The 97,757-nt window shown below is 61.2% G+C and carries 93 protein-coding genes and 2 tRNA genes (1 of these 95 only partly in view); 43 read left to right on the top strand and 52 right to left on the bottom strand.

Annotated features, from left to right (window positions below):
* The 4 genes from ACT3UQ_RS06110 to ACT3UQ_RS06095 form a co-directional block, all read left to right on the top strand.
* A partial coding sequence (locus tag ACT3UQ_RS06110; RefSeq protein ID WP_444636684.1) for a flavoprotein occupies positions 1-408 on the top strand: 408 nt, incomplete at its 5' end.
* Positions 405-1,265, top strand: coding sequence for a hypothetical protein (locus ACT3UQ_RS06105; RefSeq protein ID WP_141393514.1), 861 nt, complete (start codon positions 405-407; stop codon positions 1,263-1,265). The genes ACT3UQ_RS06110 and ACT3UQ_RS06105, both read left to right, overlap by 4 nt.
* 9 nt (positions 1,266-1,274) lie before the next feature.
* Complete coding sequence (locus ACT3UQ_RS06100; RefSeq protein ID WP_096285381.1) at positions 1,275-2,504, top strand: M16 family metallopeptidase; 1,230 nt, start codon at positions 1,275-1,277, stop codon at positions 2,502-2,504.
* An 11-nt stretch (positions 2,505-2,515) separates the two neighbouring features.
* Complete coding sequence (locus ACT3UQ_RS06095; protein ID WP_096285383.1) at positions 2,516-3,442, top strand: hypothetical protein; 927 nt, start codon at positions 2,516-2,518, stop codon at positions 3,440-3,442.
* A gap of 16 nt (positions 3,443-3,458) precedes the next feature.
* Here ACT3UQ_RS06095 and ACT3UQ_RS06090 read toward each other — a convergent pair whose 3' ends face one another.
* Together ACT3UQ_RS06090 and ACT3UQ_RS06085 are read right to left on the bottom strand one after the other, a co-directional pair.
* On the bottom strand, positions 3,459-4,133 hold the full coding sequence (locus ACT3UQ_RS06090; RefSeq protein WP_096285386.1) for a response regulator: 675 nt from the start codon (positions 4,131-4,133) through the stop codon (positions 3,459-3,461).
* 95 nt (positions 4,134-4,228) lie between these two features.
* Positions 4,229-5,464 carry a sensor histidine kinase gene (locus tag ACT3UQ_RS06085; RefSeq protein WP_255248401.1) on the bottom strand — a complete coding sequence of 412 codons (1,236 nt, stop codon included), beginning with the start codon at positions 5,462-5,464 and terminating at the stop codon, positions 4,229-4,231.
* Positions 5,465-5,654: 190 nt separating this feature from the next.
* Here ACT3UQ_RS06085 and ACT3UQ_RS06080 point away from each other — a divergent pair.
* Positions 5,655-5,728 (top strand) — tRNA-Arg (locus ACT3UQ_RS06080).
* Between the two features lie 70 nt (positions 5,729-5,798).
* Here the strand turns inward: ACT3UQ_RS06080 and ACT3UQ_RS06075 are convergent.
* The 6 genes from ACT3UQ_RS06075 to ACT3UQ_RS06050 all read right to left on the bottom strand — a co-directional run bounded on the left by ACT3UQ_RS06075 (position 5,799) and on the right by ACT3UQ_RS06050 (position 14,052).
* On the bottom strand, positions 5,799-6,818 hold the full coding sequence (locus ACT3UQ_RS06075) for a LacI family DNA-binding transcriptional regulator (RefSeq protein ID WP_105553399.1): 1,020 nt from the start codon (positions 6,816-6,818) through the stop codon (positions 5,799-5,801).
* Between the two features lie 82 nt (positions 6,819-6,900).
* On the bottom strand, positions 6,901-8,319 hold the full coding sequence (locus ACT3UQ_RS06070; RefSeq protein ID WP_105650174.1) for a GH1 family beta-glucosidase: 1,419 nt from the start codon (positions 8,317-8,319) through the stop codon (positions 6,901-6,903).
* Positions 8,319-9,134 carry a carbohydrate ABC transporter permease gene (locus ACT3UQ_RS06065; protein WP_444615813.1) on the bottom strand — a complete coding sequence of 272 codons (816 nt, stop codon included), beginning with the start codon at positions 9,132-9,134 and terminating at the stop codon, positions 8,319-8,321. The genes ACT3UQ_RS06070 and ACT3UQ_RS06065 overlap by 1 nt, the downstream gene beginning before the upstream one ends.
* Positions 9,135-9,195: 61 nt before the next feature.
* Entirely contained in the window at positions 9,196-10,356 is a 1,161-nt protein-coding gene (locus tag ACT3UQ_RS06060; RefSeq protein WP_444636682.1) for a carbohydrate ABC transporter permease, read from the bottom strand.
* 59 nt (positions 10,357-10,415) lie between these two features.
* Positions 10,416-11,747 (bottom strand): ABC transporter substrate-binding protein, encoded by a 1,332-nt coding sequence (locus ACT3UQ_RS06055; protein ID WP_444636681.1) that lies wholly within the window; start codon positions 11,745-11,747, stop codon positions 10,416-10,418.
* Between the two features lie 376 nt (positions 11,748-12,123).
* A complete protein-coding gene (locus ACT3UQ_RS06050; protein ID WP_105553404.1) occupies positions 12,124-14,052 on the bottom strand; it encodes an ExeM/NucH family extracellular endonuclease in 1,929 nt (642 codons plus the stop codon).
* 237 nt (positions 14,053-14,289) lie between these two features.
* Here ACT3UQ_RS06050 and ACT3UQ_RS06045 point away from each other — a divergent pair, with 237 nt between their 5' ends.
* Genes ACT3UQ_RS06045 through ACT3UQ_RS06035 form a run of 3 tightly spaced genes read left to right on the top strand, consistent with a single transcriptional unit; the run spans position 14,290 to position 18,158 of the window.
* Positions 14,290-15,216, top strand: a complete 927-nt coding sequence (locus tag ACT3UQ_RS06045; RefSeq protein WP_105553405.1) for an ABC transporter ATP-binding protein — start codon at positions 14,290-14,292, stop codon at positions 15,214-15,216.
* A gap of 3 nt (positions 15,217-15,219) precedes the next feature.
* Complete coding sequence (locus tag ACT3UQ_RS06040) at positions 15,220-17,550, top strand: YhgE/Pip domain-containing protein (RefSeq protein ID WP_105553406.1); 2,331 nt, start codon at positions 15,220-15,222, stop codon at positions 17,548-17,550.
* Complete coding sequence (locus tag ACT3UQ_RS06035; protein ID WP_105553407.1) at positions 17,547-18,158, top strand: TetR/AcrR family transcriptional regulator; 612 nt, start codon at positions 17,547-17,549, stop codon at positions 18,156-18,158. The genes ACT3UQ_RS06040 and ACT3UQ_RS06035 overlap by 4 nt, the downstream gene beginning before the upstream one ends.
* Positions 18,159-18,177: 19 nt before the next feature.
* On the opposite strand, the gene ACT3UQ_RS06030 is transcribed toward ACT3UQ_RS06035, so the two are convergent.
* From ACT3UQ_RS06030 to ACT3UQ_RS06015, 4 genes are all read right to left on the bottom strand, one after another.
* Entirely contained in the window at positions 18,178-19,836 is a 1,659-nt protein-coding gene (locus tag ACT3UQ_RS06030) for an ABC transporter ATP-binding protein/permease (RefSeq protein ID WP_105553408.1), read from the bottom strand.
* A gap of 8 nt (positions 19,837-19,844) precedes the next feature.
* The gene (locus ACT3UQ_RS06025; RefSeq protein WP_258133561.1) at positions 19,845-20,999 is read right to left on the bottom strand and encodes a DUF1611 domain-containing protein; all 1,155 of its coding nucleotides are present in this window, start codon (positions 20,997-20,999) and stop codon (positions 19,845-19,847) included.
* A 213-nt stretch (positions 21,000-21,212) separates the two neighbouring features.
* Positions 21,213-21,740 carry a SixA phosphatase family protein gene (locus tag ACT3UQ_RS06020; RefSeq protein ID WP_105553409.1) on the bottom strand — a complete coding sequence of 176 codons (528 nt, stop codon included), beginning with the start codon at positions 21,738-21,740 and terminating at the stop codon, positions 21,213-21,215.
* 87 nt (positions 21,741-21,827) lie between these two features.
* Entirely contained in the window at positions 21,828-22,619 is a 792-nt protein-coding gene (locus tag ACT3UQ_RS06015; RefSeq protein WP_105553410.1) for a winged helix-turn-helix domain-containing protein, read from the bottom strand.
* A gap of 613 nt (positions 22,620-23,232) precedes the next feature.
* On the opposite strand from ACT3UQ_RS06015, the gene ACT3UQ_RS06010 reads away from it, so the two are divergent.
* Together ACT3UQ_RS06010 and ACT3UQ_RS06005 are read left to right on the top strand one after the other, a co-directional pair.
* Positions 23,233-23,973 (top strand): response regulator transcription factor, encoded by a 741-nt coding sequence (locus tag ACT3UQ_RS06010; RefSeq protein ID WP_096285408.1) that lies wholly within the window; start codon positions 23,233-23,235, stop codon positions 23,971-23,973.
* Positions 23,970-25,451, top strand: coding sequence for a sensor histidine kinase (locus ACT3UQ_RS06005; protein WP_105553411.1), 1,482 nt, complete (start codon positions 23,970-23,972; stop codon positions 25,449-25,451). The genes ACT3UQ_RS06010 and ACT3UQ_RS06005 overlap by 4 nt, the downstream gene beginning before the upstream one ends.
* 11 nt (positions 25,452-25,462) lie before the next feature.
* On the opposite strand, the gene upp is transcribed toward ACT3UQ_RS06005, so the two are convergent.
* A complete protein-coding gene (upp, locus tag ACT3UQ_RS06000) occupies positions 25,463-26,110 on the bottom strand; it encodes a uracil phosphoribosyltransferase (RefSeq protein WP_096285410.1) in 648 nt (215 codons plus the stop codon).
* A gap of 200 nt (positions 26,111-26,310) precedes the next feature.
* Between upp and tadA the strand changes: the two genes are divergently transcribed.
* Both tadA and ACT3UQ_RS05990 read left to right on the top strand, forming a co-directional pair.
* Positions 26,311-26,787: a tRNA adenosine(34) deaminase TadA gene (tadA, locus tag ACT3UQ_RS05995; protein ID WP_105553412.1), complete on the top strand. Its 477-nt coding sequence runs from the start codon at positions 26,311-26,313 to the stop codon at positions 26,785-26,787.
* Between the two features lie 94 nt (positions 26,788-26,881).
* Positions 26,882-26,972 (top strand) — tRNA-Ser (locus ACT3UQ_RS05990).
* Positions 26,973-27,166: 194 nt separating this feature from the next.
* Here the strand turns inward: ACT3UQ_RS05990 and ACT3UQ_RS05985 are convergent.
* On the bottom strand, positions 27,167-27,712 hold the full coding sequence (locus ACT3UQ_RS05985; protein WP_219843924.1) for a DinB family protein: 546 nt from the start codon (positions 27,710-27,712) through the stop codon (positions 27,167-27,169).
* A gap of 104 nt (positions 27,713-27,816) precedes the next feature.
* On the opposite strand from ACT3UQ_RS05985, the gene ACT3UQ_RS05980 reads away from it, so the two are divergent.
* Entirely contained in the window at positions 27,817-28,773 is a 957-nt protein-coding gene (locus ACT3UQ_RS05980) for a helix-turn-helix transcriptional regulator (RefSeq protein WP_105569680.1), read from the top strand.
* A gap of 235 nt (positions 28,774-29,008) precedes the next feature.
* Here the strand turns inward: ACT3UQ_RS05980 and ACT3UQ_RS05975 are convergent, their stop codons facing one another.
* The 8 genes from ACT3UQ_RS05975 to modA all read right to left on the bottom strand — a co-directional run bounded on the left by ACT3UQ_RS05975 (position 29,009) and on the right by modA (position 34,654).
* Entirely contained in the window at positions 29,009-29,551 is a 543-nt protein-coding gene (locus ACT3UQ_RS05975; protein WP_096285421.1) for a YaeQ family protein, read from the bottom strand.
* Between the two features lie 27 nt (positions 29,552-29,578).
* Complete coding sequence (locus ACT3UQ_RS05970) at positions 29,579-29,917, bottom strand: YciI family protein (RefSeq protein ID WP_105569681.1); 339 nt, start codon at positions 29,915-29,917, stop codon at positions 29,579-29,581.
* A gap of 130 nt (positions 29,918-30,047) precedes the next feature.
* Positions 30,048-30,314, bottom strand: coding sequence for a DUF6457 domain-containing protein (locus ACT3UQ_RS05965; RefSeq protein WP_105553415.1), 267 nt, complete (start codon positions 30,312-30,314; stop codon positions 30,048-30,050).
* Positions 30,315-30,333: 19 nt separating this feature from the next.
* The gene (gene mobA, locus ACT3UQ_RS05960; RefSeq protein ID WP_181151596.1) at positions 30,334-30,939 is read right to left on the bottom strand and encodes a molybdenum cofactor guanylyltransferase; all 606 of its coding nucleotides are present in this window, start codon (positions 30,937-30,939) and stop codon (positions 30,334-30,336) included.
* Positions 30,939-32,177, bottom strand: a complete 1,239-nt coding sequence (locus tag ACT3UQ_RS05955) for a molybdopterin molybdotransferase MoeA (protein WP_105569683.1) — start codon at positions 32,175-32,177, stop codon at positions 30,939-30,941. The genes mobA and ACT3UQ_RS05955 overlap by 1 nt, the downstream gene beginning before the upstream one ends.
* Positions 32,178-32,271: 94 nt before the next feature.
* Positions 32,272-33,033 carry a sulfate/molybdate ABC transporter ATP-binding protein gene (locus ACT3UQ_RS05950; protein WP_105569684.1) on the bottom strand — a complete coding sequence of 254 codons (762 nt, stop codon included), beginning with the start codon at positions 33,031-33,033 and terminating at the stop codon, positions 32,272-32,274.
* A complete protein-coding gene (locus ACT3UQ_RS05945) occupies positions 33,030-33,842 on the bottom strand; it encodes an ABC transporter permease (RefSeq protein WP_105569685.1) in 813 nt (270 codons plus the stop codon). Before ACT3UQ_RS05945 ends, ACT3UQ_RS05950 begins: the two co-directional genes overlap by 4 nt.
* Complete coding sequence (modA, locus tag ACT3UQ_RS05940) at positions 33,839-34,654, bottom strand: molybdate ABC transporter substrate-binding protein (RefSeq protein WP_105569686.1); 816 nt, start codon at positions 34,652-34,654, stop codon at positions 33,839-33,841. Before modA ends, ACT3UQ_RS05945 begins: the two co-directional genes overlap by 4 nt.
* Positions 34,655-35,082: 428 nt before the next feature.
* Between modA and ACT3UQ_RS05935 the strand changes: the two genes are divergently transcribed.
* Positions 35,083-35,256, top strand: a complete 174-nt coding sequence (locus ACT3UQ_RS05935) for a hypothetical protein (RefSeq protein WP_181148428.1) — start codon at positions 35,083-35,085, stop codon at positions 35,254-35,256.
* Between the two features lie 92 nt (positions 35,257-35,348).
* Here the strand turns inward: ACT3UQ_RS05935 and ACT3UQ_RS05930 are convergent, their stop codons facing one another.
* The gene (locus tag ACT3UQ_RS05930) at positions 35,349-35,771 is read right to left on the bottom strand and encodes a molybdenum cofactor biosynthesis protein MoaE (protein WP_105553421.1); all 423 of its coding nucleotides are present in this window, start codon (positions 35,769-35,771) and stop codon (positions 35,349-35,351) included.
* Positions 35,768-36,982, bottom strand: coding sequence for a ThiF family adenylyltransferase (locus ACT3UQ_RS05925; RefSeq protein ID WP_105569687.1), 1,215 nt, complete (start codon positions 36,980-36,982; stop codon positions 35,768-35,770). Before ACT3UQ_RS05925 ends, ACT3UQ_RS05930 begins: the two co-directional genes overlap by 4 nt.
* Before the next feature lie 60 nt (positions 36,983-37,042).
* Between ACT3UQ_RS05925 and ACT3UQ_RS05920 the strand changes: the two genes are divergently transcribed.
* From ACT3UQ_RS05920 to ACT3UQ_RS05900, 5 genes are read left to right on the top strand one after another with little or no spacing between them, the layout of a single operon-like run.
* Positions 37,043-37,312, top strand: a complete 270-nt coding sequence (locus tag ACT3UQ_RS05920; RefSeq protein WP_105569688.1) for a MoaD/ThiS family protein — start codon at positions 37,043-37,045, stop codon at positions 37,310-37,312.
* Between the two features lie 9 nt (positions 37,313-37,321).
* Positions 37,322-38,584 (top strand): molybdopterin molybdotransferase MoeA, encoded by a 1,263-nt coding sequence (locus ACT3UQ_RS05915; protein ID WP_444636674.1) that lies wholly within the window; start codon positions 37,322-37,324, stop codon positions 38,582-38,584.
* A complete protein-coding gene (moaC, locus tag ACT3UQ_RS05910) occupies positions 38,577-39,065 on the top strand; it encodes a cyclic pyranopterin monophosphate synthase MoaC (protein ID WP_105553424.1) in 489 nt (162 codons plus the stop codon). The genes ACT3UQ_RS05915 and moaC overlap by 8 nt, the downstream gene beginning before the upstream one ends.
* Positions 39,055-39,555 carry a molybdopterin-binding protein gene (locus tag ACT3UQ_RS05905; protein ID WP_105553425.1) on the top strand — a complete coding sequence of 167 codons (501 nt, stop codon included), beginning with the start codon at positions 39,055-39,057 and terminating at the stop codon, positions 39,553-39,555. The genes moaC and ACT3UQ_RS05905 overlap by 11 nt, the downstream gene beginning before the upstream one ends.
* Before the next feature lie 30 nt (positions 39,556-39,585).
* Positions 39,586-39,795, top strand: coding sequence for a DUF1653 domain-containing protein (locus tag ACT3UQ_RS05900; protein WP_105553426.1), 210 nt, complete (start codon positions 39,586-39,588; stop codon positions 39,793-39,795).
* A gap of 287 nt (positions 39,796-40,082) precedes the next feature.
* Here the strand turns inward: ACT3UQ_RS05900 and ACT3UQ_RS05895 are convergent, their stop codons facing one another.
* Genes ACT3UQ_RS05895 through ACT3UQ_RS05880 form a run of 4 tightly spaced genes read right to left on the bottom strand, consistent with a single transcriptional unit; the run spans position 40,083 to position 45,103 of the window.
* Positions 40,083-41,477 carry a GntP family permease gene (locus ACT3UQ_RS05895; protein ID WP_444636671.1) on the bottom strand — a complete coding sequence of 465 codons (1,395 nt, stop codon included), beginning with the start codon at positions 41,475-41,477 and terminating at the stop codon, positions 40,083-40,085.
* 27 nt (positions 41,478-41,504) lie between these two features.
* Positions 41,505-42,137, bottom strand: coding sequence for a bifunctional 4-hydroxy-2-oxoglutarate aldolase/2-dehydro-3-deoxy-phosphogluconate aldolase (locus ACT3UQ_RS05890; protein WP_444636670.1), 633 nt, complete (start codon positions 42,135-42,137; stop codon positions 41,505-41,507).
* The gene (locus ACT3UQ_RS05885) at positions 42,134-43,771 is read right to left on the bottom strand and encodes an N-acyl-D-amino-acid deacylase family protein (RefSeq protein ID WP_444636668.1); all 1,638 of its coding nucleotides are present in this window, start codon (positions 43,769-43,771) and stop codon (positions 42,134-42,136) included. The genes ACT3UQ_RS05890 and ACT3UQ_RS05885 overlap by 4 nt, the downstream gene beginning before the upstream one ends.
* 9 nt (positions 43,772-43,780) lie before the next feature.
* Entirely contained in the window at positions 43,781-45,103 is a 1,323-nt protein-coding gene (locus ACT3UQ_RS05880) for an alanine racemase (RefSeq protein ID WP_105553430.1), read from the bottom strand.
* 159 nt (positions 45,104-45,262) lie between these two features.
* On the opposite strand from ACT3UQ_RS05880, the gene ACT3UQ_RS05875 reads away from it, so the two are divergent.
* From ACT3UQ_RS05875 to ACT3UQ_RS05865, 3 genes are read left to right on the top strand one after another with little or no spacing between them, the layout of a single operon-like run.
* Positions 45,263-46,276 (top strand): sugar kinase, encoded by a 1,014-nt coding sequence (locus tag ACT3UQ_RS05875; RefSeq protein ID WP_444636666.1) that lies wholly within the window; start codon positions 45,263-45,265, stop codon positions 46,274-46,276.
* On the top strand, positions 46,273-47,034 hold the full coding sequence (locus tag ACT3UQ_RS05870) for an IclR family transcriptional regulator (protein WP_105569694.1): 762 nt from the start codon (positions 46,273-46,275) through the stop codon (positions 47,032-47,034). Before ACT3UQ_RS05875 ends, ACT3UQ_RS05870 begins: the two co-directional genes overlap by 4 nt.
* Positions 47,031-47,432 (top strand): RidA family protein, encoded by a 402-nt coding sequence (locus tag ACT3UQ_RS05865; protein WP_105553433.1) that lies wholly within the window; start codon positions 47,031-47,033, stop codon positions 47,430-47,432. The genes ACT3UQ_RS05870 and ACT3UQ_RS05865 overlap by 4 nt, the downstream gene beginning before the upstream one ends.
* 263 nt (positions 47,433-47,695) lie before the next feature.
* Here the strand turns inward: ACT3UQ_RS05865 and ACT3UQ_RS05860 are convergent, their stop codons facing one another.
* Both ACT3UQ_RS05860 and ACT3UQ_RS05855 read right to left on the bottom strand, forming a co-directional pair.
* Entirely contained in the window at positions 47,696-47,989 is a 294-nt protein-coding gene (locus ACT3UQ_RS05860) for a DUF6966 domain-containing protein (RefSeq protein WP_105650160.1), read from the bottom strand.
* Positions 47,990-48,314: 325 nt separating this feature from the next.
* Positions 48,315-48,965 carry an alpha/beta hydrolase gene (locus tag ACT3UQ_RS05855; RefSeq protein ID WP_105553435.1) on the bottom strand — a complete coding sequence of 217 codons (651 nt, stop codon included), beginning with the start codon at positions 48,963-48,965 and terminating at the stop codon, positions 48,315-48,317.
* Positions 48,966-49,180: 215 nt separating this feature from the next.
* On the opposite strand from ACT3UQ_RS05855, the gene ACT3UQ_RS05850 reads away from it, so the two are divergent.
* The gene (locus ACT3UQ_RS05850; RefSeq protein ID WP_105553436.1) at positions 49,181-49,573 is read left to right on the top strand and encodes a VOC family protein; all 393 of its coding nucleotides are present in this window, start codon (positions 49,181-49,183) and stop codon (positions 49,571-49,573) included.
* 4 nt (positions 49,574-49,577) lie between these two features.
* Here ACT3UQ_RS05850 and ACT3UQ_RS05845 read toward each other — a convergent pair whose 3' ends face one another.
* The 5 genes from ACT3UQ_RS05845 to ACT3UQ_RS05825 form a co-directional block, all read right to left on the bottom strand.
* Entirely contained in the window at positions 49,578-50,360 is a 783-nt protein-coding gene (locus tag ACT3UQ_RS05845) for an IclR family transcriptional regulator domain-containing protein (RefSeq protein WP_181150521.1), read from the bottom strand.
* 98 nt (positions 50,361-50,458) lie between these two features.
* On the bottom strand, positions 50,459-51,115 hold the full coding sequence (locus ACT3UQ_RS05840; protein ID WP_105650159.1) for a 3-oxoacid CoA-transferase subunit B: 657 nt from the start codon (positions 51,113-51,115) through the stop codon (positions 50,459-50,461).
* Positions 51,115-51,786, bottom strand: coding sequence for a 3-oxoacid CoA-transferase subunit A (locus ACT3UQ_RS05835; protein ID WP_105553438.1), 672 nt, complete (start codon positions 51,784-51,786; stop codon positions 51,115-51,117). Before ACT3UQ_RS05835 ends, ACT3UQ_RS05840 begins: the two co-directional genes overlap by 1 nt.
* Before the next feature lie 41 nt (positions 51,787-51,827).
* Positions 51,828-53,039: a thiolase family protein gene (locus ACT3UQ_RS05830; RefSeq protein ID WP_105553439.1), complete on the bottom strand. Its 1,212-nt coding sequence runs from the start codon at positions 53,037-53,039 to the stop codon at positions 51,828-51,830.
* A gap of 175 nt (positions 53,040-53,214) precedes the next feature.
* Positions 53,215-53,919 (bottom strand): DUF6318 family protein, encoded by a 705-nt coding sequence (locus ACT3UQ_RS05825; RefSeq protein WP_105553440.1) that lies wholly within the window; start codon positions 53,917-53,919, stop codon positions 53,215-53,217.
* Between the two features lie 176 nt (positions 53,920-54,095).
* Here ACT3UQ_RS05825 and ACT3UQ_RS05820 point away from each other — a divergent pair, with 176 nt between their 5' ends.
* From ACT3UQ_RS05820 to pcaC, 7 genes are all read left to right on the top strand, one after another.
* Positions 54,096-54,842 (top strand): IclR family transcriptional regulator, encoded by a 747-nt coding sequence (locus ACT3UQ_RS05820; RefSeq protein ID WP_105553441.1) that lies wholly within the window; start codon positions 54,096-54,098, stop codon positions 54,840-54,842.
* A 311-nt stretch (positions 54,843-55,153) separates the two neighbouring features.
* Positions 55,154-56,350, top strand: coding sequence for a 4-hydroxybenzoate 3-monooxygenase (locus ACT3UQ_RS05815; RefSeq protein WP_105553442.1), 1,197 nt, complete (start codon positions 55,154-55,156; stop codon positions 56,348-56,350).
* A 58-nt stretch (positions 56,351-56,408) separates the two neighbouring features.
* Complete coding sequence (gene pcaH / locus ACT3UQ_RS05810; protein ID WP_105553443.1) at positions 56,409-57,242, top strand: protocatechuate 3,4-dioxygenase subunit beta; 834 nt, start codon at positions 56,409-56,411, stop codon at positions 57,240-57,242.
* Positions 57,243-57,821: a protocatechuate 3,4-dioxygenase subunit alpha gene (gene pcaG / locus ACT3UQ_RS05805; protein WP_105553444.1), complete on the top strand. Its 579-nt coding sequence runs from the start codon at positions 57,243-57,245 to the stop codon at positions 57,819-57,821. It abuts the gene before it with no gap.
* Positions 57,822-57,964: 143 nt separating this feature from the next.
* Positions 57,965-59,371, top strand: a complete 1,407-nt coding sequence (locus ACT3UQ_RS05800; RefSeq protein ID WP_105553445.1) for a lyase family protein — start codon at positions 57,965-57,967, stop codon at positions 59,369-59,371.
* Positions 59,353-60,150: an alpha/beta fold hydrolase gene (locus tag ACT3UQ_RS05795; protein WP_181150523.1), complete on the top strand. Its 798-nt coding sequence runs from the start codon at positions 59,353-59,355 to the stop codon at positions 60,148-60,150. Before ACT3UQ_RS05800 ends, ACT3UQ_RS05795 begins: the two co-directional genes overlap by 19 nt.
* Positions 60,151-60,167: 17 nt before the next feature.
* Complete coding sequence (pcaC, locus tag ACT3UQ_RS05790) at positions 60,168-60,566, top strand: 4-carboxymuconolactone decarboxylase (protein WP_105553446.1); 399 nt, start codon at positions 60,168-60,170, stop codon at positions 60,564-60,566.
* Between the two features lie 48 nt (positions 60,567-60,614).
* On the opposite strand, the gene ACT3UQ_RS05785 is transcribed toward pcaC, so the two are convergent.
* From ACT3UQ_RS05785 to ACT3UQ_RS05760, 6 genes are all read right to left on the bottom strand, one after another.
* Entirely contained in the window at positions 60,615-61,823 is a 1,209-nt protein-coding gene (locus tag ACT3UQ_RS05785) for a Wadjet anti-phage system protein JetD domain-containing protein (protein ID WP_444636660.1), read from the bottom strand.
* Positions 61,813-65,298: an ATP-binding protein gene (locus ACT3UQ_RS05780; RefSeq protein ID WP_105553448.1), complete on the bottom strand. Its 3,486-nt coding sequence runs from the start codon at positions 65,296-65,298 to the stop codon at positions 61,813-61,815. Before ACT3UQ_RS05780 ends, ACT3UQ_RS05785 begins: the two co-directional genes overlap by 11 nt.
* Positions 65,298-65,921, bottom strand: coding sequence for a DUF4194 domain-containing protein (locus tag ACT3UQ_RS05775; protein WP_105553449.1), 624 nt, complete (start codon positions 65,919-65,921; stop codon positions 65,298-65,300). Before ACT3UQ_RS05775 ends, ACT3UQ_RS05780 begins: the two co-directional genes overlap by 1 nt.
* 2 nt (positions 65,922-65,923) lie before the next feature.
* Complete coding sequence (locus tag ACT3UQ_RS05770) at positions 65,924-67,366, bottom strand: DUF3375 domain-containing protein (RefSeq protein WP_105553450.1); 1,443 nt, start codon at positions 67,364-67,366, stop codon at positions 65,924-65,926.
* 111 nt (positions 67,367-67,477) lie between these two features.
* Positions 67,478-67,918 (bottom strand): acyl-CoA thioesterase, encoded by a 441-nt coding sequence (locus ACT3UQ_RS05765; protein ID WP_258133563.1) that lies wholly within the window; start codon positions 67,916-67,918, stop codon positions 67,478-67,480.
* A 50-nt stretch (positions 67,919-67,968) separates the two neighbouring features.
* Entirely contained in the window at positions 67,969-69,093 is a 1,125-nt protein-coding gene (locus ACT3UQ_RS05760) for a hypothetical protein (protein ID WP_444636658.1), read from the bottom strand.
* Positions 69,094-69,273: 180 nt separating this feature from the next.
* Here ACT3UQ_RS05760 and ACT3UQ_RS05755 point away from each other — a divergent pair, with 180 nt between their 5' ends.
* Both ACT3UQ_RS05755 and ACT3UQ_RS05750 read left to right on the top strand, forming a co-directional pair.
* Positions 69,274-71,121: a calcineurin-like phosphoesterase C-terminal domain-containing protein gene (locus tag ACT3UQ_RS05755; RefSeq protein ID WP_444636656.1), complete on the top strand. Its 1,848-nt coding sequence runs from the start codon at positions 69,274-69,276 to the stop codon at positions 71,119-71,121.
* Between the two features lie 144 nt (positions 71,122-71,265).
* Positions 71,266-72,240 carry a D-2-hydroxyacid dehydrogenase family protein gene (locus ACT3UQ_RS05750; protein WP_105553454.1) on the top strand — a complete coding sequence of 325 codons (975 nt, stop codon included), beginning with the start codon at positions 71,266-71,268 and terminating at the stop codon, positions 72,238-72,240.
* Here the strand turns inward: ACT3UQ_RS05750 and ACT3UQ_RS05745 are convergent.
* Complete coding sequence (locus ACT3UQ_RS05745; RefSeq protein WP_444636654.1) at positions 72,206-72,922, bottom strand: phosphatase PAP2 family protein; 717 nt, start codon at positions 72,920-72,922, stop codon at positions 72,206-72,208. The two genes, ACT3UQ_RS05750 and ACT3UQ_RS05745, sit on opposite strands and share 35 nt — an antisense overlap.
* A 64-nt stretch (positions 72,923-72,986) precedes the next feature.
* On the opposite strand from ACT3UQ_RS05745, the gene ACT3UQ_RS05740 reads away from it, so the two are divergent.
* A complete protein-coding gene (locus ACT3UQ_RS05740) occupies positions 72,987-73,445 on the top strand; it encodes a 23S rRNA (pseudouridine(1915)-N(3))-methyltransferase RlmH (RefSeq protein WP_105553456.1) in 459 nt (152 codons plus the stop codon).
* 147 nt (positions 73,446-73,592) lie between these two features.
* Here ACT3UQ_RS05740 and ACT3UQ_RS05735 read toward each other — a convergent pair whose 3' ends face one another.
* From ACT3UQ_RS05735 to ACT3UQ_RS05720, 4 genes are all read right to left on the bottom strand, one after another.
* On the bottom strand, positions 73,593-74,888 hold the full coding sequence (locus ACT3UQ_RS05735; RefSeq protein ID WP_444636652.1) for a sodium/glutamate symporter: 1,296 nt from the start codon (positions 74,886-74,888) through the stop codon (positions 73,593-73,595).
* Positions 74,889-74,895: 7 nt separating this feature from the next.
* Positions 74,896-75,834 carry a formimidoylglutamase gene (gene hutG / locus ACT3UQ_RS05730; RefSeq protein ID WP_444636651.1) on the bottom strand — a complete coding sequence of 313 codons (939 nt, stop codon included), beginning with the start codon at positions 75,832-75,834 and terminating at the stop codon, positions 74,896-74,898.
* Positions 75,835-76,663: 829 nt separating this feature from the next.
* Entirely contained in the window at positions 76,664-77,170 is a 507-nt protein-coding gene (locus ACT3UQ_RS05725) for a hypothetical protein (RefSeq protein WP_105569719.1), read from the bottom strand.
* Positions 77,171-77,349: 179 nt separating this feature from the next.
* A complete protein-coding gene (locus ACT3UQ_RS05720) occupies positions 77,350-77,640 on the bottom strand; it encodes a hypothetical protein (RefSeq protein ID WP_105553460.1) in 291 nt (96 codons plus the stop codon).
* Between the two features lie 488 nt (positions 77,641-78,128).
* On the opposite strand from ACT3UQ_RS05720, the gene ACT3UQ_RS05715 reads away from it, so the two are divergent.
* From ACT3UQ_RS05715 to ACT3UQ_RS05700, 4 genes are all read left to right on the top strand, one after another.
* Positions 78,129-82,793, top strand: coding sequence for an ATP-dependent helicase (locus tag ACT3UQ_RS05715; protein WP_444636649.1), 4,665 nt, complete (start codon positions 78,129-78,131; stop codon positions 82,791-82,793).
* 21 nt (positions 82,794-82,814) lie between these two features.
* A complete protein-coding gene (locus ACT3UQ_RS05710) occupies positions 82,815-83,630 on the top strand; it encodes a DNA-formamidopyrimidine glycosylase family protein (protein WP_444636648.1) in 816 nt (271 codons plus the stop codon).
* Positions 83,631-83,641: 11 nt separating this feature from the next.
* The gene (locus ACT3UQ_RS05705; RefSeq protein ID WP_444636685.1) at positions 83,642-84,649 is read left to right on the top strand and encodes a pseudouridine synthase; all 1,008 of its coding nucleotides are present in this window, start codon (positions 83,642-83,644) and stop codon (positions 84,647-84,649) included.
* A 105-nt stretch (positions 84,650-84,754) separates the two neighbouring features.
* On the top strand, positions 84,755-85,654 hold the full coding sequence (locus tag ACT3UQ_RS05700; protein WP_105553463.1) for a hypothetical protein: 900 nt from the start codon (positions 84,755-84,757) through the stop codon (positions 85,652-85,654).
* Here ACT3UQ_RS05700 and ACT3UQ_RS05695 read toward each other — a convergent pair.
* Positions 85,651-86,427, bottom strand: a complete 777-nt coding sequence (locus tag ACT3UQ_RS05695) for an SDR family NAD(P)-dependent oxidoreductase (RefSeq protein ID WP_444636646.1) — start codon at positions 86,425-86,427, stop codon at positions 85,651-85,653. The genes ACT3UQ_RS05700 and ACT3UQ_RS05695 overlap by 4 nt on opposite strands.
* Before the next feature lie 133 nt (positions 86,428-86,560).
* Positions 86,561-88,009, bottom strand: a complete 1,449-nt coding sequence (locus ACT3UQ_RS05690; protein WP_105553465.1) for an MDR family MFS transporter — start codon at positions 88,007-88,009, stop codon at positions 86,561-86,563.
* A gap of 185 nt (positions 88,010-88,194) precedes the next feature.
* Here ACT3UQ_RS05690 and ACT3UQ_RS05685 point away from each other — a divergent pair, with 185 nt between their 5' ends.
* Positions 88,195-88,734 carry an NUDIX hydrolase family protein gene (locus ACT3UQ_RS05685; RefSeq protein ID WP_096285505.1) on the top strand — a complete coding sequence of 180 codons (540 nt, stop codon included), beginning with the start codon at positions 88,195-88,197 and terminating at the stop codon, positions 88,732-88,734.
* A gap of 8 nt (positions 88,735-88,742) precedes the next feature.
* On the opposite strand, the gene ACT3UQ_RS05680 is transcribed toward ACT3UQ_RS05685, so the two are convergent.
* On the bottom strand, positions 88,743-89,831 hold the full coding sequence (locus tag ACT3UQ_RS05680; protein WP_258133564.1) for an FUSC family protein: 1,089 nt from the start codon (positions 89,829-89,831) through the stop codon (positions 88,743-88,745).
* A gap of 134 nt (positions 89,832-89,965) precedes the next feature.
* On the opposite strand from ACT3UQ_RS05680, the gene tgt reads away from it, so the two are divergent.
* Positions 89,966-91,258: a tRNA guanosine(34) transglycosylase Tgt gene (gene tgt, locus ACT3UQ_RS05675; RefSeq protein ID WP_181148434.1), complete on the top strand. Its 1,293-nt coding sequence runs from the start codon at positions 89,966-89,968 to the stop codon at positions 91,256-91,258.
* Between the two features lie 87 nt (positions 91,259-91,345).
* Here the strand turns inward: tgt and ACT3UQ_RS05670 are convergent, their stop codons facing one another.
* From ACT3UQ_RS05670 to ACT3UQ_RS05660, 3 genes are all read right to left on the bottom strand, one after another.
* Entirely contained in the window at positions 91,346-92,953 is a 1,608-nt protein-coding gene (locus ACT3UQ_RS05670; protein ID WP_444636645.1) for a DUF6297 family protein, read from the bottom strand.
* Positions 92,943-93,629 carry an ABC transporter ATP-binding protein gene (locus ACT3UQ_RS05665; protein ID WP_444636644.1) on the bottom strand — a complete coding sequence of 229 codons (687 nt, stop codon included), beginning with the start codon at positions 93,627-93,629 and terminating at the stop codon, positions 92,943-92,945. The genes ACT3UQ_RS05670 and ACT3UQ_RS05665 overlap by 11 nt, the downstream gene beginning before the upstream one ends.
* A 64-nt stretch (positions 93,630-93,693) precedes the next feature.
* Positions 93,694-94,404, bottom strand: coding sequence for a queuosine precursor transporter (locus tag ACT3UQ_RS05660; RefSeq protein ID WP_105553469.1), 711 nt, complete (start codon positions 94,402-94,404; stop codon positions 93,694-93,696).
* 340 nt (positions 94,405-94,744) lie between these two features.
* Here ACT3UQ_RS05660 and ACT3UQ_RS05655 point away from each other — a divergent pair, with 340 nt between their 5' ends.
* The 4 genes from ACT3UQ_RS05655 to ACT3UQ_RS05640 all read left to right on the top strand — a co-directional run.
* Positions 94,745-95,491 carry a TetR/AcrR family transcriptional regulator gene (locus ACT3UQ_RS05655; RefSeq protein WP_444636642.1) on the top strand — a complete coding sequence of 249 codons (747 nt, stop codon included), beginning with the start codon at positions 94,745-94,747 and terminating at the stop codon, positions 95,489-95,491.
* A gap of 183 nt (positions 95,492-95,674) precedes the next feature.
* Positions 95,675-96,289, top strand: coding sequence for a hypothetical protein (locus tag ACT3UQ_RS05650; protein ID WP_105569724.1), 615 nt, complete (start codon positions 95,675-95,677; stop codon positions 96,287-96,289).
* A gap of 36 nt (positions 96,290-96,325) precedes the next feature.
* On the top strand, positions 96,326-97,150 hold the full coding sequence (locus ACT3UQ_RS05645; RefSeq protein WP_105553472.1) for a hydroxymethylpyrimidine/phosphomethylpyrimidine kinase: 825 nt from the start codon (positions 96,326-96,328) through the stop codon (positions 97,148-97,150).
* A gap of 337 nt (positions 97,151-97,487) precedes the next feature.
* Positions 97,488-97,757 carry the 5' portion of an FBP domain-containing protein gene (locus ACT3UQ_RS05640; protein WP_444636641.1) on the top strand. The gene runs 219 nt beyond the window's last position, so 270 of the gene's 489 nt are visible here — the first part of the coding sequence; its start codon is at positions 97,488-97,490; its stop codon lies off the right edge, out of view.

Here is a 97,757-nt window from a genome sequence, read left to right as displayed (position 1 = left end):
CGGATCCAATCCGACCATTGGGACGATGAAATTATCGCGGCCCATATCGATTTGGCCGAGTGGGCGGATCTGATCCTGATCTACCCGGCCACGTTGGACTACACTTCGCGGCTTGCCCACGGCATCAGCGATTCCCCCTCACTGCTTGCGGCGCTGAGCACCCATGCAAGGGTGTGCATAGCGCCGTCGCTTCCTCCACGTGCAATGGAAAACCAACTGGTCAGGGATATTCTGGAGAAGTTGCGCAAACCGAAGAACTTCCTCGTGATCAATCCTGTCCCCGGCCCGAGCGAATCCAGCGCTATTTCCGACGCCTGGGTTCCACCCGCCTTTCCAGCAGTATTGCGCCGCCTCGAGTCGGAACGTCGTTTACTCGTTGATCTTGTTACGGGGGTTGAGCGGCAATGACTACAACCGAAGTGCAACCGCGCAGCACGCCAAGGCGCCGGCTCACGACGGGCCTGCTCGTCACGGAGCTGCATTTGGGGCAGGGCAAAGCCGTGTGGACTCGACGATTGGGTGCCCAGGCACCACTCGATTTCTCCCAGACGCAAAACCCTTCTGCGGAGAATCAGCGGCAACACATTGTGTGGGGAGAGGGAACCGCCACATTTCGCAGCTACGCTACCGCTGCCGGCACAACCGTTGCTGAACAACTCCAGCAACGCTCCCCCAAGGACATGCACCGCATAGGTCTGCTGTGGGGTGAGGCGCTCAATAATCTGCACGCTACCCCCATAACCGGTCAAACAACGCTTCGCGAACCGCGCACGTTGCAACGGGCCGAAGGCTGGCTGAGTGGAAAATGGTTGCCTGCGTTGCACACGTTGGGCCCCATGGCCCTAGGCCAACTGAAGCGGTGGTCGCAGCGAATGCTGGGCACTCAGGATTCGGCGTTGGCGCATGGCTCCCCCGGCATGGCTCATTGGGTGCTCACCGCAAATGGCCGTAGTGGATCGCTGTTGACCGGAGAGGACACTGGACTTGCGGCTCCCGCCTATGACTTCGGATGGGTTCTTGGTGAAATTGCCGAGCTCTATGCCTTCTACCCCGCATTGCGCACAAACCTCGACCCGCTGCGCTTGGGACTGCTGGATACCTATCCCGAGGCCATTGGCGAATCCGGCTTTAGTTTGGCCTGCGCCTACCGGCTGACCCAGCATGCTTACGACTGGCACCACTACGGACATGCCTCGTTGCGCGAAGCCCAACTGCTCTTGGACTTGGCCGTCAACCATCTGTCTACCCAGTACGCGAAACTTTAGGAGAAGGCCTTGCTCACCCGTATCGATGCCAGCACACGGCACATACAATTCCGCTCGCTGAAATCGGGGGCACGCATAGCGGCCGTTCATGCTCCCCAAACGCGCAATGCCTCGGTAGTACTGGGCGTCGCCGCTGGAATGCGTCATGAGCGGGAAGGCGAAGAGGGAATGATGCACCTGCTGGAACACCTAATTTATCAGGACAGTTCCACGATCACCGGAGCGGACCGTGAACTGCAGGTGCTCCACGCCGGCGGGGTCCTCGGCGGTCATACGCATATGGACTACACCGAATTCTATGAAACTGCTCCGGTAAACCAGATTGACGACATGGCTCGGCGGATCGCGGACCAGGTCTTTTACCCAAGGCTCAGAGAAGAACAGATCACCACACAGGTCACTGCCGTGGCCACTGAGCGCGCTAGCCGCCTCGCCTCGGCGCCCGGCGGCGTTCTGCCTTGGCCGCATCTTTCGGCGCACTGCTGGCAAGATCATGCAAATTCCCATGACGGTTCGGGAGACGCCGACCTCCTCGGGCGCGCGACCGGAGGGCGGTTGCGCGAGCTGCACGCACGCCATTACCGCACCTCCAACGCGGTAATGGTCGCTTTCGGGCCCAAAGAACCGGCGGACATGTTGCAGAGTCTGCAAGATGCCCTGCCCACTGAAACCCCCGAGGCCCCGGCGGTGCCGCCCGCGCAGGAGTCCATTTTCCGCACGGCCAGCCGGCGCACCGTAACCGTTCCAGGACTGCAGCGCCCCCGCCTGCTCGTAGCCACCCGCAGTGCGCCGGCACCACGAGTGCATTCCGAAATTTTGGGAGACCTGCTGGCCGCAGCAATGCTGTCCCTGCCTTCAGGATTGGATGCCAGCGCGGGCATGTTTGGCCCAGGCGACCGTGTCCACAACGATCTCTTTGTGTTGGTTGATGACACAAACTCGGGAATCGAACCTGTCGAACGCCTCGCTGCCCTGAGGTTTTGCGATGATGACCTATTGCTGCGTGCCGGCCAGCGAGCACTATTTACCGCCGAAAAACTTGTGCATGACGACCAACGGTTCGCCCGCGCCGTGGCCCGCGATATCTTGCTGCGAGATGCCCCCGGTTTCGCGGCCAGTTTAGTGCAAAAACTACGCGACGGCTTAGGCGATGTGCCCGGCCTGCGCGCTGCGCTCCAAACCTCGGCTAAACGTCTCGCTGCACAGCAGCACCACCATTTGACCCTTGAACCCGCATAGGAGTCCCAGCCGTGAACAGCGCATTCCCTCCCGTCCGATCCATACCAGATGACCGAACGCACTTCACCCTAGTCAGTTTGGCTTGGCGCACCGATCAGCGGCGTTCCTCCGAAGCGGAGCAAACCCTGCGCGCGGTAGCCGACAGAGTCTGCGCCTCGAATTCCGGAACAATTTGGCACGACTGGGCGGTCAGCGCTGGAGCAGTCAATGTGACGGCAGCACTTCCCTTGCGCGGTGCGGAGCGGTGGCTCCAAACCTTCGCCGAGCATGCCCAGCAAATCGACCCGGATTTGGCCGGCGCTCCCGCCCTGGCGCTGGTCGGGCCGCAAGCGCAGCTAGAAAACTTAGCAGCACCCGGTGCAGAACTTTTCGGGCACCTCGAAAGCAAAGACAACCCGGGGCTTTCGGACCGCCTGGAGCGAACGACTACCCAAGGTTATGAACAAATCACGGTTACAGGTGCCGATCCCTCCGCGGCTCTCGGTTCGGCGGCCACTTTTTTGGCCCTTGCCACCTTGTCCGGAGGTCCAGTCGCGCTTTTGCCCAAGGCCACGAAACAGGCCGGGCACGCTGCATTGATAAAAATAATGCGCGTCCTGAAGGACCGCCAGCCTGCGATCATGTGGCAGGTCATTGCTCAGGAGAACCACTCGCTGGGCTCCTTGGAATCAACGCTGGACGCGGTCGCAGATCTTGGCCTGCGGGTGACCCGGGATGAGGAGCTGCTAATCAAGCAGTTCGCGATCGCCAATCTGAATCGTGCCTGGTGCTCACCAGTGGAGTTGGTTCGGGCGCTGGCCCAGTACGAGGTCATGGGTTGGGGTGGCGACTTGATTCTGAATCCCGAGTCGCAGGTGAATGAAGTCGCAAACGCCGACCTCGAATTGGCATTGGAAGGCTTGTTGCGCTCCCCGCGTGCGGTGCTCGGCAAATCCTAAGCTACCGGAGTTGCGCCTAGCGTGCGCGTGACCCCGGCTTCATGTCCAGAAGCCCATGTTCCACGGCCTTGACTAGAATCTGCACGCGGTCCCGCACACCAAATTTCTCCATAACCTTCACGAAGCGAGCTTTGATAGTTGACTCGGTGACAAAAAGTTCCGTGGCCATCTCCTTGTTGCTCATGCCCCGCCCGAGAAGCTTGATGACTTCCAGTTCCTTGTCGGTCAGGGCATCGATCAGTTCTGCATCGGCTTCGACTTCGGCTGGGATTGAGTTCGCCAGCCCGCTGACCACATGTCGAGCCACTTGCGGCGACAGAATGGACTCACCGGCTGCCACTTTATTAATCGCATCGGTGATTTCCTGGGGCTTAGCATCCTTGACGATGTAGCCCGAGGCACCAGCACGCAGCAGGTCCACCACATATCGGTCGGTGGCGAAAGTGCTCAAACCGAGAATCGCGATCTCAGGGTTGCTCTGGTGGATCTGGGCTGTTGCCGCAACGCCGTCCATGACCGGCATTTGCATATCCATCAAGATGACCTCGGGCTGCAACGAGGCCGCCTGGACTACGGCGGATTTCCCATTGGATGCTTCGCCGACGATTTCAATGGTGGGGTCTGAGGAGAGATAATCTCGCAAAATTTCCCGGGTCAAGGCCTCGTCATCCACAAGCAGCACTGTTGTCACTGATAACTCCTCGCTTGGCGGTAGTCCACGCACTTGGTTCTCATGCGCGTACGGTGATAGCGCATCTGGTCACTATTTTTGCATGGTTGCCGTCGTTATCCGGTAGCGGGCAAGCCTTCAAGCGGGATAGTTACGCCGATCGACCAGCGGCCGGTGGAATCGCTGGTCTCCACGGTGCCGCCAAATACCTCGCAGCGTGCGCGCATCGCTTCCAAACCTGTCTGCGACGACATGATGGGAGTGCCCTGTCCAATATCATTTGTCGAGCTGAGCAATACGCGGTCTGGCCGGATACGGAGCTGGAGTTCCACTGCTCCGTCAGGATTCGCGTGCTTGAGGATATTGGTTCCCAGTTCCCGGATGGTTCGCCGAAGGGCTTGGCGCAAACTCGCCGGAATACGCGCTACTTCGCCTTCTAGCGCGAAGGCCACGTCGAATCCGGCCCGTTTGAGCGCTTGCATGACCTTGTCCAAATCATGTACCAGCCCTACCGCGGTAGTGGTCTCCCCGGAAAGTTCATCGGACTCCAAGATCTGTTGGCCTTCTTCTGCTTCCAGCCCCGAGGGACTCTGAAATTCATTTTCGTTGGCTTCCGTTTTCAGCAAGACGACAAGGCTGCGAAGATCCTGCAGGGTTTGCTGCGCGGCATTGCCAATTCCAGCGAGGATTTCCGCAGTCTTCTTCGGGTCGTTGACGAACTCGGCCCGACGGGCTTGCATAGCCATGATCGTGACATCGTGGGCAACAATGTCGTGCAGCTCATGAGCGAGCTGCGTTCGTTCCTCGGAGCGAATTCTCGCCTGCTCGACTTCCAGATCCCTGATTCGTTTGGCGCTCGTTTCATTCTTCCGGCGATAGACATTCAGGCTCAACCCGGCCACGGCCGACATGACGCCGAAACCGCACAGCAACATGACCGCCAGGAGCTCCACCTCCGGCAAGAGTAGATACAGCAGGAACAACATGCCCATGGCTGCGGAGGGAAAAGCGAGTGCCGCCCGCCACGGCAGCAAATAGCAGGAGAGCACAATGACAAATACCGAGGGAAAAACCATGCTGGCCAATAAGACCCCGGGCATACCGACCGCCGCGATAAGCAGCAACCCCACAAACCATGCGGCAATGCTTGGCAGGACCCCAAGCGACAAAGCCGCCAGGGGCAGGTACGGAAAAGCCAGGTACAACACGCCAAGTTCTGCGAGGTAGCCGGCTGTCCCCAGCCACACATCACCCGCGTACATGAACAGCGCAAGCGCCAGCGGGACAAAACGACCGAGGCGCCCGCCAGGTAACGGTTTAATTTCACCAGTCCATGCAGTCCAAGTATTCACACCAGCTATTGTGTCATTTCAGCACTCAAGCACGCTCCACTGGTTGCATACCCAAGGCAGTTTTGACGGACCCAGGCGACATTCACCACGGCCGATGTGAAACGCCACACTTTGGCCTCTCCGGCTTTTGCCCTTCGGATAATCTGGTGTAAAGTCATTGGAGTCGTCAAGGCGAAAAACAACTAAATATGCGCCCATAGCTCAGCTGGATAGAGCGCCTGTCTACGGAACAGGAGGCCGGGGGTTCGAATCCCTCTGGGCGCACAAATTGAAATTCCCACTCTCCGGAGTGGGAATTTTTTGGTTAACTGTTTGCTTAACTCCAAGCACTTATTTAGCCGCCGTGGGACCCGCGCAAAATCAGCTTTGTTGGCATGATGATTCGTTCGGGCACCATTTCACCATTAATGCGCTGCACCACAACCTCCGCCATTTTGGCTCCTTGCTCTTCCGCATTCTGCGCCACGGTAGTCAACGCAGGCGAGGCATTGCGCGCAAATGAATCATCATCGATGGTGGTGATGGCGATGTCTCTGGGCACGGAAAGCCCCGCCTCAGCGATCACCTTCATCGCGCCAAAGGCCATTTGCGCGCTGGCGGCAAACAACGAGTCGATTTTTATGCCGCTGGCCAGCAAATCGCGCATGGCGGTTTCTCCGCTGCCCGGGGTGAAATCGCCCACCGCAACCGCGGCAACGCCAAGACCGGCGGCGTGCACCGCCTGTTCGAAACCCAATTGGCGGTCGAGGGCCGCACCCATGTTCTGCGGTCCCGAGATCGCCGCCGGGTATTTGCGACCCGCTTTGAGCATGGCTTCAGTTGCTTCCCGTGCCGCGGCCGCGTTATCTACGTCAACGACGAACACGTCGCCGTCTTCGTTGCTCATGGGGCGGCCGCCGAAGACCAACGGCAACGCTCCGGCCAGTTCGCTGTATGAGCTGTCATCCGCGTGGTGCGAAAGGATCAACGCCCCATCAACGTTTCCGCCGCGTAGGTAGCGGCTGGTTTTCGCGGGGTCAGACTCGGTGGCGATCAACAGGGACAGCGTGAATTCGGTGGTGCTCAGGTACATCGCAGCCCCCTGAATCACCGCAGCGAAGTATGGGTCTGCGAAGAACTTCGCGGTGCTTTCGGGGATGACTAACGCGATGGAATTGGTACGACCCTGTGCGAGGGAACGGGCCGCTCGATTCGGGACGTAGTTCAGTTCCGCGATGGCCTTTTCCACTGCCCGCGCCGCATCGGCCTTGACCTTGTCCGACCCGTTGACCACGCGAGACACCGTGGCTCTGGAGACTCCTGCACGTTCGGCAACCTGTTCCAGCGTCGGCTGTTGTTTGCGTGGTTCGGGCATCGTTACTTCTTTGCGGTAGCTGGGCGGGTCCTTGTGACTAGCGTGTGGTGCGTGGCGCTTGGCTAAGCGCCACGCACCAGTGCTATGCCATTGTACGGTTGGCGGCAATTAGTCCCGCGTAGGCCCTGCCGCTGTCCTTAATAATGCGTTCCTGGGTTTCATAGTCGACGTAAATGATGCCGAATCGCTTCTGATAGCCCCAGGCCCATTCGAAATTATCGAGCAAGGACCAGAGGAAGTAGCCCCGCACGTCCACTCCGTCTTGGATGGCACCGGCAACAGCATCCAGGTGGCTAAAAACGTATTCACGACGTTCGACATCGGCCACGGTTCCGTCCGCTGACAGTTCGTCGGCATAGGAGGCTCCGTTCTCGGTGATGTACAAGGCCGGAAGATCCTTGTATTCGGTCTGCAACCGGTTCAGCAGTATCCGCAGGCCCTGCGGATTAACTTCCCAACCCATCGCAGTACGCGGCAGGTCTCGGCTCGGGAAGCTGACATATTCGCTTCCTACAAAAGGCGAGGACTTCGGCGCATCAGTTGGTACAACCGCCTCCGGCTCGCCTTCGCCAAGCGGATGCCCCGACACGTTGTCATCGTGATAATGGTTCACCCCGAGAAAGTCGATGGGCTGATGAATGATCTCGAGGTCCCCTGGCATAATGACCTCGGCCAGCCCCAAGCCATCCACGTCTACGAGCAGGTCCTCGGGATAGGAACCGCGCAGCAAGGGATCCAAGAACATCCGGTTCCACAGCGCATCGATACGACGGGCCGCTTCCAGATCCACCGGGTCCGTTGGATCGTTTGGCACCGCGTTGGTCAGATTCAGCGTGATGCCAAGCTCTTGGGCGCCGAGTTCACGCAAACGCTTTGCCGCCAGGCCATGTCCGAGGTGCTGGTGGTGCACGGCCGACAAAGCCGCCGCGGGATCTTGGCGTCCCGGTGCGTGTTCCCCGGCTGCGTAACCGATGAGCGAAGAACACAACGGTTCGTTAAAGGTCGTCCAGTGCTTGACTCGGTCACCGAGCTTTGCGTAAACCAGCTCGGCATACTCAGCGAATTTATAGGCCGTGTCACGGTTGGCCCAGCCGCCCTGCTCTTCGAGGGCCTGCGGCAGATCCCAGTGGTACAGCGTCAGCCAGGGCAGAATTCCCTGCTCCAACAGCTCGTCGACTAGCCTCGAATAAAAATCCAGGCCCTCGGGGTTGACGCTACGCCCGCCGGGAACCACCCGCGCCCAGCTGGTGGAGAAGCGGTAGGAATCCAGACCGAGCTCACGCATTAACCCGACATCCTCTCGGTACCGGTGGTAGTGGTCCACCGCAGTCTCCAGGTTGTCGCCGCCGGCGATCACCCCCTGCTTGCGAGCGAACGCATCCCAGACGGAGTCTTCTTTACCGTAGGCGTGGCTGGCGCCTTCGATTTGCGCCGCCGCGGTGGCCGAGCCCCAGAGGAATTCTCTGGGCCAAGCGAAATTCTCTGATAAGTGGGTTGTCATTAGCCCTTTACAGCTCCTGCCATAATTCCGGATACAAGTTGTTTACCCGCCACTATGAAAAGCAGCAGCAGCGGGATGGTTGCCATCAGCGCACCGGACATCACGATCGTGTAGTCCACATAGCGTGCGGATTGCAGCTGGCTCAATGCCACCTGCAAGGTGGGGTTTTGGGGTGCGACCAGCATTGGCCACAGATAGTCGGTCCATGCGGTCATAAAGGTAAAGAGCGCCAAGATGGCCATCGCCGGACGCGCCGCGGGAACTCCCACATGCCAGAAGGTACCGATCATGCTGGCGCCGTCGATTCGGGCGGCCTCGATCAATTCATCTGGCACGACGTCCACCAGATACTGGCGCATGAAGAACACTCCGAACGCGGTGACCAGGGTGGGCACCATGACCGCGCCGAGCGATCCGGTCCAGCCAAATTCCTTCATCACCATGAACAACGGGATGATCCCCAGCTGGGTCGGCACCGCCAGGGTAGCGATCACGAAGACCAGCAGCCCCTGGCGTCCGCGGAAGCGCAATTTTGCGAACGCATAACCGGCCAGTGTCGAGAAGGTCACCACCGAGATCGTGATGACCGAGGAGACGAGGATACTGTTTCCCAGTGCGCCCCAGAAATCGATGGTGTTGAAAACTTCGGCGGCATTCGTCCAGAACGAGCCTCCGGGAAGTAGCGGTGGGTACGTTGAGGCGAATACCGCCCCGGTATTCGAACCAATCACCATCGAATACCACAGCGGGTAGGTGCTCCCGAGGAAGAACGCGATCAGCAACCCGTAAGTGAGAAAGCCTGGGCGGCGATCCATGGAGAAGTTTTTGCGTTTGGCTGCAGGTTTCCCGGCTTCCACAGTTCGGTCCAAGGCGGTGCTAGTCATGGGAATCCCCCTCCTTCGGGCTCAATGCTGCGTCTGTTAAACTTTCGCCCTTCGAGGCGACTTTGGCTTTTGCCAGCTGCACGGCGTTTCGGTGCGCCAGCCGTTGCGCTCGGCGCCGCTTGCGGCTTCCCCCTTCGCTAGCTGAGGCAATGGAACCGGAAAGAACGAAGTTGATCAGGCCGATCACGATAATGATCAAGAACAGCATCCAGGCGACCGCAGATGCGCGACCGAAGTCGCCGCGGTTAAAGGCCAGATCCCAGAGGTAGAGCACCGTGGTTTGGTATTCGCGCTCGGGACCGCCGGGCACCGAGCTGCTGGCGTTGAATAGTTTCGGTTCGGTGAAGATCTGCAGGCCACCGATGGTCGCGGTGATGATCACGAAGATCATCGTGGGGCGAATGCTCGGCAGCGTGATGGAGAAGAACCGGCGCATCGACCCCGCTCCGTCCAGCGCGGCGGACTCGTGCAGTTCGCGCGGCACCGCTTGCATGGCTGCCAGCAGGATCAGCGCGTTATAACCGGTCCAGCGCCAGTTCACCATGGTGGCGATAGCCAAGTGCGAGGGAAGTACCTCGCTCTTCCACGCCACCGGATCGATGTTGATCACTTGGAGCAGGTTGTTGATGAGTCCATATTTCTCGTCGAAGGCCGAGGAGAAGATCAGCGTCACGGCCACCGGAGTCACCACATAGGGAATCAGCACACTCATTCGCCAGAACGTCTTGGCACGAATATTCTGGTCCAGCATGGCTGCGATGAAGGTGGCCACGAGCAGTTGGGGAATCGCCGAGAGCAGGAAGATGCTGAACGTGTTGAACAGCGAATTCCAGAACAGTGGTGAGCTAAGTTCTGCGGCGTAGTTCTCCAGCCCTACCCAGTCACCGGCTCCCCCGAGTAGGTCCCAGTCATTGATTGACACCACGAAGGTGTAGACCAGCGGAAAGAGCCCCACCAGGGCGAAGAGAATGAAAAAAGGTGAAACGTATAGATACGGGGAGTATTTGAAGTCCAGCCGTCCCCAACGCTGACGCCGGCGCGTTTTCTTCCCGGCTGCCGGATCAGCCCTGCGGTGCCTTTTGCCTGGGGGCTGCTCCCCCGTCGGCGCCGCGGCACCTGGGGTGCCCGAAGCGTTGTTGGTCAAGATGCTCATTTATCGGATTCTCTTTCCGCATAGGCCGGCCGCATTGCCGGCCGGCCTACAGGTGGTGATTACTTGATGTCCAAGTTCGTCAGCGTCGACATGGCCTCATCCCACGCGGCTTGGCCGTCCTTGCCGCCATCCAACGCGATAGTTGCCGGGCCAAAGACCTGCTCCTGGATGACCGAATCATCTGCCCCCTTGAACTGTGCCTTCACGCCCTCGGCCCGGTTTGCCAGGAGCTGGCCGATGGGAGCATCGTTGAAGAACTTAGTCAGCTCGTTGCTTCCGGTGACCTGTTCGGAACCCTGAGCCTCGAGGTTGCTGGGGAATGTCCCGGCAGTTTCAAAGGCGGCTGCCTGCGACTGCGCATCGGTCAGCCAGGTGGCGAGTTTGGCCGCTTCGGCTGGATTCTTCGAGGTGGCGGGAATGGTCAAGAAGGTTCCGCCCCAGTTTGCCGGACCGCCAGGGAAGACATCTGCAAAGTCCCAACCAGAAGATGCATCTCCACCAGCACCTTCAACCTGTCCCTTGACTACTCCTAACATCCAGCCTGGGCAGGGCATAGTGGCGAAAGAGCCGTCCAGGAAAGCCTGGCCTTTACCCCAGTCCCACTGGGTCTGCCCCGACGAGAGCCCTGCTTCGGTGGCCCCTGCCAGCTGCTTCCAGCGTTCGCTCAATTCTGCGTTGCCCTGGATATTCAGCGAACCATCTGACTTGTAATAGCCCTCATCGAGTTGGTTGACCATGGCATTCCAGACGAACCCGGACTGGTCGAACCAGGCTTTGCCGGTTTTTTCCTCATATTTTTTGCCGGCTGCGAAGTAGGCCTCCCAGCTGGCATCATCACCACCGATGAGTTCCGCGAATTCGGTGCGCTCTGCCGGCATATCTGCCTGTTCTAGCAGCTTGGTGTTGTAGCAGAGTCCTTCTGGACCGATATCCGTGCCGTAGCCGATGATCCGCCCTTCGGCGTCGGTGGCCTGTTCGACCTTCCAATCGACCCACTGTGACTTGAGATCTTCTATGCCGTAGTCGCGCAGGTCGGTGAAGGAATCGGAAACGGCCATTACCTGCCCGAGCCAGCCTTCTTCAACGGCTTGGAGGTCGGGCAGGCCCGCACCCGAGGCTTGTTTAGTCTTCCAATCAACCAGGGCGTTTCCACCGGTATCGATATTCGTCGCCTCGATGCTGACGCCAGGATTTTCCTTTTCGTATTTCTCGTACAGGGCTTCCAGGCCCATGGTGCCGAAAGTGGTCACGGTCAGGGTGACCGGATTATCCACCGAGGCAGGCTCGGCATCGGCCGCGTTATCTGCTCCGCCGCATCCGGTGGCCAGCAGGGCAATGGTGCCGAGCAGGGCTGCCGACTGCGCGAGCTTCGATTTGCGCGAGGTTTTCATGGGGTCTCCAGGTGTGAGTGCGGGTTTCGAGAGACTCGTGCACATTCAAAATGAGAGCGCTCTCAAAATAAAACAAGTGTCCAACTCTTGCGAGTTTCCATCCGTGCCATGAAGTATAAAAGCGCTTGAATCGAACCCGTGTGAGCGCTCTCACAAATCACCTTCCATTATTCTGCCCGATTGCGAGGCGATGTCAAGAACGAATTTGCATTCCACCGCCAGAGCCCGTCACCCCTGACGTTCCATGGTGCCATCGGCCCTAGCAAAGCCCACAGGTCAAATTAGGATTTGCAGAACATGGCGGCACGCTGTCGCGAAAATAAATCAGTGCAAAGAGAATCCGGCGAGCCAAGTGGGCCCGCCGGATTTTCAAGGCCTACTTCTTGTTCAGCTGCAGCCCCACGAGCACCGGATCATGATCCGAGGAGCGGAACTGGTCAGGCGAGAACAGCTGGGCGACGTTGTTGTTGTAGCGGCTGTACTCAAAGGCGACCGATTCGGTGGCATTGATGTTCCAAATCGTTTCTCCGGTGACCTTGTCGGCAATTTCGGCCGAACCCAGAACATGGTCAAGCGAACCGGTGCGACCGCCGAAGAGGTAGCTTTGAGTGCTCGCTTCGGCACCCAGATTAACGTAGCCGGCATCGGTCATCACCTTGATGGGATCCTCGGCCGAGTAGGAGTTGAAGTCGCCGGCCAGCAGCACCTTGTCGGTGTTGCGCGAATCCTTCAGCCCTTCGGCGAAACGCACTACCGCGTGAGCCTGCTCCACGCGCGCTGCGTTCCATGCTCCGGCGCCGTCGCCCTGGTCGGCATTGGCCGAACCGTCTTTTGGATCGGACCCCTTGGACTTGAAGTGGTTGGCGACCACGAGGAAGCGAGTCTTCGAATTGCCGCCCACGCGCTGGAATGCCTGGGCCAGTGGATCACGCGCGTTGTCGAAGGCCGCATCGTCCAAGACCACCGACTCGTCGATCAGCTTGACCGCGTCGCGCTGATAGATCATTGCGGTTCGAATGACATCTTCATCGGCTGGCAGTTCTTCGGGGCTTGGCGCGAAGCTCCAACGCTCCTGCCCTGAAGCCTCATTCAAGGCAGCTACCAGGATCTTCAGCGCCGCGTCGCGGTCCTGAGCGAAGCGGGCGGAGTTCTCGATTTCCTCCAGCACGACCACGTCGGCATCAAATTTGTTCAGCGCCGTGACGATCTTGGACTGCTGGCGCTCGAGGCTTTCGGCGCTGGCCGCACCGCGAGCATCGCAGCCGCTTCGTACCGAAATCGGGTTTCCTTCGCGATCGGTATAGTAATTGCACCCATCAAGCTGATCGCCGGTGGTGGTGAAGTAGTTCAGCACGTTGAAGCTGCCCACGCTCACGTTGCCGCCGACGGCTGCCGGGGCATCCTGCGTGACCTGCTCAAAGCTCACCGGGATATCCGGGTCCTCGGCACCGACAATTTGCCCCTGCGGCTGCAGGCGCCACAAATCATAGCGGTAATCCATGATTACCGGGCCGGTGAAGCTCACCTGCTTGCCCACGGTGACATGCTGATCCGCGGAGATATACGGCAGCTCGACGAGCTTGTTCGCCTTCGCCCCCAGGAAATTCAATGTGGCCCCGTCATCCAAGACCAGCTCACGGGCCTGGTTCTCGGCCTCCAGCGCCTGGGCTTCGTCGCTTCCAGGAGCGAAGACGTCGGTGGCCTGGCGCAAGGTGCGCTCGCCCTCGATAATTGAGCTGGTTCCCTCGGCAAGGGTTACTTCACCGTACTGGTTCAGCCGGTAGTTGTCGGCCACGGTCCATTGTCCCTGCGGATCCATCAGCATCCCCTCGAAACGCTCGCGCTCGGCATCGGCTGCCGGGATGTCGATGGCCAAAGGCTTGATGGCTTCGGCTGGTTCGACCAGCACCTCGACCGCTTGGTCCGAGGCACTGATTTGGGTCATGCCGTAGTATTCGCTGACCTCGCCGGAGACCTGAACGTGATCACCTACGGCTACCTTGCCCACGCCGCCGGGAGAATATACGAAGATTGCAGAGCTTCCGGCCGGGGAAATTTCGCTTCCCGAGCCTGCAGTTTGCACATAGAAACCGCGAATGCCGCCTTCGGGGTAGGCGCCGGTTACTACTCCTCGGACGCTGACCTGCTGGCCAGCCATGCCGGTAGCATCTTCGGTGCCCTGGATTTCTTCGATGGACGTCAGCTCGACTTCGGGCTCGACGGCGGAGGCTGGAGCCATCGTTCCGGTCACCAGCGCGGCACCCAAACAGGTAGCCGCGAACGCTGTTGTAGCGCGCTTCTTCATGGATAGTCCTAATTCGTTGTAAGTACCGCAGCGCGGTAGCGCGCGGTCGACCCGCAAACGATTCAATCAGCCAGTTATGAACTCTTGGTGAATCTATAAACAGCGACCGGTTGTTGGTCCATGAACTATCCAAGTCCATGAGCCACGTCACGTCCAGAGGTGAGCAAAGAAACTAGCACACTAATTGAACTGACCGGTCAGTTCAATTAGTGTGGAAGTGTGTTAATTGCTAATTCAATGAGCTTCCAAGGGCGCCACAGCCAACTTGTCGATGCCACCTCGCTGACAGCCAACCGCGGTTCGCTGCTGCTCGTCGTCGCAGACTCGCAGAGCGCGCGCACCGCCACCGCGTTGATGCTTTCCGGCCGCATGAAGCCCAGCGCAGGTGAGTTGAGTTGGGATGGCGCTTCACGACTCAAGGAAATACGCTCACACAGCGCGCTACTCGACGCACCCCAGATCAATGAACCAGAGGCCCATCTGAAGGTTCGCGATGTTGTCAGCGAAGACCTCTCCTTGGTGCCTGCACCCCTTTGGCGCCGCGCCCGGAGCAAGAAATGGTTGGCTCGGCATGGTTTCGAAGACATCGCCAGCAGCTGGATCGACGCGGTCGATGCGCTGACTCGCATCAACTTGCTCACGCGCTTGGCATTAGAGAACCATGACGTTGATGCTCTGGTCTTCGACTCCCCCGACCGCCATGGCATCGAAGAAACCAGCTGGTTGGAAACCCTCGAGCGGTTTACCCGAACTCGCCGGAACCTCGCGGTTATTGCCGTGGTCTCACGCATTCCAGATTGCTGGGATGGGCCGGTGGCCTTCATCGGGCAAACCCAAGACATGCCAGAAAACGCTTCGTTTACCGACGAAGTTCCACAGCTGGATTCAGCACTACCGGTGCACGATTCCGCTACCGGGTCTGAGGCTGAAGACGCGGAAACTAGCCGGGCGCCGCTCGCGCAGCACCCTGAACCCAGCACCGAGATGGCGGAACTGCCGGCGGCAGACCCGGCGGAAAATACTTCGGACGAATCCTCTTCCGACGAAGCTCCGGCCGAGCAAGGCCAAGCCCCGGAGGGGGAAACCGTGGCCGCCGAAGCGCGAGTAGCTCTGCCTTCCCAGGAAGCCGAGCTTCCACTTGAACCACCCACGACTAAGGACTAACTCATGACGACTCTGGGCCTAGCTCTCTCCGAGCTCAAGCGCATGACCCGTGGAACCTTGCCAAAGCTGGCACTGATCGCGGTCACCTGCGTACCGCTGCTCTACGGAGCCCTCTACCTCTATGGCAATTGGGATCCGCAGTCGAATCTGGATGGCGTCAAAACAGCTCTGGTGAACCTCGATGAAGGCGCCGAACGCGAGGGTGAAGCCACAAATGTCGGCGACGAAGTTGTTGATTCCCTGCTCGAAGACTCCACCTTCGGCTGGGAGGTAGTCGACTCGCAAGAAGCCGCCTTGGACGGAGTTGCGCACGGTGACTACGCATTCGCGATGACCATTCCGAAAGACTTTTCCGCCTCGTTGACTTCCCCGGCGGAGCTGAAAAGCGCGAATGCGGCAAATCTGGAGCTAACTACCAATGACGCCAATAATTTCATGGCTGGCAATTTCGCAAAGACCCTGGCCAATGAAGTGCGTGATTCGGTTTCCAAAGAAGTCGGCACCGAAACCGCCGAAGGGATGATTGCCGGCTTTGTCGACATCCACGATTCGATGGACGAGGCGGCCGATGGCGCGAAGAAACTCTACGACGGCACGATTTCTCTTTCGGATGGGGTCCTCACCCTCCAAGACGGCACCACGCAGCTCGTGACCGGCAGCGCCGAACTTGAAGCTGGCGCACAAACCCTGCATGACGGTACCGGCCAGCTATCCGGCGGCCTCAAGAAACTCGTTGACGGGCAAGGCAAGCTCGTAGCTGGCACAGATGACTTGGCCAGTGGCAGCGCCGAGCTCAATTCCGGGGCGAAAACGCTCAGCAGCGGGCTAGACACCCTGGAGTCAAAGACGGCCCCCCTGCCCAGCTCGGTTTCCAAGCTCAACGACGGAGCCCAGCAGGCCGCTGCCTCGGCAGATCAACTAGCCGCCGGATCGCGTCAGGTAGCCAATGGAAACGCCGAGCTCAGCGCCACGGCCGACGAGGCAATTGCGGTCATCCGGGATCTGCAGGCGGATGCCGAATCCCGGCTGGACCAGGTGCAGCAAAACACCAACGCGTTCCTTGCACGGCAGGTCGAATCCGGAACGCTCACCCAGGCGCAGGCCGACCAGATCGGCACTCAGCTGCAATCCACCGTGGAGAATTCCACGGTCACCCAGCAGTTGAACTCCAAGGTCAAAGACGTCAACGTGAAACTCACCGCGGCGCAAAACGACCTGGATAAACTCGCCGATGGCTCCGAACAGGTTGCCGACGGCAATAAGCAGCTGGCTTCCGGACTGCACACCCTGGCCCAAGGCACCGGCAAGCTCAACGATGCCGTTCCCGCTCTTGCCGATGGCATCTCATCCGCCGCGAATGGAGGCAGCAAACTCTCCGACGGAGCCGCAAAGCTCGCTTCGGGAAGCTCCACCCTGGCAGAAGGCCAGAAATCCGCACTAGCAGGTACCGAAGACGCGGCCCAAGGCAGCGCCAAGCTCGATGCCGGGGCCAAGGACCTGGCCGCCGGAACCACCACCTTGCACGATTCACTTATCACGCTGGACCAAGGAGTCAGCGAGCTCGGCGATGGCGCAAGCGAATTGCAAGACGGCTCGGGCGATCTATCCGAGGGCCTGGACAGCGGTGTGGGCCAGGTGCCAAACCCCGACTCGCCAACTTCGGCGCAATTAGCCGACGTCATCGGTGACCCGCTGCGGGTGAACTCCCATGCGCAATCCGAGGCCAGCGCCTATGGTGCGGGGCTCGCACCGTTCTTCATGACCCTCGCTACCTGGATTGGCACGTTCATCCTCACCCAGGTGATGCGCCCGGTCAATAACCGTGCGTTGGCTTCCAACGGCAGCAGCTGGAAGATCGCGTTGGGCGCATGGCTTCCCTTTGCTTTCATTTCGCTCATCCAGTGCACCGCGCTCTACGCGGTGGTGGTGTTCGCCGTCGGGTTGGAACCCGCACACCCATGGTTGACCTTGGGCTTGTTCCTTCTCGCCGCACTGTGCTTCAGCGCATTGATCCAGGGAATCTGCGCCTTGCTGGGTGCTGCAGGTAAGTTTGTGGTGCTATTGCTGATGGTCCTGCAGCTGGTGACCGCTGGCGGCACGTTCCCTTGGGAAACGTTGCCGGCACCACTGCAGGTATTGCACCAGGTTCTGCCGATGAGCAATGTCGTGGTGGCGTTGCGACATGTGATGTATGGTGCAGACTTGGGAATGCTCGGCGCCACCATCCTCCCGGTCATCGGTTACACGCTGCTGGGTCTGCTGTTGAGCTTCCTAGCGGTGCGCAAGCACAAGACCTGGACGTTGAAGACGCTACAACCGGAGCTGACGGTATGACCACACCACCTAGCGGGCGGCCCCGCGTGCGGGCCACCGCCTCCAAGAAGCGCCTGTTCGCGGCCTCGATGCAGCTGCTCGGCGCCCGTGGCCCCAACGCCGTGTCGGTGGACGAGATCGCGCAAATGGCAGGGGTCTCCAAGGGGACCGTGTATTACAACTTTGGTTCCAAGGACGAGATGATCGGCCAGGTTCTGGAATTCGGTGCCGATATGCTGGTCGCCGAGCTGGATCAGGCCGCGGCAAAGCCCGACCCCCGCGAGGCTTTGCGGGCAATGGCCACTATCGCCGTTGAATTCGTCGAGAAATACCCGTCATTCGCGCAAATCTGGATCAGCGAACAGCTGCGGCCCGAAAGCGACTGGGGCGACCAGATTACCCCGGTGTATTCACGGGTCACCTCGACCCTCATTGAAGTCTTGGATCGCCTGGTCATCCTGGCTCCCGAGGAAAAGCAGCCAGCCGCGACGGCGATCTTCGGCGCGGCCTTGTTCTCCGCACGTATGCGCACCGTTTCGGACAACGTGGCCGATCGCGAAGCCACCCTCAACGCGGTGCTGTACAGCGTTGACGGTTTGCTTGCCACCCACCAGCATGTGGCGTCCTAGGCGAGCATCCTCGGCTTGGCTATTCCGCGTCTTCCAGCGGGGCCGGGTTCTCGGCATGGGCTCCGACGCGCAGCGGTGCCTGCCACGTGCCGGTTGCTTCGAGCCCCGGAATTTCTCCTTGGAAAATCACCACTCCGGGATATTCGTTGAGTTTTCGAATCACCGCTTCGCGGGCGGCGCTCGGCAGGCGGTTGAGCACCGGGTCGAGGATCAATACCGGCGGCTGTCTCAGCAGGGCGCGTGCCATGATCAGGCAGGCGCGCTGTGCGGAGTCCAGAGGTTCTCCCCCACGACGCAACATGGTGCGCTCCGCGGCGGGGAGCGGGCCGAGCTCTAGCCCGCAGTCGGCGGCCACGCGCAGCGCGCGTTTCACCGAAGACCCCGGATGCCGGTAGGTCAGCGCACGGATGATGGTGCCGCGTTCGGGAACCATGGAACTCAACGCTGCGCCTATCAGCTTACGTCGTTCGGTAGCCGGAAGGTCCTCGCTGCGTCCCTCGGCGATCCACAACCCGCCGAGCGAATCGCCGTGGGCGGTGATCCTGCCGGTGGCCAAAGATTCGAGCAGTGCTCCGGATTCTGCCCCGGGCCCCACCACCTGGATCCGTTGCCCTGCGTGCGCTCGAAGCACCGGCCAGTTCTCCAAGCCCGGTGCCGTGGGACGGATCCGCACGGTGATTTCTTTGCGGTTCAGGTCCTTCACCTCTCGGGTGGAGATCATTTTCTGCTCCGCGATGCTCCAGGATTTCTCTGCGTGCAGCAGCGGAGCAATAATCCGTCGGCCGGCTCGATAGTTTTGCCGGTACTCAACGATGCGCCCCCATTCGCCCATGGTCCCTGCGCAGATCCCCATCAACGTCAAGGCGCTGGCCAAGGTCCCCGCGCCAAGGCCCGCCCAGGAGCCGGCAGCCACCACCAGCGCGGTGCCCAACAACGGCACCGTCAGCGATCCGGCCCGCAAGGCGCCGGCATACTTTGCGCGATCCACGGCGGCCTGAACGACTTTCTGCGAGCTTCGGTCGACTCGCTCGACCTCGCGGCGCACGCCTCCGCCCGCGGCGATGGTGGTGGCCGCGGTGACCGTGTCGGCGATCCGTGCCGCAAGATTCCCCCGGTGCCTGCGCAGCACTCGTGCGGTGCGCAAGGCCCCTCGGGCCAAGAACGCGAGCAACCCAACTTCCAGCAGGACCGGAAGTACCAGCGCCGCGGCCAGCAGTGGGTGCAGGGCTCCCAAGCCGAGCGCGGCGAAAACGATCAGCGGGATGCCCGCGATCAACGGCACAATTCCCTGGGTGACCCAATTGCGGATGGAGGACAGGTCATTGCTTGAACGCGCCACGGTGATCCCCACCGAGGGTCCCCGGCGAGCCTTGAGGGCATGCGATATCAATGATCCGCGCAGCTGAGCCACATAGTGCTGGCCAAGCCTTTCGGCCAGCACTCGTTCGATAAACTTCGCACAGAAAAATGCCAGGGACAGGACGATGACCCAGGACAGTGCCCCGAGGCTGAAGGCCGAAGCTAGCTGGCCTACCTGCCAAGCGATGGCGATGGACAGCACCCCGACACCCAGTGCCAGCGCCAGCAGGGCAGCCAACAGCCCGCGTCGCCCCGGCGCCAGCAACGCCGGGAGCGAAGGTTCCTTGGCGGGTGGGTCTACTGGCTGCGAGCCGGTCATTGGGCCTCCTAGCGGGTCGGCAGCAGGGCGCTGGCCACCTGTGGGTCGCACAGGTCATAGGTGTCGATAATTTCGGTGTCCATGTGGGCTCGCGCTTCCGAGGCCGCCAGCGGGGAAGCAGTGAGCACCCCGGAAACCGCGGCGAGGTCGAGCCCTGCGTCCAGGAGAATTTTTTCTCCCGCCTTCGCGCCGAGCGCATCCTGGGCGCTGAACAGCACACGGTCTACGTGTTCCTTGAATACCGGGTCCCGGAGCAGTCGTGAGGTCTCGCCCTGGAACAAGCCGTCGGCGATCTCGATGATGACCGCATCGGCGCCGGAGGCGCTCTGCTCATTGATCATCGAGATCAGCAGTTCGCGAACGGTTTCATAGTCCAACCGGTAGGTGGTGGGGTAGCCGAAGTCGGTGAAGTCGCAGACGCTGAAAGCGCCGGCGTCGGTGAACAGGTTCGGGTCGTTCCCCGCGCCTGTTCCGGTCGCCTTGCCTGCGGCGACCCGCAGTCCAGCGTTGCTCAACCCGTTGACCAGGCAACCGAGGGTGGTGGATTTTCCGGAGTTCATCGATGTTCCGAGCACCGCGATCACCGGTGGACGCTTACCCGCGATGCGGGAGGTGACGTTAACCGAGGGGTTCTGGACGCTCAGCGGAGCGAAATCGCTGAGCGTGACGACCTTGCCGCCACGCGTCAGTAGACCGACCGGCTCAATCTCGGTGGCCTTGTCAATCGAGGCGTGCTGTTGCTCCACGCGTGAGGCTAGTCCGCCACCGGCAACCAGCTCGCATGGCCCAAGATCCGTCGGTACATGGGAAAGGAACTGGTCCGGTGCGTAGCGGTGGCCGTAGGCCACCATGATTTCCTGGCCGACAAAGAGTTTTTGGCGGCGCGCGTGCGGCGACTGCAGGCCCTTGTGCTTGCCAAGCTCGGAAACCTTGGCGATCACCACATCACCCGAGCGCGGAGCCATGCCCGAGCTGGAGACAATCTGAAAGTCCTGTGGATTGCGGGAGAGTTCGGCTGCGACAAAGCGCGTGGTGTAGGCCGCCTTGATGGTGCTGGCTCGGAGGGCATCGATCGCAATCCGAGCTTCTTTGATGGTGTAGGTTTCGGTGCTCTCGTTCGGGATGATCTCTGCAATGATGCCCATGGCTTCGGCCTTTCTCACTTCGGTTCCCGGGGAGCGGAAAACCGTCATCTTCAGTCGGCCGTTTGGCTCGATGAATATCAGTCAAGCGAGCGAAGATGAACCGAAGATGAATCAATCCTGAGGCCTTGGGAAGAAAATGATGAGGGCGTTCTCATGAACGCCTCATAAAGCCAACACAGCTCGTATTACGAGACTGACAAGGGTCTTTAAAAATTCCTCATGAGAATCTTCTCATTCAGGCCGCGGGGCAATGAAATGTGTGACCCGCGCATCACGCGCATCCAAATGTGAGTAGGAATGGTCTGTTTCCAGCACCGTGGTGCCCAATGTCGGATAGTTCATCGCCAGTTCGTAGACTGCTTCCTCATCGGATTGCGCCGAGGCCAGACGCAGCGCGAGGTCCTGGAGCGTCGGCTGGTGTCCGATGACCAGCAAGGTGGAGACAGTATCAGGGACCTCGTTGATAATTGAGCATAAGGCGGTGGCCCCTGCGCCGTAAACGCGCGAGTCGACGTACGGAGTTGGACCTTTTTCGCCGAGCTCCGAGAGCACCCAGGCGCAGGTTGCCCTAGCGCGCAACGCGTCGGAGCAGATGATGTAATCCGGTATCAGATCATTCTCCACCAGCCAGGCACCGGCGGCCGGGGCTTCGCGGTTGCCGCGAGCGGCCAGCGGGCGGTCATGATCGCTCACTCCCAGCGGGTAGTCAGACTTTCCATGGCGCATGAGAATCAGCCGACGGCGCTGCATAGTATTCATAGTCCAAGCTTAGATGCGCGGAACTTAAAAAAAACTGAGGCGAACAAACCAGGGTGGTTTGCTCGCCTCAGCGAAAAAACGTTCTACTTAGATTGAGTACTCCGGAGCGGCCCAGACGACTACCTCTGGGTGCTCGTAGAAGCGGTAGCCCTGTCCACGCACGGTGCGCACGGTGTTAGCCAGGCGACCCAGCTTCGAGCGCAAGCGGCGGATGTGCACGTCGATGGTTCGCTCATTCGGGATCTCCTCGGCATTGCGCCACAGGTTTTCCAGCAATTCTTCACGGCCCACGGTGCGGGTGCCGTTCTCCACCAAGAAATTCAGCAGTTCGAATTCCTTGAAGGTCAGGTTCAGCGTTTCACCATCGAGGTAAACCTCTCGGCGGGACAGATCGATCAGCACGCCGGATGGGCGTGGCGCACTTGGACGCGCTTCGGCACGCGGGCGGCGTGACAGGGTGGGATCGCCCAGCGCCTGGCGCACGACGTCAATTGGCTCGCCTTGCGCGCTGGTTGGCGCCAGCGCTACTGCGGCATGGGTCTGCGCCTGCGGTGACAAGGTCGCCAGGAATGCGCGAACCTGGGTTGCCAGCTTTCCCAGCGAGGTTCCCTGAGCCTGGGCAGCAGCTTCATCCAAACCGACATACAGCACGAAACCACGAGCGCTGGTGTCCGCGCTAGGCGTGCCAGAGGACTGCACTGGTGTGGCGATAGTTTGAGTCATCGGTTCACGCGTTTCATGAACGTTGTTGACCGCACGCAGCGGGCGATAGCCGGCCGGAGCATAGCTTCCGCTACCAGCAGCGGCGCGCTGTGCCGCCGCCGCTCGATTCTGAGCGTTGCGAATTGAAACGTGTACGTATCCGGATCCAGCCGACATGATGACTTCCTTTTCGTGCGAAGGCCAAGTGATTTGGCGTTAATGCTTCGGGTTTTGCTTGCGCCGCCCGCGACCTTCTTTCACGAACAGCAGTTGGGTTTCCCGTCGGTGCACCTGGACTCAATCGCTTATTACTTCAGCCGATCGATCCAATTTCACCGACGCCGAGCATTCGACAACAGCACGCAAGCGTACCCTCAGGGCCTCTACCCTGATTGCTGTTGTTGATCTGCGCCGTACTCACACACCAAGTATTCCCCGTAACATTCGAAACTTGCAAGTAACAAAGGTCGCCACTGTTCAGCATGTGAGACAGATCCGTCCAAAAGTGATGGAGGACACTTTGGGCAATTATCGGGTATCTAAGCGCTTAACTAATCGGAATGATCAATATCAGCCGCCAAAATATGCAGAATGACCATACCATTCACAGTCATGAATATTCATTCAGGTTCACGGGTAGTCCATAGGTCAAACATTCGTGCATTGCGGCATTTGACCAAATTAACCGCTACCCGAACGGAATATTCCCGCATAAACTCGACATACAGTCATAGCTGTTGCACAGCTGAATCATAAAGTAGCCCAATGACAATAGGAGAAGCTGGTTAACATGAGCGATTCACGTTTTTCTCCCGCGCAATTACCCCGGCTGACCCATCCAGATGGCACACCCATCAAGGTCCTAGTCGTCGATGATGAACCATCATTGGCGGAACTGGTGGCCATGGGTACTCGCATGCTTGGCTGGGAAGCAACGATGGCCCACGACGGACCGGAAGCCGTAGCCACAGCGCGCTCGCTCTCCCCGGATGTTCTGGTTCTGGACTGGATGCTCCCAGGGTTTGACGGCCCCGAGGTGCTGCGCAAGGTTCGCAGTTATCTGCCAGAAGTCCCCGTACTATTTCTCACCGCGAAGGATGCGGTCGAGGACCGGATCGAAGGTTTGGGCGCCGGCGCCGATGATTACGTGGCGAAACCGTTCAGCCTTGAAGAAGTACTCATTCGCCTGCACCGTCTAGTTGAACGCTCCGGTGCCTCTACCGCGGACTCCGCAGAACTCGTAGTTGGCGATCTGGTGCTGAATCTGGATTCACACGACGTCTCCCGCGCCGGACGCTCGATCTCGTTGACCGCAACAGAGTTTGATCTGCTCAGCTACCTGATGAACAACGCCCGCCGGGTGGTCTCCAAGTCGCAAATCCTCGATAACGTCTGGCATTACGACTTCGACGGCCAAGCAAATATTGTGGAGCTCTACATCTCTTACCTGCGCAAAAAGATCGATGTCGACGCCGAATCAATGATCCACACGGTGCGTGGTGTGGGCTACGTCCTCAAGCCCGCTGCATGAGTTCATTTCCCACCGGCCTCAGGCCAAGTTCACCACTCGCGCTGCAGCGCAAACTGCTGATGATCCTCCTGGGCTCGCTGACCGCAGTCTGCGTCTTGCTCGGGCTGCTCTACAATGCCGGCATGCGCCAGACGCTCATGGACCAGCTGGACGAACAGCTCAAGGCCTCGGTGGAACGAGCCAGTAGCTACTCGGTGGGTCTAGCCCGTCCGGATCAACGCCTCTATGCGCCCGGACAGGCCGCGGGCACCCTCACCGCGCGCTTCGTGGATCGCTATGTTTTCTCCGGAGACGTGCTTGACCAGCATGGCGAACGAGTCATGCTCTCTCAGGATGACGCCATCCACCTGGTGACCATCGAGGTCAATGCAGAACCCGTACGCCGCTCGTTGTCCGTGGGCGACTATCTGCTCTCGGCGGTTCCAGATCCTGGCTCCGGAGGCGTGCTGATTGTTGGCTTGCCGCTGGATTCCACGGATCAAACGCTGCTCGAAATGGCGTGGCTGACGCTGTTCATCGCGATCAGCCTGGTGATCGGCACCGGTCTGGTGGGAACCTGGCTCATTAGCCGTTCCTTCGCCCCGCTCAAACGCGTCGCGGCGGTGGCTTCCTCGGTAGCCGCCGAAGAACTTGAATCGGGCAAGGTCGAGCTGACCCAGCGAGTCGCTTCCGAGGATGCCGTTCCAGGCACCGAAGTTGGCAATGTGGGACGCGCCCTGAACGCCATGCTAGACAACGTATCTACCGCGCTGACCGCACGTGAAAAATCTCAGGACCAGATGCGTCAATTCGTGGCGGATGCTTCGCATGAGTTGCGCACTCCACTATCGGCAATTCGCGGCTACACCGAATTGCTGTCGGCAACCGAGCATTTCTCCCCCGATGGCAGGCGCTCGGTGGATCGAGTACTGCAGCAAAGCAATCGCATGGGTTCACTGGTAGAAAATCTGTTGCTCTTGGCCCGGCTGGACGAGGAGACCTCGTTCACCATGAAGCCGCTGGATCTTTGTGCATTAACTTCAGATATCACCGAAGATTTCAAGGCCACCGCGGATGACCATCTCTGGGAATTCGCCTGCCAGGCACCGGGGACCACAGTCAATGCCGATTCGTCCTCCCTGCGCCGAGTGATTACCAACTTGCTGGCCAATGCACGCAAGCACACCTCGGCCGGCAACTCCGTAACCGTCAGCGTGGGGCAAGATCTCGAAAGCGGCGAGGCGGTGCTGCAGGTGCAGGACACCGGAGAGGGGATCTCCGAGGAGTTCCTGCCCAAGGTCTTCGAAAGATTCACCCGCGCCGACAAGGCCCGCTCCGGAATGGACGGTACTACCGGACTCGGGCTGCCCATTGCCAAGAGCATTGTCGAAGCACACCGGGGCACCATTTCGGTGACTTCAGAGCCCGGCCATACGCTCTTCGAGGTGCGCTTGCCGCTGGCGGGCGAAAAGCCCGCCAGCGGCGAAACCGCAGGCTAAGCGACGAGCGCCTAGACGATCGGTGGGGTGACGCCGTACAGACGGTCGCCGGCATCTCCGAGCCCGGGGATGATGTAGGACTTCTCGTCCAGTCGTTCGTCCATCGCGGCTAGCACGATGTGAACGCGCTCGTCGGCACCATGAATTTCCTTCAAGCGCTCCACGCCTTCTGGGGCCGCGATCAGGCAGATGCAGGTCACCGATTCGGCGCCGCGCTCGAAGATGAACTTGATCGCCTCGGCCAGGGTGCCGCCGGTGGCCAGCATCGGATCCAGCACGAAAACCTGGCGACCGGACAGGTCGTTTGGCACGCGGTCGGCGTAGGTGATGATGTCCAGGGTCTCTTCGTTGCGAGCCATGCCCAGGAAGCCGACCTCGGCGGTGGGCACCAGTCGGGTCATGCCTTCAAGCATGCCCAGGCCCGCACGCAGGATCGGCACCACCAAAGGGGTTGGCTTGGCGAAGGTGATTCCGGTGGTGGTGGCTACCGGGGTGACTACCTCGACTTCTTCGGTGCGCACCTCGCGGGTTGCTTCGTAGGCCAGCAGGGTGACCAGTTCGTCGGTCAGCTGGCGGAAGATCGGGGACGGAGTATCTTTGTCTCGAAGAACTGAAACCTTATGTGCCACCAATGGGTGGTCGACTACCTGTACGCGCATAAGTAGAAATCTATCAGCCCACCAATGAAGCAAACGAGATAAAAGCGCGAAATTCCGGCGGAAAAACTCCTTGATGTGCCCAACTAAACAGGAATCAGCGGGATTGCGGTCCCTATGGCCAGGGCCTATCGGTGTTTTGAGGAGAGCTAGTCCCCAAGCGCATGCGCCGACGACGCTAAAACACGTAAGGTAAAGGCACTATGGCGCACGAACACGAGACTTGGATGGACCTCGCCCTCGCAGAGGCCCGAGCCGCATTGGACACCGATGATGTCCCGATCGGGGCGGTCATCATCTCCCCCGAAGGCAAGCTGCTGGCTACCGGACGCAACGAGCGCGAAGCAAACTTTGACCCGACGGCTCACGCCGAAGTCGTGGCCATCCGCAACGCAGTCAAAAAACTACAGGCAGACGGCAACGCCGACGGATGGCGATTAGAAGACTGCACCCTGGTCGTCACGCTCGAGCCCTGCGCCATGTGCGCCGGAGCCATCGTGCTTTCGCGCATCCCCCGGCTGGTGTTTGGCGCATGGGATGAGAAGGCCGGAGCCTGCGGCTCGGTCTTCGACATCGTCCGCGAACCCCGCTTGAACCACTGGGTCGAGGTATACCCACGGGTCAAGGTAAAAGAGTGCGCGGACCTGCTGCGCGAGTTCTTCCGATCCAAACGCGGCTGACCAAGCACGCATATGTGTTTCGAGCCACTAACCGCGCTTTTCGCCTCGTTCGTTTTGGTGTTCTCGAAAGGTTCGTTATAGAGTTATCAGGTCTGGTGACGTGTCCGAGCGGCCGAAGGTGCAACACTCGAAATGTTGTGTACGGTAACCCCGTACCGTGGGTTCAAATCCCACCGTCACCGCCAGCGAAAACCCCGAGAATCATTGAATTCTCGGGGTTTTTCTTTGCCAGTAGCTAGTTCGCGAAGGCTGGCAAGGCAACATTCGAGGCTGGGTAATGCGGAACTCTCTAAGGTTACTTGCAATGCACGTTCGCAGATCAACCCGATGAACCCATCCTTCTTTGCCGCCAATGTCGGGACGCAAACGGCTTCGGCGGTTAGCCCATTGTTTTTTGTCCGTCCAAGGATTCGCGGATGATGTCGGCATGCCCGGCATGTTGGGTGGTTTCTGCGATGATGTGCAGCAATGTGCGGCGCACCGTCCAATGGGTATCGACAAACCATGGGGCCTGGGGCAATTCGTGGACGGTGTCCATGTCTACCTCTGCCAGCAGGTCATCGGTGCGGGCTGCGACCCGCGCATAGTTTTCCAGCAGCTCATCCAAGCTCTCTTCGGGCGACATGCGGAATTCGTTCTGGAAAGCTTCCATTGCTTCGGGTGGCATCTTGCTGAAGTCTGCCCCGTCCCAGGCCATGGCGGCCCGGCCCTTGACGATGAATTCCTGCCACTGCTTTTCCACTGCGGTCACATGTTTGATTAGGCCGCCCGGGGTCAGTTCGCTGTCCGTGGTGCGCTGTGCAGCCTGTGAATCACTGAGTCCGCGGACGGTGAAGCGCAGGAAGTGCCGGGCGTTGGCCAACGCCTGGAATAGGTCGGCGCGTTCCCCGCTCAGGGTGGTTTCGGTGGTGGCCATGGTGCTCATTGTTGCCTCCTGGCATCGGCTTCAGCCGGTATTTCCAGCTGATATCTACAAGCTTAAAAGCAATAAGTGTCAGTTTTTGTCCTAAATCAAGGCAGACTGGTTACATGAGTACCAGCACCAGATTCTTGCGTTTGATCTCCTTGCTGCAGACCCACCGCTACTGGTCCGGCGACGAGTTGGCCGAGCGGCTGGAAGTCAGTTTGCGCACCGTGCGCCGGGATATCGACCGGCTGCGCGACCTCGGCTACCCGGTGCAGGCTGACCGCGGGGTGGGTGGCGGCTACCAGCTGGCTTCCGGCGCTGCCCTGCCCCCGTTGGTCCTCGACGATGAGGAAGCCGTGGCGTTAGTCATTGGCCTGCAATCTACGGTGCATGGCGGTTCTTCCGCGTTAGCCGAAGCCGCATTGCGCGCCCTGTCCAAGGTCGTCCCGGTGCTGCCGGCCAGGTTACGGCAGCGGGCCCAGGCATTGGCTGCCAGCACCGTCCCACTGAACTCGCAGCACTCTGTTCCAGAACCGGTGGACCCCCAGGTGCTGGTGGTGTTCGCCCAGGGATGCCGCGACCGCGAACGGGTGGCCTTCGACTACCGCGACGCTAAGGGAATCGCCAGTTCAAGGCGGGTGGAACCGGCCAAACTGGTCAATGTGGGCAACCGCTACTATCTGGTGGCCTATGACCTGGATCGCGCGGATTGGCGCAGCTTTCGGGTGGATCGAGCCGAGAACGCCGTGGCGCGGGCACTGCGCTTTGCGCCGCGGGAGATTCCCGGCGGCGATGCAGCCCAGTTTGTCCGCGAAGGCCTGCGCGGATCCGGACAGCAACAGATCAGCGCGCGGGTGCATGCCAGCGCCGGGGAGCTAGCACCGCGCATCGGCCGGTGGTTCGAGATCCGGCCGCTCGATGAACACAGCGCCATGGTGCGCACCGAGAACGCCAACTTGCCTTGGGCTGCCTTCGGGCTTGCGATGAGCGAGGCGAAGGTCAGCGATGTGCAGCCGGAGCAACTGCGCTCACTGCTGGACTCATGGTCGGCAAACCTCGCCCCGGGGTCCGGGGCGTAAAAAAGGAAAACCAGAGTCAAAGATATGGTAGATGAGGGGCCCGCGATATAGCGATCGAGGTCGCACGGCCATAGCCTCTTCCTCTTGAATCCGCGGGCTAATATTCTATAAAACGGAGGCAATCGGTCTTTGGATTGGGCTGGAGTTCGATTGCCATGCCGGATGCCTTTGCAGGCCAATTCATTCGGTCAAGAATGATATTTACGCTGGAGGCGTGCTTTACCTTCTGCGGTCGCTACTCGATGTGATGCTCGTGAATTTGCGTCTCAAAATTGCTGCCGTTGAGTTCGAGATAGATCTGCCCCTCGGTCACCGAAACCGACATGGTGTTGCGTCTGGTGAGGGCCTTGGCCGCCAAATCGATGAAACCCGGGTCAAAGGAACGGACAACAATTTCATCGGCTTGGTAGATGGTCTTGCCCTTCCACGAGGCCAATAGCTTCGCCGGTTCGCGGTGCGTGTACACGGCGGCACGCTCCGCGCGTTTGCTGCCTTGGTGAAGACGCTGGGCATCCGGGGCGCCTACCTCAATCCAGGCCAAGATGCTTCCGGTGAGGTCCTTGACCAGCACCGCCGGTTCCTCCCCTGTGGATACCCCTCCGGCAGAAAATGCAATGCCTTCCTCCGCTTCGAGGCAGTAGGCTAGAACCCGGGTCACCAGATAGGCGTCGGTCTCCGAGGCTTGCTGTGCCACACGCAATGAGAGATCTTCGTAAACACCGCGATCCACATCAGCCAGTTGGACTTCGAAAGTTTGTATTGTCGCGCCGATTGCCATAAGTCACGAGTCTACAGTGGTGCGGGGCTAGCTCGCCGAGTCATAGGCGAATTCGCGCAGCTCTTGCGCACACCGGCAGGCCACCGCGATCTTTCGAGCCCAACCCAGCGCTTCCGCGCGGGCGGGCACCTCCAGCACGGTAAATCCGCCTTTGAGCTCCGAGCCCGAATAGATTTCGTCACTCACCGAACCATCTGCCGATACCAGTACCGGATCGACGCGTTCCTCGATGCCACCACCGAAGACATAGACGCCTGCCGCTTTGGCCTCGGAAATCACCGCACGGGCATCGGCGGCGACACGCGGCAACTCTTCGTCCGCAACCACCATGGCCCGGCTCGGAAACGAGATCAGATATTTAGTCATCTCCCGATTGTGCGCCCGGAGGCGGTACACGGCAATGCTTAGCCCGCTGAAGCCGGTGATGCCTACCTTGCCATTGGGTGGCTACAACGCGTTGCGCTGAGGCACGTGATGGAACGCCAGCAACGCGGGATTACTCCTGCTCGGCCGCCCAGCGCGCGGCCCGTGCGTTGAGCTTCTCGGCGAGCGCCGACAGCTCGGTGCCCGGTTCCGCGCGGCCAAGAGCCAAGCCCAAGAGGAAGGTGCTCAATGGGGCCGCTGGCCTTGCGACGTCGTGGGCAACGTGCTTGGCCACGTCGAGCAGCGTGCCTATAGATACCTCGTTGGCGTCCAAGCCGAGTTCCTCGGCCGCGGCCTCCAGCCACGGAATGAGTGCCTCGGGTGGGAGATGCTGTGCCATGATTATTTTCCTTTGCTCGCTAAGACTTAATTGGCTTCGTCGATTGACTTGAATCCTTTTGCCGCAGGCGGGCTTCTTCCAGGGCTTCGGGGGTATCAATATCCGCCGATTTCTCCACCGAAATATTGGCCCTGCTCAGCCGAAGGTTGTTGAAGGCCCGCCTGACCGGTGCATTGACGACGCCATCGCCCAGCGCCTCGCAGGCTTCGCGCAACGGCTCGGTGCGGTAGCAACCCGCAAGCCACTGGGTCCGCTCGTTGTCGTCTACCAGCACCACGCCATCCGTCCCAGAAGCATCGATGGCCGCGGAAAGCGCCTCGCAGACCGCGGCCGGATATTCCAGGTCGCAAGACAGAACCACTACCCAGTCAGCCGTCACCGCACGAAGCCCCACCGCAACCGCGGCTAACGGTCCGGCGAATTCCGGTTCTTCGCGCAGCACCACGTCCGCTTGGGTTCCAGCGGATTCGGGACCCACAACGATCACCTGGCCATTGACCGCTTCCCGGCAAGCGCGCACCACGCGATCCACCAGCCGCTGCCCGCCAAGGAGCAGTCCGGCCTTATCCAGGCCACCGAGCCGGGACCCACGGCCACCGGCAAGAATCAAAGCGTCGGCGGCCATCATGGAAGCATCCGGATTACTTGCACGCTGTCGCCTTCGGCGATGTCCCCGCGTTCAGGTTCGACCAAGGCGTACCCTTGGGCCGTGCCGAAACCACCGACGGAATGCGACACCCGCTTGGAGTGCACCACCGGATAGCAGCGCAAAGACTGCCCGTATTCAAATTCAACCGGGAGCACTTGCAGCTTCCCGGTGAATCCACGCCATCCAATCCCGGCGGTAGCGGTCAATCTCGGACGCTCGGATGTCCCGTGGCCCTGCATGGCACGCAGCGCCGGGATTACGAACAGTTCAAAGCCGACCGCCGCGCTGACCGGATTGCCCGGCAGCGCGAAGACAAACGCGCCGGCGGCCAAACGCCCGGTGCATTGCGGCTGCCCGGGACGGGCATCCAACCTCACGGCACGAACTTCTGCCTCATCTGCCAGCGCCAACCGCATCACGTCCCGTGTGCCCGGGCCCACCCCGCCGGTGCTCACGATGACGTCGTAGCTCGAACCCAGTTCGGCCAGCCTTTCGCTCACCTCGGCTACCTCATCTGGGCAATGCTGCACACTGACCTCGATGATGCCCGCCTCGGCCAGCAGCCCGCCAATGAGCAAGGAGTTTGATTCCGGGATCTGACCGCGAGTCAGCTGAGCACCGAGGGGCCGCAGTTCGGCACCGGTGACCAGCACCGCAACACGCGGCGCTCGCCGAACCAGCACCTTGGCTATTCCGGCCGCGGCCAATGCCGAGAGGCGCACCGCGGTCAGCTGGTCTCCGGCGCGGGCCACCAATGCGCCTCGGGCCAGGTCTTCTCCCCGGGCGCGGATCTCTTGGCCGGGTTGAACCGGTTTGAATACGCGCACGAGGTCTTCGGCCCAGGTGCTCTCGCCTTGATCGCCAATGGTCGATTCGACGCGCACTACCGCGTCGGCGCGGGTGGGGATGGGAGCACCGGTCATAATGCGCACCGCCTGGCCCGGCTCCAGCGGCGCATCCCAGGAACTTCCCGCGGCTACTTCGCCCACAACGCTCAACGCTATCGGCTGCTGCTCGCTAGCGTTCGACGTATCGTAGCTGCGCACCGCGTAGCCGTCCATGGCCGAGTTCTCCCACAGCGGCAGCGGGTGAGCGGCGAACACATCCTCGGCAAGCACCGTTCCGCGCGCCTCGGCTAGGCCAACCGTGCTGGTGGCTACCGGAGTGACTCGGTCAAGAATCCACGCCAGATGTTCTGCAGGGCTTATCCCCATCGCTCCTCATCCTTCATTGCCTTCAAAAGTTGTTGAGTCCCGGAAACAAGAAATATTCGAAAGGTGCCAGACGAAGCAATCATTGGCTTCATGACTAAGGAGAACATCTCTTCTCCGGTTCGCTCTCGTAGCCCGCCGGAACGCTATTGGCCACGGCCCGCACAAACTCCGTAGCGGGTTCCGCAAGCACTTGCCGCGTATGCCCCTGTTGAACGACCACACCGCGTTCGATTACCAATAATCGCTCTGCCAGGGCCAGCGCATCCGCCCCCGAATGCGAGACGACAACCGCAGTGGTTCCGGTGCGGGAGAGTTCTTCACGGACCAGCTCGCGCATCTCCACCGCCGCTTGGACATCAAGTGCGGAGAACGGCTCATCAACCAGCAGCAATTTCGGTCCTGCGGCCAAGGCACGAGCCAGCGCGACACGCTGCTGCTGCCCACCGGAAAGCGCGGCGGGTCGTTGCGTCGCGAATGCCATGAGCCCCAAGCGTTCAAGCCAGTCGTGCGCCACCTGCTGGGCGGCACGTTTGCTTAGGCCAGCCGCGCGGGCAGCGAAGGCGATATTCTCCGCGGCGTCAAAATGCGGGAAGAGCCTGGGCTGCTGCCCGAGCAGTCCGATCGCTCGGCGGTGTGGCGGCAGGTGCACACCGGGACCGGAGAGCACCGTACCGTTCAGGGAAATCTGCCCGGCTGTAAGGTGCTGAATTCCAGCTATTGCATGCACAATCGTGGACTTGCCAGCTCCGTTGGGGCCCATCAACGCGAGGGTCTTCCGGGGTTCAAGATCCAGTTGCACGTCGATTTCGAAGCTTGGTCGCGCCACACGGATTGCTGCCCGAAGCCCGGTGGTCATTTCAACGCCCCCGGACGCCACGCCCGCAGGCAAACCAGGACCAGTACCGCGGCCGCGAGCAACAACAACGAAAGCGCCACGGCTGATTCTCGTCCGGCGCCTGCCCCATTAAAAGCCGTATAGATTGCCAGTGGCATGGTCTGGGTGCGTCCCGGCGCATTGCCTGCGAAAAGCGCGGTAGCCCCAAACTCGCCCAGAGCCCTGGCGAAGCAGAGGATCATCCCGGCGAGCAACCCCGGTGCGGCCAAGGGCAGGCTGATTCGGGTCAGCACCATCCAGCGTCCGGCACCAAGCGTGGCCGCGGTCTGCTCATAGGCTGCGCCGCTGGTACGCAGGGTCCCTTCGACGGTGAGCACCAGAAAAGGCAGTGCGACAAACATTTGCGCCATCACCACCGCGGCGGTGGAAAACGGGAGGGTGAACCCCCAGAGCTGTTCCAGCAGCTGTCCAATGCCGCTAGTCCGGCCGAAGAGCAACAGCAGCGCGACTCCGCCGACCATAGGCGGGAGCACTAGGGGCACCGCCACCAAAGCACGGAGAACCTGCGCAACGTGCGGGGAGCTGCGGGCAATGAGCAGTGCCAGTGGCACTCCGAGCAGCGTGCACAGCACCGTAGCCAGCAGCCCGGTGCGCAGCGACAGGCCAAGGGCCTGCAAGGCCTGGGGGCTGGTCACATCCGCCCACAAGGTGCTCCAGGAGGCCTGCGTCAGCAATGCCATCAGGGGCAATACGAGCAAGGCCACAGCCAATACGGCGGGCAGCAATACCAGGCTCGGCGCCCGGGTGCCGACATCTACTTGGGCGGTCATTTCTGCTCGGTCTTCAGCTGTGCGGAGGTCGACGGGCTTCCGAAGCCGTATTCGCTCATCACCTGTTGTCCATGCTCGCTCAGGACATAGTCCACGAACACTTCGGCAGCCTCGCGCTTGGCAACTTCCTGTTCGTCATCGCTGGCATTGTCGACTACCGAGATGGGATACGAGTTGACGACCTTGTGAGCGTCGGGAGGAATAATGCTTTCCACGGTCGGCTCATTGGCAATTTCCGTGCGGTATACCAGCCCCGCGTCAGCTTCCCCGGTGGCAACCTTGACCAGTACGGTGCCTACGTTCTGTTCCAGGCTTGCAGCTTCAACCTGCACGCCGGCAAGATCTAGCAATTTCTTGGCCGCGGAGCCACAAGGCACTTCGGGAGCGCAGAGCACCGTGGTGGCTTTTGCCAGGTCCGCCAGCTCATTGATATTGCCCGGGTTCCCATGGGGAACGGCAATCACCAGCGTGTTGGTAGCGAAGATGCTCGCGGTGGTCGCCAAGCCGGCTTCTTGGACCGCGTCCATGTTGGGTTCATCTGCGGAGGCAAAAACATCTGTTGGCGCTCCGGCGAGGATCTGCGTCGCAAGCGTTGAGGAGCCGTCGTAGCTAATGTCGGAGAGCAGAATTTCGGGGTGCTGCTCCCGGAATTCCTGAGCCAACTGTTCGAAGGGCTCATGCAATGAGGTTGCTGCCGAAATGTTGATTTGGGTCTGCGGCTGTGCGGCGTTTTCCATCCCGCCATTAGCTGCGCATGAGCTTAATGCCAGAACAAGAAGTCCGGCTAACGCCAGCGTTGGGCGTAGTTGCATGCTCGGCTCCTTCAAAAACGGTACTTTGCCATGCTACCGCCGATGTCGCGCGCGTCACGAGTTATTTCCGCGCCGACTTCACGATCCATCACAGTTGCTCGTCCGAGGATGCCGGCACGGCCTGCGGCCGCGTGGCGCTAAGCCGAGGTGCGGCCATCTCGCCGGCGGTGCCGTACAAATTACAACTCTCGAACGGTTATCACTGTGCGGCGAGCTGGCGCATATGTTTTCAGGCTCTGGCTCGATGGCGGAAACCCCGTATTGCCGGGCCGCGCCGACACCCGCGGCGGTGGCTGACCCGGACACGGAAATGCGCCGCAGCTAGAGATATCATGTGACTGGCTGCTGCCGCTGGCGGTTTGCTGGGAGTGGCAAAATCAGGCGTTTTCGAAGCTCTCTGGATCTAGGACTTAGCGGAAATTGGCGACATGAAGAAATCCACGGTTTCACCCACAACTGCCTCGGTGCTCGCGGCGCTTTTCCTGCTCGTGGGTGTTTGGCAGTTGGCGACCGGCACGGTTTGGCCAGGCGGTGCGATGCTGGCGCTTGCTTCCTTGTGGGTTGTTGTCGCTGTGCGCCAAGCCAGAAAACCACCGGTCTAAGAGAATATCCCTCGTGGTTGGCGGCAGATCTAGCTTTGCTGCCACCTCAGCCGCGCCGAGAAGACTGAAACCGGTGGCTGATGTCTCCGTGCTTAGAGACCCACCCATTGACTGGTTCCCGCTTCGAAATGCTGACGCTTCCAGATCGGCACCTCGTGCTTGATGCGCTCAACCAAAGCCTCGATGGCGGCGAAGGCCTCACCACGGTGCGCGGCGGCGGACGCCGCGACCAAGGCGGCGTCGCCAATTTTCAGTTCCCCCACGCGGTGCACCGCCGCCATACGCACCCCGGAGCGTTCCTGCTCTTCGGCCAGGATCTTGGCCAGAAACTCTTCGGCCTGCGGGTGGCTTGAGTAGTCCAGTCCCAGGACCTTTTCGCCGCCGTCATGGTTGCGTACGATGCCATGGAACATCACCACCGCTCCGGCGTCCGGACCGTCCACCGCCGCTCGAACCGCGGACTCATCGATGGCCTCAGTGCTGATGCGGGCTAGTGAATTGTTCAACTCGGTCATGAGTTCTCCTTCAAGCTGTCTGTTGATGCCTCCGCGGCATCTGTCGCGGTGAATTCCGGGGCAAGCGGGGCGAACTCGTGAATACCACCTGAAAGGTAGCGCACCGGCACCCCGCGCTTGGCTAATAGCTGTGCGGCACGGATGGATCGGGGGTCACGGGCGCAATAGACAATCAGCTCGCCGCTACCGGGCAGGACCAATGCTTGCTCCGCTTGGGAAGCCGCTTCAAGCTCATCCAACGGCACAAACTGGGATCCGGCGATGCGCAGCTGTTCGCGTTCTGCCAGGGTCCGCACGTCAAGCAGACGCGGGGCATCACCGGAACGCATCATTCCCGCAAGTTCGGAGGCCGAGATCGCCTCGGGTTGCGGTTCCGCTCCGGCACAGAATAGTTCGTAGTCGATCAATTCGCTCACCGGTTTTCCTTGCGGGTCACGGCCGTAGGCGATTTCCCTGGTGCGGCCGGCGAGCGCGTCATAGATCAGCACCCGGCCAATGAGCAGGTCCCCCAGTCCGGTAATCACCTTCAACGTTTCGGTGGCCAGCAAGGAACCAACCGTTCCGCATAGCCCCGGCAGCACCCCGCCGACGGCACAGTTCACCACGGTGCCCGGCTCCGGCGGACTCGGGAACAGATCCCGGTAGCCCGGGCCGTACGCATGCCAAGCCACGCTGACCTGCCCATGATGGGCGAGGATGGATCCCCAGATCAACGGAATCCCGCTGATCTGAGCCGCATCATTAACCAGGTAGCGGGTAGGAAAATTATCGCTCCCATCAACTACCAGGTCGTAGCCGGCAAAGATCTCCAAGGCGTTCTCGGCGGTCAACCGCAGGTTGTGTTCAACAACCGTAATGCTCGGGTCCAGCGCCTTGGCCGCCTGCGCCAAAGAGGAGGTCTTAGCGACACCGAGGTTCGCCGTGGTGTGCGCAACCTGCCGATGCAGATTCGAAAGCTCGACCACATCGTCATCCACCAGCCCGATGGTCCCCACCCCGGCGCCGACCAGATACGGCACGCTCGCGCACCCCAGTCCACCGGCGCCGATGACCAAAACCCGCGCGTGGGCAAGCCTGCGTTGGGACTCGAAACCGAAGCCGGGCAATGAGAGCTGCCGCTGGGCACGAGCGCGCTGTTCGTCGTTGAGTTCCGCGCCCACCTGCACCGCGGCAGGAGGCGTGGCACCACCCGGAGATACGCTTTGATTCATACTGGGATCCTACGTGTTAATCGTCTTACCTGCCCGCTACGCACAAGATAGCATGGAGATATGACCTCGATCTTGATCCGTTACTTCGCCGCCGCCGCCCAGGCCGCCGGCGCCGAAGAGGAGCATTGGCCAACCGTAACAACGCTCGCGGAATTACGCGCCGAACTCCAGGAAAAGTACGGCCAAGAGATGGCAAAAGTACTCAACTCCGGAAGTTTCTTGGTCAACGGCACGGTCCGCCGCGATACCGGTGCGCTGCGCACCGCCGGGGATGAAGCAGACAGCAAACCGCTGACCGTTGATGTGCTTCCACCGTTCGCCGGCGGGTAATCACCCTTCATGAGTTGTACTCTCGAATCCCACCGCATCCATGTGCGTGATCTGCTGGTGCCAATGCTGCAGCGCCTTCACGGCGAAGCGCCGGAACTATTGAGCATTGGCCACCCTGCGCTCGCCGGTCGGGTCACCGCCGCGCGAATCACCGCCGTGCTGCCGATCCCCGCCTTTACCAATTCGCAGATGGACGGCTACGCCCTTCACTCGCAGCAGCTCGCCGCGGCCAGTAGTCAATCCCCGTTGACCTTCCCGCTCGGTTTCACCGCCGCGGCCGGCGACCCGCGATTGAAGCTTGAACCCGGTACCGTCATCCCGGTGATGACCGGCGCTCCCATCCCCTACGGGGCAGATACCGTGGTTCCCATCGAGGAGACGGTTTCAGCAGCTTTCCCTGTGCTGGTTCGGGCAGGAGCCGGCACGCCGTGCGGCACGGCCACCTTTACACGGCCGAGCGGCGCGGGGCGTTTCATCCGCGAGGCCGGCGAACAACTGGCCGGCGGCGCGGTCGTGGCCGAGGCCGGCGAGTTGCTGACCCCCACCTTGATAGGCGCGCTGGCGGCCAGCGGCGTGCATCAAGTTCCGGTGCAAGCTCGGCCACAGGTGCTGCTGTGCACCACCGGCGACGAGCTGGCCGCCCCCGGTTCCGAGGTCGCGGCGGCTCGCATCCCGGATGCCAATAGCCCGATGCTCGCCGCCCTCTTGCGGGACTACGGTGCCGAGGTCTCGGTGGCACGTTTGCCCGATGATCCGCAGGCTTTCTCAGAACATCTCTTGAAGCATGCCGCGCAGGCTGACTTGCTGCTCACCGTTGGCGGGATCAGTGCCGGGGCATTCGAAGTAGTTCGCCAGGTGCTCGAACCCCTGGGCGGCGACTTCCACCATGTGGCGATGCAACCCGGTGGGCCCCAGGGACATGCGAGCTTGGAAAACCCAGATGGTTCGCGTACCCCGGTACTCTGCTTCCCCGGGAACCCGGTCAGCGCGCTGCTTTCCGCCGAGCTCTTCCTCGCCCCGTTGCTGCGCGCCTTCGCAGCACTTCCACAGCCGCGGGCAACGCGCGGAGTGCTTGCCCATGAGGTCAGCTCCCCCGAGTCCAAACATCAGGTGCGCCGCGCGATGCTGGCAGATGGGCAGGTCACCGTGCTCGCTCCGGGCTCGCACCTGATCCATGATCTTGCCCGAGCCGATGCGCTAGTCCATCTACCGGTGGGGCTGACCCATTTGCCCGCCGGCGCAGAAATTGAAACCTGGAGCTTTAATGTCTGAGAACCAACGCCTCACCCACCTGCGCGCCGATGGCACGTCCCACATGGTGGATGTCAGCGACAAGACCGTCACCAAGCGGGTGGCCACGGCCGAGGCGCTGTTCGTTACCCGCCCCGATGTCATCGAGCAGCTGATGAGCGGGAACCTGCCCAAAGGCGAGGCGCTGGGCACCGCCCGCGTGGCAGGCATCATGGCGGCTAAGCGCACCTGGGAACTGGTGCCGCTGTGCCACCCGTTGCCGATCTCCAAGGTATCGGTGGACTTTACGGCCGAGGCAGACACCGTGCGCATCACCGCACAGGTCACCACCAAGGGGGTCACCGGGGTGGAAATGGAAGCACTAACCGCTGCCAGCGTCGCGGCCTTGACCCTGTATGACATGACCAAGGCGGTAGACAAGCACGCCGAAGTCACCGGCATCAAGGTGCTGTCCAAGTCCGGCGGAAAGAGCGGGGACTGGACTCGTGACAATGAGCGGTAAAGTCCCCGGTGACCGAGCCGCGGTCGTTGTTGCCTCGACCAGCTGCGCGGCCGGAACCGCCACGGACAAGACGGGCCCGGTCATTGCCCGGTGGCTCGTCGAACGCGGCTTTGCTGCCGCCCAGCCGCTGGTGGCCGCCGATGGGCTGCCGGTGCGCGTTGCCGTGGAAGAGCAGCTTGCCGCCGGAGCCCGCGTGGTGGTGGTCACCGGAGGAACCGGAGTTTCCCCGGATGATCAGTCACCTGAGATGGTTGCCCCGCTGCTGGATGTGCAGCTACCCGGGATCATCGAGGCCATCCGCCGGCGCGGCGAAGCGATGACCCCGATGGCGATCATGACCCGTGGCGTCGCCGGATTCGCCGGGAACAGTTTTGTGCTGACCCTGCCCGGATCCACCGGTGGCGTGGCCGATGGTCTGGCCGTGCTGGACCCTATTTTGAATCACCTCTTGGACCAGCGCAGCGGTGCTCGCGAACATGGTCCGCGCTAATTTGCACCTTCTGGCAGGAAAGGCCACCCGTTGAGCGTTGAAGCCGGCATTTACGAACATTTTAAGGGGCAGCGCTACGAGGTGCTGGCCGTGGGCAGGCACAGTGAAACCGAGGAACCGCTGGTGTTCTATCGCAAGCTCTACGATGACTACAGCTTTTGGGCCCGACCGCTGTCAATGTTCGAGGAAGTGGTAGAGCGCGAGGGCTATCGCGGGCCGCGTTTCAACCGGATCGCCTAGCTGCTGCAGCAGTGCAGTTGCCTTAGGCGAATTGGCCACATCTTAGGTTCGGCTCAGCACCCGATGCCTAGCACGGTTGCGGAAATTTGATTCTTGGACGGGCCTCCGGCGAAGGGCTCTTCGAAGTTCCGGAGGCATCCACTGGTCCAACCGGTGATCATGCGCCGGAGTTGGTAGAACACTGGTACGTCGACGTCACCCCGTCGTAATTCATGGTTTGAAGCTACACATAAAATTTGCCCCGGAACCCTCATGGCTCCGGGGCAAATCAAAGTCCGCTTCCCTAGCTAAGACACGATCGCAAATAGTGTCGCGGCCACGGCGAAACCAACCACCGACAGAACTGTCTCCAGCACCGTCCAGGTTTTCAAAGTGTCCTTGACCGACATGTTGAAGTACTTGGCAATAATCCAGAAGCCACCGTCGTTGACATGGCTGGCAATGATGGAACCGGAAGAAATCGCAATGACGATCAGCGCCAGCTGGGGTTGGCTGAAATCACCGGATGCCATAGTCGGGGCAAGGATGCCGCTCGTTGTCACGATAGCCACGGTGGCAGAACCCTGCGCGATGCGCATACCGCAGGAAATTACGTAGGCCGACAATATCAGCGGTAGGCCTGCTTGTGACAGCGAACCGGCTACGGCTTGCCCCACGCCAGTGGCGGCCAATACCGCACCGAAGAACGCGCCAGCACCCACCACGAGCAGGATCATGCCTACCGGGCGCAGCGACTCGCCGGTGACCTTTGAAAGTTCCGCACGGGTCATCCCCCGCCGGGTACCAAGAATCCACATGGCTAGCAACACCGCGATTGTCAGTGCGATAGCTGGATTTCCGGTGAAGATCAGCAGGTCTTTCAGCCACCCTTCCGGCAGTAGAACATTGCCGAGGGTTGCGCACAGGATTAGCACCATCGGCAGGCCAATGGCTAAGGAAACACTGCCAATTCCAGGTGCCTGCAGCTGAGATCCTTCCTTGGTATTGCGCACGTGCTCACCTGGCACCTCAACATGCACGCGAGCACCGATCCAGCGTCCCCACATGATGCCTGAAGCAAACCATGCCGGGATACCACAAGCCAGCCCCATAACAATGATCCAGCCTAGGGAGACGCCAAAGAACCCGGCGGCTGCCACCGGACCCGGATGCGGCGGCAGGAAGGCATGCGTCACGGACAAGCCTGCCAGAAGCGGCAAGGCGTACAGCGCGAGCGAACGTCCCCCGCGAACCGCGGCAACGTAGACCAATGGCGCCAAGACGAAAATACCGATGTCGAAAAATACCGGAATACCCAATAGGAAACCGGTAACGCCCATGGCCACAGGCGTCCCCTTCTCGCCGAAAACCTTGATCAGCCTGTCCAGCAGAACTTGCGCGCCGCCAGAGTGTTCAAGGATGGCGCCCAACACGGTACCCAGACCGATAATCAGGGTGATGTGGCCCAGAATGCCGGCGAAGCCCTTTTCGATCAAGGCGTCTGAGGCTTTGACCGGGGTTCCGACTAGATCTGTCAGGGAGACTCCGCCGACAAGGGCGACGAGCACACCGGTAGCCACCAGGGCAATAAAAGGTTCAATTTTGGACTTGATGATCAGGGTTAGCAGCAGGGCGATGCCAGCAGCGGCCAGCAACAGCAGGCCAAGTGTATCGTGTCTGAGCCATTCAAGGAATGTGGCCACGGTGCCACCTCGTTTCTAAGCTATTAATTATCCGAGTGAAGAGGTAAATTTTTGTGCGCGTTGGGTGATCTGCTCCCATGCGCCTTCGGCTACTAACGTTGGATGCACGACGGAGGTTCCGCAGCATACCGCTAGCGCCCCGGCGGCTAAGAAATCCGCCGCATTCTGCTCGTTGATGCCGCCAGATGGCAGCAATTTCAACTCTGGGAAGGGACCCAGCAGATCCTTGAGATATCCCGGCCCCACATGACGAGCTGGGAAAATCTTCACGATTTCGCTACCTAGATCAACAGCCTGGGCAACTTCGGTGGGAGTGAGCGCTCCAAGGCTGAAGGGCACTTGGCGTTCTCGGGCTACCGCGGCAACCTCGGTGCGTAGCCCCGGGGTGACCAGGAACTGGGCCCCGGCATCCAACGCGGCCTCTGCCTGTGCGGCGCTGAGCACCGTTCCCACGCCAATCATGACCCCGTGCTCCTGTGCGGTATCTGCCACACGGCGGATGTGCTCCAGTACATTCGGGGTGGTGAACGTCAATTCCATGGTGCGGATTCCTCCGCGAGCCAGTGCCCCCGCTAGTTCCGCAGCGTCCAAGATGCGCTCCGCGCGCACCACTGCAAGGGTCTTGTCTGCTGCTAGCAGCTGGTTCAAAGTAGTTGTCATAACGCTTGCGTTCCTTCTGTAGTGCGACGCAGGGCGCGTCCGGCCCGTGCTCCGGTGGGCCGGCCGTCGCGTAGTGCGGCCACACCGTTGACATAGACGGCCTGGATGCCAATGGCGGGTTGCTTAGGATTGTCAAAAGTCGATCCAGCAGCAACGGTCTGCGGGTCAAAAAGCACCAAGTCCGCCGCGTAGCCTTCGCGGATCTCGCCACGTTTTACCAGCTTCAGCCGCTGCGCTGGCCGCCCGGTGAGGTGGTGCACGGTTTCCTCCAGCGACATCACCCCGAGTTCGCGGCAGTATCGTCCAAGGTACTGCGGGAAGGTGCCCCAGGCCCGCGGATGCGGCTTGGCGCCGTGCAGCAACCCGTCCGATCCGCCGGTGTGCACGCGGTGGGTCATAATGGCTCGCACGTTCTCCTCGTGGCCCACATGCTGCAGGATGCCTGCCCCCAGCCGATCCTCGGTGAGGATCGTGCAAAAGACCTCGAAGGGTTCGCGGCGTTCTGTGGCGGCGATGTCCTGGATAGTTCGCCCCACATACTCGGCAAGCGCTGGGTTCTGCACCGATGAAATTTCCAGGGTCTCCCACTCGGCCACGACTCCGTGGCAGCCATCTGATCCGGTGACTTCCAAGGCCTGGCGGATGCGGGCCCGGTCTTGCGGATCTGCTAGACGCGCTAGGGTGTCATCCACGGAGCCGGCCGAGGACCAGCTGGGCAGAACTGCGGAGAGCGTGGTGGAGCCTGGCAGATAAGGATAGGTGTCGAGGCTGATATCTGCCCCTTCGGACAAGGCCTGGTCGATGAGTTCGAGCAAGGCTGGCGCCTTACCCTTATTTTCTGCGAAATTCATCGTGGCGTGTGCCAAGTGAAGTGCGCATCCGGAGGATCGCGAAAGCTCGATCATCTCCGCATAGGCATCCAGCGCACCCTTTCCGTAGGAGCGGTGGTGCGGGGCGTAGAATCCGCCGTGTGCGGCTACCTCGGCGCACAGTTCTCCGAGCTCGGCGGTGCTCGCATACATGCCCGGTGTATAGGTCAGGCCGCTGGAAAGACCCACCGCCCCTTGCTCCATGCCTTCGGCAATGACCTGTCGCATGGCGGTGATCTGAGCGCCGTCGGCGCGCTGGTCCCCGAATCCCATAACCAACGCGCGCACGGTGCCCTGGGGGATCAGATAGGCGGCGTTGGTGGCGATGCGCTGGCCTTGCGCGTCTTCGGCATCCAGCCGATCGAGGTATTGGGCTACGCTGCGCCAGGAGAAATCGAAATCCTGCGGGTTACCGTTCCATCCGGCAATCTTTTCGCGGATCTGCGGAAGGATCTCGTCATTGACCGGCGCATAGGAGATCCCGTCTTGGCCAAGCACCTCGGTGGTCACTCCCTGGGTAATCTTGGGCAGATGCTCCGGGGCGGTCAACAGGTAGAGGTCCGAGTGCGCGTGCATGTCGATAAATCCGGGGCTAAGCACCAGCGATTCGGCGTCTACTTGGCGTATTTCCGCGGAAGCCGCCAGGGCGCCGGCCGAGGCAATGCGTTTGATGATGCCTTCGGAGATCAGGACGTCGGCACGGTAGCGCGGTGCCCCGGTGCCGTCCACGATCGTGGCATTGCTGAAAAGTGTCGGTTCGCTCATTGATGTTCCTTAGAAAAAGGTGCGCACGGCATCAACGATGCGCGGGTTGCTGTTGGCAGCCGTATCGAGCACCGGCAGCAGGGTCCATTTATCCAGTGCCGTACACGGGTGGGAGAGTCCCAGACGGACTACATCCCCGGGGTTGATCTTCAGCGACGGGTCAAAGCTGAGGAAAGCATGCTGGTCGTTGACCGCAGTGATTGCCGCCGATTCCAGTGCTGTCATCTCTCTGCCTAACCCGGTGCCGACTGCCTGTGGCACGGGCAATCCCTCGTCAAAGGGAAGGTCACGCTTACCGGCGTCCAGGATGGCAAGGCCCGGCTCAGGCTGGGACACCACTCGGACCCAGGCATGCATGGCCGAACGCAGGGCTTCGGGAGCTTCTGGATCCTGTCGCCCCAATGGGGAGATCATCCGGTAGAAGCCGTCGTCGTGAATCACATAGGCACCCGATCGCAGCACCACCTGCACCGCGGGGACCTGATCGGTAGCTTCTTGGCTCAGTTCGGACAATTCGGAGGCAACCTCGTCGAAATAGGCACTGCCGCCGGCGGTGATGATCACCTCGTCCGTGCCGTAGAGCTTTTCATCCAGCGCGGATCGGTGCAATTCTCCGACTCGGCGCAGGTAACCACGCACGGCACCGAGTGCTACTTCGTCGGTGGTATGCGCCAGTGAGCCTTCGTAGCCGCCTACGCCAGCCAACGCCAATTGCGGCGAGGCGGCAACGGATCGTGCGATCTCCAGCGCTTCGGTGTTGGCACGTGCGCCGGTGCGTCCATTCAGGGCGCCGAGCTCGACGATTACTGGAAGGACAATCTGCGGCGTTGTGGCCAATTCACGCTCCAGCAGCCGGACCGTCCGCACCGAGTCGACCCAGGAAATGATCTGCGCGCCCTTGGCGGTTTCGGCCGCTAGATACGCGATGGCCTGTGGATCGGTGACTGAATTTGCGATCATGATCCGCTGCACGCCGAAGGCTCGGGCGGTGCGCAATTGGTGGGCATTGGCCAAGGTCAAGCCCCAGGCGCCCAACTCGAGCTGGCGTTTCCACAGTGCCGGGGCCATGGTGGTTTTGCCATGGGGTGCCAACAGCACCGAGTGCCGTTTGCACCAGCTGGCCAGCAACTGGAGGTTATGCGCCATGGCCGCCTCGTCGAGGGTCAGCACCGGGGTCTGCAGGTTGCCCAGATGTGGCTCCGCAGCCAGGAATTCGTCGACGGTACGGCCGTGGAAAGCCGCCGGGATCGCCTGATGCCGCCAATCGAGGGTTTCCGCGGACAGCTCAGCGACGTGCTGGACGTCGATCTGCTCGTTGCTGGATGAAACCATTACTAAAACCCCTTCATTGCGTATATCGCAATCATGATTGCAAATGTTGCCTGGATATGTTTAGCATTGATCCCGTGATCCCGTCAATGCTTTATCGAGACTTGACTCACCACCCGGCGTCGATCACCGATAAACCCTCAACCCATAAGGAAGTAGCGCATGAGCGATGTGATTTGCCTCGGAGAAACCATGGCGATGGTGACTCCGGCCAACGGCTCAGCCTTGCATCACGCCCACGAGATGGCTTTGTCCATGGGCGGGGCCGAATCCAACGTGGCACTCGGCTTGGCAGCCATGGGTGTGGATGTTTCCTGGGTATCACGGGTGGGGGCCGATGATTTCGGGTCGCGAATCACCGAAGAACTAAACGCCGGGGGCGTGGACACTTCCCTCGTTGAGTCTGACGGTCGTCGTCCCACGGGGCTCTATGTCAAGGCTCCGGCACACGATCGATCCCCCGCCAAGGTCCTGTACTACCGCGCCGGTTCGGCAGCGAGCGCCATGGATCGCGCCTTCCTCCGCCACCCGTCCCGGGCGACTGCACTGCGCGCCGTGAAGTTGATCCACCTCTCCGGAATTACCGCAGCGCTCTCGGACTCCTGTGCTGAGATGATGCTCGAGCTCTGCTCCGCACCACGCCAAGCCCGGATCTGCTTCGATGTCAATTGGAGGTCTCAGCTGTGGCAGGGCCGCGATGCCTCGCTGCTGCAGAAGTTGGCCAATAAGGCCGATGTCGTCATGGTGGGGCTGGACGAAGCCGAACTGGCCTTCGGCACCAGCGATGAACAACTCATTCGCCAGCTGCTACCAGATCCTTCGATCCTGGTACTGAAAAATGAATCCACCAGCGCTATCGCGCTGACCCCGGAAGGACGCTTTGAAGTGCCTTCCTTACAAGTTGATGTAATCGAGCCCGTCGGGGCAGGAGATTCCTTTGCGGCCGGCTTCCTCTCCGGCCTGCTGGCTGGACTCACCACACCCCGGGCCTTGCGCCGCGGCCACCTTGCGGCAGCCTGCACCCTCACGGTGCGCGCTGACCGCGGCGATCTCCCCCCGGCAGAGGTGATTTCGCACCTGCTGCAGCTTCAGGAATCCCAGTGGAGCGGTACAGTCCTTTCAGCTGAAGGCATTAGTGTTTTCGGTGAACAGATCTACCGTAAAGGAATATCGTGAGCGCCACACTCAAGCGCGCGCTAGGGCTACTGAACCTTATCGCCACTGAACCGCAAAGCTTGGACGACATCGCGGCCGATAGCCAAGTGCACAAGACTACAATCATGCGCCAGTTGCACACCTTGGAAGAATGCCGCTTCGTGGTGCGCAACGACCAAGGCAAGTACCAATTGGGGTCCAAGCTCTTTGAACTATCCTCACTCGCCTTGGAACAGCGAAATATCGTTCAGGTAGCCCATCCGCATCTGACCGCACTAAACCGGCTAACGGGACAGACCATCCACCTGGCCGCTTTCGAAGGCCCCGAGGTGGTGTACATCGACAAGCTGGAGTCCCGGCACTCGGTACGCATGTATTCCCGCATCGGCTTGACCGCGTCGCTGCATGCCACCGCGGTGGCCAAGGTGCTGCTCTCGGAGCTGCCCGTGGAACGACGTCAGCACATTGCCGAGTCGCTGAATTACCACCGCTACACAAAGCACACGTTAAGCAACGCCGAAGATTTTCTGACGGCCTTGGATACCGTCGAACGACAGGGCTTCGCTTTCGACAACCGAGAGCATGAAGAATTTGTGCACTGCGTCGCCGTGCCAATCCGGGACGCTAGCAGCCATGTCGTGGCCGCCGTCTCATGCTCGGTACCGGTGGTATTGCTGAGCCAGGAAGAGCTGCTGGCCCTAGTGCCAGAGATCAAATCCGTTGCTGAGGCGATTTCCGCCGACCTTGGCTTCATCCCAACCGAAAGGAAAACCTTATGAATAAGGAAATCGTCCGGACTGACAACGCCCCTGCCCCGGCGCATACCTTCAGCCAAGGAATCAAGAAAGGTGGCATGTTTCAGGTATCCGGCCAAGGCCCAATGGATCCGGTGAGCAACGAATACATCGCCGCCGGCGATGTCAAGGGACAGACTCGGCGTACCTTGGAAAACGTCAAGGCCATCTTGGAAGCTGGCGGTTCCTCAGTAGAGGATGTCATCATGTTCCGTGTTTACCTGACCACGCGCGATGACTTTGCCGCCATGAACGAGGTGTACGGCGAGTTCATCAAGGAGAACGTCCCAAGCGGCCAGCTTCCGAGCCGCACCACGGTGTTTGTCGACCTGCCGCACGAGGTTATGCTCGTGGAAATCGATGCTTTGGCCGTAACCGCCTAAGCTCTTTCACACCCTGCCAATGCAGTCCCACGGGCTTTCCCTTGGGACTGCATTTTCTGTGTTGAGCGTTCAACGTTGCGGCGCAGTCATCAAATGCGCGGAACTGGCAATCCGATTCGCACTTCACCCACCGACAGGAGACCCGAACGGACCGGACCCTAGGCGGTTTCGAGTTGTCGGGGTTTGCCGCGGCGTTCGGCCGTCGCGCCAATGCGCTGCCGGTAAATTTGCCGCATTCGTCCGGCGGGCTCAACGAGCCGCGATTAGTCCCGCAGCAACCACGAGCGGGCTGCGCTAAGCGCACGGCGCAGTCCGTCCACGGCCTCGGCCATGACCGCGGTACCCACGTCTTGGAAAGATCCCATTCCGCCACGATAGAGCTCCAGGGCCTGCCTGGCCGCCTCGCGCAATTGCGCACGGGATTCAACGTTTTCAAAGAGTCCATCGAGCCAGTGCGCCGCATGGGCGCGCTGCGGATCCTGGTCGTGTGCCGCGGCGCGATGCAGTTTCGCGATTGCCTCGCGGATTTCAATCAACGTTCGTTCTACCGTGGCCATGAACCAAGATTACCCGTGCCCGCCAAGGCTACTGCTTCGGCGCTGCGCGCACCGCCGGCAGAACATCCGTGGCCAGCGGCCCGATTCAGCTCAGCGCTTGGCCCGGCGACAGCCCACCAAGCCCTACTCCGGGCCAGAAAAAAGGGATGCCTCATAGCTTAAAAGGATTCACGATCCAGATGTCCGGGTTCTTCCGCACCTATCCGCAACAGCAGATCCAGCTTCTCTTCAGAGTATTCGCCGTAGCGCTCCGGCAACTGGCTTTGGGCGCCGCTGGCCGGTTCACCGAAATCGAAGGTCCCGATCGTGAAAGGCGCCAGCGGGCTCAGCCCTTGGCGGCTGGCAAGGCGGCCAGCGCCTCGGTGACGTGGCTGCGCACGTCGTCCAGTTCCTCGATGTTGATCCCGTGGGCCAGGCCCGGGTAGGTGCGCTCGGTCAGCGACGAGTGCTGGGGCAGGAAGTCGGTGGTGCGCGCGATCGCCACCGGGGCGATCACCCGGTCCTCGGTGCCGCGGCCCCAGAACACTGCCGGACGCTGAGCGGCGAGCCGGGCATCGGCCGGCTGTTCGCCGCCGAGCACAAATCCGCCGAGGATTGTGGTGGCAACTACGCGCTCCGGACGGGTGCGCAGCAGCTGGCTGGCCATCAGACCGCCCTGCGAGAACCCGATCGGGATGACCTTCGTGCCGGCATCGACGTTTTCATCGATCCAAGCCCAGATGGCCGCGGTAGCCGCCTCGACGGGAGCCGCGTCGGGCACTCCCGGGGTGGTGATCTGGAACCAGGCGGCGCCGCCGTTGCCGAGTTCCAGCGGAGCGCGAAGCGATGCCCAAGGCAGCTTGAACCCGAGCGGCTCCGCCAGCGAGCTCAGATCGTTTTCGTTGGAGCCGAAGCCGTGCAAGAACAGGATTACCGCGCCGGGTTCGGCGGTGTGGTTCCAGTCTGCCGAACGGATGTCGCTCAGTAGGTCGGTCATGGCGGATCAACTCCTCTTGATTTGCGTCCGGGCCGGGCCCGGCGATGGCTGGGATTCCGTGGCCGCTTAGTCGCGGCAACGGACTCCGCTATGACAACATTACAGGTTTTAGTTGAAGTTACAACAAATATTTTGTCAGCCTCCATATTCTCCACCGGAGATCTGCGCCTCCGCGGCGCTAGGCTGCACAGCGGCCGCCGGATAGATTGGTGCCCATGGAAATTCTTTCAAGCCGAGTGCTGCTGCGGCCCGTGAACCTGGCCGAAACCCAGAGCTTCTACCGCGACGTGCTGCAGTTGGCGGTGTCCCGCGAATTCGGCCCGCCCGAGCACCGCGGCGTGGTGTTTTTCCTCGGCAACGGACTGCTGGAGGTCTCCGGCCAACGCGACCCGGCGACTGCCTCCTCCCTGGTGTTGTGGATCCAGGTCCGCGATGTGGAGGCCCAGCTGGAACGGCTGACTGGCCAGGGAGTGCCGATCCTCCGCGAAGCGCTCACAGAACCATGGGGGCTCATCGAAGGCTGGATCCAGGATCCCGATGGGACCCGCATCGTGCTCGTGCAGGTTCCCGAGCACCACCCGATCCGGCGCGATGCGCGCGAGCTGTAGCTGCTCAGCGGCTCGCGGCCAGCGCTTCGCGCACCTGCTCGGCGGCCCTCAGCAATTCGGGAAGGACGGCTTCCGCCGCCTGTTCGGCGCTCAACGCCGAATTGGGGTGCACACTCATCGACACATTCATCGCGGCCGCCACGCTTGCCTCCGAAGTGAAAACCGGGACCGCCACCGAGCGCAACCCGATTTCCAGCTCCTGGTCCACCACGGCGAACCCCTGCGCGCGGATCCGCTCCAGCTCCACGCGCAACTGATCCGCGCTGCCGATGCCCAGCCCGGTGGTCGCATGAACCCCGGCAGCCAGCACTGATTCGCGCACCGCTTCGGGCTGGTAGGCCAGGAGCACCCGGCCCATCGAGGTATTCACCGCGGGGAACCGAGTGCCCACCGAGATCCCGACCCGCATGATCGAGCGGGTATGCACGCGGGCGATATAGACAATTTCGGTTCCGTCCAGCACCGAGGCCGAGGCCGACTCATGGACCGTGGCCGAGAGCTCTTCCAATACCGGCTCGATCAGCTGCGGCAACGTGGCGCTGGACAGATAGGCGTAGCCAAGCTGCAAAACCTTGGAGGTCAGCTCGAAATGCTTGCCGTCAGAACGGACGTAGCCCAGATCTTGCAGGGTCAGCAGAAAGCGGCGTGCGGTGGCGCGCGATAGCGAGGTGCGCACCGCGACCTCGGAGAGCGTCATCGACGGGTGCTCCGCGTCGAAGCTGCTGATCACCTGGAGACCGCGCGCCAGGGACTGGACGGACGTACTATTTGCTGCCTGCTCGCTCACCGTGCTCCTTGCACGCGCCTTACCGTGCGGCGCGCGGGTTATGAAAATTGGGGGTGCCCCGAAATCATTCGGAAGCACCCCCACTAATCTACTGTGTTCTAGGCCTTGGTTAGTTCTACCGGCACCTTGGCCTGCAGTTCCTCGAAGCTGAGTCCATGGCTGGAGCGCACGAAGACCTTTGAATCGCGCAGTTCGAAGATCGCCACCTCGGTGTAGATCCGCGAGACGCAGCCCAATCCGGTCACCGGGTAGGACAGCGCTTCGACAAGTTTTGATTCACCGGTCTTGGTGAACAGGCTCATCATCACCCAGGTCTGCTTCGCGCCGATGGCCAGATCCATGGCTCCGCCGACGGCAGGAATCGCGCCTTCTGCCCCGGTGTGCCAATTGGCCAGGTCTCCGGCACCGGATACCTGGAAAGCTCCGAGTACGCAGACATCCAGGTGCCCGCCGCGCATCATGGCGAAGGAATCGGCGTGGTGGAAGAAGGAGGCCCCGGGAAGTTCGGTCACCGGGATCTTGCCGGCGTTGATCAGGTCCTCGTCGACGTCCTCTCCGGTGGCCACCGGCCCCATGCCCAGCATTCCGTTTTCGGTGTGCAGGGTAACTCCCTGTTCACCGGTCAGGAAGTTGGATACGTTGGTCGGCTGGCCGATGCCGAGGTTGACGTAGGCACCGGCAGGAATGTCTGCGGCGACGCGCTGGGCCATTTCGTCCCGGCTCAGTTTTTCTTCGGTGCTGGAGTAGTTGCTCATTACTTAGTTCCTCCAAGTGCCACGACGGTATCCACGTAGATGCCCGGGGTGATGACGTTCTCCGGGTCAAGGCTGCCAGCTTGGACAACCTCGTCCACCTGCACGATTGCCTGCTTGGCCGCGGTGGCCATGATTGGGCCGAAGTTCCGGGCGGTCTTGCGGTACACCAGGTTGCCCAGCGTGTCGGCCTTCAGCGCCTTGATCAATGCGAAATCCGCGTTGATCGGGGTTTCCAGGACATAGCCCTTGCCGTCGATGACGCGGGTTTCCTTGCCTTCGGCCAGCAGCGTGCCGTAGCCGGTCGGGGTGAAGAAGCCGCCGATCCCGGCGCCTGCGGCGCGGATGCGCTCGGCCAGGTTGCCCTGCGGAACGAGTTCGAGCTCGATCTCGCCGGCCCGGTAGGCCTCGTCGAAGTGCCAGGAGTCGGACTGGCGCGGGAAGGAACAGATGATCTTCTTGACTCGGCGTTCCTTGATCAGCAGCGCGAGCCCGGCATCGGCCTGGCCCGCGTTGTTGTTGACCACGGTCAGCTCCTTGGCGCCGCACTCCATGAGCGCGTCGATCAGTTCCATCGGCTGGCCGGCGTTGCCGAAGCCGCCGATCAGGACGGTTGAGCCGTCCTTAATTTCGGCGACGGCGTCGGCCGCCGAGGTGGCAATACGTGGTGCCATAATTCTGCCTTTCTCGAAGTTTCCAGACCCAAGCAGCGGAACTACTTGGTTGCGTTTTCGTTCTCGACGACTACCGCCAGGCCCTGGCCGACACCGATGCAAATCGCTGCCACGCCGTAGCGCTCACCGGATTCCGCCAGGCGGCGGGCCACGGTGCCCAGGATGCGCAGGCCCGAGGCGCCCAATGGGTGGCCGATGGAGATGGCGCCGCCCCAGGCATTGACGATGGCCGGGTCGATATCCCAGGCGCGGATGCAGGCAAGGGACTGCGCCGCGAAGGCTTCGTTCAGCTCGACGGCGGCGATATCCGACCATTTCAGCCCGGCCTTGGACAGGGCCTTGTTCGCGGCCTCGACCGGTGCGAAGCCGAAGAACTGCGGATCCAGCGCGGAGGCGCCGTTGGACACGATGCGGGCCAGCGGGGCGGCGCCGAGCAGCTCGCCGCCACGCGCCGAGCCGATGAAGGCAGCCGAGGCGCCGTCGTTCATCGGCGAGGCGTTGCCGGCGGTGACCGTGGCGTTCTCGCCGGTGCGGAAGACGGTGCGCAGCTTGGCCAGGGTTTCGGCGGTGGAATCCGCGCGGATGGTTTCATCCCGGGTGAACTCGGTGCCGCGCTTGTTCGCCGGCGGCACCGAAACGACCAGATTGTCGTACTTGCCCGCGTCCCAGGCCGCTGCCGCCTGCTGGTGCGAAAGTGCGGAGAATTCGTCCTGATCCTCGCGGGTGATGCTGTGCTTTTCGCGCAGCTGCTCGGTGGCCTCGCCCAGCGAGACGGTCCATTGTCCCGGCATGGCCGGGTTGACCAGGCGCCAGCCCAGGGTAGTGTTCGCCAGCTCGAGATTGCTCATCGGGAAGGGGCGCTCGGTCTTCGGCAGCACCCATGGGGCGCGGCTCATCGATTCGACTCCGCCGAGCAGTACCAGGTCCGCGTCGCCGGTAGCGATCTGGCGGGAGGCCGCGATGGAGGCATCCAGCGAGGAGCCGCACAGGCGGTTCATCGTGGTGCCCGGCAGCGAGGTTGGCAGCCCGGCGAGCAGGGTGGCCATGCGGGCCACGTTGCGGTTTTCCTCGCCGGCGCCGTTGGCATTGCCGAAGATCGACTCGTCGATGTCTGCAACATCCAGCTTGGGAGCACGGGCTACCAGCTCGCGCACTACGTGCGCCGCGAGGTCGTCCGGACGGTGGGAGGAAAGGGCTCCGCCGATTTTGCCGAACGGGGTACGGATTGCGTCGTATAGGTAGGCCTGCTGCATGTATCCACTGCTCCATCGCTGCGTATTGTTCACATTGTGAACTTCTGTTCGTAGTATGAACTTTAGCAGTTGGCGAGCGTAGCTTCAAGGCTTCTTCACTTTGCAAAACTGCCGGTACGTGGCAAAAATGCCCTAATCGAGCGAGGCGATTAGGGCTCCGTGGGATCCAAGACTTTCACTGCGCGTTGACCATCACATCCAACGGCTGCCAGCCAGTTGAATCGACGAATTCCGGATTCGAAGCAACCAAACTGCAGATGGATCCGATGAATTCTCCGTCTTGATCGTAGGCAACCTCGTCCCAGTTCGAATCGACTTCATCGCATGAGACTGGTTCAATCCTTTTTGTTGTTTTGCCATCAGAGTCAATCACTTCGCCGGCGGCTCGCTCCAATTTGAGAATCGCCATGGAGACTTGCTCGGCCCCGTCTTCTTCGCCGAATTGGTCCGTAACACCTGAAACTTCTACAACAGAGAATTCACCGCCTTCGATGCGACCACCCGAAGCATAGGCATCATCGATCTGGACAGCTAGCTTCTCGCAAAGAATGCAATCCTGAGCAGAGAATTCCCTGAAGGGCTCGGTGTCTCCAGTTGCAACAGCGTAGTTCCGCAACTCAACCCAGTAGTTGGCTGCCGCCCCCAACCCCTTGTCGGTATTCTCAGCAAGCGCAGCAGGCTTTACTGGCTTCGCCGGCTGCGCAGGGGGCGATTCCAGGTGATCAGCTGGGATAGTCGATGACTCAGAAGTTGGCTGCTTCGACAATTCAGCCGAGGATTGGGCTTCGGTATCGCTTGATGCACTATCGCAACCACTCAGAGCTAGTGCCCCGACCATCGCGAGCGCCACTACGGTCTGTGCATTTTTCTGACCCATCATTCCCCTGCTATCGCTGTCGATTCTCTCAATGAAAAGAATCTATCCCCCTAAATGATTAAAATCGATGAATGAATAGTGAACAGTTAGTTCACCGGAAATTCAGGGAGAATGCTTGATCAACGAGCTGGAACACCAAGCAATCGGGTTCAGCGATTCTGCTGGAATAGAGTAGAGCCATGGCCAATTCGCCCAGCGGGGATTCAATGTTGGACCGCTTGGTGCGGATCCTGGATTCCTTTGACACGCAAAATCCAACGCTGACGGTCAATGCGCTGGCCCGCCGGGCGGACGTGCCCAGGGCAACCACCTACCGGTTGCTGGAAAGCATGATCGCCCACGGCCTGCTGGCCCGCGAGCCTGATGGCCAGGTGCGCCTGGGACTGCGGCTCTGGGAGCTGGCCAACCGCAGCGCTTCCACGCTGACCCTGCGCCAAGCGGCCCTGCCCTTCATGGAGGACATCAACCAGCTGGTGGGCCAGAATACTCAATTGGCGGTGCTGCACGAGGATGACGTATTGGTTATCGAGCGGCTCTCCCGACCCGGCTCCGTGGTCAACCAGGCCAATGTGGCCGGGCGGATGCCGGTGCATCTGACCTCCATGGGCATGGCATTGCTGGCCTACTCCCCCGCGAGCGTACTGGAGGGCTATCTCGAACGCCATGCAGAGGCCATGCTCTCCCGGCACCCGAAGCTGCGCCACGAGCTGGCGGAGATCCGGCGCAATGGGTTCGCGACCTTCGACGGGTTCATCGACCCGGAGTCCACCGGCGCCGCCGCACCGATCCTCGATAGCCATGGCCACGCGCTGGCCGTGCTGTCCGTGGTGGTTCCGCGGGGTTCCGATCTGCTGCCTTCGGCCGTCATGGCGCTGCGGACCGCGGCCCGTGGCATTTCCCGCGCCTTGGGGCCGGGGACAGAATAATTCGCGGACCGAAGTTGGCGAATACACGCACCGCCAACCCGGGTTTCTACGACCCCACCCTAAGCCAGCTCGGCGTTGCGCGCTATTGGCGGCCCGACAGTCCGACCGAGGCGCAAAGCCGCTCGTGGCAATCTCGAAATGAGCAGACGTAACCAAAGACCAAGTTTTCTCGTTCAATGAGACATCGAGTGCCGGCCCGACGGACTCCACCGCATCCTTGAGGAAGTTCCACCTCCTCGACCGCGCGCAGGAATTCCGGCAACGCCGCCGAAATTCGATGCGGATGGTCCCGCACAGATAGGCAGGTTCCCATGGTTCAGAGTCCACGGATCATCAAGACCAAGGTCGGCATTATCGGCGGCGGCCCCGCAGGCCTGATGCTCTCGCACCTGCTTTCGAAGTCGGGCATCGACAACCTCGTCGTGGAAATGCGCGACCACGAGACGATCCGCAACACCCACCGCGCCGGCATCCTCGAAGCCCAGGCGGTCAAGATGCTCACCGACTCCGGTGTTGAGGGCCGCGTGCTCACCGAAGGCGATGAACACGCCGGCATCGACCTGCGTTTCAACGGCGCATCGCACCCGCTGGACTTCCGCGATCTGGTCGACGCGACGGTCACCCTCTACGCGCAGAACGAGGTCTTCGTGGATCTCGCCGCGGCCCGCCAGCGCGATGCCGGGGATGTGCGCTATTCCTGCGAGGTCACCGAGATCCTGGAGATGGAGGCCTCCACCCCGAAGTTCCGCTTCACCGACGCGGAAGGCAACCTCTTCGAGGTGCACGCCGAGGTGATCGTCGGGGCCGACGGGTCACGGTCCTTCGCACGCCGCCAGATGCCGGAAACTCTGCGCAAGGATTTTAAGGTCACCTACCCCTTCGCCTGGTTCGGCATCCTCGCCAAGGCGCCAAAGTCCTCACCGGAATTGATCTACGCGAACTCCCCGCACGGCTTCGCGCTGATCTCCCAGCGCAGCGACACCGTGCAGCGCATGTATTTCCAGTGCGACCCGAATGAAGACGTGAACGCCTGGAGCGATGACCGGATCTGGTCCGAACTGCAGCGCCGCGTTGCTGGCCCGGACAACTTCCAGCTGCAGACCGGGGAAATCTTCGATAAGACCGTGCTCGGCTTCCGCTCCTTTGTGCGCGAGCCGCTCTCCCACGGCCGGATGTTCCTGATCGGCGATGCCGGGCACACCGTTCCGCCCACCGGGGCCAAGGGCCTGAACCTCGCCTTTGCCGATGTGAAGGTGCTCTTCGAAGCGCTGGATTCCTACTTCTCCAGCGGCAGCGACAAGCTGCTGGGCGGCTATTCGGAGCTGGCCCTCAAGCGGGTCTGGAAGGCACAGAATTTCTCCTACTGGATGACCTCGATGCTGCACACCCCCGTTGGTGCCGATCCGTTCATGGCCCGGCGCGCCCTCGGCGAGCTGGATACCGTGACCTCCTCGCGCTATGGCATGCAGTACCTGGCCGAGTCCTATACCGGCTGGCCGCACGCCTAGCCTTCACCCCAGCCTTTTCTCCACCACACCCGTACGCCCCCTTCGAAAGGAGCACGCAGTGAGCACCGAAACCACAGCTAACGAGACGTTCAACGATTCGCACGTGCTGGACCCCGCAGCCACGACGCTCTCGCAAGAATCCATCAGCCAGGAAATCACCGACATCCACGCCGCCTACCGCCAGTCGGTGGTCGAGGGCAAGAAGGCCGAGACGCAGCCGCGCATCGACTTCGCGCCCTACCGCTCCTCGCTGCTGCGCCACCCCACGAAGAACCTGCACCACGTGGATCCCGAAACCATCGAGCTGCACTCCCCGGCCTTCGGCGAGCGCGACGTGCACGCCCTGGAATCGGATCTGACCATCCAGCACAACGGCGAGCCGATCGGCGAGCGCATCGTGGTCGCCGGGCGTGTGCTCGACGGCGACGGCCGCCCGGTCGCCGGGCAGCTCGTGGAAATCTGGCAAGCCAACGCCGCCGGACGCTACATCCACAAGCGCGACCAGCACCCCGCCCCGATCGACCCGAACTTCACCGGCGTGGGCCGCGCCATCACCGGACCCAATGGCGAATACTCCTTCACCACCATCAAGCCGGCACCGTACCCGTGGAAGAACCACCACAATGCCTGGCGCCCGGCGCACATCCACTTCTCGCTCTTCGGCACCGACTTCACCCAGCGCATGATCACGCAGATGTACTTCCCGGGCGATCCGCTCTTCAGCCTGGACCCGATCTACCAGGCCATCACGGACAAGGACGCCCGCGACCGCCTGGTCGCCAGCTACGACCACTCGATCACCAGCCACGAATGGGCCACCGGATACAACTGGGACATCGTGCTCACCGGGTCCAACCGGACCTGGATGGAAGACGAAGAGGGAGATCACTAAATGTCTCAAGCACCAGAACTCAAGCTAGCCCCCACCCCGGGACAGACCATCGGCCCGTTCTACGGCTACGCGCTTCCATACGAAAACGACAACGAGCTGGTCAACCAGGCCAACCCGAATTCCGTCCGCTTGCACGGGGTCATCACCGACGGCAAGGGCGAGGTCATCCCGGACGCACTGCTGGAAATCTGGCAGGCCGATGAGCACGGAAACGTGGTCTCCAAGGACGGCTCGCTGGTTCGCGACGGCTACACCTTCACCGGCTGGGGCCGCACCGCGGTGGACAACGTCGGACACTACACCTTCACCACGCTGAACCCGGGCGCCACCGAGGCCGGCAAGGCGCCGTTCATCATGCTCACGGTTTTCGCCCGCGGCCTGCTGAACCGGTTGTTCACCCGCATCTACCTGCCCGAGGACACCGCGGCGCTGGCCAGCGATCCGCTGCTGGCCTCGCTGGATGACGAACAACGCCAGACGCTGATCGCAACCCGCGAAGAAGATGGTTCGTTACGTTTTGATATTCGCCTGCAAGGAGATCTGGAAACGGTGTTCCTCTCCTACCCACGCGAAAACTAAGGCTTAGCCGACACCCCGCTGGTTCGCCCCGACGCCCGAAGTGTTACGGGCGCCGGGGCACCCCGCGGGGTTTTGCCCGTTGCAGGGCACTAGAGTTCTAGAGCAGGGGCAGGCGCCCTTGCAGAGAAGAAGCGAGGAAACGAATGGACGGCGCAGATTACGGCGTGCTCTCCCCCGCATGGGCCGGGACCGCAGTGGCGGCACTGGCCAGCGATGCCGCTTTCGTCCAGGCCATGCTGGATGTTGAGGCCGGTTGGGTGCAAGTCCAGGCTGAAGCAGGCCTGTGCACCGGCCAAGACGCGCAGGCCGTTCGGGCAGTGTCCAAGGTAGAGCGCTACGATCTGGCCTTGCTGGCTTCCAAAACTCCTGATGGAGCCAATGCCTTGATCCCGCTCTTGGGCACTATGCGCGAGTTGCTCCACGCCGATGGTGCGCCAAAATCTGCAAGTGCCTCATTGCACCGCGGGGCCACCAGCCAAGACATCATCGACACCGCCTTGATGCTGGTTCTGTCCAAGACTGCCGGCCAGACGTTGGCAGATTTGCGCCGTGCCGCGCAGGGACTGGCTCACCTGGCGCAGGCCAATCGCGGGACTATCTGCATTGCCCGCTCGCTGACCCAGCACGCGCTGCCAACCACCTTCGGCTGGAAGGCGGCCAGCTGGTTGTCGGCAGTGCTCAGCGCCGAGCAGCAGCTGGAATCCGCATCGAAGCAGCTGTCCCTGCAGTGGGGCGGCGCAGTGGGAACCCTCGCTTCCCTCGAGCAGTTCCTGTCGAGCCGAACCGGGGCACCAGCGACCAGCCAGCAACTGGGCACGGATTTGGCGCGCTTGATGGGCTTGTCTGATCCGGGCACCCCGTGGCACACCAACCGGATGCCCATTGTGCAGATCGGTTCAGCACTGGCCGCAACCATTGCCGCGCTGGGGACCTTCGGCGCAGATGTGCTTACCGCCTCCCGGCCGGAAATCGGCGAGCTGTCCGAACCACGCGAAGCCGGCAAGGGCGGGTCCTCGGCCATGCCGCAAAAGCAGAATCCGGTACGTTCGATACTGCTGCGCAATGCTGCGTTCAGCTCCCCCGGTTTGCTCTCCACGCTGTTCACCGCTGCCGGCACCGCCGTAGATGAACGTCCGGATGGCGGCTGGCACTCCGAATGGAACGCACTGCGCGAACTGGCCCGGTTGGCTTCGGGCGCAGCGTTCCATGGGTCTTCCCTCGCCAACGGGCTCATCGTAAATCTTCCAGCCATCGAGCGGAACCTCGCCCTGGGCGGGGATGCGGTGCTCTCCGAACGCCTCGCTACCGTTCTGGCACCGTTGGTCTCCGGCGGCAAGCCCGCCATCCAGGCGCTGGTGCGCCGCAGCCTGGAGGATGATATTTCCCTGCGCGAGCTATTGCGCTTGGAAATACCAATGCATGATCTGAGCGACCAAGACCTCTTCGAATTACTAGATCCCGCCGGCTACCTCGGTGCCGCGGATCGTTTCACCGAAACCGTACTCGCCGAATACTCGGCACGGAAGGAACTATGGCAGTCCCACAATTAACCCCCTCCCTGTTGCACACCAACAAAGAACTTCCCACCCTCATCGTTGGCCCGTCGCTGGGCACCGCCGTCCTGCCGCTGTGGGCCCCGGCATTGCCTTACCTCAAGGAAAAGTTCCAGGTCATCGCCTGGGATCTTCCGGGGCATGGCGAAAGCAAGCCATCCACCGAAGCATTCTCCCTGTCTGAGCTGGCCACCGGTGTCACCAAGGTAGTCGAAGCACTGCGTGCCGATGGCATTATCGCCGAAGGCAGCAAGCTGTACTACGCCGGTGTGTCACTCGGCGGCGCCACCGCGCTGCAACTGGCCGTGGACTACCCGGGCTACTTCAACGCGCTGTCTTCCATCTGCTCCGCAGCGAAGATCGGCACCCCCGAGGGCTGGACCGAACGTGCCGAACTGGTGGCCAAAGCCGGAACCCCGACCATGGTCGCCGGGTCCGCCGAACGCTGGTTCGCACCCGGATTCATCGAGAAGGAGCCGGTGATCTCCACCGACCTGCTGCACAGCCTGCAGGACGCGGACCGCTTTGCCTACGCACACGCCTGCGGCGCGCTGGCCGGTTTCGACGTGCGCGAACAGCTGATTGCAACCACCGATCCGATCATCGCCGTCAACGGCGCACAGGACCAGGTCTGCCCTCCAGCGGACGCTCAGTTCATCGCTGAAACTGCTCCAAAGGGATCTATGGCGGTCATCGATTCCGCAGGCCACATGGCCCCGGCCGAAGCACCCGAAGAGACCGCAGCCTTGCTGGCTGAGTTCTTCCTGGCCAATTAATTAAGAGAGCCGCTGATATGCCTGATTCACAACGACTGCCCGGCGATGCCTACGACGCGGGAATGGAGGTTCGCCGCGAAGTACTCGGCAACGAGCACGTGGACCGCTCCACCCAGAATTCAAACGAGTTCACCGACGAATTCCAGGAAATGATCACCCGCTACGCATGGGGCACCATCTGGACGCGTGACGGCTTGCCGCGCACCACGCGCAGCGCCATCACGCTGACCGCCATGATTGCCGGCGGTTACTGGGAAGAGCTTGAAATGCATGTGCATGCCGCCCTGCGCAACGGAATGACTTCCGAGGAAATCAAGGAAGTCTTCCTGCAGTGCGCCATCTACTGTTCGGTCCCGGCAGCGAATGTCGCGTTCAAGATCGGCAAGAAGGTCTTGGATGAGTACGCGAACGAGTAGCCAAGCCTCATTTGCGAAGTTCCCGCAAGGGTGCGGTAGCCGCGGCGGCTATTCGACCACGGTGGAAAGATCCCAGCCGCAGGCCCTGGCAATCTCCTCCGCCGCATAGCTCCAATTAATCTGTTCCTGCTCCAACCTCAGCTGCGGGCTGTCGGCATCCGAGCGGAGGCTTGCCAGGAGCGAAGCCTCTGCCGCAGTGAGATGATCCAGCCGCGCCTTGGACGGTTTGCCTTCGGTGCCCCAGAATTCGCGGTGCGCTTCCAGTGTTTCCCGGTCCATCATCACACTGCGAACGTGGCCGTGGTGCGAGCGCAATTGATTCAGAATTGCGAAACCGTGGGTGTCCAGGTCTCCCCAATACACAAGCTCACAGGCATTCACCCATTCGGCTGCGGCCAGTCCATCCAGCCCGTAGCCTGCGCCGAAAACGACCAAGCTCTCCGGCATCAGCGGCATGGCCAGGAAATTGGTCCGGTTTTCGGTCACGAGAACCGTACGCACCGCAAGTGACATCGAGGCAAAGGCTTGGACCGTCATTTCAAGGTCTTCGGCGCCACCCGGTGCGCCCAGTGTTTCGGCCAACCCCCGAACACGCACGGTGTCCGGTTCCAGCTTGAACCCGTGACGCAATTTGAAGGACTTTATTGTGGAACTGCGGGGAGTTACCGTGCCGCTGAGCACCGCCGCCATCTCGTCGATCTCGCGCAGATGCTTTTCTATAAACTTTGTGTGCACTCCGGAAAGTGCAAGTTGTCGCAGGTAAATTCCCGGTTCGCGGTTCTCCACCAGCCATCGGGCCACCTTTGCCGCGGCTAGCGACTCGGAGCCCAACGCCGCGAGCCGGAAGGGACGAGCAAGCACCCAGGGCCGTAGTTGCGGTTCATTCCCCAATAGTGCCGAGGCTAAATGCGTGAATGCCGCAGCTTCCCGCCCCTTGCCCAGGAATGCGATCTCCTGGTGCACGGTATCGAACCAAGCCGCCTGTGGTACATCGTTGGCACCAATGCTTTGGTGTCCGATGCTCTTGGACTCAATGCGGTAGTGGGAAGCTGCCCGGTGAAGTTCGCTCACCCAATTCTTCGCCTCGCCAAATCGCTGCCTCAACTCCCCGGCATTTGGCGATTTCAAAGGCCTGCGGCGCGGATAAACTCCCGTTGGCTCCAGCAGCTCGCACAGCAGCTGTCCGCGCTCCCAGGTTTTCAGTGACGCCGCCCGCAAGCCAGAAACTGTGGTCCACCCGGATTCCTTAGTTGCCACGGCGTTCCTTCTCGGCCCGGTACTCTGCGATAGTCATGTTCCGCAGCTGCGAAGCCTGTCCCGAAGGATTGTCCACGAATCCGACATGCGCCACGAAGGGCTCGATCACGTGAATCTTCTGCAACGGGGTGACGATCAGCAACTGCAACTTCAGCCGTTTGAACAGCTGAAGGCCATAGTGCGCCGAAGCGTCCGAACCTCGGCCGAAGGCCTCGTCTATCACGACAAATCGGAAGTTCCGTTTGGTTTCGGTTCCCCCGCTCTTTCGTCCGCCCAGCCCGAATTGGAAAGCCAGCGCCGCTGCAAGGATGGTGTAGGCCAGTTTCTCTTTCTGACCTCCTGACTTTCCACCCGAATCAGTGAAATGCTCAAATTCTTCGTTGGTCTCGCTCCACCTTTCGGAGGCACTGAAGGTAAACCAGTTGCGAACATCGGTGACCTTCGCGGTCCAGCGCTGATCCAGGCTGGTAAGCCCGTCACGTCCACGGAAACGCTCCACCAGCTTGGACACCTGGGCGAATTTCAGCTCAGAGTATTGCTCGCTTTCCCCCAATGCTCCTTCGGAGCAAGCCCGCAAGTCGACAACGAATTCGCGAATCTCCTGGTCCGAACTCTGGTGATGCTCGAGCTGAATGTGCCGGGCCGGGTCGTACTCGATCTGCGCCAACGATTCATTAATCTGATCGATACGGCCGGTAATGTCTGTCTTCCGAGCATCGAGGAAGGCGTTGAACGCGACAATCTCGTTGATCGTATTCTGGTTCAACGCTTCCTTGAACTTGCTCGCGAAACGTGGCAAGTCATCTTTCTGCAGTCGTTCGAGCAGCGCGATGAACTCGTCCGCAGCCTCCAGCGCCTCGTCGAATTCGGTGCACTCTTCCTTGTACTTGGCCCGAAAAGCACCCATCAAGTTCAGGGTTCTTTCACCGGCCCTGATGACCTGCTTGTTCAGGTTGTCGATGTGTCCGGTGAGCTGTTTATTCACCGAGCTTTCTATTCCCGGGACGTTCTTGTAGCTCAGTTCCGCCTCGCCCAACGCCTCACCCGTAAGCCGCCCGAGCTCGGCCAGTACCTGTTCATCGGTGGTTACCGGACGCAGCTCCAAGGATTTCGCGCATGAGCTGATGGTCCCAGCGATATCCTCGAGCCCTTGCTCGTTCTTACCAATTCGAATGCCAAACTGTTCGGCCTGATCCTGCAGCTTTTTCAGCTCAAGCACCAGTTCGGACTCTTTCTCGGCCAGCAATGCGAGTTGGTCATTGGCCGAAGACAGCTGCCTGTGCTCCGCCACCAATCTGTCGATTTCCCTGGTGGTGAGCTGCCAGCCGATTTCGGCGAAAGTTTTAACCGCCTCCACCGTGCCAACCGCGCGCTGCGCCGCTCCAAGTTTTCCAAGCTCCCGCAACACCACAGCAATTCGCTGTTCGATTCCCTGCCGTTTGGCTACCGCCTCATCCACGAGCCGCCGGATCGTGGTGGTTTTCTCGTGGTTATCCCAGCCGAGCACGAAGTTCCGCCGATCCCGGCGCGCAGGGCGGTCATCTTTTTCGTGTCTCCCTCCACCGGTTTTTAACTGGCCGTTGGGTGTGACGGCTTTGGCATGGCGACGAAATTCATCCAGGGATTCACAGCAGTGGTGGTCGAAACGTGTGTTCAGCTGTGCAGCCAGATATGGGCGGAACTGCGTCCCTACCTTGATTTCAATCTTGGACGCCAACGTTCCGGCACGTTGCTCCACAGCTTGCATTGGTTGCGAATCGACCTTGCGGTAGACCAATCGCCCGCGAAGGTTGTTGCGGTCTACCCAAACGGATACCGCAGCATAATGCTGCTGGGGCACCAGCAATGACAGTGCAAACCCGCGCAGCGCCAACTCGGCGGCGCCTTCCCAGAGCTGTTCGCCGGGACGCACACGCAAGAGTTCACCGATATACGGCAGATTCGTCTCCTCCAGCCCAGTCGCCTCACAAAGTCGCCGGCGGATTTCAAGCTGTTCGCGCGGAAGCAGGTTCGTTCGCGCCTGCAGGGACGCGAGTTCCTCGTGCAGCGACTGTTCTTCGGCTTTGGCTTCCGCAACTAACGCCAGCAACGTTCCGTGGCCGTCATTGAGTACCGCAGCCTCCCGCTCCAATCGCACGGTAACTTCAGGTAAGTCGGCCACGTTCGCATCGAAATCCACTTGGTCTCGGACGGGCTGCAGCACCAGCAGGGCAGCCGAGCTTGCATAGGATTCGGCTTTGGCCTTTTGGGACTCTTGACGACCGGTAGCCGCGTGGATTTCGCTGTCGATGGTTGCCAGCCGGCCACCGCCGTGGACTCTGATGTCCTCGCGAATCACAGCTAGTTGTTCCTGCGCTTTGAAAACCCCGGCTTTCTTGGCAGCAGAATCCCGACGAAGCCTGGTCGCGGCACGTTCCAGCTCCGCTTGGTGTTCCAGGCTTAATTCCAGCTGTCTGGACATGAACCACGGGGTCAGTTCCTCGCGCACCGAGCGGTACGTGGATTCTTTTGCGGATAATTGCCGGTGCCGTTGAGCATGTTCCCGAATCGGAACAAGCATGTCGATCTGGTCTTTGGCCCGGCGCACCGCATCGTGGGCCTTCTTCAGATCATCAAAATGCAGGATCAGGTTCTTCAACCGACCAGCCACGTCATCGTCGTCTAGCATATTTGTGCGCACGAAGCTGGTGATGTTCTCAACCTGCTTCATTGACACCGTGCGGTGGAACAGTTCCATGGCTTGGGAACCAGAAATGCCGAACTGTCGCTTAAACGCCGATTCATAACTGTCGAAGGTGTCAAAGACGGTCACGCCGTCGCCGCGCAACCGTCGTTTGAGTTTCAGCGGGTCACCACCGAAATCGGCGAAGTTCCCGGTGATTGACTGCTCCGACTCGGAAAGGGAATAGAAACGGTTAGGTTGCCCGGCTTCTTGCGTGGCCCATAAGGTGAGCGCCAGGCTAACGGTCTTGTCCATCTCGGCGTTGCCGAAAATGCCCAGTACCACGGTGTAGCTGCCAGGTTTACGCAAAGCTACAGGTTTTGAAGCGTCTCCTCCACCGCGTTCTGACTTATGGAAGCCACGCACGTAGGACATGAGACTGCGTTCTTTTTTCTGGGCCCCGGCGGCCTTATTAAAATCAATCCGATGGGCCGGTAACAGCAGAGTCGTGATCGCGTCTACGACGGTTGATTTGCCCGAGCCGATGTCTCCGGTCAGCAAACTGTTTTCACCGTCCAGAATAAAGCGACGCACCGCCCCATCGAAGGTTCCCCAATTCAGGATCTCCAGCCGGCGCAATCGAAAACCGGGGTCATGTCCTTCGAATTCCAAGGTCTCGGTCTGTTCAACGCGTGGGCCGTTCGCCTTGGGCAAGGGCTCGCTCGACTTGGTTGGCTCTGGTTTCGCCGCGGCAACATCGGGTGTGGAGTTGAAGAGCGAGTCTTGCAAATCCGAGGTGTTTTTCGATGCCATTATTTCTCCTCCAAGGCGGTGCGGTAATCAGCTAGGCGTGCATCGAGTTCCCCGAGCCATTGAGCATCGACGAATGCCTTTATGATCCGCGCAACCTCAAAGCTGTCATCGCTGCCGCGAAGCTTACGCAGGAAGCCCATCTCGGCCACCTTCTTGATGCTGGCGTTCAGTTGATCGAACATCCTGACCTCATTGCTGGTTTCGGGCATGAATACCGAGACCAGCTCAGCGATCTGTTCGCGCGTCATAACCAGACGCGTTTCGGCGGTCTGCTGGTCGAATTCGGCCAGCCTCACCCGCAGCAGCGCGAGCAGCAAGGAGACGTGAAAGGTCAATTGCCTGCGAGCTACCAATCGTGGCAGCTTGGAGTCTTCTGCGGCTTTCGAACGCAAGAATGCGTAGCCTTCGATATCATCATGGAATAGCTCTAGGCCAAGCACCGCCACGTAATCCCGCGCCGAGCTGATGTTCTCCCCTAGCTCTTGCCACAACTTTTCATCTGACTCGCGGTAGATCACGCCTTTAAGCAGATGAGTGACCACCAGGGAGAGCGAATCGGTGGGCAGAGCGGCCGCGGTTGCTGTTGCTGCTGCGTCGGTATCGAATGGCAATGCTTCGGTCATCTCTAGTCAGCCCTCACAAATGTAATGTGCTCCACAGTGGCTTCACGCAGCGCACCGGAATTTGTCGTCCAGCTCAGCGTCTGGGTCCGCGACGCATCAATATTCGCCCATTTGGACTCTGCCGCGATCTGGAAATAAGTGACGATCTCCGCCAACCCTTTTTCTAAAGGATGCAACTGAAGTATCTCTTCCAAACTCACTTGCGAGTCCTGTGACAAGGCCTCCTCGATATTCGATTGAAGTTCGCTGCGATCCACATAAAACTGGTCGAAAAGCGCGCTCGAATCGACTTCGCTATCTTCGGAAATTTCTACCTCATCATTGATTACTACTTGAGTCCCTGGCTTATACAGGGGCCGCTCGAAGGGCAGGACTACCTCAATTTGTTGGGCAGGGATTTCGGCGATGATTCCGCTAGGTGGTTCGTTGCGCAGTACCAACGCATTCGACTCGATGCTTCGGATCAGTTGCATGATGCGTTTGTTCTCCAAAAACACCTTGTCATCTAGCAGCCGGCGCATCTGCTGAGACAGCCGACGCACCGTGCCTTGGGTCTGTTCTACCGCAGGCAACCAGTCGCGTTGAAGATGCAGAATCTCGCCCAATCCTTCGATCCGCTGCAGTGCAGGGATTTGTGTTGCCTGTTCCAGTAGCTCGTTCAATTCAGAACGTTGCGCTGGCGACATCAGGTAGTCCCAAAAACCCTGGAAGGTTCGTCCCTGCAACGATCCGGAGATATCTTCTTGATTCGTGAAGATCGCATCCAGCAACTCGCCTTGGGTGCCTTCCCAGGTGGAAATTCGTTCACGCACTTGGCGGTCTAGGTCACGGAAGTTTTGTTCGACTTCGCGGAAGTCAGAGAGCAGATCCTGGGCTTGAGCACGCAATTGCTGGTAGTGGTCTAGGGCTTCCGGAGCAGACATTACCGGCATATCACCGGCAGCGACCGCTTCGATCTTCACATCGATCGCTAGGCGCTCGGCGCGTAGTTGTGCCAGACGGACCTCAGGGTCGGTTTCTGAACCGCGAACGAGTGTCTTGAGCAGGGAAAATATCCCGGTCAGCCTCGATTGTGTGGCGACGAATTCTCTGCCTTGCAGCGCCTGAACCCAACGCACCGCGTCCTCGGTGGTAGGCGTCAGGTCGAAGATCGGGTCGTCCTGACCGGCAATATAGAATTTTCGAAGCCAAGCTTTCTCCGGAGCGGCCCAGTTATCAAGGTACTCCGTTGCGGCGCGTGGGAAGCTTCCTTCCCCCAGTCCCTCACGAACCGTAAACAGCACGTCGTCAAGAGCATCAATTAGTTCCCGCCGTGGAATGTTGCGGCGATTCGGTTCAATGAAAGCCGCGGCGAAGAACGCGACAACCAGCGGCGCATGGTCAGCGCGCAGCAGCGCCCACCCGGGATGGTTCTCGCGCAATCCTTGGACGGCGTAGTAATCCACGTTTTCGACTCACTTCTTCCAACTCTTCAACGGCCTGAATTGATGTTGCCGTTCTACCCATCATAGAAAGCACGTGAGACAAATAGGCCGGTCTATGCAATTATCGATGGCTCAGGCGCGCGCTTCTATCACTGAACGTTCAAGCCAGCTTCGTTCGAATTCGCTCAGGGCCCTAGAGGACTTGCCATCCGCGGCTAAAGGCACCATCACCGTTGTCGAGTCGAAGACCGGATGACCCTCCTGGTAGCCGATCCCGCGTACGCTGAAGGATTTGGTCCCGATGCGGGTAATCCCCATGCGGATCAGCATTTCCGGCTGGTAGTAGAGCGGGCGCAGGTAGTCGACCTGGATCGAGGCGACGACCGTGCCGAATTCGAAGCGGCCGGTTTTGCCGTCTTCACGAGTCCAGCGAATGCGTGCCTCTTCCATCAGCGTGACGATGCGGGCATTGTTCACATGCCCCAATGCGTCCTGATCCGACCAGCGCAATTGCAGCAGGATCTCGGTAGCAGCGGCCAGGTTTTCGGATTTCGCTTCAGTCATAGCTTCCATTGCACCAGATTTCCGGCCGTTCAGCTGCGCCCGTGACCTGCTCATGAACTCTATTGTCCCGTCGTGCAAACCCAACGGCGCGCCTCGCTGTTTGCATCCAGGCAGCTCCAATTCACGGGTTCCGCATAGAATCTGATTTCATCGGTGAACCAATAGGTCTTATCCGGGTCCCATCCGGCGATCGCGCTGGCGAAATTTTCGTCTACTTCAAGGCATTCTCCGGCAAGGCCCAGATATCCGGCCACGCTCAGATGCACGCCGTCGTAGTGCTGCGCGACCAGCGACCAGTCGGGCATCACCCAGGAGCCGTCGCGGCCGGTGGTTCGATACCAGTCATGGCGTTTGCCCGCGGTGACCTCGATGCCGTATTTGCGGCACAACCGAACCCAATCGGCGGCAAAAGAGATCTCCAGGATCCGCACCGAGGGCGGCACGCTCGCCGCTCGGGTCACCGCTTGTTCCCAGCCGAAACCGTCTTCGACGCAGCTCAAGCCCAACGGCTGTTTGTCGGCGAAAATTCCGCTGGTGGCCACGAGGTTCATGCTGGGCATTGACCACCAATCGCCACCGAGGTTTGCGCTGGCCGGTGTCGGCTTTTCGGCGGCGAAACGTGCCTCGGTCAGGATCAGCAGTTCCTTCCAGCGCTTGAGCTCGTTGGCCACGCTGCGGTCTGCGAGTGTCACCGAAGCGCTGGGATCTAGTTGATCAAATTCCACGTGAAACTGTGAGCGCAGATCAACGGGCGCACACCACCATTGCGCATTGCCGGAGTCCGCAATGTGTCCAGCGATTCGTTGCAGCGGCTCCGCGAGCACCGGCGAGGCCAACAGCGTGTCTTCGCCATCCGGCTCCTGCCAGTATCTGGCAGCATCGACTGAGCGTTCCAGCGCCGCCTTCAGGAGCATGTCGGTCACCGCAACTAGCTCGGTGGCATTCAAGAGTTCGGCAAGCTCTTCCACACTGAGTTTGATCCCGCGTCCCACCTCGGCTCCCGGCCCGAACATGACCACGGAATCACCGCGGCATGCTTCTACCTGATAAGCGGCATGGAACATTCCCGAACGCAGCGGATGCTCATCAAATGCAGGCAGCGCCTGCTCTTCGCCGGCCAGCGCAAATTCCCACAGCAGACGTCGCCCGCGCCGCCCTGCCGGCAATATATGCGCTAAATCCACTTCTGACTCCTAGTATTCGACGCATGAACACGTTAAATAAGCCCAAGACACCGAGTTAGTTTTAACGAGATCGATTATTCGAGATTACCTCAGCAGGGCTTGCTATTTACCTCCGGCTGGCAACGTTGGCTCTGGCCGGTCAAAGGTCCGGCAGATGGTCACCACCCCGGAGGAACGTTCGTGAAATCATTCGCTCGACCCGGCAAAACCAATCGCATCACCCCCGTACGACTCACCGCAGGCGCTCTGGTCGTCGTTGCAACCTCAGTTGCCCTTACCGCAGCGAATTCCTCCCCTATTCCGGAACCGGCTAATACATCCGGCGCCACCTGGGAATCCAGCGCCTACCGCGGCACCGTCGAAACGATTCCCACCTCCACCCAAGACCAGGCTGTAACCCCGAACACCATCAATGGTGTGGTGTTCGAGGACAGCAACCAAAACTCCAAGCATGACTCCAACGAGCCGGGCAGGCCAGGGGTCGCCGTCTCCAACGGACGCGAGGTGACCACCACGGACGGCCAGGGACGCTACGAATTGCCGTCCTTCGAGAATATGACCATGTTCGTCACCCAACCGCGCGGCTACCAGGTGCCGGTTGATGAAAACAACGTCGCCCAGTTCTCCTACACCCACCTTTCGGAAGGTTCACCGGAGTTGAAATACGGCGGAATCGAGCCCACCGGCCCGCTGCCGCAAGCCGTCAACTTCCCGCTGACCCGCAGCTCCGCCACCCAGTCCCCGGAGCAGAGCTGCCTCATCGGCGCGGACGTGCAGACCTACGACCAGGAAGAAGTTGAATTCGCCCGCAACGGCGTCTTCACCGATCTGGCCGAGCGCACCGATTACACCGGATGCGGGGCGCTGTTCATTGGCGACTTGGTCGGAGATGACCTGTCCTTGTTCGCGCAGACCCGAGAGCTGACCTCCATGCTCAACGGGCCGGCACGCTTCCTTCCGGGCAACCACGACATGGACTTTGACGCCCTGGACGGCGAGCACGAATTCGACAGCTACCGCGCCCAATTCGGTCCGGAGTACTACTCCTATGACGCTGGCAAGACGCACGTGGTCGCGCTGAGCACCATCGCGTACCCCACGAAAGTTCCCGCCAAGAAGAGCGACTACACCTATGATCTGGGCGAGCGGCAGCTTCAATGGCTGCGCGCGGATATAGCCAACGTTCCCAAGAACAAGGCCATCGTGCTGGCCGGGCACAGCCCGCTGCTGGAATTCTTCTACAGCGATTCGCACACCACCAAGCAGGTCAAGGAAATCTACGAGATCCTTGAGGGCCGCGAAGTCGTGTCGCTGGGCGGACATACCCACATGTCCGAGAACCTGCGTGCCGGGGATCTGCTGGACGGATGGCGTGACGAGGTTGGGGCGGAGGGACTGCCCTTCACCCACCTGACGGTCCCGGCGGTCTCCGGGCAGTGGTACGCGGGCCGAGTCACTGACAGCGGATACCCCACGTCCATTCAGCGTGATGGCACCCCTCCGGGTGTACTGACCCTCGATATCAAGAATGACGTCATCACCGAACGCTTCACCGTCACCGGCGGCGACGAGACCAAGCAGATGGCCCTGGGCCTGAACACCCCGGCCTACCGCGAGTGGTACGCACAAAATGTCGACCAGCCACGCGGCACGGTGGACCCACTTGAAAATCCGCTGTCCGTGAGCCAAGCCGAGCTCTCCGCAGAGACCTGGCTGACCACGAACTTCTGGATGGGCAGCACCGGATCGAGCGTGGAGGTCACTCTGGATGGCGAAGAAGCTTCGCTGGTCACCCGCACCCAGCAGATGGCGGGGGAACGACCACTGGTGGGCGCCGAATACTCCGATCCGGTGGCCATCGCCGAACAGTTCGTCCACGGTGGCGGGCTGGCCGAGAAGACCAACCACCTGTGGCGTCTTGAGCTGCCCACGGATTTGACGGTGGGAGCACACACCGCCACGGTCACCGCTACCGATGTCCACGGCCGCTCCTTCACCGAGGAGCTCTCCTTCGAGGTCATCGAGTAATCTGCAGCAGCTGCTGGTGGCGTCCGCATAGTCCAATGCGGACGCCACCTTCTTTGTGTCTTCGCCTGCCCTTCCGGTCCCGCGCGGCCGACTCATTGGCTCAAAGCTGCGGTGCCAAAGCCCGCCCACGCATATGATGAAGGCATGCGCATTGCTATCTTGGACGACTACCAGAACGCGGCTCGCGACTTCGCGGATTTCGACGAGCTCGCGGCCGAGCTGAACGCCGAATTGACCGTCTTCAACGAGCACCTCGGCCACGAGGACAGCGCCGTCTGCGCGGCGCTGGAACCCTTTGATGCCATCGTGGCGATGCGCGAGCGCACACCCTTCAGCGAAGCCCGCTTCCAGCGGCTGCCCAACCTGAAGCTGCTGGTTTCCACCGGCCGGCGCAATGGATCGATCGACCTGGACGCTGCCGCGGCGCACGATGTGCTCGTTACCCATACCGGGTACGTTCCGACCGACGCCGTGGAACACACCTGGGCGCTGATTCTCGCCGCCGCCCGCCGGCTCGACGTGGAACTGTTCTCCACCGACTCGCCGCGCACCGAATCCGCGCCCTGGCAGTCGTCCTTCGGCATCGGGCTGGCCGGGAAAACCCTGGGCGTGTATGGCTTGGGGAATCTCGGCTCGCGGGTGGCCAAGGTCGGACTGGCCTTCGGCATGCGGGTGATCGCCTACAGCCAGAACCTGACCAAGGCCCGGGCCACCGAAGTGGGCGTCGAGCTGGTCTCCGAGGCCGAGCTCTTCGCCACCAGCGACGTGCTCACCGTCCACTTGAAGCTCTCCGCGCGCAGCACCGGGGCCATCTCCGCCAAGCAGCTGTCCTGGATGAAGCCCGAAGCGATCTTGGTGAACACCTCGCGCAGCCGCATCGTGCAAACCCCGGCGCTGATCTCCGCCTTGGAAAACCAGCTGCTGCGGCTGGCGGCCGTGGACGTATTCGATGTGGAACCGCTGCCGGTGCTCGACCAGCTCACCCGCACGCGCGGGCTGATCGCCACCCCGCATATCGGCTACGTGACCGCCGAACAGTTCGAAATGTTCTACCGTGACTCGGTGGAAAACATCCGCGCCTGGGCTAAGGGTTCGCCGATCCGCGTGATGGGCGGCTAGCCACCGACCGCCGGGGCACGAAGTAGAAATGCAGGATCGCTACCACCGCGGCCCAGGCGGCCCCGATGAGCAGCCCCACCACCACGTCCGAGACCCAATGATGCCCGAGGTAGATGCGCGAGGCACCCATGGCGAGGATAAACAGCCCGGCCAGGGTCGCGATCAGATAGGCGTAGCGGCGCAGTCCGTAGACGATGGCCAAGTAACTGGCGATGCCGATCAGCGCCATCGCGTTCAGCGTATGCCCGCTGGGAAACGAGAACGATTCGGGCGGCGCAGGTCCGCCGGGGATCCCTTGCGGACGCGGCACCCGAAGATTCGCCTTCAGCAGCACCGTCAGCAGCACCGAGACCAGCGCCGTGAATGCGACCGCCGCCAACGGCCAAACGCTGCGCGTGAACCAGCACAGCAACCCGGTCAGCACCAGCATGATCAGCGTCATTCCCGGGGTGGAACCCCAGAAGTACAGCAGGTCGGCGAGGGATTGCCACGCGGGGACCTGATGCTCCAAGACCCAGCGGTATGCCGGCTCATCCAGGTCTTTGGCCCAGCCGCCCACATGCAGCGAGACCAGCACGCGGCGGGTGAAGTAGAACATGGCAACCACGAGACCAAAGATGATCCACAGGATCTGCGTGCCGCGGGGCCGTTGACCTTGACGGAAGAACCAGGAAGATCTCATGACTTCCATCGTAGTGGCCAGCCGGGCGCACCGGCGATGCCGGCTCATGCGGAAGAATAGTCACATGACGATCAAGGTTTTAGCCATTGGCAAGAAGCACGAGTCCTGGGTGGAGGAGGGAATCTCCCGCTACGCAAAACGCCTGAAGAAGCCCTTCGATTTGTCCTGGCAGCTGCTCAACCATTCATCGCGCGAGAACGACGCGGCACGCACCGAGGAATCGGCACGGATCCTGGCGAAGATCTCCGCGGATGACTTTGTGGTGCTCCTGGACGAACGCGGCAAGAACGTGGACTCCCCCACGCTGGCGGACACGCTTCGTGCTCCGATCGATTCCTCGCGCAATGTCGTCATCATCATCGGCGGAGCCTACGGGGTGGACGCCTCGGTCCACCAGCGCGCGAACTTCGCCTGGTCGCTGTCCAAGCTGGTCTTCCCCCACCAACTGGTGCGGCTGATCCTCACCGAACAGCTCTACCGTGCCCAGGACATCCTCGCCGGAGGCAAATACCACCACGTGTAGACCGGTGCTAGCGCACAGGACCTAGAGTTGGTGCGCCCCCAGCTGGCGCAGTCCCTGGGGCAAAACCGGCAACAGAGATCGATTTCTCGGGACGCAAAGACAGCAACCCGCCGGCCAGTGGCCGGCGGGTTGGCTCCTCTGGCTCGGCTAGCCGACCAGGTTCATGCACCACACGATCCATGGCAGCGCCACCATGTCGATCAGCACGGCGCCGGCCAGCGGGACGATCAGGAACGCCCGCTCGGAGCGGACGCCGAACTTGGAGTTGAAGGCATCCATATTGGCCAGCGCGTTGGGTGCGGCGCCCATGCCGTGGCCGATGAAGCCGGCGACCATGGTGGCCGCGTCGTAGTCCTTGCCGAGCATCCGGAAGACCACCAATACGGCGAACGCCAGAATGAACAGCACCTGCACCACCAGGATGAGAACCAGCGGGCCGGCCAGCGAGGCGAGCTCCCACATCTTCAGGCTCATCATCGCCAGGGTCAGGAAGAAACCGAGGGTGAACTTTGCGATCAGCTCGACCGCTTGGTCGCTGATCTTGAACCAGCCCAGCTTGTCATTGACGTTGCGGAAGATCACCGCAACGATCATCGCCCCCACGTACGCGGGCAGGGTCAGGCCGGTGATCTCCGAAAGCCAGCCGCCGAGCACCGTGCCGGCAACCATGAGCGCGGCAATGACCACCAAGACGGTCAGCAGCCGGTTGTATTGGAGTCCTTCGCCCTCGGCGTTGGCGTCCCCGGTCCGCCGGTCGGTGGCTACCGCAGCCGCGCCGTCCTTGCCTCCGGCCGCATTGGCGCCGGTCACCATGTTCTTGGCTACGGTCCCGGCAACTGCCATCTTGCCCAGCAGCCCGGCCTTCTCGGGGATCTGCACGTTATGCCGAGCCACCAGGAAGTTAGCGGTCATGCCGCCGAGCATGCTGCCGGCCACCAGGCCGAAGGTTGCCGAGGCAATCGCCACCGTGGTCGCACCCTCGAAACCCATGGCCTCGGCGGTCGGGCCGAAGGCCGCGGCGTTGCCGTGCCCGCCCTCGAGGCCTACCGCCCCGGCCATGATGCCGAGCATCGGCTCGATACCGACGGCTTTGGCCATCCCCATCCCGATCACGTTCTGCATGATCGCCAGGGACCAGCAGGCCACCAAGTAGATGAGCAGCAGCTTGCCGCCCCTTTTGATGGTGGCCAGCGAACCGGCCAGGCCGATGGTCGTGAAGAACGCGACCATGGCAGGAGTCTGCAGCGTGGTATCGAGCTGGATCTGCGCGACGTCGGTCTGACGCAGCGCCAGCACCAGCAGCGCGAACAAGAAGCCGCCCACCACGGGGGCCGGGATGCAGAAGCGCTGCAGGAAGCCAATCCTGCGCCGGGCCCATTCGCCACCGGCCAGCAAGATCATCGCCAGGGCCGAAGTCTGCACCAGGTCAAGTTGTATATCCATATAGCTTTTACCCTTTGCTCATGATGAGGTCGTGGACCAGGCGGGCACCGGTGCGGGCGGTGCGCTGGTCGATGTCGAAGTCGGGATTCAATTCGGCGATGTCTGCGTGAAGCAGCTTGCCGCTGGCCGCTGCCGCCAGCACGATGGCACGCACCACCTCCAGGCCAATGCCGTAGCCGGCCGGCGCGCTCACCCCCGGCGCCACCGACGCGGGCAAGGCGTCCAGATCGATGGTCAGGTACAGGTGATCCACCGAGCCGGCGAAGCCGGCAACAAATTCCCGCACCGCATCGAGATTGCCCAGGTGGCATTCGGTGTCGAGCAGCACCTGCACGCCGAGGTCCTGCGCACGGTCGAAGAGCAGCTTGGTGTTGGACGCCTCGGAAATGCCCACCGCTGCGTAGCGGAATGGACGGCCCGCGGCCGCCTCGGCCGCGGCGATCTGCGCAAACCCGGTGCCCGAGGTAGCCGCCTGCGCGACGCGCAAATCGAAGTGCGCGTCGATATTCAGGCAGCCCAGGCTCCACCGACCGGCGGCACCCAGCGCTTTGGCGATGCCTGCATAAGAGGCGAAGGTGATCTCGTGTCCGCCGCCCAGCCCCACGGTGAATTGGCCGTCGCGCAACAGGCCGGCTAGCGCATTCGCGAATTCTTCCTGGCCCGCTTCTAGCTCTTGGCCTTCAACCATCACGTCACCGGCGTCGAAGAGGTTGGCCGGCTCCTGAAGAGCGATGGAAGACAACGCCGCGCGCAGCGCCGCGGGGCCGGTCTTGGCCCCGGTGCGGCCCTTGTTGCGGCGCACGCCCTCGTCGCTGGCGAAGCCCAGCAGCGTGGCACCGGCTCCCGCGCCTGGCCGCCACGGCTTGATGGTGTTGTGCCAGCGTGCGTTCTGCACCCCGGGACCGTCATCGCGCCCGGACCAGGGTCCGGCTTCATTCAAGGTCATCTCGTTCCTTCGCTCAGCTTGGCCGCGGGGTCGCGGATACGTTCGGTCAGTTCGGCTTTACGGAGCTGCCTCTTTCACTCGGTTCGGCCCTTGCGCTTGATCAGCAGCAAATTCTCGGCCAGAGAAAATTCTAGGGAACTAATTCGAACCGCCAATTTGCCTGCCTGCTGCCGGGGCTGGAAGCAGGACGCCAGTTAAAGTGCCGAAACATGGGGTCAGAAGGGTGATGGGCACTACAAGGTGGAGCGATTCAGCTCTCATTCCGGGCACTCGATTGTGCCAAGAATCACCGATTTTTGGCCGGAATCGGTGGTCGGCAACGCGAAAAACCGACCAAAGCTCACCCTACCGCATTCTTTAACGTTCAAATATTCGATTGGATTCGACCGCTCGAAGCGGCTCGACGCGAGCCTCACATTCGATGGCCAGGGCCAAAACGAGTTGGCGCAGCAAGCCGCATTTGCGACTGGGGGTCAGGTCAACCGCCGGGCCGGGCAGCAGAGGACGGCAGAGCGAATAGCGCCCCTGGCAGCAGCGCAATTCAGTTCGGCTTTGGATGCCGCAAGGCCTCGCTTAGTCGGTTCGCACCCCTAGGATCGAAGATATGAGTGAGATTCTTTCCCGGTTCTGGCGAGACCCTCGCAGCCTTCCTCTGGGCGCTGGACCGGCTCCAGCGGCACGACAGCTCTTTTCGCGAGCTGTCCAGGGCGGTTTGCCTGAGGACTAATGCTGTACTTACGGCAGTCAAGGCAAAAGCCCGGAGCACCATGAGCATAGGTGTTCCAGGCTTTTGTTCAGTGGTGGGGAAGATATTTTTACCCTAAGTCGTTTATAGGTATTCCCAAATAATGCCGCCGGCACAGCTGATCGCACCCAACACGCCAAGGCGACGAATGACGAACTTTGCAGCGTTTTTAGGAGTAGCTAGTTCTTGAAGGAACAGCTCAAAAGTTGCAGCACCATGCGAGCCAACACCCAGACAGGCGGTGATTATTCGCTTGACTTCAGGATGAAGCCAACCGGCTGGTTGGGCAATTGTGGAAGAAACAAGGTTTTGAGTATTGGAATAGGCAGGAGCGACTTCCTCAATGATCGTGCCTTTAGCGCTCAGGGTTGCGATCCGTCCAGAATCGAAATAACGCATAGCTTTGACATTTACTCCGAAAGCCGGTTCGCCCGCGGCGATCCGCGACTTGTTGATAACCACGAGTGTTGCCGTATCAAATTCTTCCGTGATTCCGGGACCTAGATTATCGCCGAGCTTGCTAGCTTTCGGGGCCTCAATATTTGTCGTAGGGCAATCTTCGAACCGGTTTGAAGTCAGATCGAGCGCCACCGCCTTGGGCTGCCCGACAGCGACTGAAGGTACGGTAGGGCTTTCAGCCGCAAGAGCACTGCTTGGTGCTGCTACTAGAAGAGTTCCTACGAGAACCCCCGAGCAAAGCATCACAACGCGCTTTTAAACATCGACACACATTCTCCAAAATATAAACAAAAGGACGTTGCCTTATCTATTTACTGCTCGTCTTCGTTTCGCGTGGGCCCTTCTTTAGCACGCAGCAGTGAGCGTTCAGATACCACGGTAGAAAACAAGAGCAGTCCCGATGCAAACATGCCGGGGATATATTTGGTGAAGTCTTTTGGTTGCACGTCTGCGAGCAACCATGACGTTACAAAAAAGACAGCTATCGCCAGAACTAGGGAAACTGAAAAGTAGATTACCCGTTTTTTCTTGTTTGCACCCTGCCAGATGGGCAATGTTCCATCATCTGCGTCATCCTTGGTTAGTCCAAAAAATTTCAGCATTTTCCTCCTGCGTTGCCTGTAGCCTAAACCGAGGGGTACCGTGCCCTCGAAGGGAAAGCTCACCGAACAGAAGACCTGCTTACTCCTGACGATTTGCTATATTGAGCATAGTCAATGCCGAAATACTTGTAAATCATACTTAAGTAGGGGTGTCGAAATTTTCAGAACGAACCGGACACCACAGAGATAAGTTGAGCCTAGAGACGGTGCTGAGTTGCTTAGCATCATCGGTAAACGAGAGATAAATGCCTGCCCTACTGATTCAGGACGTGGCGCCACGTCCTGAAGTGGAACCGAAGTTTCTTCGGTCCTGCTTTGTTACTTCTCCCAACAGCGAAGAAACGCAACCTAATTTGTCGAAGCTGAGCATGTGCGTCACGCTATGGGGCAGACAGAGCGAATAGCGCCCCTGGCAGCAGCGCAATTCAGTTCGGCTTTGGATGCCGCAAGGCCTCGCTTGGTCGGTTCGCACCCCTAAGATCGAAGATATGAGTGAGATTCTTTCCCGGTTCGGTGCCGCGACCCGCCAGTGGTTCACTGACGTGTTCACCGAGCCAACCGCGGCCCAGCAAGGCGCCTGGGATTCAATCTCCAGCGGGCACCATACGCTGGTGATCGCTCCCACCGGTTCGGGCAAAACCCTCGCAGCCTTCCTCTGGGCGCTGGACCGGCTCCATCAGGCCGAGATTCCCAAGCCCGCCCTTCCGGGTCTCGAGCCGGAGAAGTCCCAAGGCTCGGGCAGCGGCACCAAGGTGCTCTACATTTCCCCGCTGAAGGCGCTGGGCGTGGACGTCGAACGAAACCTGCGCTCCCCACTAGCCGGAATCCGCGCCACGGCCCATCAGCTTGGGATCTCCCAGCCCTCGGTTTCGGTGGGCGTGCGCTCGGGAGACACTCCCCCCAATGTGCGCCGTCAGCTACTGAAGAACCCGCCGGATATCCTGATCACCACGCCCGAATCCCTGTACCTCATGTTGACCAGCCAGGCGAGGCAAACCCTGGCCACGGTGCACACCATCATCATCGATGAGGTCCACGCCATCGCCAGTTCCAAACGCGGCACCCATCTGGCGTTGTCCCTTGAACGCCTCGATGCCCTGCTGCCCACCCCAGCCCAACGCATTGGGTTGTCGGCCACCGTGGAACCTGCCGAAGAGGTAGCCCGCTTCCTGGCCGGTTCGGCCCCGGCAAATATTGTGCGTCCCATTTCCACCAAAAAATGGGAACTGGCGGTGCGGGTCCCGGTAGAGGATATGACCGATCTGCCCTCGGCGGCGGGCGCCCACGATTTGGGCCCCGGTTCTTCGCCAACGGCCGGCGCAAGCATCTGGCCGCATGTGGAAAACCAGCTGGTGGACCTGGTCTTGGCAAACCACTCGACGATCATCTTCGCCAACTCGCGTCGGCTGGCCGAAAGGCTCACCGGGCGGCTGAACGAAATCTACGCCGAACGCGAAGGCTTCGCCGCCGAGAATACCGCAAGCTCCAGCCCGGCGGCGATGATGGCCCAAGCCGGATCCAGCGCGCCCAGCGACCCGCAGGCACCGCTTTTGGCCCGGGCGCACCATGGTTCGGTCTCCAAGGATTCCCGCGCCCAAATCGAAGAGGATTTGAAGCTCGGCCGCCTGCGCGCGGTCGTCGCCACCAGCTCCTTGGAACTCGGTATCGATATGGGACTCGTTGACCTGGTCATCCAGGTGGAGTCCCCCAATTCGGTGTCTTCCGGGCTGCAGCGGGTAGGCCGCGCAGGGCACCAGGTCGGTTCGGTGTCCAAAGGCATTTTCTTCCCGAAGCACCGCGCGGACCTGCTCTCCACCGCCTTGGTGGTCACGCGGATGCGAGCGGGCGCCATCGAGAAAATGGTCATCCCCGCCAACCCGCTGGATGTGCTCGCCCAGCAAACCCTGGCAGCGGTGGCGATGGACGAGCTGAGCGTCGAGGCCTGGTTCGATACCGTCCGCCGGGCGGCTCCCTACCAGAAGCTTCCGCGCAGCGTATACCTGGCGACCTTGGATATGCTCTCGGGCAAGTACCCCTCCGATGAGTTCGCCACGCTCAAGCCCAGGCTCATCTGGGACCGCGACGCCGGTACCCTCACCGCCCGCCCCGGTGCGCAACGGCTTGCGGTAATTTCGGGCGGAACCATCCCGGACCGGGGCCTATTCGGGGTATTTCTCGCAGGGTCCGAGGATGACAAGGCGCCCAAACGCGTGGGCGAGCTCGACGAGGAAATGGTCTACGAGTCCCGCGTCGGGGATGTCTTTGCGCTCGGCGCCACCAGCTGGCGCATCGAGAACATCACCCATGACCGGGTGCTGGTGACCCCCGCCTTCGGGCAGCCGGGCAAATTGCCTTTCTGGCACGGAGACGGGCTGGGACGCCCCGTTGAGCTCGGCGCCGAATTGGGAAAATTCACTACCGGGCTGCTTGCCGAGGAAGGCGGCAGCGCCGCGGCCCGGCTAGAGTCCGGCGGACTGGATCCCTACGCCGCGCAGAACCTGCTGAACTACCTGGGCGAGCAGCGCCGTGCCACCGGCCAGGTGCCGAACCACCAGAACTTCGTGATCGAAAGATTCCACGACGAGCTCGGCGACTGGCGGGTGATCCTGCATTCTCCCTTCGGGCTTTCGGTCCATGCCCCGTGGGCTTTGGCCATCGGCGCCCGGGTGCGCGAACGCTGGGGGTTGGATGCCTCCGCGATGGCCGCGGACGACGGGATCGTGCTGCGCATCCCCGCGATGGACGACGAACCTCCAGGAGCCGAGCTCTTTGCCTTCGAAGCGGATGAAATCGTCGACGTGGTCACCTCGCAGGTAGCCAACTCGGCGCTGTTCGCCGCCCGGTTCCGCGAGTGCGCCGCCCGTGCGCTGCTGCTGCCGCGGATCAACCCGACCAAGCGCACCCCGCTGTGGCAGCAGCGCCAGCGGGCGAGCCAGCTGCTGGATGTCGCACGCAACTACCCGGACTTCCCGATTATCCTGGAGACCGTGCGCGAGTGCCTGAATGATGTTTATGACCTGCCGGCGCTGAGCGAAATCCTCTCCCAGGTCTCCTCGCGGGCCATCCGCCTGGTTGAAGTGCAGACTCAGCTTCCTTCCCCGTTCGCGCAATCCTTGCTCTTTGGCTATGTGGCCCAATTCCTCTATGAGTCGGATGCTCCGTTGGCCGAGCGCCGGGCCGCGGCGTTGAGCCTGGACCCGGTGCTGCTTGGCGAATTGCTTGGCCGCAACGATGTGCGCGAGGTCCTCGACGCCCAAGTGATCGCGCAGCTCGGTGAGCAACTTCAGCATCTGGCGGCGAACCGCCGGTTCGCCGGCTTGGAGGGCGCCGCGGATCTGCTGCGTTTGCTCGGCCCGCTCACCGCACCGGAACTTGCCCGGCGCCTGCGTCACCCGGAGCACGAAGCTGAACAACTCGACGAGCCGGCCGCGCGAGCGCACGCCGAAGCGCTGGTCGCGACCCGCCGCGCCTTCACGCTGCGCTTGGGTGGCGAGCTGAGCTATGCGGCCATCGAAGACGCCGCAAAGCTTCGCGACGCCTTGGGCACGCCCTTGCCCACCGGGATCCCGGCAGTGTTTCTGGAACCCGCAGCGCAACCGGTCGAAGACCTCGTCTCGCGCTACGCACGCACGCACACGCCATTCACCGCCACCGAGCTGGCGGCCACATTGGGCCTGGGAGTTGCCCTGCTGCGTCCGGTGCTGGACCGGCTGGTTGCCGCCGGACGGTTGTCGCTCGGCGCCTTCCGACCGCTGGAACTGGTCCCGGAAGGCATTTCCGGAGACGAGTTCAGCGACGTGTCGGTCCTGCGCACCATCCGCACCCGGTCCCTGGCGGCCTTGCGCGCCGAGGTGGAACCCGTCGACCAAGCCACCTACGCGCGGTTCCTGCCGGCCTGGCAACAGGTCGGTTCCCAGCTGTCGGGCAGCGACGGGCTCTACGAGGTGATCGGCCAGCTGGCCGGTTCCGAGCTGCCCGCCTCCGCCCTCGAATCCTTCATTCTCCCGGCCCGGCTGCGCGCTTACCAGAGCGCCTGGCTCGACGAACTGACCAGTTCCGGCGACGTGCTGATCTGCGGTGCAGGCGCCGCCGGCGGCAAGGATGGTTGGCTCTCCTTGCACACCACCGAGCATGCCGGACTGACCCTCTCCGGCGGAGACGCCAGCGCCCTGACCGCACTGGATCTCAAGGTACTCAATTCTTTCCAAAGCACCGGCGCCTACTTCACCGAGGAGCTCGCCGCGCGCATCGAGTCGGAGGACGAGGCTCGGCCGACGACCCAGGAAGTCACCGACTCCTGCTGGAACCTGTTCTGGGCGGGGCTTATTTCGCCTGACACCCTCGCCCCGGTGCGCGGCTACCTTGCCGGCGGCAGCACCGCGCACAAGATCGCCAAACCGGCTCCGCGTGCCCGCGCCGCCCGGTTGAACAGGCTTTCCGGCCTGAACCGCTTGGCCCGCGAACAAGCCGGGCAGTCTGCCCGTTCCATTCGCGGCGGGGCCAGATGGTCCCTGCTTCCTGTCCCGGTCAGCGACCCGACTATCACCGCGCATGCTACCGCCGAGGTATTGCTCGAACGCTACGGGGTGCTCACCCGTGGCTCGGTCGCCGCCGAATCCGTCCCCGGAGGTTTCGGCCAGCTCTACCGGGTCCTGACCAAGTTGGAGGAAGCCGGCCACGCCCGCCGCGGCTACTTTGTTGAAAAGCTCGGCGCCGCCCAGTTCTCCACCTCCAACACCATCGACCGGTTGCGCGGCTTCTCCTTGCCCGAGGACCCACGCCGCAAACCAGCCGCAACCGTGCTGGCCTCGACCGATCCTGCCAATCCCTACGGCGCGGCGCTGCCTTGGCCAATCGGCGAAACCGGGCACCGCCCGGGGCGCAAGGCAGGAGCCGTGGTCGGCCTGCTCGACGGATCGCTGAGCCTCTATCTTGAACGCGGTGGCCGCACGGTCCTGACCTTCGGGGAGCACACAGAAGAGGCCTGGCAGCTCCTCGCCACCGAATTGGTGGCGGTCTTGCGGGCCGCGAAGATCGACAAGATCGCCATCGCAACGGTTAATGGCCAGGCCGTCAGTTCCCACCCGTTGGCGGCACCGCTGCTCACGGCGGGATTCTATTCAACTCCGCAGGGCATCCGGTTCCGCCGGTAGCCGTCAAAACGAAGGAGTCCCATGCCCGAAGGCGATTCGGTATACCGTGCCACCGCACGGCTGCACCAGGCATTGGCCGGCCAGCGGCTGATCCGCAGCGACTTCCGGGTGCCGCAGCTGGCCACCACCGATCTGGCGGGTTACACCGTTCACGAGGTTCGGCCGCGCGGCAAGCACCTGCTGATGCGCTTGAGCCCACCCGAAGGCAGCGGGCAGGCGCCGTTGACCTTGCATTCACATTTGCTGATGGATGGCCGGTGGGATCTCTACGCGCCGGAGGAGCGCTGGAAGCGTCCGGCGCATACCGCCCGTGTAGCGCTGCATACCGCTCCCTGGACGGCCGTCGGGTTTGATATCGCCCAGCTCCAGCTGGTGCCCACCGCCGAGGCGCAGGGGCTGGTCGGCCACCTCGGACCGGACCTGCTTGGGGACAACTGGGATCCCGAGCTTGCCGCCCGGAACCTGCTCGCCGAGCCCGAGCGGGTCATCGGAGAGGCGCTGCTGGACCAACGCCTGCTGGCCGGAATCGGCAATATCTACCGTTGCGAGGTGCTGTTCCTCACCAGAGTTCATCCGCTGACCCCCGTGGGCGAGGTCGAGAACCTGCCCGCGGTCATCTCGATGTCCCACCGTCTCCTGCAGCTCAATAAGGACCGCGGCCGCCGTGTCACCACCGGGGATCCCCGCACCAGAGAACCGTTATGGGTCTACGGCCGCGCCGCGAGGCCTTGTCTGCGCTGCGGGACGAGCGTGGCGGTATTCAAGCTTGCCGGGCAGAAAACCGGGATGGAACGAGACTGCTATTACTGCCCGAATTGCCAGGCAATGAAAGAATAGGTCCCATGGCAATGCTCTCCCCACTCCCGGTTCGTAATGGCGTCAACGCAACACGTTTGCGTGTGCCGAAGAACGGACCGTGGGAAACCGTGGCCGACTACTTGCTCGAACGCTTCGGCCATGTGGATCCGCAAGGGCTCATGCGCCGCTTCGAAGAGCAGGAAATCGTGGGCTTGGGCGGGGTGCCGCTCAGCGCCAGTACCACCCTGGGCGAGCACGAATTCATTTGGTACTACCGCTCCTTGCCGGTTGAGACACCGATCCCCTTCGAAGCAAAAATCCTGCATCAGGACGAGCACCTGATCGCCGTGGACAAACCGCACTTCTTGCCCTCCACACCGGGCGGCCGTTTCATTCAAGAATCCGCGCTGGTGCGCCTTCGCAACCAGACCGGAAACCCCGAGCTAGTTCCCATGCACCGCTTGGACCGCGCCACCGCAGGTGTCATCCTCTTCGCAGCGAACCCGCGGACCCGCGGCGCCTATCAGATGCTTTTCGAGAATCGAAAGATCTCCAAGAAATACCAGGCGGTCGTCGCCCTGCAGCCGGGCGACGGCTTGGAAGCCGGGCGAGTGCTCGAAGCCAATGGGGAACACCCCAATGTACGGAGCACCGAAGAATTACATGGCTTGCTGCAGCGCATGCCGCTGGTCTTCGAAAACCGGATGGCCAAGGTCAAAGGGCAGTTGCGTGCCACCGTCGAAGACGGGATTCCCAATGCCCAGACGCGGATCTCGCTCGGTTCCCTCGGCACCAGCAAGGGTCACCATGCCGGCCTGCCGGTCGCGCTGATGGAGCTGGACCCGCTCTCGGGTAAAACCCACCAGCTTCGGGTTCACCTTGCCTCGCTGGGGCTGGGCATCATCAACGACGCCTTCTATCCGCGGTTGTGGGATTTGGCACCAGATGATTATTCGCGCCCCCTGCAGCTGCTGGCGCACACGATTTCATTCACCGACCCGCTAAGCGGGCAGCCGCGCAGTTTCAGCTCGCGGCAACGCTTAGTCGAGGCGCCTTAGCCTGCGGCTCTTCTAAAATCCGTTGGACTATCCTAGGCTGTTGCACACACCTGGCGGTTATTGATACCGCAGTCGAAGAAGTGCCTACCCAAGGACGGTACCCCGATGGCAGAGCCGCAGCCCACCGAGAATTTGCGTTCGCTAGTGGACTCGGCCCAGGAGGCGATCGCCGAGGCCTCGCAGAAGCAGAGCCTGCAATTGCCCTACGCCGCCCCGGATCGCCGCCCCAACCCTGCGGTGGAAAACTTCGACAAGGTCCGTGCAGCGCTCTTTGCCCTGGCCGGGGTCCTGCTGCTGGTCACCTCGCTGAACACCGCTTTGGATACCAGTTCCAGCACCCAGGGCGGCTTGCTCGATACCTCGCCGGTGCTCGCCTTCGTGTGGCCGGCCATAGCGATCACCATGATCGCCAGTGCAGGATACTCGGTACTGCCGCACCAGCTATCTTCACGCAGGCAGCGGGCCATCACCGTCTATGGGTTATCCGCCGTGGCGCTCATGGCCTGCGCGCTGACCTTCACCGCCGGGTTCCTCCTCTGGCCTGGCGCCCTGCTGGCCACCCTGGCTACCGGTTTCGGGCTGTACGGCATGTTCCAAATGAACAGGCACACCGCCCGCAATCACCTAGAACGTATCGCAACCGATTTGCCGGTCAGTTTTTTCACCGGCTTTTCGCTGACCTTCACCCTGCAGCTGTGGTTTTCCGCGGCCGGCTGGAACCGGCCGGAGCACCTGCTGGCGATCAGCATCGTCACCGTTCTAGCTACCCTCCTGGCCGCCGGATTCGCGCAGACCGAGCGCGGCCGCCACGCCTTGGCCACCGGTTACGGATTTGGCATGTTCGCCGCCGCCTATCAGGCCTGGCGACAGGAGAGCGCGCCGCTGTGGTTCGCAGCATTGCTGGTTTTCATGGCAATAATCGTGTTCATCTGCGCCGAAAGCCGGCGGTTCCAGATCAGCCACGCCGAGCATCGCAACCAGCGGGGGTTGCGCGCCGAGGACTAGCGTGGAGCCATGCGGATGGCGCCGTCCAGCCGGATGGTTTCTCCGTTGAGCATTGGGTTAGAAACAATGTGCGCCACGAGGTCCGCATATTCTTCCGGCCGTCCCAGCCGTGAAGGGTGCGGTACCTGCGCGCCCAAGGAATCCTGGGCCGCTTGCGGCAGCGAGTCCATCATGGGTGTGTGGAAAATTCCCGGAGCGATGGTCATCACGCGGATCTGGTGCGCCGCAAGCTCGCGGGCCAACGGCAAGGTCATGGCGGCCACGGCTCCCTTGGATGCCGCGTAGGCGGGCTGACCGATCTGACCGTCAAAGGCTGCCACCGATGCGGTATTGATGATCACTCCCCGCTCGCTGGTGCCCTGCGCATCGAGCACGGCTTCGCTGCGCGCCATTGCTTCGGCGGCGAGACGCACCACGTTGAAGGTGCCGGTGACATTGATTTCGAGGACCTTGGCGAACTTCTCCAGCGGGAGCACTCCCTCGCGGCCGAGCACCTTGCCTGGAGTCGCCACGCCGGCACAGTTCACCACGACGCGCAGATGCCCCAACTCGGCAGCGCGTTGCACCGCAAGCGCCACATCTTCGGCCCGGGTGACATCCGCGGGGACGTAACGGACATTTGCAGAAATCTGGGCCGCAATTTCGTCTCCGTCTTCACGGGGAAGATCAAGCACCACCACGTGGGTGGCGCTCTGCGCGAGTTTGCTTGCCGTTGCTCGGCCCAGACCGGATAGCCCTCCGGTGACTAGCGCGACAGTATCCTGCAGTTCCATCGAATCCCCTTTTTTTGCGTTGTTGACTTGGGATTTAGCCTAACGGCCACGGGAAGATTTGAGAAGAGTTCGCATTTGGGAACGGCAAAACCCCCACAGATTTTTATCTGCGAGGGTTTTGCACGGTGCCGGATTAGTGCATGGCAGAAGTACTCTCGGATTCTGCCTCCACGAGTTCTTTTTTGCCACCCATCAGGAAACCGATGATGAGGATGCCGACGGAGCAGGCGGCTCCCACGAGGAAGCCCGGGGCGAAGCCCTCGACGGCTGCGACTAATTCGTCGGTTCCCTCGGCAAGCTTCGAAGCGGTCGTGGCGGCAACTACGCCAACCACCAATGCGGTGCCCAGTGCGCCGCCGAGCTGCTGCAAGGTGGAGAGCAGGGCAGAACCGTGCGAGTGCAAGTGATGCGGCAAGGGGTTCAACGCGGTGGTGAATGCAGGGGTGAAGATCAATGCCAGGCCCAGGCTCATCGCCAGATGCAACAGGACCAAAAGCCAGATCGGCGTCGTTGAATCCAGAATCATTGCATAGGCGAGCATCACCGCGGTGAGCACCAAGGCACCGGGAACGACCAATGGCCGCGGGCCTACCTTGTCATACAGTCGCCCGACGAATGGGGCCAAGATACCCATAAGCAGGCCGCCGGGCAGCATGATCAGGCCCGTAGTCAGTGTCTCCATGCCGAGCACATTGGTGAAGAACATCGGCAGCAAGATGATCACGCCGAACAGCGCCACCATCGCGAACATCATCAGCACCAGCGACAGGGTGAAGTCGCGGTAGGTCAGCGGTCGCAGATCCAGCAGCGCCTTGTCTTCACGTTGCAGACGGCTCTGCAAGACGGTGAACGCCACCAAGCAGAGCAACGCGACGAAGAGGATCCCGAGGTTCAGCGGCGACGCACCTGCTGCCGAGAGGCGGCTGAGGCCGTAGACCAAACCGCCGAAGCCGGGCACCGCCAGCAGGATCGAGACGAAGGACAGCGGGGTCTTGGCCTGACCCGCCTCGTTGCCTAGGCGTGGAGTGCCGATGACTAGGGCCAGGATCGCAATCGGAATGATCACGATGAACATGAAGCGCCACGAGAGGTACTGCAGAATCAATCCCGAGAGCGTCGGGCCGATGGCAGGAGCCACCGAGATCACGATAGATACGTTGCCCATGAGCACGCCGCGACGCGATGGAGGGACCAGATCGAGAATCGTGGTCATCAGCAATGGCATCATCACCGCGGTGCCGCAGGCTTGAATGACGCGGGCCACCAGCAGCACTCCAAAGCCGGGGGCCACCGCCGCCAGCGTGGTGCCGAGGGCAAACATGCCCATGGCCAGCAGAAAGACGTTGCGGGTGCTCATCTTCTGCAGGAGGAAACCGGTCATTGGAATGACGACGGCCATGGTGAGCATAAAGATCGTAGCCAGCCATTGAATAGCATCGGCGGTGACGTTGAATTCGACCATGAGTACGGGCAACGCCACGTTCATGATGGTCTCATTGAGGATTACCACGAAGCTGGATACGATCAGCACCGTAATCGTGGTGAAGTTCTTTTTGCTCAAGCGCTCTGGGGCGTTCGTCAAGGCTGGACACTGCTTCCGAGAGAAGTTCGAGGAGAAAAATACCGCCAAAATAAGGTGAAACGGTTCAACTAATCCTACAGTTCGGCCTTTTAATGCACCAGAGCGGAAAGTTCGGATCGGCAGTGAATTGCGCAACACAGCGGGAAGTTCACCACGGTCGAGCAAATATGTATGAAGATGGTTCTATGAACGTGCGTACGCCCGACCCTTATCCAGGCTGGCTCAACGAGGAGGACCTCTACGAAGCCCGCCAACGCCTCCCCATGCTCTACGTCGAGGCCATCCCGGTGCGCCTCGATCCGCTTGGCTACGTCAACGAGGTGGGCTTGCTGCTCACCGGCGACGAGACCGGGCACATGCTGCGCACCTTTGTCTCCGGCCGAGTCATGTACCGCGAGACCATTCGTGCCGCCCTGATCCGCCACATTGAAAAGGATCTGGGCACCATGGTGCTCCCCCAGCTCCCGGCGTCTCCGGTCCCCTTCACCGTCGCCGAATACTTCCCATCTCCCAGCGAGACCGGGCTGACCGACGATCGCCAGCATGCCGTGGCCATGTGCTATATCGTTCCAGTGCGTGGTGAATCGACCCCGCGTCAAGACGCGCTCGAACTGACCTGGCTATCGCCAGCGGAAGCACTGAGCGAAGACATTCAGGGTGCGTTTGCCGGGGGCCGCGGGAATATTCTCCGTCAGGCATTAGCTCATGTCGGAATCAATATTTAGCCAGGTTGCTATCCGTTTGACTCGGTGATTCCCAGTCGCCGCCGGATTTGGTTTCCAAACCAGCTGCCGAGCACGACACCCAGGATGCCCACCGCGGAACCAATGATCGTTTCGACCACACGGTCGTACATCACCGCGGTGGACAGCCCGGTGATCAGGGTGGTGCCCACCAGGGCCAACGGAGTGATGAAAACCTGCGCGAGGAAATAATTGCGCATCACCAGCATCTCGGCCAAGAACTGGAACAGCCCGATGAAGGCAACTAGTATCCACATGGCCGGGTTGATTAGGATCAACACCGCGATGAGCAGCATGCCGGCCAAGGTGCCAAGTACACGGTGCACGCCACGGCGCACGCGCAACGCGGTGGTGTGTCCGGCGAGCGGAACCACGGCCGCCACCATGGCCCAATAGTTGTGCCCCGCTTCGACCTGGCTGCCAACGATATTCGCCAGGGCACCGGCCACACCAGCGGTCAGCACATAGAACAGGCCTTCCCACCAGATAGCCTTGCGCACGTTATCGGACAACGGCGGCACCGGGGTGCGTTTCCACAGGCTTGACCACTGGCCGAGGGCGCCGCTGGCCCCGATGAACAGCGCCAGCAGGATCGTCGCCGCCGCGGCGAACATCGCTTCGCCAAAGGGTGCGGGCTTGGCGATCGAGGCAATCGCCGCGAAGGCGAAGATATGGAACAGCGAACCGCCCGGACGCAACCGCAGATACCCGGTGACTACCGAGCAGACGCCGGCGACAAGGGTTGTCGCCCCCACCACCTGCCAGGCCTTGAGTTCCGGATTGTCATGGTCGATCCAGAAGGTCGAAGCCAGCAGCGCCAACCCGATCACCACGAAGAACAACAGCCCGGACCGGGTCTGCATGCGCAAGCGGTTCCAGTAGCCATCCACGCGCCCGTAGACGCCGGTAAAGGCGCCGAAGACCACGAACACCATCAGGTCCAACCGGTCGATCAGGAGCAAGAAGATCAGCGGCGCGAAGACGCCAACGGCAGTACGTAGTCCGATCCAGTGGTCTTTCCGAGCAGGTCCGAGGGTTATCAACGATCGCGCGGATTCCTTGAGATTCTGGAGATTCACTGGATCCTTTCGTCGCATTCGCCACAGTGCAGTTACTTGCATTATTCGCCTTTAACCAAGTCGACCGCTAGGTTTTGGCTCACTTTCGGGTTGTCGTTTTCCTCACCCGGCTACACATACGGCACACTTGGTACGTGTCCGAGAAGAACTTTAACCCCAGCAACCCGCATTCCCGCCAAGCCGAATTCGGTTTCGAGGTAGGCACGCGCCTCACTTCCCCCGAAGGCTCGGAGATGTTGGGCCGCACCGGCGTCATCAACACCCCGCACGGGCAAATCAAAACTCCTGCTTTTATCGCGGTGGGCACCAAAGCCACCGTCAAGGCACTCACCCCGGTTCAGGTAGCGGAGCTTGGCGCCCAAGCGGTACTAGCCAACGCCTACCACCTCTACCTGCAGCCAGGTGCCGACATCCTCGATGAGGCTGGCGGCCTCGGCAAGTTCATGAGCTGGCAAGGCCCGACCTTCACCGACTCCGGTGGCTTCCAGGTCATGAGCCTCGGCTCGGGCTTCAAGAAGGTCATCGACATGAAGTCGGTGGATCAGTCCGGTCCGGACGACGCGGTAGCCCCAGGCAAGGAACGCCTGGCAAATGTCGACGACGACGGCGTCTGGTTCAAATCCCATCTCGACGGCAGCAAGCACCGCTTCTCGCCGGAAATTTCGATGAATGTGCAGCACCAGATCGGTGCAGACATCATGTTCGCCTTCGACGAGCTGACCACCTTGCAGAACTCGCGCGGCTACCAGGTTGAGTCCTTGGAACGCACCCGCTTGTGGGCCCAGCGCTGCATCGCCGAGCACTTCGCACTGACCGATTCACGTGCGGGCAAGGATTACCAGGCCTTGTTCGGCGTCATTCAGGGCGCCCAGTATGAAGACCTTCGGCGCAAGGCCTGCCAGGACCTTGGCGCGATGGCCTTCGACGGTTTCGGCATCGGCGGCGCCTTGGAAAAAGAGAACCTTGGCACCATCGTCGGCTGGTGCTCCGAGGAACTGCCCGAAAACAAGCCACGGCACCTGCTGGGGATTTCCGAGCCGGACGATATCTTCACCGCCATCGAGAACGGCGCCGATACCTTCGACTGCGTCTCCCCCACCCGGGTGGCCCGCAATTCCGCGTTCTACACCCCGCACGGACGCTTCAACCTCTCGGGGGCCCGCTACAAACGCGATTTCACCCCGCTGGTCGATGGCTGCTCGTGCTATACCTGCCAGAACTTCACCCGTGCCTACATCCACCACCTGCACAAGTCGAAGGAGCTGCTCAGCCACACGCTCATTTCGATCCACAACGAGCACTTCACCGTATCTCTGGTGGACTCGGTCCGTGAAGCCATCGAGGATGGCAGCTTCTTTGCGCTGAAGGAAAAGGTCCTGGGCGAGTACTACAAAGGCGAACCCGACCCGCAGGGCCTGCGCGGCTAACGGCGCGGAGCATTAAAAACGGCGGCGGGTTGCCCACCACGGTTCAGGCCGAGCACGGGTAGCCCGCCATCGCGCTGTCCTCGGCGGCTAGCTGATCGTTGCGGTTTGCTGTTCGCCGGCGCGGCGCAGGGCAAGATAGCCGGGGTATGCGCATAGCGTGCTCAGCGCCCACACTCCCCACGGCACCGGCGACCCCGGCGCCAGAAGCAAGAAGAATATCGGCAGCCCCGAGGCCAACGCCTGCAGGAAATGACCAAATTCCTTGAGCGCCAACGCACCGGTGTGCAGCTCGTTGGCTGATCCGAGGATCAAGGATTCCCAGTCGCGTTCCCCGCGCGTGGCCCGGCCCCACATCGCTGCCGTGATGCCACAGGCAGCCACCAACAGCCCGGCGCACCAAGGCCAAAGATTCGCGCTCGGGATCATTCCCAGCGCGGCCGGCAACGCCGAACAGATGAGCAGCCCACCGAACGCCAAACCCAAGGTGAACCCCAGGGCGGGGCGTACCAGCCGGCTCCGCGGCAATCCCAGCAGCTGGGCTAGACCCGGTTGGCTGGCCAGTGGCCGGTTCATTTGGGAGAGGTTCTCCGTCAGCAGGCATAGTGCAAGCACCAGGAATCCGGTCAGCGCAAGCGGGTTGGCGATGCCGCGGACTCCCAGCGTCAAGGCCAGGGCCGTGAGGACCAGTCTCAGCGGTCCATTCCAATGCCTGCCTCGCAGGTAGCGCAGCACCAAGATCTGAAGCACCACCGGCAACCTGCGCAGCGTACTGTGGGCCAATCTGGTCCGTGCGTTGCGCCCCGCGTTCGGCACCGGCAGGACTCCTCCCAGGTCCATCTGGATCATCGATCCGACCAGCTGGTTCTGTACCTGCCCGGCCTGCCGCATGGAATTCGCGTCCAAGCGCTCGATCCGGCTGAACGCCAACCATGTGGCGGCCGCTGCGAGCACTAGCAACCCGGAGCAGGCAACGGCCCAGAGGCTCGGTTCAAAGACCAGCTCTCCGAGCCGCCCGTAGGCTCCCTGAAGCCAGCGGTTCCCGAACAGCAGCAGGCTCCAGGAAATACTCAGTCCCAGCAAGAGCAGTGACCAGAGCGTCTGGCACACCCGGAGCGCGGCTCTTTGCCGGGCGCCGATTTGCGCGAGCGCGGCCAAGGCACCCAAGAGCGCCCCGGATGCTGCGGCGGCAACAATTCCCAGCAGCAGCACTTCTGCGGTGAATCCTCCGGACAGCGCAAAGAGGCACACAAACCACAGGACTCCGACGAAGATATTCGCCAGTGCACCAAGCGCGATGGCGCTGCCGAGAGCACGCTGCCTGACGGCGCTGAGCTTGATGGGCAGCGGCAGCCACCAGCTGGCCTTGTCCGGGGAAAGCCCGCATGGGCCGAGGTAGAGCAGCCCACGAAATACACAGAGCAATAGTGCCGGAATCAGTACGATCGCCAGATCCTGCAGGTTCCAGACCGCGCTTGGCAGATCCAGCGCCGCTATGCCACCGCCCTGCAGGGCAAAGATCACCCCGGAGAGCACGCTGAAGAGATAGGCGAGGGCAATGACCGCCAACAGCACCCAGATATAAGCATCGGAGAATGCGTCGAATCGCGCGGAACGATCCCGCCGCTTCCGCATTCGGGTGATCATTTCCCGTGGGTCGTAGCCGCCCAGTTCGTCGGCTTGTTTGCTAGCGCTCAAGCCACAGCGCCCCGGACTGCGCGTCCACCGTGCGCACCTGGCCGCCGTGCAGCATCAGCGCACTTTCGAGGCAGTCGCGGATCATCAGTGGATCGTGGGTGACCGCAAGGATGCTCACGTAATCCTCGCGCAGCTGGGCCAGCCTGCGATACAGCCGGACCCTGATCCGTTGGTCGAGGCGCTGCTCGGGTTCGTCGAGGATCAACAGTCTTGCCGGGCGGACCAGCGCCGCGGCTAGGAGCAATTTGCGCCGCTGCCCGGAAGATAACTCCCGGGGCTGCTGCTTGGCAATCTGTTGGAGCTCGAAAAACTCAAGTTCTCGGGTGACCGCGTCATTCCAGTCTTGCACCCCATGGCCTCGCGCCACCATTTCAAGGTGTTCTGCCACCGTGAGTTCTTCAAAGAATACGCCGTCGCTCACCTGGACCGCGACGTCCTTGCGGAAGCGTGCCGAGCCTTCGTCGAGGGCTGCACCATGAAAGCTGACCGTACCGGAGATCGCCGGCTGCAAGCCCAGCACCGTGCGGATCAAGCTGGATTTCCCGCTGCCGTTGGCCCCAATGATTCCCAGACCGGCACCGGGCGTCAACAACAGGTTGATCGGTTCGCAAAGGGCCTGACCGGCGTAGCCGATTTCCAAGTGCTCGACTGCCAGTTGCACGTTCCCTATGCTCATCTTTCAACAGTATCTAGTGGCCTGCCTCCGGGGCATCGTCCAAACTGCTGATGGGGTTCGTGTCTTACCGTGCGGCAAGCAGCGCCGCATAGCTAGGTTCGCGCTTCTTGAACCAGCGGATCACCAGCGAGGTGATTGGCACGAAGATGATCTCCACCGCCGTCTTGTAAACGAACCCGACCACGACATAGTTGATGAAATTCGGCATATCGGTGATTCCGATAACCGGAGCCGCAATGGCGCAGAAGATCAGCGTGTCCAGGAATTCACCAACACCGCTGGAGCCGATCAACCGTCCGATGAGCCCGCGTTCCCCGAATCGCTGCTTCATCCGCACCAGCACCCACGAGTTGGCCAGTTGCCCCACCAGGAAGCCCAAGCCCGAGGCAACCACGATCTGCCAGATCGGCCCCAAGGTGCGTTCGAGGGCTTCTTGGCCGTCGTAGAATTCTGCCGACGGCAGCTGGATCATAATCCAGAAGGCGAACACCGCGAAGAAGGCCAAGGCGAAGGTGATGAGAATCGATCGGCGAGCGGCCTTCAGACCATAGACCTCTGAAATCACATCGCCCATGATGTAGGCCAATGGGAAAAGGAAGAACCCGCCATCGGTGATGAATGGGCCGATGGCCACGCCCTTCGACGCACCAATATTGGAGAGTATGACGACCGCTCCCATCAGCGCGAGCACTGCGGAGAAGTATGGAGATCCGGCGGCGGCAAAAATTGCTTTTGAAGGCCGCGCGGCTACTGATTTGGCGTTAGTTTCGCCCATGAAAATGTTCCTCGTTAAAAGTGGTTCGCCAAGACTCCGCGTGGACCGACACCCAGATACCAGCAACTCTTCGCTGATCTGTGGTTATGTGGCGGAGCGCTGTCCCGCTGTATTAGCACTTGCCTTGCCAGTATCCCACGGAGCCATCACAAACTCACCGTGACCTGCTTCACGGCAACCGGAGTTTGATATCCATGAAATTTTCAATCAGCTATCTCACCTTGTGTTCTTCAAAATATGAATTTGAGGAACCAAAAATGGCAGTGACTCGCTCCGCACGCTTCAGCGTAATCAGAGTTGATTTTTGAACGCGTTCAATACTTGGATACACTTGACCCGTATGGAAATTATTCGCGAGCCAACGCAGCTCAAAGAACCGCGTACCGGCAAGGGCCAGCAGACCAAGGCCAAACTGCTTCGCACAGCTCTGGCGGCTTTCGCCGAAGACGGCTACCAAGCGGCGAGCATGCGCGCCATCGCCAACCGGGCCGGAGTTTCCCTGTCGCACGCCTACTATTACTTCCATTCCAAAGAAGACATCGTCCTCGAATTGCTCCTATCCTTGCGGGCGGAGCAATACGCGCTATGCAATGGCCAACTCGACGACGGCAACACCTTGGAAGCGAATATCCATACGGTCTTCAACGCAAATCTGCAGGTGATGGAGAAGTACCACGATTTCGGGCCGGCATTCTTGAAGGTCCTGCTCTCGCGCGATCCCGAAAACAGCGAACTGGCTCAGCTTGAGATGTCGCTGTGGGAACGCGCGGTCGCTGGCGCGCGGCCACTTCCCCCGCTAGGTATTCGGCGTGAGCTGCCAAGGTTCCTCTGGCTGCTGTCCAGACAGGTATTCTCCGCTTGGGCCTACGACAGTTCACCCGATCAGCGACGTTCGCGAGCGCTGATGCGCAACGTCGCTCCCGTCGTCGGCAAGTTTGCAATCCTCTGCCGCCTGCCGGTGGTGCGTTCCCTTTTCGAAGATGTGCTCGCCCTGATGGATTCCAGCGGTGACCAAAATGCGGAACGTGGCAGTACCGCCACCGGAACAAGCCGCCAGGCGAACATCACCAAGGCCAAGGCCTCGTAGCAGCTGGCCTTGGTGTAATTTGGGCGGTTGCCGCCCCTTCCTCCATGGAAGCGCTCGATCCGCTGGGTCCGTAGCATCGCGGGGCGCAGGTTCCGCTTCATGGTTCCGTGCTCGTCGCCTTTAAGGCGTAAAGTCGAAGTACCGACCTAATTACTTCCGAGATGCTTAGGAGCGAATCTCACGATGAGCGGAACTGCGACTCCCCTGCCGGAGTGGACTGAAGGCTACGCACTCCTACGCGACCGCATCGCCTCATTCCCCGGCCCAGATCAGTTGCGCTCGGTTGATCTGAACGGCGACGATCCTGAACTTTTACGTTATTGGCCCAGAAACGACTGGGTTCCAGCCAACGAGTATCGTCGCGTCATCCTGCTCGGGGCCCCGAACCCGGCAGTTGCCTCTTCGCTCAGTTCGGCCGGTTGGCATGAAACCGCAACGCTGAACCTCCTGGCAGCCAAACCGGAGGACGTAGAGCAGGTCGTCAAGCTGGCCGAGACGTCGACCGCCTTCGAAGCTCCCATGGACAACTACGACGTAGTTGAGGTGGCCGAATTCGATCGCCCGGTAGCGCGCGGACGAATGCATTATGGTTCAACTTTTGGACTCTTGTCCGACCCGGATCTGTACGCACCAACGAACCCGGATTTGGCGCGGCGCGCAGTACTGGCAAATTTTGCCGGAGCCGCTTACAGCCATGATTTGCCATGGATTCTTCTCGTTGCCGCCGCGGAACATTCCGAAGCGATGACAGAAGGCTGGTCCAAAGCCACTAAAATCAGCATTTGGCAGCAAAGCTAAACACCTATTCAATCCGTACTACCTTCAATTGGGACTATGACTACTACAATCAACACCCCAGGCCCAGCCCTGACCTTGACCATTGCCGGTTCGGAAGCCACCGGAGGCGCCGGAGCGCAGGCAGATTTGAAGACCTTCCAAGAGCTAGGCACCTACGGAATTGTTGCCCTGACCTGCATTGTGTCATTCGACCCGAAGGCCTCGTGGAATCACCGTTTCGTGCCGGTAGAGCAGCAGGTCATCGCCGACCAGCTCGAAGCCATCCAAACCTGCTACGAGGGCCAACTAGGCACCGTCAAGCTTGGCATGATGGGATCACCAGCTACGATCAACACCGTTGCCACCGCACTGAAATCCCAGCAGTGGAACAACGTGCTGTTGGATCCGGTGCTGATCTGCAAGGGCCAGGAACCAGGGCACGCGCTGGACACCGACGAAGCGCTGAAATCGAACCTGCTGCCGCTGGCAAGCTTTGTCACCCCAAATCACTTCGAAGCCGAGCAGCTCTCCGGACTGAGCATCAACAGCGAGGATGACCTTGTTGCGGCCGCCAAACAGATCCATGCCATTTCCGGTGCCGCAGTCCTGGCCAAGGGCGGCGTGCGCATTGCCGGCGAAGACGCAATCGATGTCTTCTACGACGGAACCACCCTCGAAGTGCTGCGCGAAAAGAAGATCGGCGAGGTTGCCGTCTCCGGCGCAGGATGCTCGCTCGCTGCAGCGGTGACCGCCGAGCTGGCCAAGGGTGCGACGCCGCTGGAAGCGGCGCGCACCGCCAAGGCTTTTGTTACCGAAGGCATCCGCAACCGCGTCGCCGGAAACACCCCCTTCGATGCGCTCTGGCAGGGCGGCCGACGCTAACAGCACTTGCGTCGTAGCAGGCAAAGGCCACATCTGCGGGTGTGGCCTTTGCTATGATTGGAAAATCGCGGCTCCAGCTTGAGCCTGGAGACCACACTGTCAAGTCGTTGCGTGCTCAGGGCACGCGGTAGGGAGGTCGGCTATGCAAGCCACTTTGATGCCTTCCCCGTTCGTCCCCTCGACGGACGGGTAGCTTCCAAACACCGCTCCAACGCCATAGGCGTTGCAGGCGTTTAATTGTGCTGCTCTGCCTGTTTTCCGTTGCCGATGGGACATGCCCTTTCCCCGCAACTCTCTGCGCGCGCCGTACGCCCGCAGATCTCTTTAAGGACCTGCAATGCAGCCATTGACAGAAAAAACCATTCGCTCCTCCTTCCTCAACGCCAGTCGCAGCGAGACGAAGAAACTGACCTTGCCGGAAAACTTCTCGGCGCTGGACTGGGAAAACCTCGAGTACCTTGGGTGGCGTGATCCCAAGATGCCGCAGCGCGGTTATCTCATCCACAGCAATCCAGCCGGCCAGATTCGGGCGCTGTTGCTGCGCTCGGCCGATGGACTGCGAAAACGCAGTAGTGTCGCCATGTGCGATATCTGCCGGGACGTAAAT

It is taken from the genome of Glutamicibacter sp. AOP12-B1-11 (genome assembly GCF_052379245.1).
Classification (GTDB): domain Bacteria; phylum Actinomycetota; class Actinomycetes; order Actinomycetales; family Micrococcaceae; genus Glutamicibacter.
The sequence above is the reverse complement of the archived record's forward strand: the minus strand, read 5'-3'. Positions and strand labels throughout refer to the sequence as shown.

Coding starts and splice junctions, on each gene's coding strand:
- ACT3UQ_RS06105 (WP_141393514.1), top strand. CDS start 405: ATGACTACAACCGAAGTGCAACCGCGCAGCACGCCAAGGCGCCGGCTC.
- ACT3UQ_RS06075 (WP_105553399.1), bottom strand. CDS start 6,818: ATGCCCGAACCACGCAAACAACAGCCGACGCTGGAACAGGTTGCCGAA.
- ACT3UQ_RS06070 (WP_105650174.1), bottom strand. CDS start 8,319: ATGACAACCCACTTATCAGAGAATTTCGCTTGGCCCAGAGAATTCCTC.
- ACT3UQ_RS06065 (WP_444615813.1), bottom strand. CDS start 9,134: ATGGATCGCCGCCCAGGCTTTCTCACTTACGGGTTGCTGATCGCGTTC.
- ACT3UQ_RS06060 (WP_444636682.1), bottom strand. CDS start 10,356: ATGAGCATCTTGACCAACAACGCTTCGGGCACCCCAGGTGCCGCGGCG.
- ACT3UQ_RS06055 (WP_444636681.1), bottom strand. CDS start 11,747: ATGAAAACCTCGCGCAAATCGAAGCTCGCGCAGTCGGCAGCCCTGCTC.
- ACT3UQ_RS06050 (WP_105553404.1), bottom strand. CDS start 14,052: ATGAAGAAGCGCGCTACAACAGCGTTCGCGGCTACCTGTTTGGGTGCC.
- ACT3UQ_RS06045 (WP_105553405.1), top strand. CDS start 14,290: ATGAGCTTCCAAGGGCGCCACAGCCAACTTGTCGATGCCACCTCGCTG.
- ACT3UQ_RS06040 (WP_105553406.1), top strand. CDS start 15,220: ATGACGACTCTGGGCCTAGCTCTCTCCGAGCTCAAGCGCATGACCCGT.
- ACT3UQ_RS06035 (WP_105553407.1), top strand. CDS start 17,547: ATGACCACACCACCTAGCGGGCGGCCCCGCGTGCGGGCCACCGCCTCC.
- ACT3UQ_RS06030 (WP_105553408.1), bottom strand. CDS start 19,836: ATGACCGGCTCGCAGCCAGTAGACCCACCCGCCAAGGAACCTTCGCTC.
- ACT3UQ_RS06020 (WP_105553409.1), bottom strand. CDS start 21,740: ATGAATACTATGCAGCGCCGTCGGCTGATTCTCATGCGCCATGGAAAG.
- ACT3UQ_RS06015 (WP_105553410.1), bottom strand. CDS start 22,619: ATGTCGGCTGGATCCGGATACGTACACGTTTCAATTCGCAACGCTCAG.
- ACT3UQ_RS06010 (WP_096285408.1), top strand. CDS start 23,233: ATGAGCGATTCACGTTTTTCTCCCGCGCAATTACCCCGGCTGACCCAT.
- ACT3UQ_RS06005 (WP_105553411.1), top strand. CDS start 23,970: ATGAGTTCATTTCCCACCGGCCTCAGGCCAAGTTCACCACTCGCGCTG.
- upp (WP_096285410.1), bottom strand. CDS start 26,110: ATGCGCGTACAGGTAGTCGACCACCCATTGGTGGCACATAAGGTTTCA.
- tadA (WP_105553412.1), top strand. CDS start 26,311: ATGGCGCACGAACACGAGACTTGGATGGACCTCGCCCTCGCAGAGGCC.
- ACT3UQ_RS05985 (WP_219843924.1), bottom strand. CDS start 27,712: ATGAGCACCATGGCCACCACCGAAACCACCCTGAGCGGGGAACGCGCC.
- ACT3UQ_RS05980 (WP_105569680.1), top strand. CDS start 27,817: ATGAGTACCAGCACCAGATTCTTGCGTTTGATCTCCTTGCTGCAGACC.
- ACT3UQ_RS05975 (WP_096285421.1), bottom strand. CDS start 29,551: ATGGCAATCGGCGCGACAATACAAACTTTCGAAGTCCAACTGGCTGAT.
- ACT3UQ_RS05970 (WP_105569681.1), bottom strand. CDS start 29,917: ATGACTAAATATCTGATCTCGTTTCCGAGCCGGGCCATGGTGGTTGCG.
- ACT3UQ_RS05965 (WP_105553415.1), bottom strand. CDS start 30,314: ATGGCACAGCATCTCCCACCCGAGGCACTCATTCCGTGGCTGGAGGCC.
- mobA (WP_181151596.1), bottom strand. CDS start 30,939: ATGGCCGCCGACGCTTTGATTCTTGCCGGTGGCCGTGGGTCCCGGCTC.
- ACT3UQ_RS05955 (WP_105569683.1), bottom strand. CDS start 32,177: ATGGGGATAAGCCCTGCAGAACATCTGGCGTGGATTCTTGACCGAGTC.
- ACT3UQ_RS05950 (WP_105569684.1), bottom strand. CDS start 33,033: ATGACCACCGGGCTTCGGGCAGCAATCCGTGTGGCGCGACCAAGCTTC.
- ACT3UQ_RS05945 (WP_105569685.1), bottom strand. CDS start 33,842: ATGACCGCCCAAGTAGATGTCGGCACCCGGGCGCCGAGCCTGGTATTG.
- modA (WP_105569686.1), bottom strand. CDS start 34,654: ATGCAACTACGCCCAACGCTGGCGTTAGCCGGACTTCTTGTTCTGGCA.
- ACT3UQ_RS05935 (WP_181148428.1), top strand. CDS start 35,083: ATGAAGAAATCCACGGTTTCACCCACAACTGCCTCGGTGCTCGCGGCG.
- ACT3UQ_RS05930 (WP_105553421.1), bottom strand. CDS start 35,771: ATGACCGAGTTGAACAATTCACTAGCCCGCATCAGCACTGAGGCCATC.
- ACT3UQ_RS05925 (WP_105569687.1), bottom strand. CDS start 36,982: ATGAATCAAAGCGTATCTCCGGGTGGTGCCACGCCTCCTGCCGCGGTG.
- ACT3UQ_RS05920 (WP_105569688.1), top strand. CDS start 37,043: ATGACCTCGATCTTGATCCGTTACTTCGCCGCCGCCGCCCAGGCCGCC.
- ACT3UQ_RS05915 (WP_444636674.1), top strand. CDS start 37,322: ATGAGTTGTACTCTCGAATCCCACCGCATCCATGTGCGTGATCTGCTG.
- moaC (WP_105553424.1), top strand. CDS start 38,577: ATGTCTGAGAACCAACGCCTCACCCACCTGCGCGCCGATGGCACGTCC.
- ACT3UQ_RS05905 (WP_105553425.1), top strand. CDS start 39,055: ATGAGCGGTAAAGTCCCCGGTGACCGAGCCGCGGTCGTTGTTGCCTCG.
- ACT3UQ_RS05890 (WP_444636670.1), bottom strand. CDS start 42,137: ATGACAACTACTTTGAACCAGCTGCTAGCAGCAGACAAGACCCTTGCA.
- ACT3UQ_RS05885 (WP_444636668.1), bottom strand. CDS start 43,771: ATGAGCGAACCGACACTTTTCAGCAATGCCACGATCGTGGACGGCACC.
- ACT3UQ_RS05880 (WP_105553430.1), bottom strand. CDS start 45,103: ATGGTTTCATCCAGCAACGAGCAGATCGACGTCCAGCACGTCGCTGAG.
- ACT3UQ_RS05875 (WP_444636666.1), top strand. CDS start 45,263: ATGAGCGATGTGATTTGCCTCGGAGAAACCATGGCGATGGTGACTCCG.
- ACT3UQ_RS05865 (WP_105553433.1), top strand. CDS start 47,031: ATGAATAAGGAAATCGTCCGGACTGACAACGCCCCTGCCCCGGCGCAT.
- ACT3UQ_RS05860 (WP_105650160.1), bottom strand. CDS start 47,989: ATGGCCACGGTAGAACGAACGTTGATTGAAATCCGCGAGGCAATCGCG.
- ACT3UQ_RS05855 (WP_105553435.1), bottom strand. CDS start 48,965: ATGACCGACCTACTGAGCGACATCCGTTCGGCAGACTGGAACCACACC.
- ACT3UQ_RS05850 (WP_105553436.1), top strand. CDS start 49,181: ATGGAAATTCTTTCAAGCCGAGTGCTGCTGCGGCCCGTGAACCTGGCC.
- ACT3UQ_RS05840 (WP_105650159.1), bottom strand. CDS start 51,115: ATGAGCAACTACTCCAGCACCGAAGAAAAACTGAGCCGGGACGAAATG.
- ACT3UQ_RS05835 (WP_105553438.1), bottom strand. CDS start 51,786: ATGGCACCACGTATTGCCACCTCGGCGGCCGACGCCGTCGCCGAAATT.
- ACT3UQ_RS05830 (WP_105553439.1), bottom strand. CDS start 53,039: ATGCAGCAGGCCTACCTATACGACGCAATCCGTACCCCGTTCGGCAAA.
- ACT3UQ_RS05825 (WP_105553440.1), bottom strand. CDS start 53,919: ATGATGGGTCAGAAAAATGCACAGACCGTAGTGGCGCTCGCGATGGTC.
- ACT3UQ_RS05820 (WP_105553441.1), top strand. CDS start 54,096: ATGGCCAATTCGCCCAGCGGGGATTCAATGTTGGACCGCTTGGTGCGG.
- ACT3UQ_RS05815 (WP_105553442.1), top strand. CDS start 55,154: ATGGTTCAGAGTCCACGGATCATCAAGACCAAGGTCGGCATTATCGGC.
- pcaG (WP_105553444.1), top strand. CDS start 57,243: ATGTCTCAAGCACCAGAACTCAAGCTAGCCCCCACCCCGGGACAGACC.
- ACT3UQ_RS05800 (WP_105553445.1), top strand. CDS start 57,965: ATGGACGGCGCAGATTACGGCGTGCTCTCCCCCGCATGGGCCGGGACC.
- ACT3UQ_RS05795 (WP_181150523.1), top strand. CDS start 59,353: ATGGCAGTCCCACAATTAACCCCCTCCCTGTTGCACACCAACAAAGAA.
- pcaC (WP_105553446.1), top strand. CDS start 60,168: ATGCCTGATTCACAACGACTGCCCGGCGATGCCTACGACGCGGGAATG.
- ACT3UQ_RS05780 (WP_105553448.1), bottom strand. CDS start 65,298: ATGGCATCGAAAAACACCTCGGATTTGCAAGACTCGCTCTTCAACTCC.
- ACT3UQ_RS05775 (WP_105553449.1), bottom strand. CDS start 65,921: ATGACCGAAGCATTGCCATTCGATACCGACGCAGCAGCAACAGCAACC.
- ACT3UQ_RS05765 (WP_258133563.1), bottom strand. CDS start 67,918: ATGGAAGCTATGACTGAAGCGAAATCCGAAAACCTGGCCGCTGCTACC.
- ACT3UQ_RS05750 (WP_105553454.1), top strand. CDS start 71,266: ATGCGCATTGCTATCTTGGACGACTACCAGAACGCGGCTCGCGACTTC.
- ACT3UQ_RS05745 (WP_444636654.1), bottom strand. CDS start 72,922: ATGAGATCTTCCTGGTTCTTCCGTCAAGGTCAACGGCCCCGCGGCACG.
- ACT3UQ_RS05740 (WP_105553456.1), top strand. CDS start 72,987: ATGACGATCAAGGTTTTAGCCATTGGCAAGAAGCACGAGTCCTGGGTG.
- ACT3UQ_RS05735 (WP_444636652.1), bottom strand. CDS start 74,888: ATGGATATACAACTTGACCTGGTGCAGACTTCGGCCCTGGCGATGATC.
- hutG (WP_444636651.1), bottom strand. CDS start 75,834: ATGACCTTGAATGAAGCCGGACCCTGGTCCGGGCGCGATGACGGTCCC.
- ACT3UQ_RS05720 (WP_105553460.1), bottom strand. CDS start 77,640: ATGCTGAAATTTTTTGGACTAACCAAGGATGACGCAGATGATGGAACA.
- ACT3UQ_RS05715 (WP_444636649.1), top strand. CDS start 78,129: ATGAGTGAGATTCTTTCCCGGTTCGGTGCCGCGACCCGCCAGTGGTTC.
- ACT3UQ_RS05710 (WP_444636648.1), top strand. CDS start 82,815: ATGCCCGAAGGCGATTCGGTATACCGTGCCACCGCACGGCTGCACCAG.
- ACT3UQ_RS05705 (WP_444636685.1), top strand. CDS start 83,642: ATGCTCTCCCCACTCCCGGTTCGTAATGGCGTCAACGCAACACGTTTG.
- ACT3UQ_RS05700 (WP_105553463.1), top strand. CDS start 84,755: ATGGCAGAGCCGCAGCCCACCGAGAATTTGCGTTCGCTAGTGGACTCG.
- ACT3UQ_RS05695 (WP_444636646.1), bottom strand. CDS start 86,427: ATGGAACTGCAGGATACTGTCGCGCTAGTCACCGGAGGGCTATCCGGT.
- ACT3UQ_RS05685 (WP_096285505.1), top strand. CDS start 88,195: ATGAACGTGCGTACGCCCGACCCTTATCCAGGCTGGCTCAACGAGGAG.
- ACT3UQ_RS05665 (WP_444636644.1), bottom strand. CDS start 93,629: ATGAGCATAGGGAACGTGCAACTGGCAGTCGAGCACTTGGAAATCGGC.
- ACT3UQ_RS05660 (WP_105553469.1), bottom strand. CDS start 94,404: ATGGGCGAAACTAACGCCAAATCAGTAGCCGCGCGGCCTTCAAAAGCA.
- ACT3UQ_RS05655 (WP_444636642.1), top strand. CDS start 94,745: ATGGAAATTATTCGCGAGCCAACGCAGCTCAAAGAACCGCGTACCGGC.
- ACT3UQ_RS05650 (WP_105569724.1), top strand. CDS start 95,675: ATGAGCGGAACTGCGACTCCCCTGCCGGAGTGGACTGAAGGCTACGCA.
- ACT3UQ_RS05645 (WP_105553472.1), top strand. CDS start 96,326: ATGACTACTACAATCAACACCCCAGGCCCAGCCCTGACCTTGACCATT.